Annotated in this window: 109 protein-coding genes, 2 tRNA genes and 1 pseudogene (2 of these 112 only partly in view); 26 read left to right on the top strand and 86 right to left on the bottom strand. The window is 51.7% G+C overall.

The annotated features are described in order from the left end of the window. The 7 genes from PCH05_RS03160 to xylA all read right to left on the bottom strand — a co-directional run. Positions 1-1673, bottom strand: the 5' portion of a protein-coding gene (locus tag PCH05_RS03160) for an ABC transporter substrate-binding protein (RefSeq protein WP_127600586.1). It extends 46 nt beyond the left edge of the window; the window shows 1673 of its 1719 coding nt (coding positions 1-1673); the start codon lies at positions 1671-1673; its stop codon lies off the left edge, out of view. Positions 1674-1784: 111 nt separating this feature from the next. After that, positions 1785-2648, bottom strand: coding sequence for a carbohydrate ABC transporter permease (locus tag PCH05_RS03165; RefSeq protein ID WP_246049344.1), 864 nt, complete (start codon positions 2646-2648; stop codon positions 1785-1787). Between the two features lie 119 nt (positions 2649-2767). Beyond that, on the bottom strand, positions 2768-3751 hold the full coding sequence (locus PCH05_RS03170) for an ABC transporter permease (protein WP_371860506.1): 984 nt from the start codon (positions 3749-3751) through the stop codon (positions 2768-2770). A 150-nt stretch (positions 3752-3901) separates the two neighbouring features. Next, a complete protein-coding gene (locus PCH05_RS03175; protein ID WP_127600590.1) occupies positions 3902-5452 on the bottom strand; it encodes a response regulator transcription factor in 1551 nt (516 codons plus the stop codon). Positions 5453-5458: 6 nt separating this feature from the next. Next, positions 5459-7237 (bottom strand): cache domain-containing sensor histidine kinase, encoded by a 1779-nt coding sequence (locus PCH05_RS03180; RefSeq protein WP_127600592.1) that lies wholly within the window; start codon positions 7235-7237, stop codon positions 5459-5461. Between the two features lie 82 nt (positions 7238-7319). Next, the gene (gene xylB, locus PCH05_RS03185) at positions 7320-8816 is read right to left on the bottom strand and encodes a xylulokinase (protein WP_127600594.1); all 1497 of its coding nucleotides are present in this window, start codon (positions 8814-8816) and stop codon (positions 7320-7322) included. A 185-nt stretch (positions 8817-9001) separates the two neighbouring features. After that, complete coding sequence (gene xylA / locus PCH05_RS03190) at positions 9002-10318, bottom strand: xylose isomerase (protein WP_127600596.1); 1317 nt, start codon at positions 10316-10318, stop codon at positions 9002-9004. A 359-nt stretch (positions 10319-10677) separates the two neighbouring features. On the opposite strand from xylA, the gene PCH05_RS03195 reads away from it, so the two are divergent. Continuing rightward, complete coding sequence (locus PCH05_RS03195) at positions 10678-11838, top strand: ROK family transcriptional regulator (protein WP_127600598.1); 1161 nt, start codon at positions 10678-10680, stop codon at positions 11836-11838. Positions 11839-12059: 221 nt separating this feature from the next. On the opposite strand, the gene PCH05_RS03200 is transcribed toward PCH05_RS03195, so the two are convergent. Beyond that, entirely contained in the window at positions 12060-12914 is an 855-nt protein-coding gene (locus PCH05_RS03200) for a manganese catalase family protein (RefSeq protein WP_127600600.1), read from the bottom strand. 167 nt (positions 12915-13081) lie between these two features. Between PCH05_RS03200 and PCH05_RS03205 the strand changes: the two genes are divergently transcribed. Continuing rightward, positions 13082-13927, top strand: coding sequence for an MBL fold metallo-hydrolase (locus PCH05_RS03205; RefSeq protein ID WP_127600602.1), 846 nt, complete (start codon positions 13082-13084; stop codon positions 13925-13927). A gap of 332 nt (positions 13928-14259) precedes the next feature. Here PCH05_RS03205 and PCH05_RS03210 read toward each other — a convergent pair. The 3 genes from PCH05_RS03210 to PCH05_RS03220 form a co-directional block, all read right to left on the bottom strand. Continuing rightward, positions 14260-14333 (bottom strand) — tRNA-Gly (locus PCH05_RS03210). A gap of 10 nt (positions 14334-14343) precedes the next feature. Continuing rightward, positions 14344-14417, bottom strand: a tRNA-Pro gene (locus PCH05_RS03215). A gap of 98 nt (positions 14418-14515) precedes the next feature. Next, positions 14516-16618, bottom strand: a complete 2103-nt coding sequence (locus PCH05_RS03220; protein WP_127600604.1) for a putative bifunctional diguanylate cyclase/phosphodiesterase — start codon at positions 16616-16618, stop codon at positions 14516-14518. Between the two features lie 208 nt (positions 16619-16826). On the opposite strand from PCH05_RS03220, the gene PCH05_RS03225 reads away from it, so the two are divergent. Further along, positions 16827-17150 (top strand): YbjQ family protein, encoded by a 324-nt coding sequence (locus tag PCH05_RS03225; protein ID WP_127600606.1) that lies wholly within the window; start codon positions 16827-16829, stop codon positions 17148-17150. A gap of 1 nt (position 17151) precedes the next feature. Next, positions 17152-17415 (top strand): HD family phosphohydrolase, encoded by a 264-nt coding sequence (locus tag PCH05_RS03230; RefSeq protein WP_127600608.1) that lies wholly within the window; start codon positions 17152-17154, stop codon positions 17413-17415. 72 nt (positions 17416-17487) lie between these two features. Here the strand turns inward: PCH05_RS03230 and PCH05_RS03235 are convergent, their stop codons facing one another. Next, a complete protein-coding gene (locus PCH05_RS03235) occupies positions 17488-18447 on the bottom strand; it encodes an aldolase catalytic domain-containing protein (RefSeq protein ID WP_174806217.1) in 960 nt (319 codons plus the stop codon). A gap of 308 nt (positions 18448-18755) precedes the next feature. On the opposite strand from PCH05_RS03235, the gene PCH05_RS03240 reads away from it, so the two are divergent. From PCH05_RS03240 to PCH05_RS03250, 3 genes are read left to right on the top strand one after another with little or no spacing between them, the layout of a single operon-like run. After that, entirely contained in the window at positions 18756-18995 is a 240-nt protein-coding gene (locus tag PCH05_RS03240; protein ID WP_127600612.1) for a FeoA family protein, read from the top strand. Then, entirely contained in the window at positions 18992-21001 is a 2010-nt protein-coding gene (gene feoB, locus PCH05_RS03245) for a ferrous iron transport protein B (RefSeq protein ID WP_127600614.1), read from the top strand. The genes PCH05_RS03240 and feoB overlap by 4 nt, the downstream gene beginning before the upstream one ends. A gap of 36 nt (positions 21002-21037) precedes the next feature. After that, positions 21038-21232, top strand: coding sequence for a FeoB-associated Cys-rich membrane protein (locus PCH05_RS03250; RefSeq protein ID WP_127600616.1), 195 nt, complete (start codon positions 21038-21040; stop codon positions 21230-21232). A 235-nt stretch (positions 21233-21467) separates the two neighbouring features. On the opposite strand, the gene PCH05_RS03255 is transcribed toward PCH05_RS03250, so the two are convergent. From PCH05_RS03255 to leuB, 5 genes are all read right to left on the bottom strand, one after another. Continuing rightward, positions 21468-23018: a leucyl aminopeptidase gene (locus tag PCH05_RS03255; protein WP_127600618.1), complete on the bottom strand. Its 1551-nt coding sequence runs from the start codon at positions 23016-23018 to the stop codon at positions 21468-21470. A gap of 107 nt (positions 23019-23125) precedes the next feature. Then, positions 23126-24238, bottom strand: coding sequence for an ATP-binding protein (locus PCH05_RS03260; protein WP_127600620.1), 1113 nt, complete (start codon positions 24236-24238; stop codon positions 23126-23128). Between the two features lie 401 nt (positions 24239-24639). Continuing rightward, positions 24640-25047 carry a hypothetical protein gene (locus PCH05_RS03265; protein WP_127600622.1) on the bottom strand — a complete coding sequence of 136 codons (408 nt, stop codon included), beginning with the start codon at positions 25045-25047 and terminating at the stop codon, positions 24640-24642. A gap of 244 nt (positions 25048-25291) precedes the next feature. Next, the gene (locus PCH05_RS03270; protein WP_127600624.1) at positions 25292-25837 is read right to left on the bottom strand and encodes a peroxiredoxin; all 546 of its coding nucleotides are present in this window, start codon (positions 25835-25837) and stop codon (positions 25292-25294) included. Between the two features lie 363 nt (positions 25838-26200). Further along, the gene (gene leuB, locus PCH05_RS03275; protein WP_127600626.1) at positions 26201-27280 is read right to left on the bottom strand and encodes a 3-isopropylmalate dehydrogenase; all 1080 of its coding nucleotides are present in this window, start codon (positions 27278-27280) and stop codon (positions 26201-26203) included. Between the two features lie 243 nt (positions 27281-27523). Between leuB and PCH05_RS03280 the strand changes: the two genes are divergently transcribed. Further along, positions 27524-28504: an aldo/keto reductase gene (locus tag PCH05_RS03280; protein WP_127600628.1), complete on the top strand. Its 981-nt coding sequence runs from the start codon at positions 27524-27526 to the stop codon at positions 28502-28504. A gap of 199 nt (positions 28505-28703) precedes the next feature. Here the strand turns inward: PCH05_RS03280 and PCH05_RS03285 are convergent, their stop codons facing one another. The 4 genes from PCH05_RS03285 to ilvB form a co-directional block, all read right to left on the bottom strand. Next, positions 28704-30245, bottom strand: coding sequence for a 2-isopropylmalate synthase (locus PCH05_RS03285; protein ID WP_127600860.1), 1542 nt, complete (start codon positions 30243-30245; stop codon positions 28704-28706). A 167-nt stretch (positions 30246-30412) separates the two neighbouring features. After that, complete coding sequence (gene ilvC, locus PCH05_RS03290) at positions 30413-31405, bottom strand: ketol-acid reductoisomerase (RefSeq protein ID WP_127600630.1); 993 nt, start codon at positions 31403-31405, stop codon at positions 30413-30415. A 149-nt stretch (positions 31406-31554) separates the two neighbouring features. After that, positions 31555-32040: an acetolactate synthase small subunit gene (gene ilvN / locus PCH05_RS03295; RefSeq protein WP_127600632.1), complete on the bottom strand. Its 486-nt coding sequence runs from the start codon at positions 32038-32040 to the stop codon at positions 31555-31557. Between the two features lie 2 nt (positions 32041-32042). Beyond that, positions 32043-33788: a biosynthetic-type acetolactate synthase large subunit gene (gene ilvB / locus PCH05_RS03300; RefSeq protein WP_127600634.1), complete on the bottom strand. Its 1746-nt coding sequence runs from the start codon at positions 33786-33788 to the stop codon at positions 32043-32045. Between the two features lie 563 nt (positions 33789-34351). On the opposite strand from ilvB, the gene PCH05_RS03305 reads away from it, so the two are divergent. Continuing rightward, complete coding sequence (locus PCH05_RS03305) at positions 34352-34795, top strand: GNAT family N-acetyltransferase (RefSeq protein WP_127600636.1); 444 nt, start codon at positions 34352-34354, stop codon at positions 34793-34795. A 39-nt stretch (positions 34796-34834) separates the two neighbouring features. On the opposite strand, the gene PCH05_RS03310 is transcribed toward PCH05_RS03305, so the two are convergent. From PCH05_RS03310 to PCH05_RS03350, 9 genes are all read right to left on the bottom strand, one after another. Next, a complete protein-coding gene (locus PCH05_RS03310) occupies positions 34835-35179 on the bottom strand; it encodes a hypothetical protein (RefSeq protein WP_127600638.1) in 345 nt (114 codons plus the stop codon). A gap of 184 nt (positions 35180-35363) precedes the next feature. Further along, positions 35364-36326 (bottom strand): ABC transporter permease, encoded by a 963-nt coding sequence (locus tag PCH05_RS03315; protein WP_127600640.1) that lies wholly within the window; start codon positions 36324-36326, stop codon positions 35364-35366. Further along, positions 36327-37406, bottom strand: coding sequence for an ABC transporter permease (locus tag PCH05_RS03320; RefSeq protein ID WP_127600642.1), 1080 nt, complete (start codon positions 37404-37406; stop codon positions 36327-36329). Further along, positions 37406-38941 (bottom strand): ABC transporter ATP-binding protein, encoded by a 1536-nt coding sequence (locus PCH05_RS03325; protein ID WP_127600644.1) that lies wholly within the window; start codon positions 38939-38941, stop codon positions 37406-37408. The genes PCH05_RS03320 and PCH05_RS03325 overlap by 1 nt, the downstream gene beginning before the upstream one ends. Positions 38942-39057: 116 nt before the next feature. Beyond that, the gene (locus PCH05_RS03330) at positions 39058-40092 is read right to left on the bottom strand and encodes a BMP family ABC transporter substrate-binding protein (protein WP_127600646.1); all 1035 of its coding nucleotides are present in this window, start codon (positions 40090-40092) and stop codon (positions 39058-39060) included. A 427-nt stretch (positions 40093-40519) separates the two neighbouring features. Next, positions 40520-40879, bottom strand: a complete 360-nt coding sequence (gene rplT, locus PCH05_RS03335) for a 50S ribosomal protein L20 (protein WP_127600648.1) — start codon at positions 40877-40879, stop codon at positions 40520-40522. A gap of 31 nt (positions 40880-40910) precedes the next feature. Next, positions 40911-41111, bottom strand: coding sequence for a 50S ribosomal protein L35 (gene rpmI, locus PCH05_RS03340; protein ID WP_076173245.1), 201 nt, complete (start codon positions 41109-41111; stop codon positions 40911-40913). 18 nt (positions 41112-41129) lie between these two features. Then, entirely contained in the window at positions 41130-41627 is a 498-nt protein-coding gene (infC, locus tag PCH05_RS03345) for a translation initiation factor IF-3 (protein ID WP_127600650.1), read from the bottom strand. A gap of 271 nt (positions 41628-41898) precedes the next feature. Then, positions 41899-43137: a glycosyltransferase family 2 protein gene (locus tag PCH05_RS03350; RefSeq protein WP_127600652.1), complete on the bottom strand. Its 1239-nt coding sequence runs from the start codon at positions 43135-43137 to the stop codon at positions 41899-41901. Between the two features lie 723 nt (positions 43138-43860). Between PCH05_RS03350 and PCH05_RS03355 the strand changes: the two genes are divergently transcribed. Together PCH05_RS03355 and PCH05_RS03360 are read left to right on the top strand one after the other, a co-directional pair. Continuing rightward, the gene (locus tag PCH05_RS03355; RefSeq protein WP_127600654.1) at positions 43861-44388 is read left to right on the top strand and encodes a phosphatase PAP2 family protein; all 528 of its coding nucleotides are present in this window, start codon (positions 43861-43863) and stop codon (positions 44386-44388) included. A 52-nt stretch (positions 44389-44440) separates the two neighbouring features. Next, complete coding sequence (locus tag PCH05_RS03360) at positions 44441-45574, top strand: MGDG synthase family glycosyltransferase (protein ID WP_127600657.1); 1134 nt, start codon at positions 44441-44443, stop codon at positions 45572-45574. Positions 45575-45629: 55 nt separating this feature from the next. Here the strand turns inward: PCH05_RS03360 and trmB are convergent, their stop codons facing one another. Continuing rightward, positions 45630-46388, bottom strand: coding sequence for a tRNA (guanosine(46)-N7)-methyltransferase TrmB (gene trmB / locus PCH05_RS03365; protein ID WP_127600659.1), 759 nt, complete (start codon positions 46386-46388; stop codon positions 45630-45632). A gap of 246 nt (positions 46389-46634) precedes the next feature. Beyond that, positions 46635-46823, bottom strand: a complete 189-nt coding sequence (locus PCH05_RS03370) for a hypothetical protein (protein ID WP_127600661.1) — start codon at positions 46821-46823, stop codon at positions 46635-46637. A 270-nt stretch (positions 46824-47093) separates the two neighbouring features. On the opposite strand from PCH05_RS03370, the gene mnmL reads away from it, so the two are divergent. The 4 genes from mnmL (at position 47094) to PCH05_RS03390 (ending at position 50734) form a co-directional block, all read left to right on the top strand. Further along, positions 47094-48047 (top strand): tRNA modification radical SAM protein MnmL/YtqA, encoded by a 954-nt coding sequence (gene mnmL / locus PCH05_RS03375; protein WP_127600663.1) that lies wholly within the window; start codon positions 47094-47096, stop codon positions 48045-48047. A gap of 1 nt (position 48048) precedes the next feature. Then, the gene (gene mnmM, locus PCH05_RS03380; protein WP_127600665.1) at positions 48049-48633 is read left to right on the top strand and encodes a tRNA 5-(aminomethyl)-2-thiouridylate-methyltransferase MnmM; all 585 of its coding nucleotides are present in this window, start codon (positions 48049-48051) and stop codon (positions 48631-48633) included. Positions 48634-48730: 97 nt separating this feature from the next. Beyond that, positions 48731-49702 carry a type I phosphomannose isomerase catalytic subunit gene (locus PCH05_RS03385; RefSeq protein WP_127600667.1) on the top strand — a complete coding sequence of 324 codons (972 nt, stop codon included), beginning with the start codon at positions 48731-48733 and terminating at the stop codon, positions 49700-49702. Positions 49703-49777: 75 nt separating this feature from the next. After that, complete coding sequence (locus PCH05_RS03390; RefSeq protein ID WP_174806218.1) at positions 49778-50734, top strand: alpha/beta hydrolase; 957 nt, start codon at positions 49778-49780, stop codon at positions 50732-50734. Positions 50735-50848: 114 nt separating this feature from the next. Here PCH05_RS03390 and PCH05_RS03395 read toward each other — a convergent pair whose 3' ends face one another. The 4 genes from PCH05_RS03395 to PCH05_RS03410 all read right to left on the bottom strand — a co-directional run bounded on the left by PCH05_RS03395 (position 50849) and on the right by PCH05_RS03410 (position 55547). Beyond that, positions 50849-52633 (bottom strand): B12-binding domain-containing radical SAM protein, encoded by a 1785-nt coding sequence (locus PCH05_RS03395; RefSeq protein ID WP_127600671.1) that lies wholly within the window; start codon positions 52631-52633, stop codon positions 50849-50851. Between the two features lie 18 nt (positions 52634-52651). After that, positions 52652-54511 carry a DNA helicase RecQ gene (gene recQ, locus PCH05_RS03400; protein ID WP_127600673.1) on the bottom strand — a complete coding sequence of 620 codons (1860 nt, stop codon included), beginning with the start codon at positions 54509-54511 and terminating at the stop codon, positions 52652-52654. A gap of 206 nt (positions 54512-54717) precedes the next feature. Beyond that, positions 54718-55254, bottom strand: coding sequence for a hypothetical protein (locus PCH05_RS03405; RefSeq protein WP_127600675.1), 537 nt, complete (start codon positions 55252-55254; stop codon positions 54718-54720). Continuing rightward, complete coding sequence (locus PCH05_RS03410) at positions 55251-55547, bottom strand: DUF6509 family protein (protein WP_127600677.1); 297 nt, start codon at positions 55545-55547, stop codon at positions 55251-55253. Before PCH05_RS03410 ends, PCH05_RS03405 begins: the two co-directional genes overlap by 4 nt. A 238-nt stretch (positions 55548-55785) precedes the next feature. Here PCH05_RS03410 and PCH05_RS03415 point away from each other — a divergent pair, with 238 nt between their 5' ends. Next, entirely contained in the window at positions 55786-56880 is a 1095-nt protein-coding gene (locus PCH05_RS03415) for an FAD:protein FMN transferase (RefSeq protein WP_246049336.1), read from the top strand. A gap of 6 nt (positions 56881-56886) precedes the next feature. On the opposite strand, the gene PCH05_RS03420 is transcribed toward PCH05_RS03415, so the two are convergent. Both PCH05_RS03420 and PCH05_RS03425 read right to left on the bottom strand, forming a co-directional pair. Further along, a complete protein-coding gene (locus PCH05_RS03420) occupies positions 56887-57825 on the bottom strand; it encodes an AEC family transporter (RefSeq protein ID WP_127600679.1) in 939 nt (312 codons plus the stop codon). A 180-nt stretch (positions 57826-58005) separates the two neighbouring features. After that, positions 58006-58629: an NUDIX hydrolase gene (locus tag PCH05_RS03425; protein ID WP_371860507.1), complete on the bottom strand. Its 624-nt coding sequence runs from the start codon at positions 58627-58629 to the stop codon at positions 58006-58008. A gap of 127 nt (positions 58630-58756) precedes the next feature. On the opposite strand from PCH05_RS03425, the gene PCH05_RS27140 reads away from it, so the two are divergent. Together PCH05_RS27140 and PCH05_RS03430 are read left to right on the top strand one after the other, a co-directional pair. Beyond that, positions 58757-58915, top strand: a complete 159-nt coding sequence (locus tag PCH05_RS27140) for a hypothetical protein (RefSeq protein WP_164766521.1) — start codon at positions 58757-58759, stop codon at positions 58913-58915. A gap of 237 nt (positions 58916-59152) precedes the next feature. Continuing rightward, positions 59153-60238: an LCP family protein gene (locus PCH05_RS03430; protein ID WP_127600681.1), complete on the top strand. Its 1086-nt coding sequence runs from the start codon at positions 59153-59155 to the stop codon at positions 60236-60238. Positions 60239-60367: 129 nt separating this feature from the next. On the opposite strand, the gene PCH05_RS03435 is transcribed toward PCH05_RS03430, so the two are convergent. From PCH05_RS03435 to arfA, 11 genes are all read right to left on the bottom strand, one after another. Further along, positions 60368-60754: a rhodanese-like domain-containing protein gene (locus PCH05_RS03435; protein WP_127600683.1), complete on the bottom strand. Its 387-nt coding sequence runs from the start codon at positions 60752-60754 to the stop codon at positions 60368-60370. Positions 60755-60934: 180 nt separating this feature from the next. Next, a complete protein-coding gene (gene odhB, locus PCH05_RS03440; RefSeq protein WP_127600685.1) occupies positions 60935-62185 on the bottom strand; it encodes a 2-oxoglutarate dehydrogenase complex dihydrolipoyllysine-residue succinyltransferase in 1251 nt (416 codons plus the stop codon). A 6-nt stretch (positions 62186-62191) separates the two neighbouring features. After that, entirely contained in the window at positions 62192-65068 is a 2877-nt protein-coding gene (locus PCH05_RS03445; RefSeq protein ID WP_127600687.1) for a 2-oxoglutarate dehydrogenase E1 component, read from the bottom strand. Between the two features lie 265 nt (positions 65069-65333). Continuing rightward, on the bottom strand, positions 65334-66203 hold the full coding sequence (locus tag PCH05_RS03450; RefSeq protein WP_127600689.1) for a DUF72 domain-containing protein: 870 nt from the start codon (positions 66201-66203) through the stop codon (positions 65334-65336). Between the two features lie 187 nt (positions 66204-66390). After that, a complete protein-coding gene (locus PCH05_RS03455) occupies positions 66391-67374 on the bottom strand; it encodes a glycoside hydrolase family 43 protein (protein ID WP_174806219.1) in 984 nt (327 codons plus the stop codon). A gap of 67 nt (positions 67375-67441) precedes the next feature. Next, a complete protein-coding gene (locus tag PCH05_RS03460; protein ID WP_127600691.1) occupies positions 67442-67699 on the bottom strand; it encodes a DUF6171 family protein in 258 nt (85 codons plus the stop codon). A 12-nt stretch (positions 67700-67711) separates the two neighbouring features. After that, positions 67712-69193: an alpha-N-arabinofuranosidase gene (locus tag PCH05_RS03465; protein ID WP_127600693.1), complete on the bottom strand. Its 1482-nt coding sequence runs from the start codon at positions 69191-69193 to the stop codon at positions 67712-67714. Positions 69194-69248: 55 nt separating this feature from the next. Beyond that, complete coding sequence (locus PCH05_RS03470) at positions 69249-70082, bottom strand: carbohydrate ABC transporter permease (protein ID WP_127600695.1); 834 nt, start codon at positions 70080-70082, stop codon at positions 69249-69251. 3 nt (positions 70083-70085) lie between these two features. After that, positions 70086-70979 (bottom strand): carbohydrate ABC transporter permease, encoded by an 894-nt coding sequence (locus PCH05_RS03475; protein WP_127600697.1) that lies wholly within the window; start codon positions 70977-70979, stop codon positions 70086-70088. A gap of 74 nt (positions 70980-71053) precedes the next feature. Further along, entirely contained in the window at positions 71054-72388 is a 1335-nt protein-coding gene (locus PCH05_RS03480) for an ABC transporter substrate-binding protein (protein ID WP_127600699.1), read from the bottom strand. 24 nt (positions 72389-72412) lie between these two features. Next, entirely contained in the window at positions 72413-73939 is a 1527-nt protein-coding gene (gene arfA / locus PCH05_RS03485; protein ID WP_127600701.1) for an arabinosylfuranosidase ArfA, read from the bottom strand. A gap of 379 nt (positions 73940-74318) precedes the next feature. Here arfA and PCH05_RS03490 point away from each other — a divergent pair, with 379 nt between their 5' ends. Further along, positions 74319-75236 carry an ArsR/SmtB family transcription factor gene (locus PCH05_RS03490; RefSeq protein WP_127600703.1) on the top strand — a complete coding sequence of 306 codons (918 nt, stop codon included), beginning with the start codon at positions 74319-74321 and terminating at the stop codon, positions 75234-75236. A gap of 111 nt (positions 75237-75347) precedes the next feature. Here PCH05_RS03490 and PCH05_RS03495 read toward each other — a convergent pair whose 3' ends face one another. The 5 genes from PCH05_RS03495 to araA all read right to left on the bottom strand — a co-directional run bounded on the left by PCH05_RS03495 (position 75348) and on the right by araA (position 81723). Next, the gene (locus PCH05_RS03495) at positions 75348-76475 is read right to left on the bottom strand and encodes a sn-glycerol-1-phosphate dehydrogenase (RefSeq protein WP_127600705.1); all 1128 of its coding nucleotides are present in this window, start codon (positions 76473-76475) and stop codon (positions 75348-75350) included. Between the two features lie 48 nt (positions 76476-76523). After that, a complete protein-coding gene (locus tag PCH05_RS03500) occupies positions 76524-78194 on the bottom strand; it encodes a ribulokinase (protein ID WP_127600707.1) in 1671 nt (556 codons plus the stop codon). Positions 78195-78246: 52 nt separating this feature from the next. Next, positions 78247-78945 carry an L-ribulose-5-phosphate 4-epimerase gene (gene araD / locus PCH05_RS03505; RefSeq protein WP_127600709.1) on the bottom strand — a complete coding sequence of 233 codons (699 nt, stop codon included), beginning with the start codon at positions 78943-78945 and terminating at the stop codon, positions 78247-78249. 81 nt (positions 78946-79026) lie between these two features. Next, a complete protein-coding gene (locus tag PCH05_RS03510; RefSeq protein ID WP_174806220.1) occupies positions 79027-80115 on the bottom strand; it encodes a GntR family transcriptional regulator in 1089 nt (362 codons plus the stop codon). A 120-nt stretch (positions 80116-80235) separates the two neighbouring features. Continuing rightward, positions 80236-81723, bottom strand: a complete 1488-nt coding sequence (gene araA / locus PCH05_RS03515; RefSeq protein ID WP_127600713.1) for an L-arabinose isomerase — start codon at positions 81721-81723, stop codon at positions 80236-80238. A gap of 335 nt (positions 81724-82058) precedes the next feature. Between araA and PCH05_RS03520 the strand changes: the two genes are divergently transcribed. Next, positions 82059-82787, top strand: coding sequence for a YwaF family protein (locus PCH05_RS03520; RefSeq protein WP_246049337.1), 729 nt, complete (start codon positions 82059-82061; stop codon positions 82785-82787). A 151-nt stretch (positions 82788-82938) separates the two neighbouring features. Beyond that, positions 82939-83862, top strand: coding sequence for a cysteine synthase A (cysK, locus tag PCH05_RS03525; protein ID WP_127600718.1), 924 nt, complete (start codon positions 82939-82941; stop codon positions 83860-83862). A gap of 168 nt (positions 83863-84030) precedes the next feature. On the opposite strand, the gene PCH05_RS03530 is transcribed toward cysK, so the two are convergent. From PCH05_RS03530 to PCH05_RS03540, 3 genes are read right to left on the bottom strand one after another with little or no spacing between them, the layout of a single operon-like run. Then, the gene (locus PCH05_RS03530) at positions 84031-85638 is read right to left on the bottom strand and encodes an extracellular solute-binding protein (protein WP_127600720.1); all 1608 of its coding nucleotides are present in this window, start codon (positions 85636-85638) and stop codon (positions 84031-84033) included. A gap of 36 nt (positions 85639-85674) precedes the next feature. Then, the gene (locus PCH05_RS03535) at positions 85675-86595 is read right to left on the bottom strand and encodes a carbohydrate ABC transporter permease (RefSeq protein WP_371860508.1); all 921 of its coding nucleotides are present in this window, start codon (positions 86593-86595) and stop codon (positions 85675-85677) included. A 15-nt stretch (positions 86596-86610) separates the two neighbouring features. Then, the gene (locus PCH05_RS03540) at positions 86611-87513 is read right to left on the bottom strand and encodes an ABC transporter permease (protein WP_127600870.1); all 903 of its coding nucleotides are present in this window, start codon (positions 87511-87513) and stop codon (positions 86611-86613) included. 377 nt (positions 87514-87890) lie between these two features. Here PCH05_RS03540 and PCH05_RS03545 point away from each other — a divergent pair, with 377 nt between their 5' ends. Together PCH05_RS03545 and PCH05_RS03550 are read left to right on the top strand one after the other, a co-directional pair. Further along, positions 87891-89564 carry a sensor histidine kinase gene (locus tag PCH05_RS03545; RefSeq protein WP_246049346.1) on the top strand — a complete coding sequence of 558 codons (1674 nt, stop codon included), beginning with the start codon at positions 87891-87893 and terminating at the stop codon, positions 89562-89564. Between the two features lie 17 nt (positions 89565-89581). Next, on the top strand, positions 89582-91186 hold the full coding sequence (locus tag PCH05_RS03550) for a response regulator transcription factor (RefSeq protein ID WP_127600724.1): 1605 nt from the start codon (positions 89582-89584) through the stop codon (positions 91184-91186). Between the two features lie 62 nt (positions 91187-91248). Here PCH05_RS03550 and PCH05_RS03555 read toward each other — a convergent pair whose 3' ends face one another. The 4 genes from PCH05_RS03555 to PCH05_RS03570 all read right to left on the bottom strand — a co-directional run bounded on the left by PCH05_RS03555 (position 91249) and on the right by PCH05_RS03570 (position 94014). Then, complete coding sequence (locus PCH05_RS03555; RefSeq protein WP_371860509.1) at positions 91249-92085, bottom strand: DUF817 domain-containing protein; 837 nt, start codon at positions 92083-92085, stop codon at positions 91249-91251. Between the two features lie 117 nt (positions 92086-92202). After that, positions 92203-92727 (bottom strand): hypothetical protein, encoded by a 525-nt coding sequence (locus PCH05_RS03560; protein ID WP_127600726.1) that lies wholly within the window; start codon positions 92725-92727, stop codon positions 92203-92205. Positions 92728-92944: 217 nt separating this feature from the next. Then, positions 92945-93646, bottom strand: coding sequence for a YjjG family noncanonical pyrimidine nucleotidase (locus PCH05_RS03565; RefSeq protein ID WP_127600728.1), 702 nt, complete (start codon positions 93644-93646; stop codon positions 92945-92947). 92 nt (positions 93647-93738) lie between these two features. Continuing rightward, positions 93739-94014, bottom strand: coding sequence for a hypothetical protein (locus tag PCH05_RS03570; RefSeq protein WP_127600730.1), 276 nt, complete (start codon positions 94012-94014; stop codon positions 93739-93741). A gap of 258 nt (positions 94015-94272) precedes the next feature. Here PCH05_RS03570 and PCH05_RS03575 point away from each other — a divergent pair, with 258 nt between their 5' ends. Continuing rightward, entirely contained in the window at positions 94273-95076 is an 804-nt protein-coding gene (locus PCH05_RS03575) for an SDR family NAD(P)-dependent oxidoreductase (RefSeq protein ID WP_127600732.1), read from the top strand. A 51-nt stretch (positions 95077-95127) separates the two neighbouring features. On the opposite strand, the gene PCH05_RS03580 is transcribed toward PCH05_RS03575, so the two are convergent. The 12 genes from PCH05_RS03580 to PCH05_RS03630 all read right to left on the bottom strand — a co-directional run bounded on the left by PCH05_RS03580 (position 95128) and on the right by PCH05_RS03630 (position 102618). Further along, positions 95128-95352 (bottom strand): DUF4177 domain-containing protein, encoded by a 225-nt coding sequence (locus PCH05_RS03580; protein WP_246049338.1) that lies wholly within the window; start codon positions 95350-95352, stop codon positions 95128-95130. Continuing rightward, a complete protein-coding gene (locus tag PCH05_RS03585; protein ID WP_307719501.1) occupies positions 95345-96262 on the bottom strand; it encodes a sugar phosphate isomerase/epimerase in 918 nt (305 codons plus the stop codon). Before PCH05_RS03585 ends, PCH05_RS03580 begins: the two co-directional genes overlap by 8 nt. Further along, positions 96259-96423, bottom strand: coding sequence for a hypothetical protein (locus PCH05_RS27145; RefSeq protein ID WP_164766522.1), 165 nt, complete (start codon positions 96421-96423; stop codon positions 96259-96261). Before PCH05_RS27145 ends, PCH05_RS03585 begins: the two co-directional genes overlap by 4 nt. An 87-nt stretch (positions 96424-96510) precedes the next feature. After that, the gene (locus PCH05_RS03590; RefSeq protein WP_127600738.1) at positions 96511-96903 is read right to left on the bottom strand and encodes a VOC family protein; all 393 of its coding nucleotides are present in this window, start codon (positions 96901-96903) and stop codon (positions 96511-96513) included. Between the two features lie 301 nt (positions 96904-97204). Further along, positions 97205-97510, bottom strand: a complete 306-nt coding sequence (locus PCH05_RS03595) for a hypothetical protein (RefSeq protein WP_127600741.1) — start codon at positions 97508-97510, stop codon at positions 97205-97207. A gap of 213 nt (positions 97511-97723) precedes the next feature. Beyond that, on the bottom strand, positions 97724-98479 hold the full coding sequence (locus tag PCH05_RS03600; RefSeq protein ID WP_127600743.1) for an enhanced serine sensitivity protein SseB C-terminal domain-containing protein: 756 nt from the start codon (positions 98477-98479) through the stop codon (positions 97724-97726). A gap of 95 nt (positions 98480-98574) precedes the next feature. Continuing rightward, positions 98575-99465 carry a TIGR01777 family oxidoreductase gene (locus tag PCH05_RS03605; RefSeq protein ID WP_127600746.1) on the bottom strand — a complete coding sequence of 297 codons (891 nt, stop codon included), beginning with the start codon at positions 99463-99465 and terminating at the stop codon, positions 98575-98577. 27 nt (positions 99466-99492) lie between these two features. After that, on the bottom strand, positions 99493-99930 hold the full coding sequence (locus PCH05_RS03610) for a hypothetical protein (RefSeq protein ID WP_174806221.1): 438 nt from the start codon (positions 99928-99930) through the stop codon (positions 99493-99495). A 51-nt stretch (positions 99931-99981) separates the two neighbouring features. Then, on the bottom strand, positions 99982-100629 hold the full coding sequence (locus tag PCH05_RS03615) for an HD domain-containing protein (protein ID WP_127600748.1): 648 nt from the start codon (positions 100627-100629) through the stop codon (positions 99982-99984). 209 nt (positions 100630-100838) lie between these two features. Further along, the gene (locus tag PCH05_RS03620) at positions 100839-101498 is read right to left on the bottom strand and encodes a hypothetical protein (RefSeq protein WP_127600750.1); all 660 of its coding nucleotides are present in this window, start codon (positions 101496-101498) and stop codon (positions 100839-100841) included. Next, on the bottom strand, positions 101499-101969 hold the full coding sequence (locus tag PCH05_RS03625; RefSeq protein WP_127600752.1) for a GNAT family N-acetyltransferase: 471 nt from the start codon (positions 101967-101969) through the stop codon (positions 101499-101501). Between the two features lie 64 nt (positions 101970-102033). Next, positions 102034-102618 (bottom strand): GNAT family N-acetyltransferase, encoded by a 585-nt coding sequence (locus tag PCH05_RS03630; RefSeq protein WP_127600754.1) that lies wholly within the window; start codon positions 102616-102618, stop codon positions 102034-102036. An 868-nt stretch (positions 102619-103486) separates the two neighbouring features. Here PCH05_RS03630 and PCH05_RS03640 point away from each other — a divergent pair. Continuing rightward, positions 103487-104869: an Nramp family divalent metal transporter gene (locus tag PCH05_RS03640; RefSeq protein ID WP_127600756.1), complete on the top strand. Its 1383-nt coding sequence runs from the start codon at positions 103487-103489 to the stop codon at positions 104867-104869. Between the two features lie 189 nt (positions 104870-105058). On the opposite strand, the gene PCH05_RS03645 is transcribed toward PCH05_RS03640, so the two are convergent. Then, positions 105059-105460, bottom strand: a complete 402-nt coding sequence (locus PCH05_RS03645; protein WP_246049339.1) for a P-loop NTPase family protein — start codon at positions 105458-105460, stop codon at positions 105059-105061. A 97-nt stretch (positions 105461-105557) separates the two neighbouring features. Beyond that, positions 105558-105971, bottom strand: a complete 414-nt coding sequence (locus tag PCH05_RS03650; protein ID WP_127600758.1) for a hypothetical protein — start codon at positions 105969-105971, stop codon at positions 105558-105560. A 139-nt stretch (positions 105972-106110) separates the two neighbouring features. On the opposite strand from PCH05_RS03650, the gene PCH05_RS03655 reads away from it, so the two are divergent. Continuing rightward, positions 106111-106413 carry a putative quinol monooxygenase gene (locus PCH05_RS03655; RefSeq protein ID WP_127600760.1) on the top strand — a complete coding sequence of 101 codons (303 nt, stop codon included), beginning with the start codon at positions 106111-106113 and terminating at the stop codon, positions 106411-106413. Here the strand turns inward: PCH05_RS03655 and PCH05_RS03660 are convergent. From PCH05_RS03660 to PCH05_RS03710, 11 genes and pseudogenes are all read right to left on the bottom strand, one after another. Further along, positions 106408-107061, bottom strand: coding sequence for a cyclase family protein (locus tag PCH05_RS03660; protein ID WP_127600762.1), 654 nt, complete (start codon positions 107059-107061; stop codon positions 106408-106410). The genes PCH05_RS03655 and PCH05_RS03660 overlap by 6 nt on opposite strands. Positions 107062-107088: 27 nt before the next feature. After that, on the bottom strand, positions 107089-107649 hold the full coding sequence (locus PCH05_RS03665; protein ID WP_127600764.1) for an ATP-binding protein: 561 nt from the start codon (positions 107647-107649) through the stop codon (positions 107089-107091). A gap of 21 nt (positions 107650-107670) precedes the next feature. Further along, the gene (locus PCH05_RS03670; protein WP_127600766.1) at positions 107671-108402 is read right to left on the bottom strand and encodes a sulfite exporter TauE/SafE family protein; all 732 of its coding nucleotides are present in this window, start codon (positions 108400-108402) and stop codon (positions 107671-107673) included. Between the two features lie 36 nt (positions 108403-108438). After that, a complete protein-coding gene (locus PCH05_RS03675) occupies positions 108439-109185 on the bottom strand; it encodes a GNAT family N-acetyltransferase (protein WP_127600768.1) in 747 nt (248 codons plus the stop codon). A gap of 83 nt (positions 109186-109268) precedes the next feature. Continuing rightward, positions 109269-109872, bottom strand: a pseudogene (locus PCH05_RS03680) (ATP-binding protein). A 49-nt stretch (positions 109873-109921) separates the two neighbouring features. Continuing rightward, positions 109922-110266, bottom strand: a complete 345-nt coding sequence (locus PCH05_RS03685) for a cupin domain-containing protein (protein WP_127600770.1) — start codon at positions 110264-110266, stop codon at positions 109922-109924. 19 nt (positions 110267-110285) lie between these two features. Further along, the gene (locus PCH05_RS03690) at positions 110286-110795 is read right to left on the bottom strand and encodes a GNAT family N-acetyltransferase (RefSeq protein WP_127600772.1); all 510 of its coding nucleotides are present in this window, start codon (positions 110793-110795) and stop codon (positions 110286-110288) included. A gap of 2 nt (positions 110796-110797) precedes the next feature. Next, the gene (locus tag PCH05_RS03695; protein WP_127600774.1) at positions 110798-111634 is read right to left on the bottom strand and encodes an MBL fold metallo-hydrolase; all 837 of its coding nucleotides are present in this window, start codon (positions 111632-111634) and stop codon (positions 110798-110800) included. Between the two features lie 197 nt (positions 111635-111831). After that, complete coding sequence (locus PCH05_RS03700) at positions 111832-112494, bottom strand: GNAT family N-acetyltransferase (RefSeq protein WP_127600776.1); 663 nt, start codon at positions 112492-112494, stop codon at positions 111832-111834. A 228-nt stretch (positions 112495-112722) separates the two neighbouring features. Continuing rightward, on the bottom strand, positions 112723-113703 hold the full coding sequence (locus PCH05_RS03705; protein ID WP_127600877.1) for a glycoside hydrolase family 18 protein: 981 nt from the start codon (positions 113701-113703) through the stop codon (positions 112723-112725). Between the two features lie 57 nt (positions 113704-113760). Beyond that, on the bottom strand, positions 113761-115343 hold the 3' portion of the coding sequence (locus tag PCH05_RS03710; RefSeq protein ID WP_127600778.1) for a transglutaminase domain-containing protein. The gene runs 1054 nt beyond the window's last position; only the last 1583 of its 2637 coding nucleotides appear in the window; its start codon lies off the right edge, out of view; the stop codon is at positions 113761-113763.

Here is a 115343-nt window from a genome sequence, read left to right on the forward strand (position 1 = left end):
AGCGTCTCCGCTTTGGCAACGCCGGCTTTATCCAGCTCCTTCATGTAGGAATCCCAGACTTTGTCGAAGTCGGCCGGTTTAGCCAGAATCGCTTCAGGGATTCTCTTCCATGTGATGTCTTTGAGCTTGTTATCGAGAACGACAATTTCGCTGTCTCCAGGAATGTTGATGTTCCAAGCCGCGCCCCAAGGTCTGACTTTGAATTCGTCTTCTTTCGGGAACAGCTCTCTCCAGGAGGTTACCTTGTAAGCTGCCAGCGTTTTCTTCTCGACGTCATTGAATTCCGTCACGATTTGCTCAGGGAAATTCGTGGTGTAGTAGTTGCCCGTCGAGTCCTTCACGCCGTCGCCATAGTGAACGCCAAGCGTTTGGTACAGGCCGATGCCTGTTTCTTTCGTGAAGTTCGTTGCATCGTTCACTTTGCGGTCGAGGACCTCTTGAGGAATGACGCGCTTACCGTTTTCAACGTTGTAGTCTTTTCCTTCGACGCCCCAGTTCATCAGCACTTGGCCTTCATCGGAAGCCAGGTAATCGAGGAACTTGATCGCACGGACAGGGTCTTTGCAATCTTTGCTGATGCCGATGCCGTATCCGGCCATAAAGCCCGTTGGCCAGAAGGAGGTTTCTTTGTAATCCTTAGTCAGTGTTACCGGATAGTGGCCGTAACCCTGATCGTATTTTTTCGCCGTTTTCAGCGCTTTCTCGGCGTCTCCGTATGCCCAGTCTTGGTCGATCAGGCCGATAACGCGTCCGGTGGCGATTTTCGCTTTGTATTGGTCATACTTTTGCACGAAGCTTTCCGGATCCAAAAGTCCGATATCGTTCATATGATTCAGCCAGCGGAAATATTCCTTTTCAACAGGACGCTTGAAGTGATAAGTCACTTTTTGCGTGTCCACGTCAATGGCATATTCGCCGTCATCCGGAGATCCGGTTGTATAGAAGGCCGGGTTGGTTACGGTGATGTACATATACCAATCGTCGGCATTCAGGGTCAAACCGATGTTTTTGTTGCCGTTCTCATCTGTCGGATGCTTTTCAATGTAGGATTTGATAACGTTCTCATAATCCTGCACGGTTCTGATTTCCGGATATCCCGCTTCAGCCACCGCACGATGCTGCAGCTCGAAACCGCCGCTGACTTTGAAGTTTTCTTGATCGACGCCGGCATAGGTCGGGATGGCATAAATCGCATGGTCATCATCGCTGTAGCGGGCACGTTTGATCGAGTCGCCCAAAACTTTCTTGATATTCGGGGCATACTTGTCGATCAGATCCGTCAAATCCAGCATAGCGCCGGCATCGACGAGCTTGTTGAGATCATTTTTGGCGCTGATGAGGTCAGGATATTGTCCGCTGGATGCGATCAGAGCTACTTTTTGCTGAGGATCACCGACGGCGAATTCGGCATCAAGCGTCACTCCCGTTTTTTCGGTGATGATTTTACCGACTTCATCCTTCATGCCGGTCCAGTTTGGACTCGGGTCTGCGCTAAAAAAAGACATCGTGATCGGTGAATTATCGTCCTTGGCCGTGGTGGCCGCGCTGTTTGTGCCGTTGTTCTCCGCCGTTTCATTCTTGCTGCCGCCGCAGCCGGCAAGCATGCCGACGAATAAAGCGGAAACGAGCAGTAAAACGGAAGCTTTGGTTTTTATTTTTCTCTTGCTTTCCATACTTACACCCCTCCTGATGATTTGTAGTTCCCGTATTTCCTCTCCATCTATTCGTATAACAGGGGCATCCCGGAAACACCCCTGATGATACCATGTCTCAATTGCCAACCGTTAGCTTTTAACCGCACCAAGCGTCATGCCTTTGACAAAATACTTCTGAAGGAAAGGATACACCAGCAAGATTGGCACGGTAACGATAATTGTAATGGCCATTTTGATCGATTCCGGCGACACCTGATTCACGGCCGAAGATACGAGATTCGTCCGGTAATCGCCGCCGCTGCCTGCCGTCGTGCTCTGCAATACCTTCATCAGCTCATATTGAAGCGTGGTCAGCGATTCTCTGGAGCCGTTATACAGATAGGTATCAAACCAGGCATTCCATTGTCCTACAGCAAGGAATAACGAAATCGTCGCCAGCGCCGGTTTGGTGAGCGGCAGGATGACACGCCAGTAGATCGTAAAATCATTGGCTCCGTCCAGCTTGGCCGATTCCTGCAATGCGTACGGAATGCCGTCGATAAAGGAACGGATGACGAAGACGTTAAATGCGCTTACGACGCCGGGCAATATGTAGACCGCGAACGTATTCATAAGGCCCAGATCCTTCATCAGAATGTACGTCGGAATCAATCCTCCGGAAACGTACATGGTCAGCGCCAAAAACGTGGATACGAATTTACGGCCTTGAAAGTCTTCCCGGCTGATTGTGAACGCCAGCATTGAAGCGCTGATGAGTCCGAGAAGCGTGCCGATCACGGTACGCAGCGCCGAAATTTTAAAGCCCGTAATCAAGCCGCTGAACGTGAAAATCTTAATGTAATTATCCCAGGTAAAATGCCGGGGAAATATGGTTATTCCACCGCGCACGCTGTCGATTGAATCATTCAACGAGATCGCGAGCACGTTCAGGAACGGATAGACGGTGATCACTACAACGAAAAGGACGATAATGTACACCAGCGCGTCAAACATCCGGTCGGACCAGGACTTGCCGTGCACAAACGCTGTTTTGCCCACAATCACGTTCCCCCTTTCCATGAATGTTGTTTCGTAGAAGCTGCTGCCGGCTATCCCGGCAATGAAGCCATTCTTTAAAGCAAGCTTTCTTTTGTCGTGCGCTTGAAAATGCCGTTAATGGTAAATAAAAGCGCCACGCTGATGACCGAGTTGAAAATATTAATGGCTGTACCAAAGGAATAGCGCGCCATGCCGAGACCGTATTTCAAAGAATACAGATCCAACACCTGCGAGTAATCCGTCACGAGATTGTTCCCGAGCAGGAACTGCTTCTCAAAGCCGATATTCAGCAGGTTGCCCACCGACATGATCAGCAGGACGATAATGGTCGGCCGGATTCCCGGCAGCGTAATATGCCACATCTGCCGCAGGCGGCTTGCGCCGTCCACGCGGGCCGCTTCATACAGCTCGGGACCGATGCCCGCAATCGCGGCGAGATAAATGATCGCGTTCCATCCGGTTTCCTTCCATACATCGGACAAGGTGACGATCCCCCAGAACAGGTGGCCTTGAGCCATGAACTGGATCGGCTGATGTATAACGCCAAGGCCCATCAGCAAATCATTGACAAGACCGTTATCGGTCGATAGCATTTTGGTTACGATCCCCGCTGCGACGACCCAGGACACGAAGTGAGGCAGATACGAAATCGTTTGTGCAAAACGTTTAAAGAACCCAAGTCGAACCTCATTCAGCAAAATAGCAAACATAATCGGGAAGATAAATCCCGCAATCAGCCCCATGGAGCTCATCGCCAGCGTATTTCGCAAAGACAGCAAAAACTGGTCGTCATGGAAGAGCGTTTTGAAGTGATCGAAGCCCACCCACTCCTGCTCAAAAAAGCTGCGCGCCGGTTTATATTTTTGAAATGCCATCGTCCATCCCCACAGGGGCAGATAACTGAATACGAACACCCAGATGACGAACGGAATGGACATGAAATACAAGTATTTCTGATTTTTAAAAGTTCTCCAAAAACGTTTTCGTGATCTGGTTGGTTTACCGGGCTTCTCTCTTGGATCCGGAGTGCTCTCTGGTATGACTGTTGCCGCTTTCAATGGTAATGCCCTCCTCTCTATGTCCTTATTCTAAGGGTTTGAAAGCGATTGCAGTACCCACAAAATTAGAGATAAAATCATATAAAAATTAGACATTTCACGAGAGAAATCCGGGCATCATCCCCTTAAAAACAGAAAAACCCCTTACCGTTATTTTCCCTTTCGGTAAGAGGTGGGGGATACCCCGACATATTTGCGGAACTTCATATTAAAATAATCTGGATTCATGTAGCCAACCCTCTCGGCCACCTCGTATACCTTCATACCCTGCTCCAGCAATTCCTTCGCCTTATCGATCCGCACCTTGTCCAGATACGTGTTGAAATACTCTCCCGTCGTACTTTTGAACATTTTGCCGAGGTACGCGCTGTTGTAATTAAATAAATCGGACAGGTTTTCGAGCTTCAGATTTTCGTTATACCGCCGATGGATGAGAGCGATCATCTTCTGAATATCATTGCCGCTGTGACCCCGATTGATCTCATCGGAAATCTCCCTCAGATAGGTTATGGTCTGCTCCGTCAAATCATGGATATGACCGCTTTGATACATCGCGCCGACGGGTGCGGCATGCGCCGCCAAAAAAGTGCGCAAATCCGGATGCGAGGACTCCAGCCTGGCGTGAATGCTGCCGACAAGACGGATCAGATGCTCCTTGAGCTTTAGTTCCTCCATGCGGATCGCGGCCAAATGAAGGGAAATATCGGAAACTAGCTCTTCCATTTTGAAGACATTGCCGGTTTCCATGTACAGCAGAAGCCTGTTTTCGGCTTCGGCTATATCCATCTCCTGCTGTTCATAAGTCCGCTCAGCCCCGTAGTCCTTGGCGGGCACGCGAATCAAGCTTCCCTTCGGCATGAAAAAGCTCATCTGCAGCGCATCGATTGCGGCAGACAAGGACTGGCAAGCCTTCTCCGGTCCACATACGCATCCCCCTGAAGCCGCGCTGAATTCCAGGCGCTCCCCGTGAATGATATCCGCCATGCTCTGATACAATCTCTCTTCCATTTCACAATCCCGCAGCGGCTCGGTTAGCAAAATGCCTATATAAGGCGAATACGGAAAAACCATGCCAATTCCTTGGCAGTTAACCTTATCTCCGATAGCCTCCCGGATTCCTGTCAGAAGCTCCTCACTTACGGCATGCATCGGCTGCAGCTTCAGCAGCACCACTTCGCAAGGCGAGTCCGGGATACCAAGAGATCCGGCTAGTTCCTTTAGCTGTGCAGCTCCGGCTTTCCCTGCCTCCGGTTGAAGAAGCTCCTTCAGGATCGCCTCCCTGTTGCGGGACGGCTCTTCCTCCTGCCACTGGCTAAACCGGTGTTCTTTGACAATCGTATCCCGCAGCTGGTCCAGATAGGACATCATTTCATCCTCATCCACCGGCTTCAGCAGATACCCGTCGATATGGTAGGAGATGGCCCGCTTCGCGTATTCAAAATCGGCGTATCCGCTTAGAATCAGCACATGGCTCTCCGATCCCCTTCCGCGGAGCTCTTGAATCAGTTCCAGCCCGTCCATTCCCGGCATTCGAATGTCGGCAATGATCAGTTCAGGCTTGTATACCTGGTATTTTTCCAAAGCCTCATGTCCGTTGGCCGCGGTATCCACGACCTGATACCCCTTTTCGTTCCAGGGTATCAGCGATTTCAGGCCTTCGCGAAGCTTTGGTTCATCATCTACAATCAACACTTTTATCATCGGGCATTACCCCTCCATGGGAATGATGAAGGAGATGGCCGTCCCCTCGCCGGGAAGGCTGTGAATGGACAAGCCATAGGATTCTCCATAGGTGAGCTTCAATCTGACATGGACATTGCGCAGACCGATCCGTTCGCCTTCACGCTCCTCCGGATCCGCAAGCGAATTCATGACCTTGTGTAATCGGTCTTGCGAAATGCCGATCCCGTTGTCGGTAATCGTGAAGAGAGCATCATTGCCTGAACGGACAATCTCCACCCTGACAAGGGCTCCTTCGGCATTATTGTCGAGGCCGTGCACGACCGCGTTTTCCACGAGCGGCTGTATGATAAGCGGGGGGACATGCAGGGATTCGATCTCCGGATCGACGCCGAATTCGTACCTGAGCCGATCTTCATATCGAAACTGCTGAATGTCCAGATAACAGCGCACCATTTCCAGCTCCTGCTTCAGCGGGATTTTATTGTTGCCGACCTCCAGGTTGTTGCGCATCATTTTGCCGAGCAGCCGGACAACTCTCGCAATTTCGGTCTGCCCTTTCATATGGGCTTCCATGCGGATCGACTCCAGGGCATTAAACAGGAAATGCGGGTTAATCTGGCTTGCCAGCATCTTAAAACGAATTTCACTCTGCTTTTGCTCCATCAACCTGTTCTTTTCATTGGATTGCGTTACTTCCTCCATCAGGTCATGGATGCTCCGCACCATCGAGTTGAACTGCCTCGACAGCAGGCCGATTTCATCCTTGCCGTCAATTTGCAGCGTGGTGTCAAAATCCCCCAGCCCCACCCGGTTGATATGTTTGCTAAGTCTTAGCATCCTTCGTGAAAAGAGTGACGAGACACTGTAAATCAGCAGAAAGGCCAGAATAATGCTGATCACAATCACTGTGAGCGCAAGCCGGATAACCTTATTGGGTTCCTTCACGATGCTGCCGATGGAGAACACGGAAATAATGCGTATCCCATTCTCGCTGGAAACCGGCTTAAGCTCGTCAATCAATACCTTGGAAGGAACCCCGTTCAGCGTAGCCTCGAAGGTTCCGCTTCGTTGGTTCATGATATTTTTATCCAGCGACAGATCGGTCAGCTTTTTATCGTTCCAATCGCTGCGGTTCGCCGCAATAATGTAATCCTGATCGTCCACAATCATCGTATCGAACGTTTCCTGGCTCAGGATCGATTTCAGCATGCCGGTGTTGACATTCAGAACCAGCACGCCGTATTTCTTCAGGCTCTCGAGCTCAATCGCCCGTACGAGACTCAAATATTTTTTATGGTCCCGTTCATCTTCAATATACCGCCAGCTGACCAGACCGTCATGCTTGAGGGCATGCTGGTACCAGTCGCTCGCTTTAATATCGTCCGTCGCATTGATCAATTCCCAGTTGTTCAGCAGCGTCGCATTGTCCGTATATAAACGGATATTGGAAATCTCTTTGTAAAGGCGCAAGTATTCGCGCATGTCCGGATAATCCCGGTAAGCTTCAACGACGTCATACACGCTTTCGTACTGGCGGTTAGCCAGCTTCTTCAGCCGGGCATCATTGGAAAGACGATAGGAAATATCCAGCGAGACGCGGATGACCTCCTCCGTTCTTTTCTTGATCCGGTCCACGTTCGTGGATGCCTGCTCCATCGCATTGTGAAACGCCATTTGCTTCATTTCGATCGTCAGATACCCGCCGACCAAAAGAACCGGCAGCAGCGCCGCCAGCAGGAAGGATAACAGCAGCTTGTTCCGTATCTTGATATCGTTCAGCAGCGTTACGATCCGGTGCCACATGTCTATCTTCCCCCATGGCTGTATTAGCCGGAATAGCGCAGTCTTTCCGAAAAGGCTGCTTCAGCTCTATTCACTTTATATCTTATTGGCGGAATGCTGCAAGCCTTTCGTTCAAACCTCGGGTTTGCCCGTATACATTCTGGTATATCTCGAACAGCTCCGTGTACGCATCGGCTTGCTCCCGGTTCGGTGCATACGTCTTGGCGGGACGGATGAACGCTTCGGCGCATTGGGCCAATGATGTGAACCAGCCACAGCCGTAAGCGGCCAGCATCGCTCCCCCCAAGGCAGGCCCCTGCTCGCTTTCCAGCTTAACGATTTCGGCATTGAAAATGTCCGCCTGCATTTGCAGCCATGCTTCATTTTGAGCGCCGCCGCCGATGGCCGTCACTTCGGTAATCTCCTTGCCCGACTGTCGGATGATATCGATGGACTCGCGCAGCGAAAAGGTAATGCCTTCCAGCACTGACCGCGCAAAGTGCTTCAAGGTATGGCCCGAATCCATGCCGATGAAGCTGCCCCGGATATTCGCATCGGGATGGGGGGACCGTTCACCGGAAATATACGGCGTGAACAGCAGCCCGCCGCTTCCTGCCGGAACCGATTCAATGCCTTCAAGCAGGCTGTCGAAGCTCATGTCCTTGGCAAATGTATCCTTGAACCAGGAGAGGCTGTGTCCCGCCGCGAGGGTGACGCCCATGACGTAAAAAGCATCCTTTTCGCCGTGATTGAAGAAATGCATTTTTCCCTGCGGATTGATATCCTTGCGGCTTTCATAGGACAATACCACACCCGAGGTCCCGATGCTGCACATCGTTTTGCCTTCGCCGAGAATTCCGGCGCCGATCGCGCCGCAAGCATTGTCCGCACCGCCTGCAAATACCTTCGTGGAAGGCAGCAATCCGGTGGCTTCAGCCACCTCCGGCAGCAGCGTCCCCGTCAAGTCTGACGAATCCACCAGCTGCGGGCACAAGGATAACGGCAGATCGAATGCGCCGGCGATCTCGGAGCTCCAGGCTTTGCCCGCCACATCCAGGAGAAGCGTGCCCGCCGCGTCGGAGTAGTCCATCGCGAAGCTGCCCGTCAGACGGTATCTGACGTAATCCTTGGGCAGCAGGAAAACGTCCGCTTGCGACAGAATTTCAGGCTCATGCTCCTGGACCCACAATATTTTCGGAAGCGTGAATCCTTCAAGCGCACGGTTTCTGGCGATATCGAGCAATTGGCTTCCCAGCTTGTCTTCGATTTTGCGGCACTGCGGGGTCGTCCGGGTGTCGTTCCACAATATGGCCGGACGCAGGACCTGACCGTTCGCGCCCAGCAGCACCAACCCGTGCATTTGGCCGGAAAAGCTGAGGCCCTCGACTTCCGACGGATCTACGTTCGATTTCACCATCAGCTTGCGCAAGCTGATAATGGTTTGCTCTGCCCAATCCTCCGGATTTTGTTCGCTCCAGCCAGGCTCGGGCCTATGGAGCGGATAGCTCTCCGAGTGCTCGCAAACGACGCGGCCCTCCGCGGATACCAGCACCGATTTTACCGCGCTCGTTCCAATGTCAATTCCGATAACGTATTTCATGGTTTGCCTCCCTTAGGCTCAAAATTCATGATTATACCAACGCTCATACAGGTGCATAGAAACAAAACAGAGGCTGCCGAAGAACGCTGTCTTCAAGCAACCTCCGCTGCATGCTATTCATACTTTATTTATTCAATTCGAATCACGATGAAGCACGAGCATGCCCTTTCGAGACCCGTTTACCTTTACTCAGCCAAAATGTATTGGTTCAAGAGCGCCTTCAGCATCTCCTGGCGACCGGATTCGTTTTTGCGAGGCTGTTCATTGTTCAGCGCATATTCAGCCAGGGACGCAAGCGTCGCTTTGCCAGATACGACATCCGCGCCGATGCCTTCTTTGAAGCTGCTGTAGCGCTTCTCGACAAAATCGTCGAACACGCGGTCTTCAATCAGTTTCGCGGCCACTTTCAATCCTTTGGCGTAGGTGTCCATGCCGGCAATATGAGCGTGGAACAAATCTTCCGGCTCGAAGGACTGACGGCGCACTTTGGCGTCGAAGTTGATGCCGCCTTTGCCGAGACCGTCATTTTGGAGCACTTCATACAGCGTCAGGGTCGCATCGTAAATGTTGAGCGGGAATTCATCCGTATCCCAGCCGAGCAGCATATCCCCTTGATTCGCATCGAGAGAGCCCAGCATGCCGTTGATCCGTGCTACACGCAGCTCGTGGTCGAAGGTATGTCCCGCCAATGTCGCATGGTTGGCTTCGAGATTCAGCTTGAAATGCGAATCCAGGTTGTATTTCTGCAGGAATGCGATCGTCGTTGCGGCATCAAAATCGTATTGATGCTTGGTAGGCTCCTTCGGCTTCGGTTCGATCAGGAACTGTGCATCGAATCCGATCTCCTTCGCGTAGTCCACTGCCATGGTGAACAGGCGGGCCATATTGTCCATTTCTAGCTTCATATCGGTGTTCAGCAGGGTTTCATAGCCTTCGCGGCCACCCCAGAATACATAGTTTTCCGCTCCGAGCCGTTTGCCGACTTCAAGGCCTTTCTTGATTTGCGCTGCGGCATGGGCATACACGTCAGCATTGCAGGTCGAACCGGCTCCATGCATAAACCGGGGGTTCGTGAACATGTTCGCCGTGTTCCAGAGCAGCTTTTTGCCTGAGGCTTTCATCCCCTGCTCAAGCAGATCCACGATCGTATCGATGTTGCTGTAGAACTCCTTCAAGCTGCTGCCTTCCGGTGCGATATCCACGTCATGGAAGCAGAAGTACTGCAGATTCATTTTATCCATGAATTCGAATGCGGCTTCAACGCGGGCTTTGGCCTTGTCCATGCCGCTGAGATGATCCCAGCCGCGGATTGCGGTATCCGTGCCGAACGGGTCGCTTCCGCCCGCCGTCAGCGTGTGCCAGTATGCCATGGCGAAACGCAGATGCTCCTCCATCGTTTTTCCGGCCACCACTTCTTCCGGATTGTAATGCTTGAATGCAAAAGGGTTGGTCGAGCGGCTGCCCTCATAGTTGATTTTACCGACGTTTTCAAAATATGCCATGTAAATGCTCCTCCTTCAAAATACCTTGATCGCAAACGTTTACAACAACATCCTAACACAATGATCCGACTTTGTATATTGCTTAAACAAAGTTTTTTTAAGAATATCGAATATATCAGTTTTCGGCTGGGCTAAACCAACGATAATTGCAAGTAAGGCTGCTGCTGAATGCGGTATGTCTTCTTTGGATGTCAAGCCGATCGACGTTTTTCTATTTTCAATCCCCCCTCTTTATCATCTTTGAGACTACGCGTTTACCCAAGGATGGCCTCCTCCTTCCGTATTGCATTTTATACAAGAAGCTACTAGACTAGGGGGCAGTTGCAAAAATCGAAACATTCCTGAAGGATGTGTTGTTCGTGAAAGTCACAGGCGATCAGGCGCTCGTCAAAAAAATAAACAAGTCTTTAATCCTGCATACGATCCGTAAGCATCCTGAGCTGTCCCGCGCCCGGATATCGGAAATGACCGGTCTCAATAAAGCGACGGTATCGAACCTTGTGGCCGAGCTGCAGGAGGATCAGCTGGTATTGGAGGCCGGTCCGGGGGAATCCAGCGGGGGGCGCAAGCCTCTTATGCTCCATTTCAATGCCATGGCCGGGTGCGTCATCGGAATGGAGCTGCGCGTAAAACAACTGACCGCCATCCTGTGCGATTTGAACGGGAATGTGCTCAGCGAAGCGGATTCCCTTCTCCAGCGCCATGATCTGGACGATGTGCTGGCAGAGATGAAAACCATGATTGGCGAACTGATCGCCAAAGCGCCATCCACCCCTTACGGCGTCGTCGGCATCGGAGTCGGCGTTCCCGGTATGGTCGACGAAAACGGCGTAGTCCTGTTCGCGCCCAATCTGGCTTGGGAGAAGGTGCACTTGCGTGAGCTGCTGGAAGAGAGCTTTTCGATCCCTGTCGTCATAGACAACGAGGCCAACAGCGGCGCTTTCGGCGAGCTCAATTTCGGAAGAGGCGAAGATGTGCGGCATCTGCTCTATGTCAGTGCAGGCTCCGGAATCGGCTCGGGGATCATCATCGCGGGTGAGCTCTATAAAGGTTCCCGGGGTTATGCCGGCGAAACCGGGCATATGTGCATCGAAGCCGAAGGCATTCCTTGCAGCTGCGGCAGCCGGGGCTGCTGGGAGCTGTACGCTTCGGAGAAAGCGTACGATCTCGCGTCCATGGAGCTGCCTGCTCATCGCACCCCGGATCTTATCGGCTTTGCCGCTCGGGGTGATGCCGCCGCTGAGCGGCAATTTTCCGAGATCGGCGCCTATCTCGGGATCGGTCTTACGAACCTGATTAACAGCTTCAACCCTGAGCTGATCGTGATCGGAGGTCCGCTCTCCGAAGCCAGGGAATGGCTTGAGCCATCCATGCAGCAGATGGTTGCCAAGCGGACGCTGCCTTACCACAAGCAGCAGCTCGAAATCGCGTTCTCCACGCTTGGAAGCCGCGCAGCGATGATCGGTGCCGGCTTCTCGGCAGCGATGCATTTTCTCGGGCATACCCGCGTGATGGTATAAGCATGCAAAGGCCGGTGGATCGGGTAATCCGCCGGCCTTGTTTTTTGCGAATTTTGGCCATAAAAAACCTCCGGCAAGATCAACTTACCGGAGGACTGGGCCGATTGGGATTACCTGTTCTACAAACAGCGCAGATTCAAGCTTGCACCTTCATGTGACTTTACATCGTCAATGAAAGTTTATTTGCCTATGTGGTAGAGAGCCTGTCAATATCGCAAGAATTAATGATTCATATCGTACAGACCAGGGCTGTGCTCATTGGCGAGCTCGGGCATGGTTGGTACCGGGAATCCCTCCGGTGGCTGAACGACATGGAGTTCGCCCCCATTTCGGCTTGGTGTCTGGCCTTTAAAAATTTCCCCGATCCGGGTATCATCCAGCCTGAAGTTAAACTGGGCATTGTGAAATCCCATATCCACGTATTTTTGGCATTCCGGATATTTGTTTATATCATAATTAGGCACCGGGAACAGCTTGCCCCAATCCACACCTAACGTTTCCAGCGCTTTTGCGAAGGCGTTTTGATGAGCATTGTCCCGCACAATCAAAAAGGCCAGCGTTTCACGGAACGTTTTATTGGTACTCATTTCGTAGATTCTCGACTTTTGAAGCACCCCCGTTGACTCCAGCACCAGGTTATCCAGCAGATTGCTGATCAGATTGCCATGGTCGTACACGTAATTTCCGTTCCATGGGTTGCCCGCGGCATCCACCGGCAGTGAGCTCTGCGCGCCCATAATGAAATGATGAGGATTCGCATGCTTGATGGCTTCGTCTAACGGAGCGCCGTCCGTACCGGCATTTCCCGCCCCTTCGGCACCCGAACCCGTCAGAAGCTGATTGATGGTGTGCTGAACCAATTCCACGTGGCTGATTTCCTCCAGGAAAACGCCGCGGATCAAATCGCGAAACGGGGTAGCGTTCCCGCGAAAATTGCTGCTTTGGAAGAAGAACTGCATCATGGTGCGCATTTCGCCGAACCGTCCGCCCAACGTCTCCTGAATGACCTTGGCCGCCTCCGGATCGGGCTTGTCCGGTACGATCAGATTGATCAAATCCTCTTTATAAAAATACATGTCGCATAGCCTCCTGAATGGTAGTATCTAGACCAGTTTGCACCGAGGAGCGGCCATTAATGCATTAATGAACGTTGTTCAGCATCCTCTCCATAAGAAACGAAACATATGGGACATAATAATAACCGAGACAACTAACCCATCATTTTTTAGAGGAGAGATCATCCATGGATCAGGAAATGAGTTACGGAAGTGATTACAAATTTATACCTGCGACATCCATCGAAAGCGGCCATGGAATTGAAGTGTTACCGGATCTGTATTGTTATACGGTCCAAATCGTCAATTTCTGTTTAGTGGGGAATCCGGAAACAAATGATTTTGTCCTGGTGGATGCCGGAATGCCTAAATCTGCCGATGAAATTATTTCTGTCACCGAGGAACGGTTTGGCGCAAACAGCCGACCGAAAGCAATCGTCTTAACCCATGGACATTTTGATCATGTCGGGGGATTAATTGAATTGATCGAGCATTGGAAGGTTCCGGTCTATGCGCATGAATTAGAGTTGCCTTTTCTGACAGGTAAAATGAGCTACCCGGAACCCGATCCCACCGTTGAGGGTGGTATGGTAGCGAAAATGTCACGTTTCTTCCCCAATGAGCCGATATTTTTAGGGAATAACATTCACCCACTGCCTTCCGATGGAACGGTTCCCCATATGCCAGATTTTAAGTGGATTCACACACCTGGACATGCTCCCGGTCATATTTCGCTATTTCGGGAAAAGGATCGGGCTTTAATCGCAGGAGATGCTTTTGTTACTGTGAAACAGGAGTATTTATATAAAGTATTCACACAGGAACAGGAAATCAGTGGTCCTCCCCGCTATCTAACAACAGATTGGGCTGCTGCCAAAGAATCGGTTATGAAACTAGAGGCGTTAAAACCTACCGTTGCCATTACCGGGCATGGCGTGCCCATGTCAGGCGAAGGGTTAGCAACGAGCCTAAGAAAACTCGTGAACGAATTTGATCAGATTGCCGTGCCCGATTATGGGAAGTATATAAACTAACAATTGTTGACGCTCGTCCTCGGTCTGGCATTCCTCTGATGATGGCTCGGACGGTCGCACCCACGCGCGTGGGTTCTCTCCCCGCAATCCGCTCCCAACAAAAAAAAACGCCTTGCGGCTTTTACGTGTTATGTATGGAGCGGGTGATGGGAATACTCAACATTTTGATTAAAAGGCGAGCCTCCGGCTCGCTATAGCGGAAATGTTGACGCGCGTCCTCGGTCTGGCATTCCTGGATGATGGCTCGGACGGTCGCACCCACGCGCGTGGGTTCTCTTCCCACAATCCGCTCCCCACAAAAAAAACGCCTTGCGGCGTTTACGTGTTATGTATGGAGCGGGTGATGGGAATCGAACCCACGCTACCAGCTTGGAAGGCTGGAGTTCTACCATTGAACTACACCCGCAATAAAAGAATCGGGACGACACGATTTGAACATGCGACCCCCTGGTCCCAAACCAGGTGCTCTACCAAGCTGAGCTACGTCCCGTTACTCATATCTTCAAGTTAGTGAAGACAAGAAATAATATATCATGAGTAAGCGGGATATGCAACTCTTTTTTTTGCTTGTTTATAGGGAATCCTACTTCACTGCAGCAGGAAGGTTTTTTCGAAAACCTCCGGCAGAATCGGCTTGCTAAAATAATACCCTTGCCCTTCATGGCAGCGCTGCTCCCTCAGAAAAAGCAGCTGTTCCTCGTTTTCCACGCCTTCGGCCGTCACTTTAAGCTGCAGATGATGCGCCATCGACGTAATCGTCGATACGATGGCCGCATCATTATGATCGCTCATGACCTCATGCACAAAAGAGCGGTCAATCTTCAATCTGTCAATCGGCATATTTTTCAGATAGTGAAGCGAGCTGTAGCCTGTGCCGAAATCATCGATACTAATAAACACGCCCAATTCTTTGAGTCTGCGCAGCTGTTCGAAGGCGGTCTCCTTGTCAAACGTCATGCTTTCCGTGATTTCAAGCTCCACATACTTCGGATCAAGCCCGATTTCGCTCAGGATTTGGCCGATTTGGTCTGCCAGCTGCGGCTGCAGGAACTGACGCATCGACAAATTGATGGACACGCAGATCGGCTTGTACCCGGCCTCCTGCCAACGCTTATTTTGCTGACAAGCGGTCCTGAGCACCCACTCCCCGAGCGGAACGATCAAGCCGTTCTCCTCCGCGAGCGGTATGAATTCCTGCGGCGGCACGTTGCCTCGTTTGGGATGCTTCCACCGCAAAAGCGCCTCCATTCCGACGATTTCCGTCGTCTCCAAATGAACCAGCGGCTGATATTCCAGGTAAAATTCGCTGCGTTCCAATGCCTTGCGCAGATCGTTCTCCAGCTTCAATCTTTCCTTGGCTTTCCGCTGCATCGAAGGCACGAAATGCCGAACGTCAATCCCGAACTCCTTGGCATGATGGACCGCGGTATCCGCATGCTGAATCAGCTGCTCCGCCGTGTCTCCGTCTTCAGGATATACGGCCATCCCGGCGCAAAGCGAAATGTGATAATCGTAATCGTCAATCGTCACGGGCTTTTCGAACAGCTCCAGCAGTTCCCTGATCCTGCCCATAGCCGATTCCACGCTGACAAGCGAAGGCATGATGAGGGCAAACTCGTCCCCCCCCATGCTGAATACTTCTTCCTTGGGAAGCAGGTTTCGCTTGAGCCTGTCGCCCACGAGCTGCAGCAGCCGGTCCCCTGCCTGATGGCCCAATGAATCGTTAATCGTTTTGAAGCGGTTGACGTTAAACACTACGATGCCGGTCTGCGTCTGCCCCCGGCCCTGCATCAGCTTGTCCAGACGCTGGGTTAGACGGCGCTTGTTGGGCAGTCCCGTTAAGTCGTCATGAAAAGCCAAGTAATTCATTTTCGCTTCAATACGCTGCTGCTCCCGGAACGGATCTTCAATCGTGAGTCTATACACGCCTTTTAGCATCAGGTAATAAGACAAGCTGCCGCAAAGGATGCCAAGTAAATAATTGATATCGTATGTATGGTTAGCACTGATGATCAGACCCTGCCCGATTGCCACATAGATGAGTGCACGGATGATAATCAGCTGGGATGGGGCTCGTTCTTTTCTCCCACGGTACACAATGGAAGCCATGCCGCCTAAGCATGCCGCCAGGATGCCCAACCCCAAAACCTTCATAAGAAAATTGATCTCGCCATGGTTTGCAAGCAAAGGCAGCGCGTGCTGCCAGACGGCAAAGGCTGTGGCGGACAGGAGCATAAGCAAGCAGGACGTCGTAAGAACGACACTTTTATGCGCGAGCGAAACCATGGAATCCTTCAAGCTGTAGATCCACAGAATCCCGACAGAAAAAAACAGTTTGGATAGGACAAGCAGCCACATCGCGTCATTTTCGGACAGGGCATATCCAAAAAAAGAAACCCCAACCAGGCTTAAGGACTGCAAGAGGTCCACGACCGCGACGCATAAAAACAAAGCAGCCGTGTATAAACGGTAACGGGACAGCTTATGCGAGAATAACAGCCAGCCTTGAGAAAAGATGGCGAAGCTCGCTGCCGCGCAGCAGCTGCTCAAAAGAATAAATACCGTCCTAAATGCATCTTTATCCATAACCTGAAAATCAAAAACCGATTCTGCCAGTTGAACTGCAGCAAACAACATTATTCCCCATAGGGCTGCTTTGATCGTTCGTTTCTCCTCTACTCTTGTACGCATAAAGCCATCTGACCCCCGGGTTATCCTAAATTAATGAAGATGGTTTCATGCTAAATAATTCCACGTTTATCCTTCTTTTCCTGCTAGGATCAGACAATAATTTTCCGGGCTCCGTCACCCTTCGAAAGCGCGAAAATGAATAAATATTTGAATCCTTTTTCCATTTCAGCCGTAAAATAAAGTATCACAACTGAAGGAGTGAGCAAGAATGATCGTTGTAACGACGGAAAACATACATAACCATGAGGTTGTCGAAGTGCTTGGCACCACATTTGGCGTCGTCGTCCGTGCACGGGGAATCGGCGGCGATATTATGGCTTCGTTAAAGGGGCTTGTAGGCGGTGAAGTCAAGCAGTACACCCAAATGATCGAGGATGCCCGCAGACAAGCGATGGACCGCATGGTACAAAACGCGCACGCCATGGGCGGGGATGCCATCGTCATGATGCGCTTTGACAGCGGGGATATCGGCAACAACATGAGCGAAATCGTCGCATACGGAACCGTAGTCAAAACAAAACGCGTCGGGTAACATGAACATTCACATGGGAGCGATGATATCGATTATCGGGATTTACGGTATTCAAATTGTTGTGTTTCTGCTGCTGCTTTGGCTCAGCTGGCGCTATTTTGACCGCAGGTATCGGCGAAAAGACGAGGATGCCATGCAGAAGGACTTACTGTACGGTCAATTTGCTCCGACGCCCGAAATATTTGTTGACCCCCGTGACGGCTTCACGTATCAGGTTTACTATAATAAGGAAACCGGCGAACGGGAATATGTCCGTATCAAGTAATGACGCCGCAATGCTAAAAAAGCTTGACCGCAAACTCATGCGGCCAAGCTTTTTTCGTGTTATTCAGACCTGTTACTTCGTGTCGAAGTTAACTTCAGGCGTCGTAAGCTTGTCATAAAATTCGACATATTTATCTTTATCCTTGGAAGCGCGCTGTGCCATGGCCGAACGCGGGTGTTCTCCGAGCGTGCCTGTAATCATGTAGGGAATGAGGTATCCCCATTCTTCCTTTTCGCGGAGCGGGATCATGTAGCGTTCAATAATATCCAGTACCGGACGCAGACTATAATGGGTATTTTTCAGATGCGTGACCAGCAGTTCGGTTGGACAGTTGCCTGCCGCGCGTCCCATGCCGTACACGGAGGCATCGAGAAGCTCTACGCCATGTTCCGCTGCGATCAGCGTATTGGAGAACGCCAGCTGCATGTTGTTGTGCGTATGTACGCCTAAGCGCTTGTTAGGCAGATGGGTCTTGAACTTCTCTACCAGGTACGCCACGTCTTTGTGATCCAGGCTGCCATAGGAATCGACGATATATACCACATCGACCACGCTGTCCTTGATCATTTCAAAAGCTTCAACCAGCTCATTTTCCATTACGTTCGACAAAGCCATAATATTCAGCGTCGTTTCGTAGCCACAGTCATGGAATACCCCAATCAATTCCAATGCCTTATCCACATCTTTAATGTAGCAGGCAACGCGGATCAGATCGAGCATGCTCTCCGTACGAGGCAAAATATCATCCACGTCCACGCGTCCGATATCCACCAAGGCCGATAGCTTGGTTTTCCCTTTCTGCGGAATGACTTCTCGCAGGAAATCATCGTTCAGAAAACGCCATGGACCTGCCTGATCGGCACCTTTGAGAAGCTTAGGAGAGTTTTTGTAGCCAATTTCCATATAATCAACGCCAGCCTCATTCAGCCCGGCATATAAGCTTTGTACAAATTCAACGCTGAAATCCCAATTGTTCACCAGTCCACCGTCACGAATTGTACAATCCACGATCTTGCAGGGATTTGTCTTCAACAGAAACTTCTCCTTCCGAGTTATAAAATGAACGAAATTTGCCTCTTGCGCGCCCTTGGCTTGTTGTCCAGCAAGAAAGCTTCTTGTTCCTTCCGTTCAATTTATAGAGTTGAAATTTATTATATCATCATACTTGATTCACAGTGCTAAAGTAAAGAAGAATCGGATTTTTTATTCGCCAGCTCCTTGACCGTTCAAAATTTATACATATTGGAAAAAGGATCGATATTGTAGCAGCCCATTTCGCATGCTATATTACATAGTGAACATATTGAGAGTGATTATCACTCTCTTACGGAGGAATTACCATGAACCAGCCAACAACGCTGATCCATCTGCAGCCCGGCACTGCCGGCTCCATATATGCAATTCATAAAATGAATCCGATTCTGCGCCGCCGTCTGTATGATCTTGGCGTACATGAAGGCTCCATCGTCTCCATGAAGCAGCGCGGACCCTTCGGTGGTCCCGTTACCCTGGAATGCAACGGCCAGCTGGTGGGAATACGGTTGAAAGAAGCCAAGGAAATTGAGGTGTCGGTCTGTTGAGCTCCTTCGCTCTCGTCGGCAATCCGAATACCGGCAAAACCTCACTATTCAACACCCTGACCACTTCCTATGAATATGTAGGCAACTGGGCCGGTGTTACCGTGGAGAAAAAAGTTGGAGACCTGAAAAATGGGGGCGGCCAGCTGGTCGACCTGCCGGGGATTTACTCCCTGCACCCCCTTTCCAGAGATGAGAGCGTCGCCGCTCAGTATTTAATGGAGGAATCCCCCTCCGCTCTCATCAACATCGTCGATGCTTCCCAGTTGGAACGGAATTTAGCCTTGAGCATTCAGCTCCTTGAATACGGGCGGCCGATCATGCTCGGACTCAACATGATGGATGTCGCCGAATCGCGCGGCATTCATGTCGATCCCCTAAAGCTCGAGGAGCTGCTCGGCGTTCCCGTGATTCCTCTGGTTGCCCGTACGGGTAAAGGCAGCTCACAAATCCTGAGCATGCTGAAGGAAGCTCCGACTGCAGCCATGCCTGAGTTTAAGCTGGATTACGGAACGGCCGAATCGGCCATCGCAGAGATTGAAGCTCTGTTAGCGCCGATACCCGGTCTGCCTCAACACCGCTGGGTTGCGCTCCAGCTGCTCGCGCAAAACCCGGTGATTCTGCAAGCGCTCGAATCCACGCTTAATATGAATGCCGTGAAAGAAATTGTTATGCGCGGTGAAACGGAATTGCAGCAAGCAGGGCACAAAACCTCGCTTGCGGATTGGATCCGGACGGTCAGAAACGGTTATATTGATAAGCTGTGCACAGCCGCGATGGATCGTTCATCGCAAAAGCCTCATAATTTGACGGAACGCCTCGATGCCATTTTGACGCATCGGATTTTCGGCATTCCGATCTTTCTCTTGTTTCTGTTTATGCTGTTTAAAGTGACGTTCGACTGGATCGGCAACCCGCTCTCGGATGTACTGGATGGCTTCATATCCGGCCCGATCAGCAGCGGAATCAACAACGCGCTGGACATGGCGGGCGCGTCGGCTTTCACGCATGCCTTGATCGTCGACGGCATCGTGGCTGGCGTCGGCGGAGTGCTCGTATTCATTCCGCAAATCTTTATTTTGTTTCTTATTATTTCCTTTATTGAAGATTCAGGATACATGGCGCGCGTCAGCCTGCTGATGGACAGCTTGATGGAAGCGGTCGGCCTGAACGGCAAAGCCTTCATTCCTTTTATTATCGGGTTCGGCTGCAACGTTCCTGCCGTCATGTCCGCTCGCAGCATTGAGCAGCCGAAGGACCGGCTGCTGACCACGCTTCTCATCCCGCTGATGTCCTGCTCGGCAAGACTGCCGGTATATGCACTGTTCGCTGGCGTTTTCTTCCAGAGTCATCAGGCGCTCGTCGTGCTGTCCATGTACGTACTCGGAATCGCAATGGCGCTGCTGCTCTGCAAGGTGTTCTCGGCTTATCTGCTGAAGAACGAAGCCTCGGTATTCATCGTCGAGCTTCCGCCTTACCGTTTGCCTCAGGGACGCAGCCTGATGCGGGGAACCTGGGAAAAAGGCAAAGGCTTCCTGCGCAAAGCCGGAACGCTCATTCTAGGCGGATCCGTGCTGATCTGGCTCCTCTCCTATAGCGGTCCTGGAGGCTTCGGCGTGGACATGGACAACAGCTTTCTAGCCAAGATCGGCGGGCTGATGGCTCCGCTGCTCGCACCGCTCGGCTTTGGCACATGGCAGTCCGGCTCATCCCTGCTGACCGGATTTCTGGCCAAAGAAATCGTCGTTTCGACCATGAATATCATTTATCATGTACCGAATATGGAGGGACTGCAGGGGCAGATCGCGCTTAGCTTTACGCCGCTGCAAGCATTCAGCTTCATGGCGTTTGTCCTGCTGTATACGCCTTGCCTCGCTACCGTAGGCGTTATCCGCAAGGAAAGCTCTTCCTGGCGCTGGACCGCATTTTCCATTGGTTACGCGGTCGTTCTCGCTTATCTTATATCACTCATTATTTATCAGGGCGGACGCTTGCTGGGATGGTCTTAGGAAGCCGTCTGATCAATAGAAACGAGGTGCATCTCCATGATTGATTTCCTCATTATCGGCATTATTTTCGCTTATGCAGCCTGGACGCTGTTCCGTTACGTAAAAAAAAGCAAAAAAGGCGCCTGCGCTTCCTGTGCACTGAATAAATCCTGCAAGTCCGCCTGTTCCCTTCCGGGAACAACCTTGCATCATGCCAAGGCCGCGGACGACAGATCCCAACCTCGTCTTTAAACGCCTTGTAGACGCCTAATAGGGCAATGAGATCGCTTCGTTCCCGATAAATTTGGGACGCGGACAGGATACAAACTTCCTCTATTAAGAAAAACGTTTATCGACGTACCTTCAAAGAAGACAGACCGCGTTTAGCTGAAGTTTTCCTTGCGATTATAAAATGGTTCAGCTTTATAATCTTCAAAAAGGGCAGTCCTCGGGTGATTACATCCCGGGAGCTGCCCTTTTATTATGCTTAATGAAGCATCACCTGCTGCGACAGAATCCATTCGGTAATGGTTCGTACCATCACGCCGGTGGCTCCTTTCGGGTTCACGCCCCGCTCCTTGCTTAGAAAAGCGGTTCCTGCGATGTCCAGATGAATCCACGGCAAGCCCTCCGCAAAGGTGCCGATAAAGAGTCCGGCCGTAATCGCCGCCCCCCTGGAGCCGGTACTGTTGCTTAGATCAGCCACATCGCTTTTCAGCATATCCCAGAATTCCTTATAGGCTGGTAGGGGCCAGACCTTCTCTCCGGTCCGCTTGGAGGCCATAATGAACTCCTCGAGCATGACGTCATCGTTCGTGACCGCCCCCGTCGCCACATCCCCCAGAGCCGAAAGGACAGCCCCTGTCAGCGTCGCAACATCGATGAGCTTGACGGCGCCCTGCTGCCTTGCGTATGTCATCCCGTCCGCAAGCACAACCCGGCCTTCCGCATCGGTGTTCAGCACCTCAATCGTCCGCCCGCTGAGACTCCGGATAATATCGCCCGGCTTAAAGGCATTGCCTCCAGGCATGTTTTCCGCCGTCGGAATGACCATCACGACATTCACGGCCGGGCGAAGCGCTCCGAGAGCGTTCATAACGCCCAGGACAGCGGCGGCGCCGCCCATGTCGCTGATCATCTCCTCCATCCCAAGCCGCTTTTTCAGCGAAATGCCGCCCGTATCAAACGTAATGCCTTTGCCGACAAGACCGATGACGTCTTCCCAATCGGATCGGCCTTGATATTTAATCATGATCAGCCGCGGCGGGTGCACGCTGGCCTGTCCGACCGCGATCAGCCCCCCCATCCCCAGCTGCTCCAGCTCTTTTTCATCCAATACAGCGGACTCGAGTCCATGTCTTTCCGCCACATCAAGCGCTGCTCTGGCCAAGTCCTCCGGCACCAGAAAATTGCCCGGCAGATTGGTCAAGTCTCTTGCCAGGCATGCGGACTCCGCATAAACCCGGCCATGCAGAATTCCTTTCTCCCAATCCGCCAATTCAGCAGCCGAAACCTTGCCTTTCCGCAAAAATATCAGCTGCTCAATTCCCTCGTAGGAGGAGGTGCTGCTTTTCTTGTACTGCTTATGGCGGTAGGAGCCGAGAATCATGCCTTCCGTCAGCGCCTGAGAGGCAGCCGAAGCTTGCTGTTCCACCGTAAAGGTGACCAGCGGAGTGCTCAGCTCCCAAGCCAGCCTCTTCGCTCTCATCTTTCGGGCTGCTCTGGCAGCCTGCGCAGAAGCGATTCGTAGTTCTTCGGACGAGAGAGGGCGTTCTCCGGTGCCTACGAAGATCACGGTGCGATACTCCCCCCGGCCCGGCAAAGGCACGGCATACGTCTGAAATTTGGCTGCCGAGAACAGATGGCTCTCCATCAGCGGAAGCAGCAGTGAATTCCATACCTGGCGCATGCTTCCCTCTTCGGTGCCCTGAGGTGATACCAGAACGATGAAAGCATCGACATCATACTGTGCCGCATCCAAGTCTTCTTTCCAATCGATCGAAACCTGTATATTTTCGGAACCGGATGGTCCTTTCATGGGCGATCTTCCTTTGTCTTGAAGTTTTCGGACGTCTAATCATATATATTATTCCACGTTTGTCCAAAGCAACTCCAAAGACCGTTTCTTTCGCCCAAAAATACGCGCTAGATCATCTCGACGATCGGCAGGGAAATGACAAACTCCGTTCCTTTGCCCACCATGCTGTTCACCGCGATATAGCCTTTATGGTTTTTAATAATACGATAGCTTACAGACAGACCCAGGCCTGTCCCGCTTTCCTTGGTGGTAAAAAAAGGATCGAATAAATGGGATAAGGTATTATGGTCCATCCCTTTGCCGTTATCCGAGATGCAGATATGTACGTTCTTGTTATCGCGCTGTGTCCGGATTTCGATAAGCCCGCCGTTCTCACCGCTCAAATGGTCGATCGCATCCATGGCATTTTTGACCATATTGAGGATGACCTGCTTGATTTGCTTCACGTCGACGGAAATATGCAGCGGGAGGATATCGTCATGCAGCATCACCTGGCAGCCTTTCATCAGCGCCTCACTTTCGGTCAGCAGCACCACTTCCTTGAGCAGGGAGGATACCGGGATAACGGTGGTCTGCGGTGCCGAAGGCTTGGATGAATTCAGAAACTCGTATATGATATCGTTGGCCCTATCAATCTCCATCAGAATAATGCGGGCGTATTCGTCTTTTCCCAGTTTAATCAGATGGGGGCGCAGCAATTGAATGAAACCCCGGATCGCGGTCAGCGGGTTGCGGATTTCATGGGCGATAGAAGCGGATATTTTCCCAAGCATAGCGAGCTTATCATTCCGATAGGCCGTTTGTTCAATCTGCTTAAAGTCCGACACATCCTTGACGCTAAACAAATAATCTCCGTCCATCTGATCGCCGTACGTTACCGTGAGCAGCCATTGCCTGCCGGACTCATCCGTCAACTCGTGATATTTTTTGCAGTGGAAAATGGTTTCGCGATATACCCGTAAAATTTTCTTTCTCTTGAACCGGCTGAGCTGCGGATGGTGCAAAATCTGCAATAAAGTGCATCCCGTAAGCGATTTGCGGGACACTTCGAGGAGCCTGGCCATTTGAACGTTAATAAATGTTAATACACCTTCGCTATCAAACAGCATCACTCCGCTATCCAAGTGCTCCAAAATATTTTCATACTTGTTCTTCACCAACTGCGTGGATTGAAAAGCCTCAAGGGACTGTAAAAGCGTTTCTTGGATATCGCTCAACACGATACTCCCCCTTTTCAAGAAAATGAAAGACTCATTCTCTCCCCCATCTCCTATTCTTTCAAGCGGTACAGAATAAACACGGAATTGCATCATCCTCTTGCCCTGCATAGTTATACTGGAGAAGGTATAGGAAAATAATAGAAACGATAGTTTTATCATAGACAAGCCGGCTGGAAAACTCAATCAGAGATATTGTCGAAAAAACAAAATTACCGTTAAATTTCCTAGGAAAAAGGTACTGCCGCATTCCATCCCAGAAATAACGGGATTTCCCACCATGGGAAGACGGGCCAAATTACGTAAAACAAAAGCATCAAATACATACCTGCGCATGTACTGATGCTTGATGATTAAACAATATAGTAGGATTTAATTCCTATTTAGGTTAAGTGCATCTTGGACTAAGCCTTATGCTGCAGTCTTAATCGCCGCTGGCTCATCACGGCCAATCTTCTCTTCAATTCGCCCTCCCATTTCTCGTCCTTCATCTGTTTGGCTATGGTCAACAAGTCCAGTGCCATATCGATTTGGCTTTGTACGATATCTTTGGGATCCTCCTTTTCGCAGTTGACGACGTTCTCGAAAATGGCCTCGTCGTCCTCTGCAACATAGTCCTGGAAGTCGATCTCCGCGGCTCCGTCACCATGCGCATATTCAGCTAAAATTTCATATTCATTCTCAACTTTGTAATGAACTTCAACCCGGTGGCACACGGGACAGAACAGCAGGGGAACATTGTGGACCTGAGTGCGATAATGTTTTAAGGTTCCCTTGGTTCCAACCATACTCGCTCCGCAGCAATAACTCATGCCAGTTCACCCTCCTCTTGATTCCACCGTATTCTTCATAATGTATTCGCTTTATTCTATGTCAATTCCTTTTTCAATTCAATGCGGCTGGATAATTTTCCTGCTGAGTATTCTTGATATATATCAACGAAATATTCCCTGTTTAAACCTGTTTCATTACTTATCCCCAAGGTGTAAAAAGCCCCCGTTACCGGAGAAGAGAATATTCTCATTCCCGGCAAAGGGGGCTTGTCCATATGAATGCTTAAGCAAGCAGGTTTTTGTCGCCTGGTTTCCAGTTCATCGCGCAAAGTCCGCCGGATTGCAGAGCTTGCAGCACGCGGAGCGTTTCTTCAACACTGCGGCCTACATCATTGTGGTTGACCACTTGATATTTCAGTTCGCCTTCAGGGTTGATGATGAAGAGACCACGCAGAGCTACGCCTTCTTCTTCGATGTATACGCCATAGTCTTTAGCAACGGATCTCGTGATGTCCGAAGCCAGCGGGAAGTTGATTTGTCCCAGACCGTTGGAATCTCTTGGTGTGTTGATCCAAGCTTTGTGGCTGTGGATCGAGTCCGTGCTTACGCCCAGGATTTCAGCGTCAAGAGCTTTAAATTGGCTTGCAGCTTCGCTCAGTGCCGTAATTTCAGTTGGGCACACGAATGTGAAATCCAATGGATAGAAGAAGAATACGAGCCATTTACCGCGGTAGTCGGTCAGGCTTGCTTTACTAAAATCGGAGCCGTTACCCAAAACGGTTTCCATTGTAAAATCAGGAGCTGGTTTACCTACTAAACGTTCTGCCATGTTAAAAAATCCTCCTTTGAGATATCTATAGAACGGACTGATAGCATACATCTATCATCCATTCTATATGAAAGAAAAACATAAGTTTTTCTTATTTCATCCTATATTTGATCCCGGTGGAATCTACAATTAAAATGGTATCATTCGTCCATTTCAAAGTCAAGATTATATCCGTTATTTATTTATAATAATTATAAATAAAACAAAATCGTGAACAAAAGCTTCCTATTAAATATAGGCATAAGCGGAGACTGTTTTTCTTGTCGATTTAAGCCCACGTTTTTTTCTGATAAACATGTAACAAGCGGGCCATCCCTTTATAAGAGGATGTGCCCGCTTGTATTGTCAAACCAGCAACCGGTTTTACTTTTGGATAGCCGCAACGATCAGATCGCCCATTTCACGGGTTCCGACCGCCTTGCTCTTGTCAACCGCAATGTCGCTGGTGCGATGTCCTTCATTAAGAACCTGGGCAACCGCCGCTTCAATCGCATCGGCTGCATCTGCATAACCGAAGGTCAATCGAAGCATCATGGCCAGCGAGAGGATCGTAGCGATCGGGTTCGCTAAGTTTTGTCCCGCGATATCCGGTGCGGAGCCGTGAACCGGCTCGTACAAGCCGAATGCTCCTTCGCCCATCGAAGCCGATGCCAGCATGCCGATCGAGCCGGTCAGCATCGCTGCTTCATCGCTGAGAATGTCACCGAACATGTTCTCGGTCACGATGACGTCGAAGCTTGCCGGACGGCGCAGCAGCTGCATCGCGCAGTTATCGACGAGCACATGCTCCAGCTCCACATCCGGATAGTCTGCCGCTACGCGGATCACGACTTCGCGCCACAAACGGGAAGTTTCCAGGACGTTGGCTTTGTCGACGGAAGCGAGCTTCTTGCGGCGCTTCTGGGCGATTTCGAATGCCTGGCGTACGATCCGTTCAACCTCTGCCACGTTATATACGCAAGTATCAACGGCCTCTTCGCCATGCTCACCCTGGCGTCTGAACTTGTCTCCGAAGTAAATGCCGCCGGTCAATTCGCGAACTACCATCAGGTCCGTTCCTTCAAGCACTTCCGGCTTCAGTGTCGAAGCATCCTTCAGGCAGTCGAATACAACAGCCGGACGCAGGTTGGAGAATAATCCAAGCGCTTTGCGAATGCCCAGGAGGCCTGTTTCCGGACGCAGCTCCTTGGGATTGCTATCCCACTTTGGACCGCCTACGGCGCCAAGCAGTACAGCATCGGCATTTTTACAAACGGACAAGGTCTCTTCCGGCAGCGGCGTCCCCTTCTCGTCAATGGCAATCCCGCCAAAGAGAGCATGCTCTGTTTCAAAAGAGTATCCGAAGAGCTCTTCCGCACGCTTCAATACCTTTTCGGCTTCTGCTACGACTTCCGGTCCGATTCCGTCCCCGCTGATCACGGCAATTTTCTTCACTTCTGGCATGTTATCCGTCACTCCTTCTGGTTACTTCTCTCACTGATCTAATTATCTATCTACTGTTGTATCATATTCTCGCTGCAGTTGACCAAGATATAGAATCTATCACCTTTATAGTATTTTCCTATAAGCTGTACCGGAAGTGATCCATTCACCCCCAAACGTAAATTCTCACATTCCTATTCCCTTTTGAAGCGGGTACAATGGTATCGTAGAGATCCAAAATTAGGCTGAAGGAGATGAACGATTTTGCAATACACCTATCTCGGTAAATCAGGTCTTAAGGTCAGTCGCTTGTGCCTTGGCACGATGAATTTCGGCCCTGCCACGGATGAACAGGAAGCGTTCCGGATCATGGATGCGGCCCTGGATGCAGGCGTCCAGTTTTTTGACACCGCTAACATTTACGGCTGGGGCCAAAACTCCGGTCTGACGGAAACGATTATCGGCCGCTGGTTCGCTCAGGGTGGAGGCCGACGCGAGAAGGTCGTGCTGGCAACCAAGGTGCACGGAAATATGCATGACGAAGCAGACGGTCCCAACGGCACGGAAGGTTTGTCCGCCTACAAGATCCGCCGCCATCTGGAAGGCTCGCTGAAGCGCCTGCAAACCGACCATATCGAGCTGTACCAGATGCACCATGTGGACCGCAGCGTCTCTTGGGACGAGCTGTGGGGCGCTTTTGAACGGGCCGTGGCCCAGGGGAAAATAGGGTATGTCGGCTCCAGCAACTTCGCCGGCTGGCAAATCGCACAGGCGCAGGGCGAGGCGCAAAAGCGTCATTTCCTCGGTCTGGTCGCAGAGCAGCATAAGTACAATCTGAACTGCCGTCTGCCGGAGCTTGAGGTTCTGCCTGCCGCCAAAGCCATGGGACTCGGCGTCATTCCCTGGAGCCCGCTTGATGGAGGCATGCTTGGCCGCAATGCGCTCAAGAAGCTGGAAGGCACGCGCAGCGGCAACAACCCGAAAAAGATCGAGCAGCATCGTGCCCAGCTGGAAGCCTTTGCCGAGCTGTGCAATGAGCTCGGCGAACCGCAGGACAATGTCGCGCTCGCCTGGCTGCTGACCCATCCGGCCGTGACGGCGCCTATTATCGGCCCGCGTACGCTGGAACAATTCGAAAGCTCCCTTCGCGTGATCGATATCAAGCTGGAAGAAGACGTCCTTAAAAGATTGGACGAGATATTCCCCGGCCCCGGTGGAGAAGCCCCCGAAGCCTACGCCTGGTAAATCATTGGACAATACACCAGGCACTAGCCCTTATAAATAAGCAAAATGTCTATCGACGTAATTTCTCAGAAGACAGACCGCCATCAGTGGAAGTTTGTCTTGAAATATCAGAAAGCCATGACTCTGTAGTTTATACTTTCTGATATTATAAGCAAAGGCAGACCGCATCGCGGCCTGCCTTTTTGATTGGCTTTTCGGTTTACAGGGTTGCCCGTTCTCTTTTGCTGAACGTTTTACGCTTTTCGATCAGCTGGTTAAGCGCGTCCACGTAAGCGCGCGCGCTGGCCTCGAGAATATCCGTGCTGAGGCCGCGGCCCTGCGCGGATACATCGTTCTGGGTCAGCACGACATGCACCTCGCCTTGTGCGTCTTTGCCGCGGGAAACGGACTTGATCGAGTAGTCCGACAAGGTAACTTCCTCGCTTGTGGCTTTATCGATAGCGTTGTAGATAGCATCTACCGAGCCGTTGCCTTCGGCTTCCTCTTCGAGGATCTGTTCGTGTTCCTTGATGATCCGCACCTTGGCTGCAGGAACAGAACGGTTTCCGTAGGTGACGTAAATCGTCTCCAGCTGATATACTTCCGGCGTATCCACCAGCTTCTCTTCCACCAAAGCCATGATATCGTCGTCGGAAACTTCCTTTTTCTTGTCCGCAAGCACTTTGAATCTCGCAAAGGCCTGGTTCAGCTGCTGCTCATCCAGCTCATATCCCATATCCAGCAGTTTTTCGCGGAAGGCATGGCGACCGGAATGCTTGCCAAGCACCAGCTTGCTTTCCTTGAGGCCAATCGTCTCGGGAGTCATGATCTCGTATGTCGTCTTTTCCTTCAACATGCCGTCCTGATGGATACCGGATTCATGGGCAAACGCGTTTGCTCCGACGATCGCTTTGTTGCCTGGAACCACCATACCGGTCAGCTTGCTCACCAAGCGGCTCGTACGGGAAATTTCGGAAAGGTTCAGCGAAGTCTTGGCTCCGAAAAATTCATTACGGGTTTCCAGCGCCATTGCGATCTCTTCGATCGCCGTATTCCCTGCGCGTTCGCCGATGCCGTTAATGGTCCCTTCGATTTGGTCCGCCCCGTTTTGAATCGCTGCCAGCGTATTGGCCGTTGCCATCCCCAGGTCATTATGACAATGGGCGCTCAGCTGCACCTTTTCAATATCGGGAACATTGTCCTTCAAGTGTTTGAAAATCGCCCCGTATTCTGCCGGGTTCAAATACCCCACCGTATCCGGTACGTTCACGACCTTCACGCCTTCATTGACGGCCATGGACACCATTTCCACCATGAAGTCCAGCTCAGTGCGGCCTGCATCCTCCAAGGAAAATTCAACCTTGGAAAAATACTTTTTCGCGTAACGCAAAGCAGACTGGGCCGTTTCCAGCACCTGATGCTTTTCCATCCGCAGCTTATGCTTCCGGTGAATCGGCGATGTCGCCAGGAAGATATGGATGCAAGGATCCTGCGCGCCGATCAGCGCTTCCCGCACCGCATCGATATCCTGCTCCCTGGAACGGGACAGGCCGATGACCGTAACGTTCTTCACCGCTTTGGCGACCGCGTTCACGGCTGCCAGGTCTCCTGGCGATGCTGCCGGGAAGCCTGCCTCCATCCGGTCTATGCCCAATTTTTCCAGCTGATAAGCGATTTCAAGCTTTTCGCGAGTATTCAGGTTTACGCCAGGAGACTGCTCTCCGTCACGCAAGGTTGTGTCAAATACATAAATTTTTCGCAAGCCCAAGGCACCTCCTTCATCATCCAAACCCTTATAGATCATGCTTCAGGTCCTCCCCGGCTTCCGCAGGGCTTCCCCATAAAGCAGCTGATTAAACTTCTGATGCGGCTCACGCATATGCACGGCCGCATCAAAATGGATCAATATCGTATAAGTATGATTATTTCTTATTTTTTAATCCAATGCATCATTTCGCGGAGCTGCGCACCCACGACTTCAATCGGATGGTTGGCTTCGTTGCGGCGAGTCGCATTCAGGAATGCGCGGTTCGATTGGTTCTCCAAGATAAAGTCGCGAGCGAATTTACCTTGTTGGATGTCGGAAAGCACTTCCTTCATCGCCTTTTTCGTTTCTTCCGTTACGACACGAGGTCCAGTGACATAGTCGCCATACTCGGCCGTATTGGAGATGGAATCACGCATGTTAGCCATGCCGCCTTCATAGATCATGTCGACGATCAGCTTCATTTCATGCAGGCATTCGAAGTATGCCATTTCAGGAGCGTAGCCTGCTTCTGTCAACGTTTCAAAGCCGGCTTTGATCAGAGCCGTTACGCCGCCGCACAGGACAGCCTGCTCACCGAACAAGTCGGTTTCGGTCTCTTCACGGAAGGAGGTTTCAATAACCCCTGCACGGGTACAGCCGATGCCTTTGGCATAAGCCAGACCGATTTGCTTGGCTTGTCCAGTTGCATCCTGCTCGATCGCGATCAGGCCAGGAACGCCAAAGCCTTCAACGTAAGTACGACGAACCATGTGTCCAGGAGATTTAGGTGCTACGAGCAGCACGTCTGCGTCTTTTGGAGCCACGATTTGTCCGAAATGGATGTTAAAGCCGTGGGAGAACATCAATGCCGCGCCTTTTTTCAGGTTAGGCTCGATGTCGTTTTTGTATACAGAAGCTTGCGTTTCGTCCGGCATCAAAATTTGCACGATGTCTGCTTTGCTTGTCGCTTCAGCAACGGAGAGAACCTCGAAGCCATCGTTTTTCGCTTTATCGAAAGATTTGCCTTCGCGAAGGCCGATAATCACTTTTACACCGCTGTCACGCAGGTTTTGTGCTTGAGCATGCCCTTGGCTGCCGTAACCGATTACGGCTACTGTTTTACCTTTCAATACGCTAAGATCTGCATCCTGTTCATAATAAGTCGTAACTGCCATTGTTAAAATCCTCCTTTAATTTTAAAAGAACCCTTATGAAGAGCGGGTGTTTCAAGAGACCCATGCGAAGGTTATCAAGTTCGTGTATCGATCTCCTCAAACCCCCGCTCTTAGGCGGGTAGTTTAGTTCATTTCATCAAACTGCATGTTTATACATTACCACGGATCATTGCTGTTACGCCGGTACGGGAAAGCTCTCGGATACCGTACGGCTTCAGGAGCTCGATCATTGCGTCGATTTTGGTGGTATCTCCCACCACCTGCACCATCAGATTACGACTGCCGATATCAACGACCGATGCGCGGAAGGTTTCGACCACGCCCATAATTTCAGGGCGCTCTGCCGGCTCGGCGTTGACCTTGATAAGCGCAAGCTCCCTGCCTACCATAGGACTGATGCTGAGGTTAATAACTTTAATAACATCAATCAGCTTATACAGCTGCTTCTCGATCTGCTCGAGTGTCTGCTCGTCGCCAATGGTCACGATAACCATCCGCGAGAGTCCCGGTTCCTCGGATTGTCCGACGGTGATACTCTCAATATTGAATCCGCGGCGGCCGAAGAGGCCGGATACTCTTTGCAAAACACCTGGCTGATCATTCACTAGAACGGCAATGGTATGTCTCGTACTCATATTTATGCATCTCCCAACAACATTTGATCAATGGTCGAGCCTTGAGTTACCATCGGGTATACATTTTCACCCTTGCTTACCACGAACTCGACAACGACAGGTCCCGGTGTTTCCAGCGCTTCGGCCCAAGCTTTGCGGGCTTCTTCCTTGTTGGTCGCCCGAAGCCCTTTTACGCCGTAGGCTTCCGCCAGTTTGACAAAATCAGGGCTGCCCTCCAGGTTGATGTGGCTGTAGCGGTTATCGTAAATCAGCTCCTGCCACTGCCGGACCATGCCGAGAACCTGGTTGTTGATGATGACAATCTTGACCGGAATGTTATTGATGGCGCAGATGGCAAGCTCCTGTGAACACATTTGCATGCCGCCGTCACCATTGATCGAGATGACGAGCCGTTCCGGATGAGCCATTTGGGCACCGATTGCCGAAGGAAGGCCGAAGCCCATCGTTCCAAGTCCCCCGGAGGTGATCCAGGAACGCGGCTGGTTGAATTTGTAATACTGTGCCGCCCACATTTGATGCTGCCCGACGTCGGTCGTTACGATCGCTTCGCCCTTCGTCGTTTCGTTCAGCATCTCGATGACCCATTGCGGCTTCAGTACCGTCTCGGAATCCTGATAGCTGAAAGGCACTTCCGCATTCGATTGCTTGATCCATGCTCTCCATTCGTCTGCGCGATCCGCGCGCTTCACTTCCGGATTCAGCATTTCCAGCACCGTCTTCACGTCGCCGACGATCGGGATGTCTGTCGGAACGTTTTTGCCGATTTCGGCCGGGTCGATGTCGATATGCACAATTTTGGCATGCGGCGCGAATCCGTTCAGGTTGCCGGTGACCCGGTCGTCGAAGCGGGCGCCGATGTTGATCAAGAGATCCGCTTTTTGAATCGCCATGTTGGACGTATACGTTCCGTGCATACCTGGCATTCCGGTCCAAAGCTCATGGCCGCTCGGGAAAGCTCCGAGTCCAAGCAGCGTTGTCGTGATCGGAATTTCGGTCTTCTTCACGAACTCGTAAAGGGCTTCATGTCCGCCGGAGTAAATCACGCCGCCGCCGGCCAGAATCATCGGACGCTCTGATTCCTCTATCGCCTGCACGAGTTTGTCGAGCTGCAGCTTGTTCGGAACCATCCGAGGGTTATAACCCCGGAGATTTACCGCGTTGCTGCTGGGCTCAAACAAAGTCAATGTTGCTGAAACATCCTTCGGAATGTCGATTAACACGGGACCTTTGCGACCGGTCGAAGCAATGTGGAAAGCTTCGTGGATGACTCGCGGCAAATCTTTCACATCTCTGACCAGGTAGCTGTGCTTCGTAATCGGCATCGTGATGCCGGTAATATCCGCTTCCTGGAAAGCGTCAGTTCCGATCAGGGTTGTAGCCACGTTGCCGGTAATGACAACCAGAGGAACGGAATCCATGTAAGCTGTGGCAATTCCTGTGACCAGGTTTGTCGCCCCCGGTCCCGATGTTGCAATACATACGCCGACTTTACCGCTCGCTCTTGCATAGCCGTCCGCCGCATGAATCGCTCCCTGCTCATGACGAGTCAGCACATGCTTGAAATCCTCAAATCCATACATCGCATCATAAATATAAAGCACTGCCCCGCCCGGATATCCGAAAACACACTCGACGCCTTCCAGTAAAAGGCTGCGGAGCAGTATTTCCGAGCCGGTAATGACTTCCGGCTTCATCCATTTCTCACGTAGTTGTTCTGTAGACCGCACTTCAGGAGTTTGCGCGCTCATCAGTCATCCTCCTCCTCATAATTTACATACATGTAACATGCTAAGAAAACAAAAAACCTTCCGTCCTCCACGCAGAAATATTCTGCGTGAGGGACGAAAGGTTGTGCTTCCGTGGTACCACCCATTTTTGCCATGCATCTCGCGATGTCAGGCCTCATCAAGTATAGAAATCAGGATAACGCTGTAAAAGAGTCAGCCGTTTCCCCATACCCACCGTCCGTAACGTGGACTAACGATTCTCCCTAATAGGCTTTAACGCGTTTCAGGAAAACAGCTCCGAGGTGAGCTCGTATAAAAGGGATTTTGGTGGAGGTTGCAGCTGTTCCTCACACTCTCTGAGCAAAAGGGCCCTTTAAACTTCGTCCTCTTCATTGCCGATCACGATATATTCGTTAAAATGTTTAGACACATTATATGATCCCTCGAACTTAAAAGTCAATACCCATATTTTCAAAACGGCAAAAACGTCTACGCCGTTGACTACACACCGACGCCGCCCCTCCCTCATATGATGACATGTATTCACCTTTGGCAAAGCCCATCTTGAAGGGAGGACAGACGTCATGATCAGGTATCGGAGACCCAAACAGGATGATGCATTCATTCTTAAATTAATCGATTCCCAGCTTGTCCCGCTGTCGCATTTGAATGCGACCCAGCTCGAAGCCGTTCGCAAAGATATCCCGAAACGACTGGGGCGAGGCATTACGCTCATTGCCTGTCAAAATGTTGAAGATCATCCAGTCGGATTTGTTCATTTCATTCTGCATGGCGACCTGCTGTATATCGATATGTTGGCCGTCGCACCCGAATCCCAACGCAAAAGGTGGGGCAATACGCTGATGTTTCACGCGGAAAAATTTGCGGCGTCACGCGGGTGCAAGCGGTCCAAAGTCATGGTAGATGCCGGTAACGCCAGCGGCTTATCTTTTTATCAAAAGCTGGGTTATGTGATGGTGCGGTACCACACTCAAAATCAATGCCATGAGCTGGAAAAAACATTGTAAATCATACGGATTCCGAAGAAACTTCTGGTCTATTGAATCTTAGAAAAACCCAAACCCGCCTGGGTATCCCCCTGGATAACCGCCGGGACCATATCCCGGTACGCCGCCGTATGGAACCGGGCCGGGGCCGTAACCAAAGCCGCCGCCAAAACCGCCACCATAGAAACCTGCATAAGGCGCTGTTCCGATGGCCAGAAGATCGAACAAGACGAGAGGAATTATCGCCTTGGTTTGTACGTTTTTCCCTTTGCTGCGCTGAAGAATCAGGCGATTGCCGGATATGCGAACAAGTTTGCCGGTGACGAGATTCCCGTCTTTTTTAACCGCCACGATATGCTGACCGATCAGCTTTTGCGCTTGTTTACGGGTAACAGTCTGTTGCATGAGATCCCTCCTCCAAATGTGTTCAATGATAGTCTATTCCGCACATATCGAACGCGCCTGTTCCATAGCCCGGTGTACCTCCAAGTTATTAACCTAGCGTTGCGCCGCCTCTATCCTTCAACAACGCAAAAAGGCTGCATCCCTATGAAGGAATGCAGCCTTTTTTGACTTGCTTGTATTCGTTTTATCGCTTGCCCGGATCGTACGGTTCCCCGAGTGCGGCAGGTGCCGAAGATTTCCCGACTGCAGCCACGAGCACGATAACCGTGAGCACATAAGGCAGCATGTAGATAAACTCTTGCGGAATATCCTTGGACCAGGCGAACAATTGAAAATAATTTCCAATTGCCTGGGAGAAGCCGAAGAATACGGCTGCGCCAAAGGCGCCAAGCGGATTCCATTTACCGAAAATCATCGCCGCGATCGCGATAAAGCCTTGACCTGAAATCGTATTATACGAGAACGTATTGGTCGTGGTCAGCGTGATCGTCGCACCGCCCAGAGCAGCAAGCGCGCCGCTCAAAATAACGCCGATATAGCGCATGCGAAGCACCTTGACCCCCACCGTATCCGCAGCGCTCGGATGTTCGCCGACCGAGCGGAGGCGAAGTCCAAACGACGTTTTGTACAGCACATAGAAAGATACCAGCACCAGAATTATCGCCAGATACGTGGTCGGGTAGTTGTTAAAGATCCCTTCTCCGATAATCGGTATTTTCGACAGAAACGGAACAGGCCATTTATCCAGACCAAACTTCAGAAGCGTCGTTTCGCCAGCGCCGTCGAACAGCAATTTAACCATGTAAAGCGTGCTGCCAGCCGCCAGGAAGTTAATGACGACACCACTGATAACCTGATCGGCCTTGAAGGTGATGGACGCGACGGCATGAATCAACGATGCTATAATCCCCATGACCAGCGCAGCCAGCAAGCCGACATACGGAGAAGCACCTTCCATGCCGGCATTTTCCGCATAATAGGATGCGACGCCGGCAGCGAATGCGCCGAAAGTCATCAATCCCTCGATACCAATATTGGTGACACCGGAACGTTCAGAGAAGATGCCGCCCATGGCAGCAAAGATGAGCGCCGTAGAAAATACAAGCGTCGTATTAATCAGCTGGCCGATTGTTGTCATCCAATCCATTTACAACACCTTCTCTTTCTTGCGCTTTAGATACAAGGGTTTGAGAACCCAGCGCACAATACCTTGTGCAGCAATGAAGAATATGATCGAACCGATAACGATCCGAATAATTTCAGGCGGAACATCCGCACCGAAGCTCATGCCTGCGGAGCCGTAAGTCAGCACGCCGAACAGCGATGCGGACAACAAAATACCGAATGGATGGTTCATGCCGATCAGCGCCACCGCGATGCCGTCAAAGCCTACGCCCGGCGAGCCCGTAAAGATGGCCTGGTAATGGAACACGCCCAGAACCTGGAAAGCTCCGCCCAATCCGGCAAAGACACCACTGATAAACATCGCTTTGACGATGTTTTTCTTCACGTTCATGCCGGCATATTTCGCAGCATCCGCATTGTGTCCAACCGCTCTGAGCTCATAGCCCTGCTTGCTCTTCCACATGTAGATAAAGAAGAACACGGCTGCTAATATCGCAATGACCGTCCCCCAGTGCATCCGCGCATTATCGAATGCATCGGACAACCAGCCGATCGAAATAGAAGCGGTATCCTTGATTTCCTCGGATTTTTGCTGCCCCTTCTGGAGCAGGAAATTTCTCACGATATAGTTACCGAAATACAGCGCGGTCCAGTTCAGCATGATCGAGATAATAACCTCATTCACGCCGCGTTTGGCTTTCAGGTAACCGGTAATGCCAGCCCAAATGCCGCCGGCAAGGCCGCCGGCAATAATCGCAACCAGCGCATGCACGACGATCGGAAGACCGGACAGTTTGATCCCTACTGCTGTAGCTGCCGTCATCCCCATAATGTATTGACCTTCCGCACCAATGTTAAACAAGCCGGCGCGGAATGCAAAGGCAACCGCCAAACCCGTCATAATCAGCGGCGTAATTTCGCGGATCGCTTCCCCGAAATCATACGGATTGCCAAAAACGGTTGAAAACAAGGAGCTGTAAGCAAGCAGCGGATCATAACCGCCGATCAGCATAATAATGGCACCAACGATGAGGCCGAGAATAATGGCTACGACAGGCACCAGGAGGTTGTTCACAGAAAAGATTTTAAATACTTTGCTCATTATGCCTTCCCTCCCGCAATCTTACTGCCTGCCATCATGAGACCGAGCTCCTGGTCATTGGTTTGCTCCGGAAGCACTTCCCCGACGATTTGCCCCTCATAAATAACGGCAATCCGGTCGGAAACGTTAATAATCTCATCCAGCTCAAAGGAAATAAGCAGTACGGCTTTGCCTTGATCCCGCTGCGCTACCAGCTGCTTTTGGACGAACTCGATGGCACCGACGTCCAAACCGCGAGTCGGCTGGGCCGCGATCAGCAGATCCGGATTTTTATCTATTTCCCGGGCTATAATCGCCTTCTGCTGGTTACCTCCGGACAGGGAACGGGCTTTGGTCTCAATGCTTGGCGTTCTGACGTCAAAATGCTCGATCAGGCGTTTCGCCTGCTTGTCGATTGCGCCTTTCTTCAAGAAGCCGCCGCGATTGTACGGCGCCTGATAATATGTTTCCAAAACCATATTTTCACTCATGGAGAAATCAAGGACGAGTCCATGCTTATGACGATCTTCCGGTATATGAGATACGCCGCTTTCCGTGATCTGGCGCGGACTTTTGTTCGTAATGTCCTTGCCGTTCAGCTCAATGATCCCGGTATCCACATGTCTAAGGCCGGTTAAAGCCTCGATCAGCTCGCTTTGTCCGTTGCCATCCACGCCCGCAATGCCCAGGATCTCGCCTGCACGGACTTTAAGATTCAGATTATTCAGGACCGCAATAGCATCCTTATTTTTAGCCGTCAGTCCTTTAACCTCAAGCACCGTTTCTTTCGGCGTCGCCGGCTTCTTGTCCACTTTGAAGGACACGCTGCGTCCGACCATTTTCTCGGCCAGCTCATTCGGATTGGTTTCTGCCGTTTTCAAGGTATCAATCACCTTGCCCCGGCGGATGATCGTCACCGTATCCGAAATCTGCATGATCTCTTTCAGCTTGTGGGTAATGAGAATGATCGACTTGCCTTCCTCAACGAGGCGCTTCATAATCCCCATCAATTCGCTGATTTCCTGCGGTGTTAGCACAGCCGTCGGCTCGTCAAAGATCAGAATATCCGCACCGCGATAAAGCGTCTTCAAAATTTCGACGCGTTGCTGCATGCCGACGGAAATATCCTGAATCTTGGCATTCGGATTTACTTTGAGACCGTATTGGTCCGAGAGCTTTTTAATCTTGGCAACCGAAGTCTTGTAATCTACCTGAATGCCCATTTTCTTCGGCTCCATGCCCAGGATGATATTTTCTGTTACCGTAAAAGGCTGAACCAGCTTGAAATGCTGATGCACCATCCCGATGCCGAGCTCAATCGCCTTATTCGGGCTGTCAATCATAACAGGCTTGCCATTCACTTCAATACTGCCTTCATCCGGTTGATACAATCCGAAAACAATGTTCATCAAGGTTGATTTACCTGCACCATTCTCCCCGAGCAGTGCATGGATTTCGCCCTTGTGCAGCTTCAAGCTGATGGAGTCGTTGGCAACGATGCCGGGAAAGCGTTTGGTTATCTGCTTTAACTCAACGACAGGGGTTGCTGCATCCATGAGATCACCCTTATTTCAATATTTTTTGCTAAAGAACGTAAGACAAGGCCAGTTATATCAACCAGCCTTGCCGTTTAATAAACACATTAAATTCTCAGATGATCAGCGCTTGAAGATTATTCTTCAGGAACTTTGATTTCGCCGCTGATGATTTTTTGTTTGTAATCTTCCACTTCTTTAAGCACGTCCGCAGGAACGTTTTTGCTCGAAGTATCAGCCAAGCCAACGCCGTCTTCTTTCAGACCCAATGTCTCAGCTCCGCCTTTGAACGTACCGTCGATGACTTCTTTCGTTACCTTGTCAACCGCTGTGGATACGCCTTTAACCATGGAAGTCAGTGTAACGTCATCGCCGAATTCCAGGGATTGGTCTTTGTCTACGCCGATAACCCAAACTTTGCTGCCGCCAGCTTTGTTACGGGAAATCGCTTCGTTAAACACGCCAGTACCAGTAGCGCCAGCAGCGTGGAAGATGATGTCTACGCCGTCATTGTACATGGTAGCTGCAGCCGCTTTACCTTGGTCAGGCTTGTCGAATGCGCCAGTGTAGTTGATTTTGATTTCAGCGTTAGGGTTAGCTTGTTTCACGCCAGCCTTGAAGCCTGCTTCAAAACGTTTGATAACCGGAATTTCAGAACCGCCGACAAAGCCGACTTTACCTGTTTTCGTCATTTTACCAGCAACGACACCAACCAGGAAAGCACCTTCGTTCTCTGCAAACGTTACAGAGCGTACGTTAGGAGCGTCGACAACTGCATCGATGATCGCCAGGTGTGCATCCGGATTTTGGTCTGCAACGGTTTTCATGTCCGCTCCGAGGTCAAAGCCAATGCCCCAAGTCAGGTCATATTTGTCTTTAACGTATTTGTTCAGGTTTGTTACATAGTCTTCTTTGGATTTCGATTGCAGGTATTTAGCTGTGATGCCTTTGTCTTTTTCCAAGCCTTGAAGTGCTTCCCAAGCGGATTGGTTAAAGGATTTATCATTAACCCCGCCCACGTCAGTTACCAGACCTACTTTAACAGCGGACTTTGCAGTTCCCGCAGAATCTCCGCCGGATGCGCCTGTCTCTTCTTTCTTTTTACCGCAGCCAGCAAGCACGACTGAAAACGCGAGCAGCATAATCAGCGATAATTTGAACATCTTTTTCATTGAAATTTGTCCCCCTAGAATGAATTCTTTCCTCTCATTCGTCCAGCCCCGCAAGCAATTGATCTATGGTCAATTAATCGCAAGAAAAGGCTTGTACAAATGTTGGACTTTTCACATTTCAGATTATACCTGCTCGTATCGTCAAAATCCAGCATATTTATATCCGAAACGAAATTTTTTTTGAGCAAAAATAAAAGAAAGCGCTTTATAATGGTAAAATAATACAGTTTACGTAACGTAAATGTCACATATTGTGACAAAATGCGTTAATGCGTTAAAAGATTACCGTACCATTACGATATGGTTGCCCTGCTACTTCTCTTCCATGGCGTATCAATGTCACTTTTGCTCGCATCACGATAGGCCCGTTTTCATTCCAAAAAAAACCGCCGGTTAAGGCGGTTTTACTTATACAATGAACGCTAGATTAAGCGTTGATTTTACCTTTTGCAACAGTAGCGATGGAGTTGAATGCGTTGATGTCATTCACAGCGAGATCAGCCAGCATTTTGCGGTTGATGTCCACGCCAGCCAGTTTCAAACCGTGCATCAGTTTGTTGTAGGACAATCCGTTCATGCGGGCAGCCGCGTTGATACGAACGATCCACAATCTGCGCAGGTTACGTTTGGTTTGACGACGGTCACGGTATGCATATACCAAAGACTTCATCACTTGTTCGTTAGCTGTTTTAAAAATGCGGTGTTTGGAACCGAAATAACCTTTTGCAAGTTTCAATACTTTCTTATGTCTACGACGAACAACGAATCCGCCCTTTACTCTTGCCATAATAATAAACCTCCCAAAAATGTGTTGTTAACTATTTCAAGTTAGCCAAGCCTTGTTTCAAGCGTCTTACATCCCCCGGAGCCATTTCTGGGTTACCAGCGAGCACGCGTTTAGCGCGTTTGGATTTGTGGGAAAGCAAATGGTTTCTGTAAGCTTTGTAACGAGTTACTTTACCGGAACCAGTTACTTTGAAGCGGCCTTTCAGGCTGCTATGTGTTTTCATTTTAGGCATTGTACTTCCTCCTCAGGACTATTGGGCTTTTGGAGCCAGAATCATAATCATGCTGCGGCCTTCCAATTTCGGTTGGCGTTCAACTGCGGAAATCTCGGCGACCTCTGCTTTGACGCGTTCCAAAATCTTTTGGCCAATGTTGGCGTGAGTGATCTCACGTCCGCGGAAACGGACGGAGCATTTCACTTTGTCGCCTTCTTTCAAAAACTTGACGACATTGCGAAGCTTGGTTTGATAATCATGCTCCTCAATGTTAGCTCGGAACCATACTTCTTTGATATCAACGATTTTCTGATTCTTACGGGCCTCTTTTTCTTTTTTCTGCTGCTCATAGCGGAACTTGCCGTAATCCATGATGCGGCATACCGGTGGTTTCGCCTGAGGCGCCACATTCACCAAGTCAAGATTCAGGTCCATCGCCATTTGAAGTGCTTCCCGAATCGGTTTGATACCGATCTGTTCGCCTTCCGCGCCGACCAAACGAACTTCCTTCGCCCGAATTTCGTCATTAATCATATGATCCTTACTGATAACCGTCCACCTCCATGTTCTTATGGGTGATTCTCAAGAAAAAGCAAAATTAAAAGGGATACCGGTGTCATCTACCAGCATCCCTATGATCAATTCTTCATGAAATTTCGCATTCATAAATCATCGGACCATGACCCGCCAACCTTCGTCAGTCAGGTGAGAAGCTGGTGCTTCTGCTTGAAAATCCATTTGTTATTAAAGTACTTGAGTATATTACCACGCAAGTCTCGCCCCTGTCAACCTTGAGCGCCAAAAATTATCCCTGCTTGCTTTGGACTTCCTCCAGGCGTACGACACGAGTATGCTCCGTATGGCTCCATTGCTTGTTGTTCTGCGTAAAGAATGCGTAGAACGTAATCGGATACCAGGAAATCAGGTAAATCGGGAAGAGGATCAAATACAGATACACCTTCTTGTAAGTCACCTTTTCCAGGAACATGGCTGCAAGGAACGTAAACACGTTAGCCGCAATAGCTGTGAAGCTGAGCCACACCGGCAGGTATCCGTACAGGTTCGCAATATGCGGACCCTGGAAAAATGTACTGTCCACCCACATGATCGCAGTCATCAGGAAAGTCAGAAGCACGATATATACGTTCGCTCCATATAAAGCTAGGTCAAGCTTAACCAGGCTGCGTTCCTTGATGCTCTGCCAGAGCAGCGGGAAGAAGTAGCGGCGTGCCACCGTAAAGTGTCCCTGCATCCAGCGCAGGCGCTGTCTTGCCGAAGCTTTGAAGGTCAAAGGCTTCTCGTCGAATACTTTGGCATCGTAATTGAATTTCGGATACACGCCGCGTTTTACGCTGCGCATCGTAAATTCAAGGTCCTCTACCAGGCTGGTCGCTCCCCAGCCGATTTCCTTCAGCAGATTGGTTTCAAAACACATCCCCGTACCGCCGAGGAAGTTGGCCATGTTCATGTTATGGCGCGAAAGCTGCCACAAACGGTTGATGTACCAATACGAAATACCGTAAGCGGCCGTGATCCAGGAATCCTCCGGATTCTTGGTATCGATGTATCCTTGAATAACGCGTGCGCCGGAGCACAGATCATCGTTCATTTCCTTCAGGAAGTTGACATCCGCCAGATTGTCCGCGTCGAACATGACGACGGCATCATACTGGCGAGGCATTGCCCAGAGCTCTTTGAGCATCCATTCGATGGCATAGCCTTTGCCGCGAAGATTGTTGTTCGTGCGGACACAGGCATTCATGCCGTGCTCCCGGACGATCTTCGCCGTATTGTCCGTACAGTTGTCGCAGATGACGAAAACGTCATACAGCTCCTTCGGATAGTCCAGCTGCTTCAGGTTCTCCATCAGCGCGCCTACGACCTGCTCCTCGTTATGAGCGGCCACCAGCACGGCAAAGGATTTTGTTGCCGAGTAATGCCGTTTCTTCTTTTTCCTGTACAGACCCAATATTGAGAACACAAACTGGTATACACCGATCGCGGCAAGAAGAACCTGCAACGCGATAAAAATGGCGTCTATCATGATTCTCAGAACCCCCCTTTTTTACCCCTCATAATCGATTTTTCTCTCTGTAGATTACGGATTCTTTTTTACGGTTCTTTTTTCTATGACCCTTAGACCCTTGGCATTCGAATTTTTCATTTTTCCGTATGTCTTCGAACGACATATCGATTTTCCACGGTTTTCAGCTTTTTGTCAAAAGCTCAATAACTGCCCCTGTTCCTAAAAAGCGGAATAGAAGCGTTATCCTGACCGTCTGACACACATCAAGCTTATATTCATGACCGTTAGTTCTTATTTTCAGCTATTTACCGTTATTTTATTTCTTTAGTCCCCCCTTTTTTTAATCATCAATCCAGTTCTGAATCCCATCATAACCTTATTCCATATTTATAAACGAGATAAGTCCACGAAAAGTTGAGGTCAAGCCAGGTTTTGTTTACGGTTAAAAAACGCGCATAGACGCATCTTATTCAAAAGAAGGCTTGCTTGAATCGATCCGGCAAGATAGAAAACCCTTCTTCGAATTTTATACTTTCTCATCTTTTAAACGCACGGTCGCTGTTTGAATCATTGTAAAGGTTCTGTAAAGTGAAGTCAAAATTACCCCTCTTCTACCCGGAATACAGGACTTTCGCCTTGAAAAAGACTCCGATAGAAAATATGATTAATTGAAAGTGGAAGGTTCCTTAAGCCGCCGCAAGACAAATACAGCCTTGAGAAAGGCATAATCGGGGGAATGGAATGAGACGTTTGCTCATGGGATTCATGCGGATCGACAGGAAGCTGTTTAAGTATATTAACGGACGTCTCCATAATCGTTTTCTTAATTTTTGGCTCTATTATTTAACCCACCTGGGCGGCGCCACCTTCGCGATTGCCGCAAGCGTGCTGATCTGGTACTTCGGCTCCCCTTCGTGGAGCAAGTCCGGCGCGCAGGCTGCCGTATCGCTGGCTGTAAGCCATGTGCCGGTCGCTGCCGCCAAAAAGCTGTATCCTAGGCTTCGCCCCCATCTGGCATTGCCGGGAACGCGTACGTTCCGCAATCCGCTTAAAGATCATTCTTTTCCGTCCGGTCATACGACGGCCGCCTTTTCTGTGGCCATCCCGCTGATCCTGGGGCATCCGGAATGGATCTATCTGTTCCTGCCTCTGAGCCTTTTGGTAGGGTTTTCCCGGATCTATCTGGGCCTTCATTACCCCTCAGATGTTCTCGCGGGTGCGATCATCAGCACATCCGTAGCCGCAGTAACAGTTGCATTGTGGCCCTAAAGTCGATTATGTTGGGTATAAGGAAAAACATGCAGGAACAGGTGAATTGAGAGTGATAAAAAAAAGAGTATTGTTATTATCTGAAGGCTTCGGTGCTGGACATACTCGAGCTGCGTACGCACTCTCAAGCAGTCTACGCAAACTCTCACCGAATGTTCAGACGAAAGTCCTTGAACTTGGAAGTTTTTTGAACCCGAAGGTTGCGCCTTTAATCATTACAGCATATAAAAAGACCGTGCTTTCCCAGCCTAGGCTGGTCGGCATGATGTACCGCCATCAATATAACAAGTCGCTGAACCGGTTTACGACGCTCGCGCTGCACCGCATCTTTTATACGCACACGAAAAATGTCGTCAATCAGCTCAGGCCGGATATTGTCGTATGTACGCATCCGATCCCGAGCGCCGTCATTTCCCGCCTGAAGCGTCTCGGCGAAAAAATTCTGCTGTGCACGGTCATCACCGATTACGACGCCCATGGAACATGGATCAGTCCCGAGGTCGACCGATATCTCGTCTCCACCCAAGAGGTGCGTAACAAGATGATTCATCAAGGGGTGCCCCCAACGCGCATCAAGGTAACAGGCATTCCGGTCCACCCCAGCTTTTGGGAGCATCCTGAAAAAGAGGAAATCCTGTCGAAATTTCAGCTGAAGGATATGCCTACCGTCATGGTCATGGGCGGCGGCTGGGGCATCATGAGCGATGAGGTCATCAACGACTTTTTGACAAGATGGAGAGATGATGTCCAATTTCTTTTCTGTCTCGGAAACAATGAGAAGGCGCTGAAGAAGCTGGAGCTCGACCCCCGCTATAACCATCCCAACATCCGTCTCATCGGCTTTACGCTTGAAGTGGATAAGCTGATGGAGGTATCGGATCTGCTGGTCACCAAACCCGGCGGAATGACCTGCACCGAGGGGCTCTCCAAAGGGATTCCCATGCTCTTTCATCATCCCCTCCCGGGTCAGGAGGAAGAGAACTGCCATTATTTCACGGCACAGGGTTTGGGCGAGCCCATTTCTTCGCTGGAAGTCATCGTGAAATGGATGAACAAGCTCACCCATGAGCTCGACGCCATCCGCGCGCGCAGGGAAGAGCAGCTGAAAGGCATTGCCCGCTACCGTCCGCTGGAAAGCGCGCAGAGCATCATCGATATGCTGGAATCAAAGAAGGTGCCTTCGTAGGAAGGCACCTTCTTTTTCATGTTTATGTTCGCGATGAATTTCTTTACTGGTTGAATTACGCTTCGTCCTCTGCAGCCGACTCCGGCTTCTGCGGCTTCTCCTGCAGGCGGTAGTTGTCGAGCCGGTGCTCCTGGTAACGCCGCAGCGCCTCATCCCCCACAATTGCCTCGCAGCGGTGAATGTTCACGCCCTGTCCGAAAAACTTCGTTTCGTATTCGGTCATGACATGCTCCTCATTCGCGCCCTCCCGGTGAAGGCTCAGCGAAATGTTCGTCATCTGCAGACCGTAGTCCGCAAAGGCATTTAGCGAGAATTCAAACAGCGTCTGTGAGTCGGTCTTCAAATGAATTTCCCCGTTGGCATTCAGCAAAGTGCGGTATTTCTCCAAAAAACGAGGATGTGTCAAACGGCGGCGCGCATGCTTGGCTTTGGGCCAAGGATCACTGAAATTCAGAAAAATCCGCTCGATTTCGCCTTCAGCAAACACTTCTTCCAAAAACTCGACATTGGCCAAAGCAAGGCGCAAATTCGGCGGAACTTCGACATTCCGCTCAGACCAGGCCAACCGCGCCTTCTCGCTCGCCCGGCGAAGAAGCTCGTCATACATATCGATGCCTATAAAATTAATATCCGGGTTCCGGAAGCTCATCTGGCTGATAAACTGTCCCTTGCCCATGCCAAGCTCCACATAAATCGGATGATCATTGCCAAAAAGCGTGTGCCACTTTCCTTTATACGACCGGGGATCGAGAACAACGAAGCCTTCCTGCTCCTCGAGATTCTCCCGGATTCCTTTTCTGCCGCGTAAACGCATGTTATACCTCCGCTTTCATACTGAACTGTCCGGCATCCGCTTCAGGCATGCCCGCTGCGGACGGCTACTGCAATATTGTGCCGAAGATACGGACAAATGTAAAGAGCGCGAGCAGAAGAAATTGCATTCGAAGCGATCTTTTCCCCCGAATAAAAGAAAAAGAATCCCGGCCTCCCTGCAAACAGAGGGGCGCAGAATTCCTTTTCCAAATCTATTTGGAATTGGGGTCCAACGATTTCATTGTTGTTAGTCTAACCTATCTTGATACTGAAAATCAAATGTCTTTTCGAACGCTTTGCGAATTTTTCGGCGGGCTTCTGCCGTAACCTCCGGATTCCCGTTAAATTTAACGCCCGTCAAGGCAAGCGCTTCTTCCGGAGTCAATTCCACAGCGATCTTGCCCTTCCCTGATGCCTCTGCGGTTAAAGAATTCATCATTATCACCTCACGGATAATATGGTAGCCGGAACGTCATGCTTTTATGAATTCTGCTATATTCTTACCCAAGATGAAAGCGTTTGACGCTACTTTAAAGATAACATTTCATGTAAGTTATTTCAATAAAGCATATGCCCGTTTTATGCTCAAAATGACTCGTTCTTTCGCCTTTCATACCCTTTGCCGATTTTTTTTGCTACAATAGAGCAAGCGTAAAAACACTACCGGTTATCAACCTTGCTGATCTATACAAAGGAGCACCTTGGAATGAACCTACCAACGGCTGAATCTCCGCGCTTGTGGGGAGACAAAAGATTTCATACCTGGAATTACGAAATGCGCGGCGAGTTTAACGAAAAAGTATTTAAAGTTATGCTCGACGCAGGCTTTACTTGTCCAAACCGCGACGGCACGATCGCCAGAGGCGGCTGCACCTTCTGCAGTGCCAGAGGGTCGGGCGACTTTGCCGGCAAACGGCGCGATGACCTCGTCACCCAGTTTGGCGATATCCGGGACAAGCAGCATCTGAAATGGCCGAGCGCCAAATACATCGGCTATTTTCAAGCCTATACCAACACCTATGCTCCGGTGGAAGTCCTGCGGGAGTATTACGAGACCATTCTGGAGCAGCCCGGCGTTGTCGGCTTATCGATTGCGACCCGTCCGGATTGCCTGCCGGACGATGTCATCGAATATTTGGCAGAACTGAACGAAAGAACCTATCTGTGGGTCGAAATGGGGCTGCAGACGGTTCACGACTCGACCTCCGAACTGATTAACCGCGCCCATGATACCCAGTGCTTTGTCGATGCGGTCGAGAAGCTCCGCAAACGGGGCATCCGGGTATGCGCGCATATCATCTACGGTCTGCCGCAGGAGACCCATGAAATGATGCTGGACACCGGGCGCGCCGTCGCGCACATGGATGTTCAGGGCATTAAAATTCACCTGCTGCATCTGATGAAAGGAACGCCGATGGTGCGGCAATACGAAGCCGGCCTGCTGCGCTTCCTCGAGCAGGACGAATACATCAAGCTGATAGCCGATACGCTGGAAATGCTGCCGCCGGATATGATTGTACACCGGCTCACCGGCGACGCCCCGCGCAAGCTTCTCATCGGCCCGACATGGAGCCTTAAGAAGTGGGAAGTGCTGAATGGCATTGATGCGGAGCTGAGAACACGGGATTCCTGGCAAGGCAAGTATTGGAGGGAAGCGTAACATGGGCTTTCTTTCGGTACTGAGCTTCGCGCACAAGGAGATCGAAGGCCGTCTCCGGCCGGGGGATGCCGCCATTGACGCAACCGTAGGTACGGGTGCCGACACGGTCTTTCTAGCCAAAGCGGTTGGCGCCAAAGGACGGGTCTACGGCTTCGACATTCAGGAGCAGGCGCTGGCGCTTACCGAGCAGCGCATCTCCCGGGAGCCGGCTGGCAGCCTGGCTCCTGTTACGCTCTTTCTCGCCAGCCATGGCTTGATGAAGGAATGCCTTCCGCCGGAGGAACACGGAAGCGTGGGCGCCGTGATGTTCAATCTCGGCTATTTGCCGTCGCAGGATGCCGACAAACAGATTATTACGGAGACCGGCAGCACCCTTCAGGCACTTGAAGCGGCACTTACGCTGCTTCGTCCGAAAGGAATCATCACAGCCGTGCTTTATCCGGGACATCCCGGCGGAGAAGCGGAAGCTGCGGCTGTGACGGCTTGGGCTTCAAGCCTCCCGCAGGAGATTTGCCAAAGTATCGTATACCGGCAGCTTCAGCGCAGCGATGCGCCCTACGCCATCGCGATTGAGAAAAAACGGTAAACCGCAGTGCCACATCCATCATGTGCACCTCAACATATACAGAATACGCGGTTTGATTCATCCATCAGATTATTGACTATGAAAGGAAGATGCAGCTATGACACAACCTTATCCACTGTTATTCCAACCTGAATTCAAGGAACGCGTTTGGGGCGGCCGCGCCCTCGAGCAGTTTGGTCTCACCCCTCCGGAGGGATATATTGGCGAAGGCTGGATGATCGCCGATCATCCGAACGGCACCACCACCGTCGTTAATGGCGAGCTTGCCGGGCAGGGACTGGATCAAATCCGCGAGCAGCTCGGTAAGGAATGGTTCGGCAGCAAGGGGTTCTCGGAGAAAAATGGCCGCTTCCCGCTGCTGATCAAGCTGCTGGACTGCAATGATAATCTGTCCGTTCAGGTACACCCGACGGACGACTATGAAGGGCTTCCCAAGGGAGAGCTCGGTAAAACCGAAATGTGGTATGTGCTTGACGCCAAGCCGGGAGCCAAAATCATTTACGGCCTGAAGGACGGCGTGACCCGTGAAAGCATGAAAGAAGCACTGGAAAACGGAACCGTGATGGACACGCTGCGCGAGGTATCCGTGGAAGCCGGTGATACCTTCTACATTCCAGCCGGCACGGTCCACGCCCTGTGTGCCGGCGTCGTGGTCGCGGAAATCCAGCAAAACTCGGATACGACTTACCGTATTTACGATTACGACCGTCCAGGCCTCGACGGCAAGCCGCGTGAGCTGCATATCGAGGATTCCTTGAATGTGACCGCCTTTGACGGCTCCGGCGCGACGACGATGAAGACGGATGGGCTTGCCGCCGGCCAGTGGCTGCAGCTCGCCAAGTCCCCTTACTTTATTGTGGAAAAAGGAATCGTAGACGGGGCATGGAATCTCGCCACAACGTCTGAAAGCTTTACTATCCTTGTCATTTGCGAAGGCAGCGGAACGATGAGCTGGAATAGCGGATCCATGGAATACAAAGCGGGGCAGTGCTTCCTTCTGCCTGCCAACCTCGGTTCGTATACGCTGGAGGGCCAGGCTACCGTACTTCGTTCATATTTGCCGGAATAAAGCGATCGTTCTAAGGGGATGAAGCGCATAGAATACATCAGATGGCTGGATTGAACGCTGAAGGAGTGAATGGCATTGCAGGAGCATACCTTTACGATGACCGATCCGCATGGAACGCAAATCCATGTCTATAAATGGCTTCCGGAACCGGATACCCGCATCAGGGCTGTACTGCAGATATCGCACGGCATGTGCGAAACCGCCGAACGTTACGCTCGCTTTGCTCATGCCCTTACACAGGCTGGCTATGCCGTCTATGCTTCGGACCAACGCGGTCATGGACTTACGGCAGGCTCCATTGAAAAGCTCGGCGATGTTGGTGAGAACGGATTCCAGCTGATGGCCCAGGACCTCGTGCAGCTCGGCGGGCTGTTGAGAAATGCCCATCCCGGGGTTCCCTTATTCCTGATGGGACATAGCATGGGCTCCTTCCTGGTGCAAAAGGTCATCAGGACCTCATCGGAGGGCTATGACGGCTTTATTCTATCCGGCACGAACGGCCCGCGCGGCATGCTGAAGGCCGGCAGGCTCCTGGCCTCGATACAGCGCTCGGTTCAGGGCGACAGCCATCGCAGCCTGCTGATGAATGCCATTGTTTTTGGCGGCTTCAACCGCGCCTTCTCCCCCTCCCGTACGCGCTTCGATTGGCTGTCCCGGGATCCGGAGGAAGTGGACCGATATATTGAGGATCCCTTCTGCGGTGTAATCTGCACGACCTCCTTCTTTCGCGATTTTTTCGCCCTGCTGGAGGAAATCCAAGAACCTGGCGGATACAAAGGCATTCCGAAGCAGAAGCCGATCTACCTCTTCAGCGGCCAGCAGGATCCGGTCGGCCAGAACGGGAAAGGCGTCCGCCGGCTCGAGTCCATCTATCGCAACCTGGGCGTTACGGATGTGGAATGCCGATTGTACCCGGAAGGCCGCCATGAAATGCTGAACGAAACCAACCGCGATGAAGTGACCCGCGATGTCCTGGATTGGCTGGACCGCCATATACCGGCTGAGGCTTCAGCTCACTCATCAACCATCTAGATGCGGATGATTTTTTTCACGCTTTATACCAAAAACGCTCCTGGCTGCATGGAGGACCTATCCTCCACTGCCAAGAGCGTTTTTTATGCTTCAATTTAAATGGTAGTCCGTCGTCTACACGGCAGCCGAGTCCTTCGATGCTAAATCCAGGGTATAATATACCGGCTGCTCGCTTTCATCCTGCTGGTACAGCACCATCAGCAGCTGCTGAATCCGTCCGTCTTCCCCGGCCGGTTCGCCCGTGCCGCCTTCCAGGACGTCCTGCAGCGAGAATGGCAGCACCTCCAGCACGGCATGCTTCTGCAGCTCGCGTTCACTCATTTGTAGATCCGCGAAGCCGCCGGATACCTCCTCGGGCCGTTCCAGGACCGTACGCAGCAGCGAGCTCCATTCATCCTTGTCAATGGGTGCATCCCACCAAATCTTGCGCGGCTTGTACTTATGATTCTGGAAGTAGTCCAGCTTCATCAGGCCCAGCACGACATCCATCCGCTTTACACCGCGATACGACAGGAAGGCCGACAGCCGCATGAACAAATCCTCCAGCTGGTGGCCGATTTTTTGCCAGCCCTGCCCCTCCCAATAATCCCCGAACTCCTGGAAGAAATCGAACGGCGATTCAAACTCATGCTTCATCAGGTAATTCAGGGTATGGTCCAGCCGATGCGCGTTCCAGTATTTCTCCAGCACGTCCTCCAGCCGCTTCAAGCGAACGATATCCGCAAATGGAAGCTTGTGGCTGCCGAGAATTTCATACGGCGCTTGATCCATATAGGTGTAATCGTATTTTTCCGCGTTCAGTCTGAGTCCCGTTCCGCGCAGCATTTTCAAAAATCCAAGCTGCAGCTCCTCCGGTCTGAGCGCAAACACGTCATTAAAGGTTTTGCGGAACGTATCATAATCTTCCTCCGGAAGACCGGCGATCAAGTCCAGATGCTGCGCGATGCGCCCGCTGTTCTTGATGATGTTGACGGTACGGGACAGCTTCTCGAAGTTCTGCCGGCGCTTCACCAGCACATTCGTCGGATCATTCGTTGACTGCACGCCGATCTCAAAACGGAAAATCCCTGCAGGCGCGTTGTCGGCCAAAAATTGCAGCACCTCGGGACGCATGATATCCGCCGTGATCTCAAACTGGAAAATGCAGCCGCGATTGTTCTCGATCAGAAACTTGAACATTTCCATCGCATAGGTGTGGTTGATGTTAAAGGTGCGGTCAAGAAATTTGATCACCTTGGCGCCGTTATCGATGAGATACGTAATATCCGCCTTCACCCGTTCGATGTCGTAATAGCGCACCCCGTTTTCAATGCTGGAAAGACAGAATTGGCATTGGAACGGACAGCCGCGGCTCGTCTCGAAATAGACGATGCGTTTGCTTAAGAGCGGAATATCCTCCTTGAAGCGATGCGGCGACGGAAGGGAGTTCAGATCGCTTTTCGGACGGGGTGGATTGATAACAACTTCCTCCCCCTTCCGATAGGCGATCCCGTACACAAAATGATATTTCCGGTCGCCTTCAATCACCTGGAGCAAATGATGCAGCGTTTCCTCGCCATCGCCCATCACGATGAAGTCAACGCTTTGCGCACGTTCCATCCAATAGCCGGTATCATAGGAAACCTCGGGACCACCCAGAATGATCTTGACTTCAGGCATGACCTTTTTGACAATATCAATTACCCGGAGGGTCTCTTCGATGTTCCAGATGTAACAGGAAAAACCGATCACATCCGGCTTGCGCTGAAACAGATCCGAGACGATATTCATGACCGGGTCCTTGATGGTATATTCCGTCAGCTCGATATCGAATTCATGCTCGCTGTATGCCTTCAACAGTCGGATGGCGAGTGAGGTATGGATAAATTTGGCATTCAAGGTTGTTAAAATGACTTTCATGGTTTCACGTTCCTTCTGTTATTCATAATCGCCTTCAAAGCGGTCACCGCCCATATCCTTGAAAAAATCGAGGAACGGTTTGCCGTATTTGCGGAATTTCACTTCGCCGACACCTTTTACATTCAGCATGTCATGTTCCGTCTGCGGGCATACCACGCTCATCTCCCGCAGCGTCGCGTCATTGAAAATAATATAGGAAGGCACATGTTCTTTGCCCGCAAGCTCACGGCGGATCAAGCGCAGCTGCTCGAATACCGTTTCGTTAACAGCCGATTGCGAATAATCATGCTTCCGCGAGCCGCCGGCACGTCCTGCCGGACTCTCTGCGGACTTGGCGGGCATGCGCTGCATGACGCTGCGCTGCCCTTTGAGTACCTCGGCCGCGAGCGGCTGCAGCTTCAGCACGGGATACTGGCCTTCCGATAGCATCAGGTACCCTTCCGAAGCCATGACGTTGATGATTTCCGAAATCTCTTTCTCCGTCCGATCCGACATCGCGCCATACGTCGATAGATCGTCAAAGCCGTACTGCAGCACCTTTTTATTGCGCGAGCCTTTCAGGACCGCCGCAACCATTGACACGCCAAAACGCTCGCGCATGCGATGGATGCAGGAAAATATTTTCTGCGCATCGATCGTCATGTCCACCTGCTCGCGATCATCGGTGCAGGAACTGCAAATGCCGCAAGGCTGATCCTGATGCTCCTCGCCGAAATAGTCCAGCATCGCGCTGCGCAGGCATTTGGTCGTATAACAATAATCGACCATCTGCTGCAGCTTGCGGTAATCATTCGCCTTCCGGTCCGAATCCTGCGGATTCTGTTCGATCAGAAACTTCTGCGTAATGATGTCCTGAGCGCCGAAGAGCAGGATGCACTGGCTGGGCTCGCCGTCGCGGCCCGCACGTCCGGCTTCCTGGATATATGCTTCCATGTTTTTCGGCATGTTGAAGTGAATGACATAGCGTACATTGGATTTATCAATGCCCATGCCGAACGCATTGGTCGCGACCATCACCCGGATATCATCGTACAAAAAGGCTTCCTGGCTTGCCGCCCGCTCCTCATCGCTCATGCCCGCATGATACCGTCCGGACGCAATCCCTGCGCTGCGCAGGCGTTCATACAAGTCGTCCACGTCCTTGCGCGTCGCGGCATAAATGATCCCCGGCTCCTGCGCATGTTCCGCGGCGTATTTAATCACGAACTCGCGTTTATTCTCGCCGCGCAGCACCGACATCGCCAGATTATCGCGGCTCAGCCCGGTGACGAACACTTCCGGCTGCTCCAGCCGGAGCAGGCGAACCATATCCCCCGTAACCTCAGGCGTGGCCGTGGCCGTAAATGCGGCGAGTATCGGCCGCTGCGGCAGACTTTCCACGAATGGTGCCACCGACAGGTAGCTTGTCCGGAAATCATGCCCCCACTGGGACACGCAGTGGGCTTCATCCACCGCCACGCACGAAATGGAGAGCGCGCTCATTTCATCTCTGAACCAATCCACTTCTAGCCGCTCCGGCGCCACATACAGAAGCTTCAGATCCCCGCGCTTCGCGGCCCGGATCCGCTCGTTCACTTCCTTGCCGGTCAGCGTGCTGTTGATATACGCTGCGGAGATGCCCGCCGCCGTCAGCGCATCCACCTGATCCTTCATCAGCGAGATCAGGGGCGAGACGACCAGCGTCAATCCAGGCAGCATCAGGGCCGGTATCTGATAGCAGATGGACTTGCCTCCGCCCGTCGGCATAATCCCTAGCGTGTCGTTGCCTTCCAGCAGACTGAGGACGATTCTTTTCTGCCCTTCCCGGAAATCCGGATAGCCATAATAGGTTTGCAGCAGCTGCTGCGCCCGTTCCAGCGTCATCATTTCTACACTCATCGATTCAAGAACTCCTAACGAAATCTATTTGAAATCACCCCAAGTGGAGCATTGCTCTGAAGTCCGTTTATTTCAAAAATTGCTTCCTTTTAAGTTTAACGGGCTTTGCCGGAATGAGCAACCGCATGTATATGTTTGGGAAAAGGGCTCCGGAAGCGCAAAAAGCCGGCATATAAACTGCCGGCTGCTTTCCGGTATAGAGTTATTCACGCTTCTTCTTCCTGTTCACCCGCCATGTTCCAGCGGCTCCGGTATTTCTCCAGCAGCGGGTGCACATGCTCCGGCTTAGCCGCCAGAACCAGCCTCAGCTTGGTAATCCATTCCGGGAACGAGGAATAGGAAGCAAATAAATTGGCCATCTCCGGAGTCAAGTAAAGAAAATGCGGCGCAGGAAATTTATCCGTCAAATGGCGCAGGGCCGTATCCATCGGCGTGTATTTCTTCCGTTTGGCCTCGAAGCCTTCGATATAGGCTCCTGAGCCCCGCTCCTCTTTCCAGTTCTCCAGTTCACGCTCCCGCTTGTAATAGGCCGAAACCGGATACTTCAGCATCCGTTTGGCCGTTTCTTCATGCAGCGGGTACAGCACGAATGTCGAGAAACTGCGCTCTTCCGCCATTTTTGCCGCGTTGTCCAGCTCCTCATCGGTCGTATCTTCGAAGGCGTCGTAATAAATCAGCGTGCCTCTGTACTTCTCCGGGGACGGTTCAAAGCCGAACGGCACGGTCGTCACGCTCCGTTTCATTCCTCGGCCTCTCCTGCATGCTCGCGGCAGAATGCCTCGATCTGCTGTACCTCATCGTCTTCCAGATCAAAGTCCAGATATTGATCCGTCGTTTTTTCGTACAGGTCGTATTTCACAAGGCTTCCGCCTTCCTCCTGCACACTGTAGATCGCCCGGACATACAGCCCGTTCTCGGAGTACAGCTCGTCATCCTCCGGTACTTCCACATCCAATTTGAACTCATATCGTTTGCCCGTCAATATGCGGAACGGGTCCTTAATATGCTCCACCTGGTATTCCGTAATCGTCAGCATGCTGTCATCCTTTCAACATTTCATGATCATCGTTTCTGTTGGCCAAATTCGCCACTCTCCTTATTCTAACAGACCAGAGACTAAACATTCACGCTTTTGGGCTTTTGGCGCATAAGATTCCCCAGGAAAAATTAAATAACCTCGCATGAGGAATGGCACAGCGTCTTCCCCCACCCTGCGGATATGATGGAACCATAGAAAAAGATCCAGCGGACACACTGCTTTGGAGGGATGGAAGATGAAACGAAAAAGGATTGCGTTATGGCTTGCCATGGCAGCCGTGGCGGTTATCGGCGCGGCTTACTTAGCCTCGAACAGCCCTTTTTTACAAGGGGGAAGTCACAAACCGCCCAAAGCCGAGGCTGCCCCCGTGAAGCCTATATCGGAAACCTATATTATTTTCGATACCGTCGTCAACGTCAAGCTGTACGGAGAACATGCCAATCCCGGGCAGCTTGCGGAAATCAAGGGCTTGCTGGATCGCATGGACCGCAAGCTCAGCAGGACGCTTGAGGGCAGTGAGATCTACCAGGTCAACCAAGCCGCAGGCAGGGCAGCGGTTCCCGTATCGCAGGACACGTTCGACGTGGTGACAAAAGCGCTTGATTACGCCGTCCAAACCGGCGGCCTGTACGACCCTTCGATTGGCCCCCTGGTCAGTCTCTGGAATATCGGCAACGAAGGAGCCCATGTGCCTGCCAAGCCCGAGCTTGCCAAGGCCATGAGTCTTGTCGGTTATCAGGATGTCGTCTTGAACCCCGACAAGCGGACCATTCAGCTGACCCGTCCGGGCATGGCGCTTGATCTCGGAGGAATCGGCAAGGGTTATGCTGCCGACCGCATCGCCGCTTACCTCACTTCCCAGCAGGTAGACAGCGCGATCATCAATCTTGGCGGCAGCAGCATTATTGCACTCGGAAGCAAGCCGGGCGGCCAGAGCTGGAATATCGGTCTGCAGGATCCGGATCAGACCCGCGGCACTTCGCTTGGCAATGTGCAAATTCAGAGCAAAACGATTGACTCGTCCGGCGTCTATGAACGCTTTTTTATAGAAAATGGCGTCAAATACCATCATATACTCGATCCGCGGACAGGCTACCCAAGCCGAAGCGGGCTGAAAAGCGTTACCCTCGTCTCCGACTCGGCGACGGATGCCGACGCGCTGTCCACCGCCGTCTTTATCATGGGGCTTGCGGAAGGCATGAAATTCATTGAGCGGCAGCATGGGGTCGATGCCTTTTTCATCACCGATGACAACCGGATCTATGAAACATCGGGGCTCAAAGATCATATCCATTTCACGAATCCGGAATATACGGTCAGCTCCCCGTGAGCCGTGTTAAGAGAGAACGCCGATCAGGAGAGGAAGCACGAGGAAGGAAGCCAGCGTCGTCCATAAAATGCAGCGGGTAACGATCTTCGGTGCGGCATCGAACTGCTCGGCCAGGATGACGGCATTGACCGCGGCCGGCATGGAGCTGAGGATCAGGATCACGTTAAACAGCGTGCCGTGAATGCCGATGATCAGCAGCAGAAGCGCGGATGCCAGTGGCGAAAGCACGAGCCGGAGCGCCATCCCGGCATAAAAGGCTTTTTGCGATGCGGCAGTATAAACCGCTCTTCCTCTGCTCCCCGCGTTCACGCTAACCATCTGCGCCCCCAATATGAACAGGGCAACCGAGGAATAGGCTCCCGAGACCATCGACACGCCCTCCTCCAAGCTTGGCGGCAGCAGCACACCGCTGGTCCGAAGAAGGATTGCAAGCGCGGCCGCGTATACCGACGGGAGCTTGAAGATCGAGAGCACGGCCTGTTTCATGGAAAAATGAGAGCGTGCCGCAAAATAAACGCCGATCGTGTTCACGATGATGATCTGCAAAATGACGTACACCGACGCCTTATCCAGACCCGCCTGACCGAAAGCAAGCAGCACGAGCGGCAAGCCGTAGTTCACGCAGTTCGTGAACAGAGCGACGAGCGTAAGTCCTGCGCGTTCGGCTGCGGGCAGGAGCAGCGTTTTGCCGAGCAGGGCCGCAAGCCCCCACAAGAGAAGCATATTCAAGACGGTGAACATGACCGTTTGCGTCACATCCCCGTAGGAAACATCTGCATGCATCAGCGTCTCAAAAATGAGGGCCGGACTGAGCAGATACAGCGACAGCGTGGAAAGCGGCTTGGTTTCGATGGATTTGAACCGTTTGATAAGCGCCCCGCCGATGACGGGCAGCGATATGGGCAGAAATACCTGATACAAGGTATGAATAAACGTAGATAACATGGATGAACAACCTCCGGTTCAGTACTTAACCTGATCAGAATGCTGCTACCATACTACCTAACCTCCCCGATTCCGTCCAACAGTTAATTTCTATCAACTTATAGGCGTACCCCCATACAGAAAAGACCGAAACAAAAAACTGCCGCCAGCAGGCAGCAGTCCTTTTCCAAACCCTAGGCTCTAATCCATGACCGGAATTCGCTCCGGGCTTCGCAGCAGCTCAAACATCAGCCGCACCTGCTCCTCCGTGTTTCGGTTCCTGGATAGCTGCGGCAGTTCATGTTCGCCAAAAAACTGTACGCCGCTGGTCTCGACACCCTCCTGCGCCGTTCCGCCGGTAATTTCGCAGTGAACGAACATTTTGTACGCATGGTACGGGGCTGGAGGATTATGCTTATGGTTGTCCAACACGGCCAGCAGGCGCAGCGCCTTTACCTCATACCCGGATTCTTCCCTTACTTCCTTCACCGCGATTTCCGACGGGGACAGCAGCAGATCCGCCCAACCGCCGGGCAGTGACCATTCGCCTTCTTCCTTCTCCCTCACCATGAGCATCCTGCCATCCTTTACCACAACGCCGCGGATATCCACTTTGGGCGTCGCATAGCCGTATTCGCCTGCAAAGAGATTCGCGAGCTTGCCGCTCTCCACGTCCGTATACTGCTCCATAATTTCCAGGCTGAGCGCCCGGAGCTGCTCATAACGCTCCTTGTCATATACATCCTTGGTATAAGCCAAGCCCGTCTGGGCAATCCCTTGAATCTGTTTGGCCCAATTCAGCCATTTGAGCGGTGCATCCATCATAGGCTTATTCCCTCCACAACATTTTTTTAAAAAAAAATTAATGAGAAAGATTATCATTGAGAATGAGTTTATGATACAATACATTTCAGATAAGCAATTTACACCAACGGTTAAGGAGTCGACGAGCATGGTGAACAAATCGGCGCAATGCACAGAAATGCGGGTTGACGATTATTTGGATCTTCTGAATCTCGCAAAGCAGCTGAATGATTTGAAATGGCAAAAGGAAATCATCCGCAAGCTGGAGCGTCTGAACGACAGACAGCAAGCCCTTGCCCTCTACTAGAACCGAAATCGTCCCACTTTATATATAATCCCATACGGCTCATTCGAAAAGACGACAGTAAAGTCGTCTTTTGTCTTGTCCGGGTGCGAAATCTATCGGAACTTGATGAAGGCTATGACCCCTTATGTTGATTTTTTTTAAGAGAATACTATAAAATAGTTTAATAGTGAAAGAAAATTTTGTAAATTCACGTCCATCCGCTGGACCAAAACAACGTAATCCGAACAGGAGATTCAGATGGAGAACCAAGAAGTGCAAAGGCTTACACGCCCGCGCAACAGGAGAAAACAACGGTCAAAGAAGCGCAGGAAAACCTGGCTGCTCATCACGCTCGTCTGCCTGCTGCTCCTTGCAGGTGCCGGATATCTTTTCAGAAAGCAGGTCGTTTTGTTCGCCTTTGACGCGTTCATGAAAAAGAGCGTGGCGAAGACGCTGGATGAATCGTACCAGGAAATTGAAGATACGAATAATAATGCGAATAACGCCAATATGGACGAAGCCGTCAAGCCGGAAAAAGCGGAAGAGCCGTTCTCGATTCTTCTGCTCGGAACGGATGAGCGAAAAAATGAACCCGGCCGCTCCGATACGATCATTTATTCCGTCGTTCGGCCCAAGGACGGGAAAATTCTGCTCATCTCCATACCGCGCGATACATACACCGAAATCGCCGAAGAAAACAAGAAAAGCAAGATCAATGCCGCGTATGCACGTGGAGGCATCAAACGCAGTGTGGATACGGTCGAAAATCTGGTTGGCCATAACGTCGATTACTATGCCACCATCAACTTTCAAGGCTTGAAGGATGTCGTGGACACGCTTGGCGGCGTCCATCTGCCCATCACGAAGGTGATTGAGAACAAGCAGAAGATCCATGAGAAGCTGCGGATCGAGCCGAACAAGCCGATATACGACGGAGAGGACGCGCTAAGCTATGCGCGCTACCGTGAGGATTCGGATTTTAACCGGACCATGAGACACCGCGTTCTGATCGATGCCGTCATGGCCAGAGCGCTCGAGATTAAAAATATTACGAAAATTCCGGACCTGATGAAGGTCGCCGGCAGTAACTTCAAAACAAATATGAATTCCAGTCTCATCATTGATCTGGCCAAATCGTTCTATGAAGGCAGCATGCCTACGTTCAGCAATTATATGCTCAAAGGGACAGGTGCCATGCGGGATTCCATCTGGTATTATGATCCGGATGAGAAGGATGTCGCCTATATCCATGACCTCATTGGCAACTGGCATGATAGCAACACCCCTGTGGACCAGCTGATGCAGCCTGCGATGGACGATAACGCCAATGCGGCAGGGCAATAACAAGAACTTACTATGAATCGGAACCGTATTGATATCTAAAAACAGCATCCTGGAGCTCCAATTAGAGCTCCAGGATGCTGTTTAGGTTCCGGCAATTGATCGTGCCGATCCTGCGGATACGGACTTGATTTAACGGACTCGCTTTCCTGACCATGAAGAAATGCCGCCCATCAGGTTGTTGATCTCCGGAAAACCGTTCTTCAGCAGCATTTTAGCAGCCTGCTTGCTTCTCATGCCGCTTTGACAGTATACGAACACATCCCCGTCCTTGGAAATCTCGGACAAGCGTCCGCCTATCTGGGATAACGGAATATTCACGGCGCCCGGTATATGCCCTGCCTTGAACTCATGAGCCTCCCGTACATCAATCAGCCGCTTGCGCTTGGACTGCTCCATCTTCTTGCGGAAAGGCTCGTCCCGAAGCTGTATAAGCCCTTTGACGGGTGCAAACATGCGGTACAGCATCCACACGACGAAGAGTGCCAGCACCATATAAAATATCGTTGAAGAATTCATGATTCGCTTCCCCTTTTCTGGTTCTGTAAGATCTATACCGATTATAAATACCCCCATGGGTATATAGATAGCATAAGTCACACCTTCAGAAAAGTCAACGGATGCGGATGTTTTACTCATAACCAAAAAAAGGCCGAACCGTAAGATTCACGGTTCGGCCTATCGTATACTATCGTTTCATTAGCCTTCAAGCAGGAGGGATTCCGGATCTTCCAGAAGCTCCTTCACTGTTACGAGGAAGCGGACAGCTTCGCTGCCGTCTACGATCCGGTGGTCGTAAGACAAGGCAATGTACATCATCGGACGGTTCTCCGAACGTTCCGCATCAATCGCAACCGGGCGGAGCTGGATTTTGTGCATGCCGAGAATACCTACTTGCGGCGCATTCAGGATCGGCGTGGACATCAGCGAGCCGAAGGTACCACCGTTCGTAATCGTGAACGTGCCTCCCTGAAGCTCAGACAAGGCGAGAGAGTTGCTGCGCGCTTTGGAAGCCAGCGACGCGATTTCCTTCTCGATGTCGGCAAAGCTCAGACGATCCGCGTCACGTACGACAGGAACGACCAGGCCTTCCTTCGCGGATACGGCAATACCGATATCATAGTATTTCTTCACGATGATGTCTTCACCATCGATTTCGGCATTCAGATGAGGGAACTTCTTCAGTGCGCCGACAACAGCCTTCGTGAAGAAGGACATGAAGCCGAGACCCACCTCGTGTTTCTCTTTGAACGCATCCTTGCGGCGTTTGCGTACGTCCATGATCGCGGTCATATCCACTTCATTGAAGGTTGTCAGCATCGCAGCGGTATGCTGCGCTTCAACCAGACGTTTCGCGATCGTCGCGCGACGGCGGGACATGCGCGTGCGTTCAGCCGGTTTGCCTGGCTGGCTCACTTCGGCCGGTGCAGCAGCCGGTGCAGGTGCCGATGGGCGCGGTGCAGGTGCTTCCGTATGATTCTTCACGTTGTCCTGGAAGATGCGTCCCTTCGGATCACGGTTCACTTGTTCCAGATCGATGCCTTGCTCGCGAGCCAGCTTGCGGGCTGCAGGAGAAGCCGCAAGATAAGACTCTCCTTCTTTCCCAGGCTCAGCTGGTGCAGGTGCACTTGGCGCAGCCGGAGCAGGCGCCGGTGCCGCTTTTTCTTCGGCTTTCGGCTCTGTTTTGGCTGGCGCGCTTGCCGCAGCAGCTTCACCGCCGGCAGAGATTCTGCCGATGACTTCGCCGATTTGGACGGTGTCGCCGTCGTTTTTCAAGATTTTCTCGATCACGCCGGAAGCCTCGGCACTGATTTCAATGTTAACCTTGTCCGTTTCCAGCTCCAGGAGAACATCCCCCTGGTTAACTGCATCCCCTTCGTTAACATGCCACTTATAAATAGTTCCTTCTGTAATGGATTCACCCATTGCCGGTACTGTAATTTCGCTCACTGCCTGCTACCTCCCCAGTGCGATGTTATGCTTAATAGATTTTTGGTTCAATGCCGTAGATACGATTTGCTGTTGTTCAAAGCTGTGGATCTGCTGGAAGCCGCTGGCCGTACTCGAACGTTCCGGACGTCCGTTATAGTTAACAGGCGTTCCTTGAGGTGCCAGTTTGCGGAGATGAGGCTCGATGTAGCGCCAAGCACCCATGTTTTCCGGTTCTTCCTGCACCCACAGCATTTCTTTCAAGTTCGTATAGCGAGCGATGATCTCGCGTATCTCCTGCTCAGGGAACGGATACAGCTGCTCGACACGGAGGATATGCATCCAATCCTTCGAGCCTTCTTCTTTATCCAGCGCTTCCTCAAGCTCGACAGCGATTTTGCCGCTGCAGAGAATCAGGCGTTCCACTTTCTCAGGCTTGTCACCGAGGCCCGGCTGTTCCAGGACGCGTTCGAAACGCCCTTCGCTGAGCAGCTGACCGCCGGAAGCCACGCGCGGGTTGCGGATGAGGCTCTTCGGCGACATCACGATCAGTGGACGTGCGTCTTCGCTTTCGGTCAACGCAGCCTGACGGCGGAGCAAATGGAAATACTGGGCTGCGCTCGTCAGATTGACGACGGTAAAGTTCTCTTCGCCGCCAAGCTGTAGAAAACGTTCCAGACGAGCGCTGGAGTGCTCAGGTCCCTGTCCTTCATACCCGTGAGGAAGGAGCATTACCAGACTGGATTTTTGTCCCCACTTCGAACGTCCAGCCGAAATGAACTGGTCGGTAATGACCTGTGCACAGTTGGCGAAATCGCCGAATTGCGCTTCCCAGATCACGAGTGTTTCCGGGGAGTATACGTTGTAACCATATTCGAATCCGAGCACGGAAGCTTCGGACAATGGGCTGTTATAAATCGCAAAGGAAGCCTTGGCTTGCGGAATCTCATGAATCGGACAGAACGTCGATCCATTCTTCGTGTCATGCAGCACCAGGTTGCGGTGTGCGAACGTTGCGCGTTCGGCATCCTGGCCTGTAATGCGGATCGGCTTGCCGTCGGCAACGATGCTGGCAAATGCCAGGGTTTCCGCCAGACTCCAATCGACCTTCTCGCCTTCGTTCAGCGCCGTTTCGCGGCGCTCCAGAATCCGCTGCAGCTTCGGATACACATTGAAGCCTTCCGGACGCTTGAGCAGATCGGCGTTGATCTCGCGGAGCGCATTCAAAGGCACGCCCGTTTTGATCTCCTTGATCCGGTCTTCGGCAGGCGTCTGCTGATGGGAACTTGCAGGCTCCTGTTCCTGATCCTTGATCTTTTCGTAAGCTTCCTTCATGCGGCCTTGCACTTGCGCCAACAGCTGACCGGACTGTTCTTTGCTGAGCAGGCCTTTCTGGTTCAGCACATCCGCATAAATGCTTGCTACACGCGGGTGGCTCTTCACTTTATCGTAAATGAGCGGCTGCGTTGTATCCGGATCATCCGTCTCATTATGACCGTAGCGGCGGTAGCCGACCAGGTCGATCAGGAAGTCCTTTTTGAATTTATTGCGGTATTCGCATGCCAACCGGATCGCTGCGATACATGCTTCAGGATCATCCGCGTTCACATGGACAATCGGAATTTCATATCCCTTTGCCAGGTCACTGGCATAATGGGTGGAACGGGAATCCCGGCTTTCCGTCGTGAAGCCGATGTTGTTGTTGGCAATGATGTGGATCGTGCCGCCGTTTTGGAAGCCCGGAAGCTTGTTGAAGTTCAGCGTTTCCGCTACGATGCCTTCGCCAGGGAACGCGGAGTCCCCGTGAATCAGAACCGTTGCCGCCTTGTTTACATCCTGCTTCGGATAACCAGGCACCGTGCGGTCTTCTTGCGCTGCACGGGCAAAGCCTTCCACCACCGGATTGACGAACTCAAGGTGACTCGGGTTGTTCGCGAGCGTAACCCGGGTTTGCACGACGCTGCCGTCTTTCAGGACGCGCTTGGCGCCCAGATGGTATTTAACGTCACCGGTCCAGCCGAAGTTGATTCCCATGGAACCTTCCGAAGGGAACAGCTTTTTGTTCGGCGAATGATGGAATTCGGAGAAGATTTTATCATAAGGCTTGCCGAGTACATGGGCCAACACGTTCAAACGTCCGCGGTGGGCCATCCCCATGAGAATATGCTCCGAGCCTTCGTCGGCCATGCTGCGCACGAGTTCATCCAGCATCGGAACCAGCACGTCGTTTCCTTCAATCGAGAAGCGCTTCTGCCCGACGAACGTACGATGCAGGAACTCCTCAAACTGCTCAACCTCGATCAGACGCTCAAGCAGGTTTACTTTTTCCGTTTCGCTCAGCGGAGCCGGGAAAATGCCGCTCTCGACATGACGATTCAGCCATACGCGCTCTTCGGTGTCGTGCACATGGCTAAATTCATAAGCAATTGTTCCTGTATATGTTTGACGCAGCTTCTGGATGGCTTCCCAACCGGTTCTGACATTCTCAGGCGCCCCGTCCCAGATCAGGGATGCAGGAAAAGCCGACAAATCGGACTGGCTGAGTCCGTATTGTTCAGGTTCAAGTACGCGCGTATCCGGCTTCGGTATGATGCCGAGCGGATCGATGTCTGCAGCCAAATGGCCGTAAGCACGAATGTTCCATACCAGCTTGCCGGCGTCAACGCCCTTCTTCAGCATATTGCTGTCCAAAGCCGCGCTGCCGGAAGCCGTGTTCACCGGTGTCAGCTCCGCTTGCGCCATCGGAGGCGCTCCCCACAGCTGGAACACCTTGCGGAACGTTTCATCCACAGACTCCGGATCCTTTACGTACCGTTCGTATTGCTCCTGAACATATCCCAGGTTGGGGCCATAGTAATTTTCCCAGGCTCCCTGCGTTTGTGTGTCTTTCTTATTGGTTATCATCGCTAAAGTGATACCTCCGCCTTGATTTTTTAATAGTCATATAGAATGAGTAACCCTACCGGACCATTCTTCTATGCGTTGGACGGAAATCTGAAAACAAGATTCTTGGAAGCCGTCACTGTAAAATGTAAGCGGCTCAATTTCTATTATAAACAAAACATCTCCATACCTGAAATAACCATTTAATATAGTTATGATCTAAAAAACAGATCAATCAGGACAAAACCACATCTTTCATGAAATCCGATATGGCAATACTGACAAGTCACTCCGAAAAAAGCGATAATTGATCCGGCGGCATCTCCGGAACGTCCAAATTCAACAAATTCATCAGCTGAATAGCATTGTCCGCCGCATCGCCGCCTGAATTATTGTTGAAAATGACCCAGCAGTTGCGCGTCGATTCAAGCAATTTATCGATGTTGCGCTTCCATTCCAGAAGTTCATGTTCATTGTACCGATATAAATACCTTACCTCCCGCCAATTGGGCTGACCGCTGGAATGCCAGCCGGATGCGTTCCGGCCGTGAAGACGGACAAGCGTGCAATCCTCCCGGGTCGGTTTCAGAATGGTCGGAATGGAGCCTTCTCCGGCCTGCGGTTCATCGCAAATGGAATGGATCCACCCTTCCTCCCGCATAAAGTCAAGCGTCTTGTCTACCATGCTTTCGTCAAACCAGCTTCGATGCCGGAATTCGAGCGCCAGCGAAAATCCGTCCATCCATTCCCGCGTCCGGCGCAAAATTTCGACGTTCTTCCGTTCGCAGCCGAACCAGGGAGGATACTGGAACAGCACGGCCTTCAGCTTACCCGCTTCTTTCATCGCCTGAGCAGACTCGCGGAATGCCTTGAACATCGCTTTCGTGTCCGGAAAGGGGATTTTTCCGCGGGCATGTCCCGTCATTCCCTGATAGGCTTTTACGATAAAGCCGAAGTCTTCCGGCGTTTGCTCGCACCATTTCTGCATCCGTTCCGGCGAAGGTATGGCATAAAAGGAGCTGTCGAGCTCCACGATTGGAAAATGGCCCCCGTATACCTTCAGCTTGTCCGCGGCTTTGGTCCCCTTGGGATAAATATCGTCATGGTCTCCCCAGCCCGAAAGGCCGACAAAGACTTTCCTTTGTTCCTCATCCATACGTTTCAATGGCAATCGTCCCCATCATCTCTTAGTATGACCAACTCTTTTCGTCCAATAACTTTCCTTCTCTCTATAATACCCTTTAAACCCCGGAAGCCCAAACCGATCAGAAATGATGGAATAATTTTTGCGCACCAAAAAAAGCCCGCCGTTTTCACGGCGAGCTTCTTCCTAATTAGAATGGTTAATCTTTCACGGCCGCAGCGTCGGATGCATCCCGGACCGGCTTGCCGAAATTCGGCATTCCGTCCTTGCTCCAAGTGAACGTCTGGGCTCTCGTGTGCCGGTTGGGATCATAGAGCGGATCGCCAGTAATATCTTTATAGTTTCGGGCGTGGTACACGATGACATCCTCCCCGTCCTCCGACACGGTAAAGCTGTTATGTCCCGGCCCGTACTGCCCGTTCTCCTCCGAGGTCTGGAATACGGGCTCCGCCGACTTGGTCCAGGAGGCCGGATCAAGCAGGTCGGCGTTCTCATCCGCTTGCAGCAATCCCATGCAGTAATGATGATCCGTGGCGCTTGCCGAGTAGCTGATAAAGATACGGCCGCCACGCTTCAGAACCGCAGCTCCTTCATTCACCTTAAACCCGATCACTTCCCAAGGGTATTCCGGTGTCGAGATCATCGCCTGCTCTCCCGCCAGCGTCCATGGATTACTCATGCGGGAAATGTACAGATTCGAATTGCCTTCGATATCCGGGTCCTTCTGGGCCCACACATAATAGCGGGCACCCCGGTGTTCAAAGGTCGTCGCATCCAGCGCGAAAGATTCCCACTTCGTCCGGACCTGGCCTTTCTCCACCCAATGACCTTCAAGCGGGTTAGCCGAATCGTTTTCAAGCACATACATGCGGTGGTCGAACAGCCCTTCTTTCGTTTCGGTCGTCCGGGCAGCCGCAAAATAGATGTACCATTTTCCTTCTATATAATGAAGCTCCGGAGCCCATATATTCGCGCTGAGCGGCCCGCTCTCATATTTGCGCCATGCCACGACTGCCTGTGCCTCGCCGAGTCCCTGCAGCGTCAAAGATCTCCGGATTTCGATCCGGTCGTACTCCGGCACGGATGCCGTAAAATAATAGTAGTTATCGCTGTGCTTATACACCCACGGATCGGCTCGCTGCCATACGATAGGGTTATGGTATTCCTTCTGATTTATCTCCATGCTTGTTCTCCTTTATGTCTCATCCATTATGCTGAACGCATTCGTCAGTTTATCGGCTCCCGCTTTTCTACCAGCGGGGATGTCCCGGATACGGGCATGCGGAATCCCGCAAACGGGCTTTAACAGCTACCAGGCAACCGCAATAACGACAGGTCGTGCCGTATTGTAAATCCGGACAGTCCCCGCATTGTTCCATTCGCTGCGCATACACTTCATCCGCCGCCGCTTCTCTGCCGCGGGTGGCGATGTCTATCAGCGTTTGAAGTTTGTCCGGCGTGATATGAACAGTTTCCGTGCAGCCTTTGCAACCGGTCTGTCGCTGCATCATCGTGTCCACCTAAACAATGGACAGAACGACAACCGACGCAGGTGGAAGCTTCAGAACCAGCTCGCCCGCTTCCATCCGGGCACCCGTAAACGGCACAGGCGCCACTTCATCGGGATTGCCGAACGTATTGTGGGCGTTCAGCGAGGAATGAGTCAGCAGGGAACCCGTGACCTGCTTGCCTTCCGCTCCATTCAAACAGCAGCGGATGGATGCCGTCTCCGCATGGTGAAGGTTGCAGACGGACAGGTGAATAACACCTACGGCATCGACCGATGCCGACGCGCTTAGCTGCGGAATCTTCTCGGCCCCATGCTTGTAATCCGGGCTTTCGAAGGATACCTCCAGCCGTTCGGCATCCTGATGTACCTTAAACATGTCAAAAACATGGTAGGTCGGGGTCAGCAGCATCCGGTCTCCTTCGGTCAGCACCATGGCCTGCAGCACGTTGACGACTTGGGCGATGTTGGCCATTTTCACCCGTTGGCTGTAATTATGGAAAATGTTGAGGTTAATGCCGGCGATGAGCGCATCACGGAGTGTATTTTGCTGGTAGAGGAAGCCCGGATTGGTGCCCGGCTCGACATCATACCAGCCGCCCCATTCATCAACGATCAGTCCGACCCGGCCTTCGGGATCGTATTTATCCATGATTCTGGAGTGCTTAACGATAAGTTCCTCCATATACTGCGTATTCTTCAGCGTCGAGAACCACTCGTCGATCCCGAATTCGGTTGCGGAGCCTTTATTGCCAGCCCAATTCCCCGTCGGGAGCGTATAGTAATGCAAGCTCAGTCCGTCCATCAGCCCCGCCGCTTCGCGCATCAGCACCTCAGTCCAGTGGTAGTCTGCGGTATTGGGTCCACAGGCGATTTTGTAAACGCGGTTGCCGCCATAATTTCGGACATAGGTCGAATAGTGCCGGTACAGATCCGCGTAATATTCCGGTCTCATATTGCCGCCGCAGCCCCAGTTTTCGTTGCCGACGCCGAAGAAAGGCAGCTTCCACGGCTGTTCGCGTCCGTTCTCCTTCCGCATGGCCGCCATCGGGGATTCCCCGTCAAAGGTCATGTATTCGACCCACTGCTGCATTTCCCGTACCGTGCCGCTGCCCACATTTCCGCTGATATACGGCTCCGTGTCCAGCAGCTCACACAGACGCAAAAATTCATGCGTACCGAAATGATTGTTTTCTTCCACACCTCCCCAATGGGTATTAATCATGCGGGCGCGCCGCGATCGGGGACCGATGCCGTCCATCCAGTGGTACTCGTCCGCGAAGCAGCCCCCCGGCCACCGCAGCACGGGGATGTTTATTTTGCGGAGCGCTTCGAGTACGTCATTTCGGTAGCCTTCCGTATTCGGAATGGGCGAATCCTCTCCCACCCAGATGCCTTCATAGACGCACCGGCCAAGGTGTTCGGCGAACTGACCATATATATACCGGCTGATTGTTCCTTTAGTCTGCTTCGTATCGATCTGCATGTTGATCATTTTCTATTCCTCGCTCTCTAGGTTGGTAATTTCCCAATAGTGCTCCTGCATCTGCCTAGCCCTTCACCGCGCCAGCCGTCATGCCGTCGATAAAATATTTCTGGAACGCAACGAACAGAATGAAAATCGGAATAATCGAAAAGAAAGAGCCCACAATGAGAAGGTCATAGTTATTGCCGTACGGCGTAAGCAGCGTCTTGAGTCCGATGGGCAGCGTGTACTTTTTGTCGTCGCTGAGGACCATAAAGGGCCAAAGAAAGTTGTTCCAGCTGTTCATTCCGTTCAGAATCGCCATGGCCGCAAACGACGGCTTCATCACCGGCAAGATCAGCCGAATATATATGCCGTATTCGGAAGCGCCGTCCACCCGGCCCGCCGAGATGATCTCCTTGGGAATGCCGCTAAGATACTGCCTGAAGAAAAAGATCGTGGCGGCGCTCGCGACCCCTGGCAAAATAATCGCGGAATACGAGTTCATTAAACCAATATTGAATATGAGCGTGTACAGTGGCAGCAGCAGAATTTCAAACGGTACCATCATGATGAGCAGCACGCATATAAAAAGAATGTTCTTCCCCTTAAACTCGTATGCCGAAAAGCCATAAGCAACCGTCGCGCTGACAAGGAGCGTCAGGACCACCTGCACGACCGTCAAGAACAATGAATTAAAAAACCACGTGAAGTAGGCGTGATCTCCGGTGAACAAATAAGCAAAGTTATCGAAGCTCATGACCGACAGATCAAACCGCAGATTCAGGCCGTACCGGATCAGGTCCCCGCCCGGTTTGAAGGATGCGATCGTGACCGCATAAAACGGAATCAGGATCAGCAGGCAAACCACCGCAAAAAATAGGAAAAGGACGATTTTGGCCATCAGCTCTTTTTTCATGGATTAATCCTCCTTCTTAAACATGCCGGAGAATGCCAGCTGGGACAGGTTAATGATCATGGTAATCGCAAGCAGCACAATACCGACAGCCGCCGCATAACCCAGGTTGTTCTTCTCGATGCCCTGCCGGTACAGGTAGCCGACGATGGTGAGGCCGATATTTTTGGGCGAGTTGTTGCCGTTCCAGAGCATCATGCTCTCAATAAACATGGCCAGTCCCGCATAGATGCTGATCGTCAGGACATAGATCGTTGTCGGCTTCAGGAGCGGCATTGTGATCCGCGTGAACTTCTGCCATGCCGATGCCCCGTCGATCGAAGCGGCTTCATAATAATCATCCGGAATATTTTTCAGTCCCGACAGAAAATAAAGCATATTAACCCCGGTCCATCTCCAGGTTGCCAGCGCAACCAAGGCGATGTAGCCGGTCACCTGGCCTTTCAAAAACTTCATCGGCTCGATGCCGAAAATGCCCAGGATGCTGTTGATCATCGATCCTTCCATTTCCCCGAACATCAGGCGGAAAATCGTTCCCGCGACCACCACCGAAGTTAGTGCCGGGAAAAAGAAGGAGGATTTGAAAAATTCCCGCCCCCACATGAATTTATTGTTGATCAGAACGGCGAACAGCATGGGAAAAGGAATCAGAATAAGCAGGGTGAGCACCATGTACACCGCACTGTTGGCGACCGCTTTGAAAAAGGTCTTGTCGCCCATGAGCTTCGTATAGTTATCCAGTCCGATCCACTGCGCATCCTGGCCAAGCGTCACTTTTTGAAAGCTCATGCTGAGCGAACTGCCGAGCGGATATACCCAGAAAACAAGAAAAACGAGAATGAAAGGCAATACAAACACATAAGGAGCGACCTTTTGTGAATAGAGAAACCTTTTGATCATAGTCTCCTACCCCTTTGGAAAGAGAGCTGCTCCTACGCTGAGCAGCTCTCTCGAGTTTTGGCACCGTGAACGGCTTATTTTAATTCCTGCTCGATTTGCGCCTGGGCATCGTCAAGCGCTTTTTTGATGTCCTTGCCATCTTCGAAGATTTCGTTCAAGGTCACCGTGCAGAGCACGTTATTGATCGTCGGACTGGCGGGTGTGGATTTGATGAGCTTAATTTCGTTCTTGATTTCATTCAGCACGTCAAACGGATTATTGATGAAATATTTCACGAATTTGTTTTCCGGATTATGCGTCACGTCTTTCATATCCCACACGTCCATGTTGACCGGGTCGAAGCCGAGCGTGTTCCAAATTTCCTTGTTGGCATCCAGGGACAGTTTGGCAAAAGCCAGGAAGTCCTTAGCCAGCTGCACATCCTTCGCGGTTTTCGTCACGACCGTGCCTGTACCGCCACCGCCTACGGATCTTGGCATGCCTTTCTCCATGACGGGGATAGGGGCTATAGCGATTTTCCCGGAAAGATCGGCCATGTAGTTGGTATAACGGGACATCTGCCATAAAGGCATAAATGCGGTTGCATAATTGCCAGAGTTGAATTCTCCGTATGCTTCCTCGGTATCCGGCTGACCGCCGGCAATCGTGGCGATGACATCGTTATCCTGCAGGTCCTTCAACAGCTTAAGCGCTTTGACCATCGCTTCGGAGTTTACAATCGGGTTGCCGTTATCATCGGTCAGATCCGTACCTTGCTGCGCCAACAGCTGGGAAACTTGCCATGTTGCGCTTGTATCGGCGGTTCCCATATATTTACCTGTTTTCTCGTGAACCTTAATGCCTGCCTGTTTGAAATCTTCCCAAGTCACGATGCTTTTGTAGTCAACGCCTGCTTCTTTTAGAATCTCCGTGTTGTAAAACGCAACTGATGCGCCTACATGGGTCGGAATTCCGTAGTTTTGCCCATCCTTGCTGTACAGGTCGATTCTGGATTTGACAATGGTGTCCCGATAGGGATCGATGACATCATTCAGCGGTACCAGCTGCGGCGTCCCTTTAAGGAAATCCGGGAATTTGCCAAGCTCAATGTCCGCGATATCCGGAGCGCCTACGCCGGTCTGGACAGCGATCGACAGCTTGTTGTGCATATCGTCGTAAGGCATCACGGTTACGTTCAGCTTGATCTGGCGGTCTGGATTTGCCGCGTTCCATTTTTCAAGCATTTTCTCGAAATGCTGTCCGTGCAGCTCTACAAATGTCCAGTAAGATAATTCCGTCGCGTTTTCCCCCGCCCCGGCATCCAGCACCGAGCTTTCCCCCTTGGAGGAAGAGGAAGACTTGCTTCCGCATCCAAAGAGCAGCGTCGTCATCGTGAGCACCAGCATCATAACCAACCATTTTCTCTTCATTCTTGACCCTCCCGCTTCGCTTCGTTATTTGTCGGCATTCGCCTTTTTCAAACGTATAACATTCCAGGAAGCCTTGGATAAGCGGGCATGAAGCATTCCGTCCCGGCATTCCGCCCCTCCCTGGGAATGAGGTTTGACCTTTTCCTCCGCGGCGGTGTTCACCGCTTTCAAGTCCTCGTGCGCAAGCACGATATGCTCAACCAGCTCATAACCGGCGAAGCTGCGAACATCGCATTCGAAATCCAGTGCCTCGGTCAGGTGGCGGTTCAGTGCAAAGATCGTCAGTTCTTCCTCCGCTTCGTTAAAAACGATGGCGCTGTCCAGATAGGGAACATCCGTGTAATCCTGGGCATCATATTTTGGCGAATCGATAATTGGCTGCAGTGAGACACCGCGTCCATATATTGAAGCGTGAAGGTACGGATAGAAGATCGTTTGCTTCCAGGCACGCCCCCCAGCTTCTGTCATGATCGGTGCAATCACATTGACCAACTGGGCCAAGCAGGCCATTTTGACGCGGTCGGCGTGGCGGATCAGCGTGATCAGCATGCCGCCGACGAGGAGCGCATCCTCGAACGTGTAGATATCCTCCAGCTGCGCGGGTCCGACGCTCCATGGCTCAATTTTCGAGTCCGCCTCGTTTGAGTGGTACCAGACATTCCATTCATCAAAGCTGAGGTACATCGTTTTCTTGCTGCGTTTCTTGGCCTTGATGTAATCGCAGGTCGCGGTGACCGTCTTGATAAAGTGATCCATGTCCATCGTCCGTGCCAGATAATTCGCCGAATCGCCGTCCCGGTTGCCGTAATATTGGTGCAGGGATATGTAATCGGCAACGTCGTAGGTGTGATCGAGTGTGATCGCTTCCCATTCGGGAAAGGTCGGCATTCCGGTACTGGAGCTTCCGCAGGATACTAGCTCGATATCCGGATCCACCAGACGCATGGCCTTGGCGGTTTCATAAGCGAGCCTGCCGTATTCGACCGGTGTTTTCTGCCCGATCTGCCATGGACCGTCCATCTCATTGCCGAGGCACCAGGTCTTCACGCGGTGGGGCTGTTCGTACCCGTGACTGCGGCGCAGATCGCTGTAGTAGCTTCCGGAAGTATGATTGCAGTATTCAAGCAGGTTTCTCGCCGCATCCACACCCCGGGTTCCCAGGTTGACCGCCATCATTACCTCGGAGCCGGCATCCTTTGCCCACTGCATGAACTCATTCGTTCCGACTTCGTTCGGCTCTGTGGTCCGCCAAGCCAGCTCCAAGCGCTTCGGACGCTGGTCGACGGGACCTACCCCGTCTTCCCAGTTATAGCCTGACACAAAATTGCCTCCAGGATAGCGGATAATGGGAACCCCAAGCTCCCGGACCAACTGTTTCACGTCTTCCCTGAATCCCAGGCTGTCTGCGGTCGGATGCGAAGGCTCATAAATCCCTCCGTATACTGCCCGCCCCAAATGTTCGATAAAAGATCCATAAATGCGCTTATCAATTTCTGAGATTTTGAAGGACTTGTCTGCGATAACCCTTGCCTTCGGTGCTGCGGATGACATTGTTTGTATCCTCCTCACATTATTTCAGATTATTCAGAAATATTTTATGTTAATCTAAATGAATACGCTTACAGGTATAAAATAACATACGGGGATTTGGATGTAAATATAAATATTTAAATCTTTTTATGTTTTTATGAAATTAATATTCTTAACAAAGATTAATGTCTTGATTTGTCGAGGATTTCGAGTAAGAATACGGAGATAATTGAAAACAATTCTAAAATAAAACGCTTTATTTCATATTTTTCTGAGTATTTTTTATTCCCATTTATCAAATATTGACTCTATACTATCTTTCGAACAGCCATTAGTTTATACTTATCTAAAACAAAAGTTTAAAAGTTACTCATTACCTGTCGGAAGAGGGCTAACGGATATGATCTACATTAAAGATTTAATGAGCGGTATCGATATTTTTAAAGCACTAAGCTCCGAAATCAGAATTCAGATTCTGGAGCTGCTTGCCAAAAATCAGGCGCTCAATCTCAATGACCTTGCTGGCAAGCTGGGCCTCAGTAATGGAGCCATCACAATGCATATTAAAAAGCTGGAAGAAAGCGGTCTGATTGAAATCAACACAAGCGTCGGCAAACATGGTATTCAAAAGATTTGTTACCTCAATAAAGACAAGCTCATGGTGGACCTGCGCAGCAGAGACGTGAAGAATTTATATGAAGTGGAGATCCAGGTGGGCCATTACAGCAACTATCAGGCACTCCCTACCTGCGGCCTGGCGACCAAGGACAGCATCGTAGGCGACTTTGACGATCCCCGTTATTTCGCCGATCCCCAGCGGATCGACGCGGAAATCATTTGGCTGACGGAAGGGTTCCTGGAATACCGGATTCCCAACTATCTTAAGCCGAACCAGGCATTCCGCGAAATTCAGTTTTCGATGGAACTCGGCTCCGAGGCTCCCGGATTTTGCGACAACTATCCGTCGGATATTTATTTCTACGTCAATGGTATCGAGATCGGCTTCTGGACCAGTCCCGGTGATTTCGGGGATGCCCGAGGCACCTTCAACCCTGATTGGTGGCCGCCGCATCTGAACCAATATGGTATGCTGAAGCTGATCCGGATCAATAACGAGGGCAGTTTTATCGACGGATGCCGCATATCGGACGTTACCCTGGATCAGATTCATCTGGATTATAAAAGCGAAATTACCTTCCGGATTGCGGTCACGGAACAATCTGAAAATAAAAGAGGCCTCACCATCTTCGGCAAAAACTTCGGCAATTACAGCCAGGATTTATTGGCCCGGGTACTGTACGACGTGAAAGAAGGCTAACCCGCGCGCTGCAAGTTTAAGGACCTGAAGCATGAATTCCATGCTTCAGGTTTTTTAATGCGCTGTCATGCTCGGTCCCATGTGGCCATTTACCCGCCCCTGCGGCTGCTCTCAAGCCTCATTCAACGCACGCAGCAGCGTATGGCGGTCACGCACCAGATGGGCTTCCCGCAGGCTTCGTTCGAACAGCTCAGCATCGATTCCGAGCTCCTCCCGGCTTGCTGGCCCGCCCGCGCGCTGCAGCAGGGAACGAATCTCAGCCTCGGAAGGCACCTCTTTCAGCCACTCCCGCACCTCGGCCCCATACTGCCGTAAAGCTGAAGGCTCCCCTCCCGGATAGATTCCACGCTCTGCCGCTTCATGATACACGCGTGAAATTTCCGCGCAGGCGACCCCAACCTTGGCTCCGTGCAGCAGTGCCCGGCTGCCCCGGCGCAAATACTCCATTTCCCAATAATGCGAAAGATGGTGCTCCGCGCCGGAAGCCGGATGGGACTGACCGAACAGCAGCATGGCCACGCCTGATTCAATCAGGGCGGTCATGAGTATGCGGATTCCCTCCTCTGTCCGCTGACCGATCTCATCCACATGCTCTACGCAGGAGCGCAGCGCCTTCTCGGTCATGGCCGCCGCTTGATCCTGATAAGGTTCACCCGCGGTCAAGTGTGAAAACTTCCAATCAAAGAGCGACGTATACTTGCCAAGCATATCCCCGAATCCGGCGGCGACCAGCCGCTGCGGAGCCTGCATTAAGATGTCCAGATCGGCAAAAATCGCCGTCGGCGCTGAGGCAGGAAACGTCTTCTTGGCGCCGCGGACAATGAGAGGAGCACCTTTGGAAGTAAAGCCGTCCACAGACGGAGCCGTCGGCACGGAGATAAACGGCTTACCCGTTTTATAGCCGGCAAAACGGACAATATCATGAATGGTTCCTGAGCCGACAGCTATCAAAGCATCCGTAAGTTCAGGATGAACATGAAGCATCAGCTGCAAGATCGACTCGCCGTCTGCGACGACATCGCCCGCGGTTCCGGGTTCAATGAGGCAAAGATCCGTTTCAACGCCGCTTCCCTGCAGCTTGTGCTCCAGCAGTCTGCCGCAAGCCTCATACGTGTGAGCGTCGGCCGCGAGGATGATCTTCCGGTAACCTTTGTCCTGAAGGTAGGAAGCGACTTGGCCGATCGCTCCCTTTTCCAGTATCACACGTTCCAAAGCCCGTTCCTCCAAGCTCTTGGTCATGCTGATCCCTCCTTAAGTTTTATCCTTTTGCAAAGGTGACACCGGCAATCATTCAACCGACTTTTTCATGCTTTTCAGCCGTTTCATCACGTCATTCGCGCCCCGTCCGAAATAATCATGCAGCAGATTGTATTCCTGATACAGGCGCTCGTAGATTTCAACGTTTTCCGGAATGGGCTTAAAGGTCTCTTCCTTCACCCTCGCCATCTTCTCGGCTGCAGCAATGACCGTGTCGTATCCACCTGCTTCTTCGCCTGCCGCTACGGCTGCAAAGATCGCCGCACCCAGTGCCGGCGTCTGCTTCGAGTCGGCCACGAATATCTCGCGGCCTGTTACATCCGCATAAATCTGCATGAGCAGCCTGTTCTTCTGTGGCAATCCCCCGCATGCATACAGCGCATCCACGCTCACGCCGCTCGAATGAAAGGCATCCACGATTTTGCGCGTACCGAAAGCAGTCGCTTCCAATAAGGCCCGGTAAATCTCCTGTGGCTTTGTCAGCAGCGTCATGCCCAGTATCACGCCCGTCAGGTTTGTATCGACAAGCACCGAACGATTCCCGTTCCACCAATCGAGCGCCAGCAGTCCGGTTTCGCCCGGATGATAAAGCGCCGCTTCCTTCTCCAGCCACGCATGAACTCCAAGGCCCTCACTTGCAGCCGCATCCCTGACGTAAGCCGGAAGCGCTTCCTCGACATACCATTCAAAAATATCACCTACCGCCGACTGCCCTGCCTCATAGCCGAACAGTCCCGGGATGATGCCGTCTTCCACGACGCCGCACATTCCCTCAACCTGCTTCTCTTCCGTGCCGAGCAGCATATGGCAGATGGATGTCCCCATGGCCATCACGAGCTTGCCCGGGGAGACCACGCCTACGGCCGGAACCGCCGCATGCGCATCCACGTTACCCACAGCGACAGCAATTCCGGGCTTCAGACCCATCATTGCCGCCATCGGCTCCGTCAGCCCGCCCGCATTCGTTCCAAGCGGAATTACATCCCCGCGCAGCTTGGTCTCGGTCAGAGATTCGAGCCTCGGATCAAGCGCCTTGAAAAACGCCTTGTCCGGGTAGCCTTCTTTCTTGTGCCAAATTGCTTTATACCCTGCGGTACAGCTGTTGCGGACGATCCTTCCGGTCATTTGCGAAATGACCCAATCGGTCGCCTCCAGGAACAGATCCGTCCGATCGTAGATCTCCGGCGCTTCGTTCAGAATCTGCCACACTTTGGCGATCATCCATTCCGATGAGATCTTGCCGCCGTACCGCGGAAGAAAAGCTTCGCCGCGCTCCTCGGCAATCTTGTTGATGAGATCCGCTTCGGGCTGAGCCGCATGATGCTTCCACAGCTTTACCCAGCTGTGGGGATGATCCTGCAGCTCCGGCTTCAGGCACAGCGGCACGCCATGCGCATCCACCGGAAGCATGGTGCAGGCCGTAAAGTCGATGCCGATGCCGATGATGTCCGACGGGTCAATGCCGGATTCGCGGACGACGGCAGGCACCGACTGCCGCAGCACCTCCAGATAATCATCCGGATGCTGCAGCGCCCAGTCATGCTCGAGTTTCTTCCCCGAACCCGGCAGGCGTTCATCGATGACATGATGCGGATACGGGGTGACATGGTCCGCCACTTCCCGTCCGTTAGACAAATCCACCAGGACGGCGCGCCCGGATTGTGTCCCGTAGTCTACGCCGATCGTGTACTTCGTGCTCATATGAATCCCTCCATGAATCGCAAGTTGCGAGTATGATGACAGACATTCCATTTTAAGACTTTTGACCGTAATAGGCGTTCGCACCGTGCTTGCGCAGAAAATGCCGGTCCAACAAGACTTGGTCCATCGGCTGACTGTCCGGATTCAACTGGAGCATCCGAGCGGTAATTTTGGCCACTTCCTCGAGTACGACCGCGTTATGAACCGCTTGATGGGCATCGCTCCCCCATACGAAAGGCGCATGGGCATGAACCAGAACCCCCGGAACCTGCACCGGATCCAGTCCCAGCTCGTGAAACCGTTCCACAATGACATGACCGGTCTCCAGTTCGTACGCGCCTTCAATCTCCACTTTCGTCATCGGGCGGGTAACCGGGATTTCACCGTAAAAATAGTCCGCATGGGTCGTGCCTGAAGCCGGAAGCGACCGCCCGGCTTGCGCCCAGCTGGTTCCCCACGGCGAATGGGTATGTACAACCCCGCCGATATCCGGAAAGGAACGATACAACACCATATGCGTGGGCGTATCGGAGGATGGCCGCAGATCACCCTCGACCACTTTACCTTCCAGATCCACCACCACCATGTCTTCAGCCTTTAAATCCTCATACGGCACGCCGCTCGGTTTAATCACAAACAGTCCCTTTTCCCGGTCAATGCCGCTGACGTTCCCCCATGTAAAGGTGACCAGCCCATGCCTCGGCAAAGCTAAATTAGCCTCCAGCACTTGCTGCTTTAAAACTTCCAGCATGATAGCACATCCTTCCCAAGAATAAATTGTACGTACAAGCCAGACGATCAGAGTCCACAAAGGTGACTCCTTTATGGACTTCTAATTTCTCTTCGCAACCGAATCCCGCTCGATCAGCTGGGGCTCATATACCCTGTCCTCCGCTGTTTCTCCACGCTCAATGATCGCAATCAACCGGCTTGCGGCCTCCTGTCCCATCATCGTCTTCGGATGCGTGAGCGTCGTCAGTTTCGTTCCCGAAGCCGATGCGAGGCTGGAATCGTCAAATCCGATGATGGATACATCCTCCGGCACCCGCAGACCGCTTGCCGAGACAGCCTCCATTAACAGCACAGCCAGCTCATCGTTATAGCATACGAACGCGGTCGGGCGTTCCTCTCCTTCGGCCAGCATGTGCAGCGCCTGCTGATAGGGAAGCGTGTTTTTCTGCTCGGTGGTGTAGGTGACGACTCTTTTCGGAGAAGCGCTGATCCCCGCTGCTTTATGGGCGGCGAGGAAGCCCTTCAGCCGGTTCACCCCCTGAAGATCATCCCGTTTGAAGAATCCGGCGATACGGACGTGGCCCTGTTCCAGCAAGTACTCTGCCGCCTTATAGCCTCCGGCTTCATCATTCACCTTGAGGCAGGTGCACTCCAGTTCCCGGTACTTCTCGTTGATCATCAGGTAAGGAATTCCCTTTTCCTGAAGCTCCAGGAAATAGGCCAAGTTTGGATTCCCTTCGGCGCTTTTCGTCGGTTCGATGATCAGTCCGCTGAGCGGCTGACTCGTCATGAGCTGCAGGCTCTCCATTTCCTTCTCCTTGTTGTTGTCCGTGCTGGACAATAGAAGTCTATAGCCTCGGCTTCGCAGCTCCGCTTCCGCCCCGCGGACGATATGCGGAAAGATATAATCGGAAATGTACGTCGTAATGATGCCGATCGTCTTGACCTGCTCACCCTCACGGCGTTCCGGGTTTCTCGCGAAGGTCCCCTTGCCTTGGATCCGTTCGAGCCAGCCTTCCTTCTCAAGCTCTCCGAAGGTCTGGCGAACCGTCTGGCGGCTCATGCCGAACTGCTCCGCGATCTCGTTCTCCGAAGGCACCTGCTGTCCGCGCTGCAGCTTACCCGATTCGAACCAGGAGAGCAGTTCATGTTTTAACTGCATATATTTAGGTATTCGTCTATTATTCATTATTCACCTCAGCAAAACGCTCTTGTTTAAGAGCTTTCAGGCCCGTACCTATGGCCGATACCTAAAGCTCTTCTTATGTTTCATTGTATCATAGGCTGGGCGAATACAGATAAGTGGATCCTAGCGCAGACGGTATGCCGCGTCGCTCCACAGCAGCTCATTTTTGAAGCGCTGGATCGACGTGTTCTTATCGATAATGACGGCTTCAATGCCGGCCATTTCGGCAAAGTCAGTCAGATTCTCCGCCGTGATCGCATACGAAAGCACAGTATGATGCGCTCCCCCTGCCAGAATCCACGCTTCAGCCGATTCACGCAAGGAAGGCTGCGGCTTCCACAGCACCCGTGCGACCGGCAGCTTCGGCATCGGCTTCTCGATTTTCACGCCGTCGACGACATTCACCAGCAGGCGGAAACGGTGTCCCAAATCGACCAGGGATGCGTTGACCGCTGGACCGTCCTGGCCGTCAAAGACGAGGCGGGCCGGATCCTCCTTATCGCCGATGCTCAGCGGATGCACCTCAACCGAAGGGCGGGTGGCCGCAATGGTTGGGCATACCTCGAGCATATGGGCGCCAAGGATCATATGATTGCCGGGCTCAAAATGATAAGTGTAATCCTCCATGAAGGACGTGCGCTTGTTATCCGCCAGCACCTTCAGCACCCGCGTCAGCGCCGCCGTCTTCCAGTCGCCTTCTCCGCCAAAGCCGTACCCCGCTTCCATCAGGCGCTGAACGGCAAGGCCCGGGAGCTGCTTCAGACCATGGAGGTCTTCGAAGGTCGTCGTGAACGCTCCGAATCCGCCTGCTTCAAGGAAACGTTTCAAAGCAATTTCGATGCGGGCCTGATAAGCAATCGCTTCCCGCACTGGACCGTCGCTGAGCCCTGCCTTCGTGATCGTATACTGCTCCGCGTATTCGTTCAGCAGCGCTTTGACCTCGCTGTCACTGACCTCGTTTAATATCTGAACCAGATCCCCGACGCCATAGCCGTTCACCGACCAGCCGAATTTGATCTGGGCTTCGACCTTGTCTCCGTCCGTCACGGCTACCTCACGCATGTTATCGCCGAAACGCGCCACTTTCAGGCGGCGGCTCTCGGCATACGCGGCTGCCGTGCGCATCCAGCCGGCAATGCCCTCCCGGACTTCAGGATCTTCCCAGTGCCCGACGACGATTTTGCGGGCAATCCCGAGGCGAGCCCCGATATGTCCATACTCCCTGTCGCCATGCGCAGACTGGTTCAGATTCATAAAGTCCATGTCCATCGTATCCCATGGAATATCGCGATTGAACTGGGTATGGAAATGAAGCAGCGGCTTCTGCAGCTGCGAAAGCCCTGCGATCCACATTTTTGCGGGAGAGAACGTGTGCATCCAGGTGATGATCCCCGCGCAGGAAGCATCGCTGTTAGCCTGCACGATCAGGCTGTATATTTCATCCGGCGTTGTCACGATGGGCTTGAACACCACCGGATAGGTGAACATGGGATCCTGATCCAGCTGCTCCGCCATCGTCCGCGAATGCTCAGCTACCTGCTCCAGCGTCTCCGGACCGTATAAATGCTGACTGCCTGTTACAAACCAAAATGAGTGCGGTTTCATATTCATCCTGTTAGATCCTCCCGAATTCATGTAAATGTCTCATCCAACTTGTACGAACATATATAACACCAATGAGATAATAAATAATTTGTACGCACAACTTGTATGGCTACATTTTATGACCGATTTCTTGAAAAGGCAAGCGGAATTTTATCTTTTCCTGCACTCATGCATGGGATATGATGGTAGTATACTTTCGAGGTGAGCTTTCCCAAGGAAAGCTTGTCGGAGACTGCTTTGCTTCTTCAGAATCCTTCCGAATCATTCCCTCTTACCCGTTACAGCTTGTTTTCTTCAGACCCATTTAAAAATATGACACGTAACCTTCAGGAGAAATGCCCATGAATAATTCGTTTGTCCTGTTCTCATCTTCTCACCTGATCGCACTTCTGGTGCTCGTTATCGCTTCATGGCTGCTTTATGCGTTCAGGCACAAGCTGCAAAAAAGCGCCCGCACGAAGATCATCATGCGTTGCGCGCTCATCCTCCTGCTGACCGGATCCGAAGCCGTGCTCGATATCTGGAATGCCGCGGAAGGGACCTGGAGCCTGCAGTATACCCTGCCTCTGGAGCTTTGCAGTCTGACCCTGCTGCTCTCAATCGTGATGCTTCTGACCAGAAGCCGTCTGCTGTACGGCATATTGTTCTTCGCTGGAATAGGCGGCGCGTTGCAGGCTCTGATTACACCCAATCTGGGCTACGCTTTTCCGCACATCCGGTTCTATCAATTTTTTGCCGCGCATATTCTGATCGTTCTTGCCTCTCTGTATATGACCTGGATTGAGAATTACAGACCGACCTGGAAATCGATCGGACTCACCATGGTCTTTTTGAATATCGCGGCGCTTATCGTCGGCATCATCGATTATTTCTTGGGGTCTAACTATATGTTTCTGATGCATAAGCCTTCCACCGCGTCTATCCTGGACTTTCTCGGTCCCTACCCTGTTTATCTGCTGGCTGAAGAAGGCATCGCCCTGTTGATCTTCACCATCATGCAGCTCCTGTTCTTCGTCCTCCCCAGCAAAATATCCAAGGCGGGTAAAACTCGCGGTCATTCAGCAGGATAAAGACATCGGTCTGCGTCCTCTCCCGCTTATCAGGAATCCTAAGCATCGCTCCGTTGCCTTCGATTGTGCTATCGACCGGTAAGAACTATAATAGACGGAAGAATCTATCGGTTTAGTATGATATAACATATAAAGGAGCGTTCATACAGCCATGACACACCCTAAAGTGGTACAAAATATTACCGAGCTGATCGGGCAAACACCTGCAGTCCGTCTTCAGCGCCTTGTTGACGCAGCGGATGCCGAAGTATACGTCAAGCTCGAATTCTATAATCCAAGCAAAAGCGTGAAAGACCGTGCCGCCTTCAATCTGATTGCCCAGGCTGAAAAGGACGGGCTGCTGAAGCCCGGCTCCACGATCATCGAGCCTACGAGCGGCAACACTGGAATCGGCTTAGCCATGAATGCGGCCGCCAAAGGCTACCGCGCGATCATGGTCATGCCGGACAACATGACCAAGGAACGGATTAACATCTTAAAGGCCTACGGGGCCGAAGTGGTGCTGACCCCAGCGGCGGAACGCATGCCGGGTGCGATTCGCAAGGCTGAGGCGCTCAGCAAGGAGATTCCGGACAGCTTCATTCCGCAGCAATTCGAGAATGCGGCCAATCCGGATATCCACCGCCGCACGACGGCGCTTGAAATCATCGAGCAGATGGACGGCCGGCTCGATGCCTTCGTCGCCACTGCAGGCACCGGCGGCACGATTACCGGCACGGGCGAGGTGCTGAAGGAGCGTCTTCCCGGCATCGGCATTTATGTCGCGGAACCCAAGGGATCTCCGGTGCTGTCCGGCGGACAGCCGGGTCCGCATAAGCTGGTCGGTACAAGCCCGGGCTTTGTCCCTTCGATTCTGAATACGAACGTCTATGGCGAAATTTTTCAGGTGAGCGATGAGGATGCGCTCGAGACCACGCGCAGACTCGCGCGCGAAGAAGGCCTCCTCGTCGGACCTTCCTCCGGCGCTGCCGTATGGACCGCCCTGCAGGTTGCCCGCCGTCTCGGCCCGGGCAAGCGGGTGCTGTGCATCGCTCCTGATACAGGCGAACGGTACCTTAGCATGGGGATATTCTAACCCACCGGGTAGTGCCTTGCCCAGCAAGTAAACAACCTGAATGACAACAAGCCGCCCCTGCAATTCCTTTTCGCAGGGGCGGTACGTTATACCGTAATGTTTATTCTTTTAAATGAGCCGTGAATATCATCTTGGCATGCAGCCGTCCCATTAGGAGGCGGCTATTTGCTATTTCACGCTATTGTAGCGTTCATACGCATCCGTACGGATTTTCACCAGCTTATCCAGTCCCATTTCATTCAGCTTCTTCACGTAGGCATCCCACTGCTCGTCGATGCCGCCTTTGGTGATCCACTGTGCACGGTTCGTTCTCACATAAGTATCGATATCGGTCGTCAGCGTCGGCAGCTCCTGGAATTCTTCCGCCGTGTACATGACACTCGGGAACGGCGTCGTGACGTAATCCTTGCCGAGCTTATCGATTTCAAGCTTCAATCCGTCCCCGTTCGAAGGATCCAGAATGATGTTTTTCTCAAAGCTTGGGCTGACGTATTTCGGACCGAAGTCGCGAACGGAGCTGTCCCAATACCAGGCGTCCGCGCTGGTGCCTGCCGGCGGATTCATGAGCGAGTACGTGCCGTCGTCGTTTTTCTTGATGACGGTGCCGATCGCGCCCCAGAAGTTCTGAATGCTGGCTTCATTGGTATAGAATTGGTCTGCCCAGCGAGCCGCCACTTCCGGCGTTTTGCAGGATGTCGTGATCAACAGCTCGTTGCGTCTGTAGCTGAGCCCGTTCGGATCACCTACCTGATAACGCTTGCCATCCGGTCCGGAAATCGTCGGAATCGTCTCATATTGATCCTTCCACTTGCCGAACACGGCATCCGGCGTCCATTGATGGGTGAATCCGACCAGCGGGACATCCGGGTTCTGCTGTTTGGCTGTCAGCATCGTGTTGTCCTGCGTGAACAATTCCTGGTCGATCAGGCCTTCGGAGAACAATTTATGCGCCCATTTGATTCCCTCTTTATATTCATTAGAAGTCGGATAGTAAACCGGCTTGCCGTCCTGGATCATCATACCTGTCGCATTCAGGTCCGTAATCCCGAAAGGATTCAGCAAATCCATGCTGATATCGCCGGAGCCGCTGTAGGGAATTTCATCCTTCTTGCCGTTTCCGTTCGGATCATTCTCCTTGAAAGCCTTGAGCACGTTGTACAGGTCGTCGAGCGTTTCAGGAGCCTTGAGTCCCAATTTGTCCAGCCAAGTCTTATTGATGACCGGCTGATTCTGGGTCACGGGGCGGGAAGGCAGCCTTGCCGGCAGCGAATACATTTTCCCATCCGGGAACGTGCTCAGCTTCTTCAGCTCCGGTGACTCCTTCATGGCGGCTTTCAAATTCGGCATGTACTGGTCGATATAATCGTCCAGCGGACGGAATGAACTGATATTATTGACGATATCCGAGTCGGAGAAGGCGATATCGCCGAACACGACATCCGGCATCGTGCCGCTGGCCAGCATGATCGATTTTTGTTCGGCCCAGTCATTGGAGGACATGACCTGCCAATTGATTTTGACATTCGTTTCTTTTTCCAGATTTTGCAGCCAGGTATTTTTCGTGAATGTATCGCCCATATTGCCCCAGCGCACGGTGAGCACGTTCAGGGTTACCGGGTCCTTAACGATCGGCAAGCCTGTTTTGTTAAACGAACCATCGGTTTCCGCGGCTGATTTCCCTTCCTCTTTACTGCCGCCGCAGGCCGTCATGCCTACCAGAAGCGCAGACACAACGCCGAGCGTCATCAGCAATCTCCCAACTCTTCTTGTTTTCATTTCCTGATTCCCCCTCATTTGGATTCACAGCATGGATCATTCCTTAACCGCCCCGATCATCACCCCCTGGTTGAAGTACTTTTGCAAGAACGGATAGATACACATGATCGGTATCGTCGATACGATGATGACGGAATAACGCATCATGTTGGCAAGCCGCAAAGCAATGTTGGCTGCTTCGCCGCTGCCGAGACTGGACTGCATCTGGTTGGTGATCAGAATGTTGCGCAGAATCAGCTGCAGCGGATACAGATTCGGATTTTTCAAATAAATCAAGGCGTTAAAATAAGAATTCCAAAAGCCGACGGCAATCCATAAACCGAGCACAGCGACGATCGCCTTGGAGAGCGGAAGGACGACGAGAGCATAATATCGCAGGTTGCCGCACCCGTCGATCTGGGCTGCTTCCCATAAATCGCCCGGAATGCTCGTCTGGAAGAAGGTCCTCGCCACGATGATGTCGTACACCACAACCGAAAACGGAAGCACCATCACCAAAAACGTATTGTACATATGAAAATCACGGATGGTCAGGAATATGGGAATCAATCCCCCGCTGAAAAACATCGTAAAGATAAAAAACAGCGATATGAACTGGCGGCCGACCAAATCCTTTCGCGACAGCGCATACGCTGCCGATATGTTAACGACAAGGCCAATCAACGTGCCGACGACCGTATACAAAATCGTGTTCCGGTATCCGATCCATATGTTCTCATGCTTCAAAAGCTCCTTATATCCGTCCAGCGTGAAGCCTTTGGGAAACAGCCATACCTGCCCGTTGCCGACGGCGGAAGGATCGCTGAAGGAGGCAATCACGATAAAATACAGCGGATACACGAGAAGGATAAGCAGCAGCACGGCAACGACATACATCGCCACTTCCAGGACGCGGTCGGATGCCCGGTTATTCATTTTGCCTGCCGCGGTATTCGTCACAGCTTCCATCATTTGCATTCAAGCCTCCTTCCGCTACCATAGACTGTTGTCGCTGAGCTTTTTCGAAATTTGATTCACGAGAATGAGTAGAACGAAGTTAATCAGGGTGTTGAACAGATTGATGGCCGAGGAGAAGCTGTACTGGCTGCTTAACAGGCCGATTTTGTACACATACGTGGAGATGACCTCGCTTGACGAAATATTCAAATTGTTCTGCATCAGATACACCTTCTCGAAGCCTACACCCAGCAGCCCGCCCATCCGGAGAATGAACAGCGTGACCGCCGTCGGCACCAGCATCGGGATATCGATATAGCGAATTTTTTGCCAGCGGCTTGCTCCGTCCACCGTTGCCGCTTCATACAGGCTGGGGTCAACCGCAGACAAGGCCGCGATGAAAATGATGCTGTCCCATCCGGCATGCTGCCACACATCCGACCACACATACACACTGCTGAACAAGCCGGCGGACCCCATCAAATTCGGTGCCTCTGCGCCAAATAAACGGTAGATGTTCCCGATCAGCCCGCTTCCCGGAGAAAACAGGATCAGCATGAGTCCCACCATGACGACCGTGGAAATAAAATGCGGCATGTAGGTCACCGTCTGAAACACCCTTTTGAACCGGTTCACCCGCATTTGATTGACCATCAGCGCAAGCATGATCGGAATCGGGAAGGTAACGATGCTGTACAAACTGAGGATCAGCGTATTTTTGATCGTGATGGAAAACTGATACGAATGAAAGAACTTTTCAAAGTACTTGAATCCCGCCCAGGGGCTTCCCGATATGCCCAGAGCCGGACTGTAATCCTTGAATGCGATCACGACGCCGTACATCGGCTTATACGCGAACAATATGAGCAGGATGGTTGCCGGCATCAGCAGTACGTAAAGCCCCCAATTCCTGCCGATCCTTCCGAACGTCCTCTGCATCGCGCCGCCTGTTTGACCTGTTTTCAAACCGACTCCCCCTTTCCCTTTTTTCTCTGACCCGGTGTCTGAACAAGTTTCATTATATCTGCCTGCGCCGGGCTTAGGCGGACTTCGTCGCAGCATTATCCGGACCCTCTTATCGCCTGGCCTGTCCATCTCTGGTAATGACTGACATTATCCGGACTTTTTGCTGGTACTATCCGGACTTTAGGGAAAAAGCATAGATTCGCACATGTTGTTATGGTGAGGGGTTCTATATAATGTATATTAAAGCGCATTCATTTCATTTTATTGGAAGAGATAAGCGAGGATACCCTATGAGGTTCATACCCAAACGATCAAGCAAACCCTACCCGGTCAAGCATTACGTGAACATTATGCTCTTTATCTTGTTCACCGCGCTGATTCTGGATTTTATCATCAGCTATGCGTCCATCTCGATCGTGAAACAGCAGTCCACCCGCAATTTGAAGGATACGGCAGACCTGTACATCAACCGGATCAATCATGACTTCGCTTATATCAACCACTATATGGGATGGACCTTGGCCAATGACGAGATCATGAAAACGATGGACACGAACAGCATGCATTCCACCGCATTTCTCAAGTCCAACACGCAGCTTCACCAGCGGTATACCGAGCTTCAGAAAAACTACGGGCAAGAGTACAATTTTTTCTTTTATTTAAAGAGCAAGAATTTTTTTCTCAACTGCGCTCCCTTAAGCATCCAATATCCCGATTATCTCGAGCTAAAAAAACAGATCATTTCCTACACGGAAGATAAAAATGTTTATGAAAAGTTCTACTCCGACTGGACCCCCGTTCTCGTGAAGGGCAAGTACTACATTATCAACATCGTTCCCTACAATGACAGTTATCTGATCTGCCTGATCTCTGCAGATGAGCTGATCCGCCCGCTCAGAGGCATCAATCTCGGCGAGAACGGCTCCGCTTCGCTGGTCAACGTGAACCGGGAAAGCATCACCACCCCGATCGGCGTCAGCGAAAAGCAGCTGCAGACTATCCCGGCCAAGCCTGCGATTCTCAGCTTCGTGCAGTCGCAAACGACGGTCAGCCGCCAGTTCTCCAACGCCTCGTTCCGCGTGCAAATGGTCATCCGGTTCGGAACGTTCGAGAAAATCATGATCGCGCAGCTGCTTATCATTTTACTGGCTTTCATCATCGCCCTGACGCTATGCGCGGTTATGCTGTACTTCAACAAACGGGTTCTGCGGCCGATTCAGGTCTTCTCCGATAATCTGACGCAGCTTCAGGAGGACAGCGAGGATCTGGATTTTACAAGCAGCAAAATCATTGAGCTTGAGCAAGCCAACCTGCAGGTTCAACATCTCATCGAGCAAATCCGCACCTTCAAAATCGATATTTATGAACGCGAGCTGGAGAAACAGCGGATTCAGCTCGACTATATGAAGCTGCAGATCAAGCCTCATTTTTTCCTGAACTGCCTCACGAACATTTATAGCATGGCGCAAATGCAGATGTACGCCGAAATTGAGCAGATGGCCTTGTCCACGTCGAGGTATTTCAGGTATATCTTTCAGAACGGGCAGGATTTTGTCCGGCTCAAGGATGAAATCGAGCATGTGCGGATTTACTTGGATATTCAGCAGCACCGCTACCCCCATGCGTTCACGTACCAGATCGAGGAGCAGCTGGACACGCAGCAGGTCGGCATCCCCCCGCTCGTGCTTCAGACCTTTATCGAAAATGCGGTCAAATATGCCGTATCCCGGGTCACTGAGGTAAGCATTCGCCTGACGGTCAGCCGCACGGCCGAAAAAGAAGCCGACATGGCGGTCATCCATATTACCGATACCGGCCCCGGCTTTAGTCCTCAGATTCTCGAACAGCTTGCGAGCGGACAGCCGCTCGACCAAAGCGACGGGACGCATATCGGCATCATGAATACCCTGCAGCGCCTGGAGCTTCTCTACCGCCGCAAAGCGCGAGCCCGTTTCTATAATCTGGCTGAAGGCGGCGCCGGCGTGCTCCTTTACCTGCCGATCCATCCGCCGGAATCTTTGTGAAAGGAGGCTACTTTCGAATGAATGCATTGCTGGTTGATGACGACTATTTCGTCGTCACGGCGCTGGAGAAAAAGATCGACTGGAAGGCGCTCTCTATTGAAAATATTTTTACTGCCTATAATGTTTCCCAGGCGCGGGACATCCTGCAGCAGCACCCGGTACATATTCTCATCTGCGATATCGAAATGCCTCAAGGCAGCGGGCTGGAGCTGCTGGCCTGGATCCGTCAGGAAGAGTACAGCGTGCAGGCCATATTCCTGACCAACTATGCAGATTTCAATTATGCCCAGAAGGCGATCGAGCTGCAGAGCTTCGATTATTTTCTCAAGCCGATCGAATTCGATAAGCTAACCCTCATTATCCGCAAAGCCGTGACCAAAGCCAATGAAGAACAAAATATCGAAAAAGCCATCAAGGAAGGATTTTTGTGGAAGAAAAACCAGGACAAAATCGTCGAGCATTTCTGGCGCAAGCTGATCACCGGGAAAAGCTTCCCTTCCGATCCGGCCGTCATCGCCCGTACCATCGCGGAGCACAATGTGTCGTATCAGATGAGCGATACGTTCCTGCCCATACTCATCAAGGTATTTCCTTATGACGGCAGCCTGGGCAAGGAAGATAAGGACCTGTTCGATTACGCGCTGCTGAATGTGCTTTATGAGCTGTTTCAAAGCCCTTATTACTCCATTGAAACGATGCTCGAATACAAGGATCACAACTGGATTGCGATGTTAAGATGGGACGCTCCGCCAGAGCTGCACCGGATGGAAGAGCTATGCTCCTCATTTATCGAGAAGGCCAACCGTTTTCTCAGATGCGATGCCTGCTGCAACATAGCGCAGGCTTCCTCCCTTTCGTCCGTTCACCCCGTGATCCGCCAGCTGATCCATATGAACGAGGAAATGATCAACAGCCGCAACCGGATTTTTTTCCTGGAACAAGCCAATTATGAGGAAGCCTCCTACATCCCTCCGAACCTGATGCTGCTGGAGGAGCTGCTGGACCAAGCGAATCCGGCCGCATTTCTCGAGGAAACCAGCCGGTATCTGCACAGCCTGGTCAACAATCAGTCCATGAATGCGTCGCTGCTTCGCTTGTTCCGGCTGGATCTCGTGCAGCTCGTCTACTCTTTCCTGAAAAGCAGGGAGATTCAGGTCCACAGACTGTATACCGGCACCATGAATGACCAGTGGTTCATGCAGTCCCTGAATTCCATCGAAGATATGGAGAAATACTTGACCTATCTGGTACACACAGCCATGAAATACCGCGATTTCGCGGAGCAGCCCAAATCCGTGGTTGAAGAGGTTCAGCAGTATATAAGCAAGCATTACGGAGACGATCTCACCCGAACGAGTCTTGCGGAAATCGTCTTTCTAAACCCGGATTATCTCGCGCGGCTGTTCAAAAGAGAAACCGGTATTTCGCTCGGAAACTACATTATCGAAGCGCGCATCGGCATTGCGAAGCAACTGTTAGCCACAACGAATATGTCGGTTCACACCATTGCAGGCAAAGTCGGTTACTCGAATTATTCCTACTTCTCCAAGCTGTTCAAGCAGGAGACCGGCTGTGCGCCGTACGAATACCGGAATTTACAGCAAACAAACCGTCAACATTAAAAATCCCGAAACCGTATACGGCTTCGGGAAGGCATGAACCCTGTACCGCCCGGATACGGGGTTTAGCCGTTTCGTTGATCGGCAGGGACGCTTCGGGTGACCGGGTCCGCAGTCTGCTCGGTTTGCTTCACTTTTTTCAGCTGAGCCACGATAATAATGCTGATTACCACGAGCAGGAACCACGAGCTGATTTTACCGATGTGCACGAGTCTCCAGGCATGATGCTGGTCCGGATACTGCCATGCCCCGAAAAAGGTCGATATGTTCTCCGCCACCCAGATGAAAAAGCCGATTAGCACAAAAGAAAGCACGAGCGGCATGCGAAACGTTTTGCCGGCCACATCAAAGTACACGAACGTCCTGAAAAAGATGATCGCCAGAAGCAGCGTGAGCCACCAGCGCAAATCCCATAAATAATGATGGGTAAAAAAGTTCAGGTAGATCAGAACGCTGATCCCAACCGTCCAATACGCACGCGGCCAGCCTGTGATCCGCAGATTCATATGCCGCCATGACTGGCAAATATAGCTGGCTACGCTCGCGTACATAAAGCCGCTGTAGAGAGGCACACCGCCGATTTTACTCCAGCCGTCCTCCGGATACGACCACGAACCCATATGTACTTTATATAATTCCAGCAGCAGTCCGATGATATGGAACATGCAGATGACCTTAAACTCATCCCAGGTTTCCCATTTGAATGCGAGCATCAGCGCTTGCGCGAGAATGCATATGATCAAAATGAAATCATACCTTGGCAGACCAGGAATATGAATCAGCTTCGAAGCGGCCAATGTCAGGAAAATGACGGCCGGAAAGATACAGGAGCGGGCTTCCAGCAAACCGAAAACGATAAATCTATAAAGAGGGCCGACCTGTTTCGTAACCGTCTGCTTCAAAGGATCACCTACTTTCTTAGGTTCAGGAATTTCTTCCATATCGTAACACTTATGACCGTAAAATAAAATCCGCCATCCCATGTATCCATAGGATGACGGATTGTACGATTGCCGGCTTTAAGGAATATACTGCTGAACGATTTTCACGACTTTACCGTCCTGAACGGTCAGGTGATACGGAAAATTTTTCATGTCCATCAGCTTGTCATTGCTCATAATAGCCAGGTATTTATCCAGCGACACCGGCTCATTCCAGTTGATCTGCATTCCCTCGTACGTGCCGTCATGGTCGTAAAGCTGCATCAGCACCTTGGCGTCCGGCGCAACGTTGTAGCTTTGGAGAGTATGGTCGTCGTTAATAATGTAATAGCCGTCCGGCGCTCCACCGAGCTCCTCCGCGGCTTCCTTATCGCGTTCCATGAACTTCTGGTCGGCTGCAGCCCCTTCGTACCACTCGATCGGGTCTGCTTGAATGACCACATGTCCGTTTTCATTGTGCAGCGATGTTATATAAGCTGTTACTGTGTCCTCGCTCGGAGGAACCGGGGTATATTCCTTATCCGTTCCGACTGCGCTGGCCGATGTCACAAAGCTCAGCAGGGCGACGATCATGAGGGTAGCAAACAGCGTCAATTTTTTCATTGAAAATATCTCCTTTATGGACAATGTATTTCATTTCCATATCATCCATTACCCTGCTGAGTTATTTTCAAACGAGATGATGAAAAAATTATCCCTGAAAACCTCATGGGGGCGCGGTGATCTTATAGCTTTACTATAAATCATCGCCTGCGCCAATTCGTCACAATAAGGTTACAGCCATATCAAATTGTTGTCATGATCGATGCGCTTTCAGCCCTCACGCCCGGTTGCGCTCCAAAATCTCTTTCAGCTCTTCCAGCTCATGAATTTCATAGGTTGGAACGATGCCGGTCGTATTCGGAAGGCGGCCCGGATTATACCAGCAAGTATCGATGCCCACATTGTTTCCGCCTTGGATATCCGAGGTCAAGGAGTCGCCGACCATCAGCATTTTCTCCTTCTCCGCGCTTCCAATTCTGGAAAAAGCATGTTCAAAAATTCCCGGCTGCGGCTTCTGAAAACCCGTATCCTCGGACACGATAACCGCTTCGAAGAAATCCTTCAGCTCGGACCGGCCGATCCGACCGACCTGCACCTGCTTGATGCCGTTCGTGATGATCGCCATGCGGTAACCGTGATCCTTCAAATACAGGCATAGATCCAGCGCCCCTGCCAAAATGAACGCCTGCTCCGAGAGCGATTGAATATATCGGTCGCTGATGACGCCCGCGTCTTCATTCAGCCCCTGCTCCACGCAAAATCTTCGGAAGCGTTCCACCTTCAGCTCGGTAGAATTGATCTTTCCCTGCTCCAGCTCCTGCCACAGCCCGCGGTTAATACGGTTGTAACAGTCCGTGATTGCGACATCCTCGGGGTCAAGCTGCATGCTTGCCAGCACCGCGGACAAGGCGCGGGCTTCGGACATTTTGAAATCAAACAAAGTTTCGTCGGCGTCTAATAAAATCCATTCGTAAGACAAATCGCAGGCCTTCCTTCTATGTAAATATCCAGGCTGTCATGTGCCTGTTTCTTCTATTAGTGTAAGTGAAACAGCATTTTTTATCCACCGCGTCAGAGCGAAGGACGGCTCCCAGGCGGCTCGATATACGACTCCAGTTCCTTCTCAATCTCCTCATCACTCATTGATTCATCCGGATCCGGCAGCAGGCCCGCCCGTTTTTCCAGCTCCTCCATCCTGCTCCGCAGTTCCCGGATCGCTCCATATTGATAGCCGACGAAGCCGACGAGAAGCATGGTGAAAATAAAGGATCCCGTCCCGCCGAACAACCAGCCAAATAACAGATTGCCGCCTATAAATATCAAAATAGCCAAAAAGAAGTAGCTCATTGCCTTTTCCTCCCTCCTTCCTTGCTTGCTTGACTGAGTTTCCTCCACGATTTCTCTGGCAGATAAGCGGAAATAAAGTATATTTATCCATATTTTAGATAAAATAACACCCATCTGCCGGTGCTTGTTTTGTGATCATACGTCTTCAGAACCGCATTTGATTTTCCGGATTTACTAATGATATAATAATTCACGAATTTAGTTATTTTATGTCTAACTTTTAATAAACTGAACTATATAACGGAAGGCGGAATAGAAATGAAACGTGTACAAGGAAAAGTAGCCATCGTCACCGGAGGTGCATCCGGAATCGGTTTGGCGTCCTCACAGCTGATGGCCAAAGAAGGCGCAAAGGTTGTGATCGCCGACTATAACCTGGAGGGCGCTGAAAAAGCCGCTCAAGAACTCGCGAGTCAAGGCTTCGAAGCCCAAGCCATGTTCCTCGACGCTTCCAAGGAAGAATCCATTAAAGAGGTCGTAGAGAAAACCGTTGAGGCTTATGGCACGCTGAACGTCATGTATAACAACGTGGGCGGCACCAATCTGAAGAAGGACCTGGACATTGTCAACATGGACATGTCTGAATGGGACCGCGGTATGAAAATGAACCTGGATAGCGTCGTTTACGGCTGCAGATATGCCATCCCGCATATGATCAAAGCCGGCGGCGGGTCCATCATCAATACGGCATCCATGGCCGCATTTGCCAGCGATTCCGTCCGCACCGTGTACGGTGCTTCCAAAGCGGCAGTCGTTCAGTTGACCAAATACGTGGCCACGCAGTACGGCAAGCAGAACATCCGCGCAAACGCCATCGCTCCGGGGCTGATCCTGACGCCAGCAGCCAAAAACAATCTGCCGGAAGAGATGCTGCATATGTTTCAGAAGTATAACGCCCTGGCATACCATGGCGAGCCTGAAGACATCGGATATACCGTCGTCTTCCTGGCCTCGGACGAATCCAAGTTCATTACCGGGCAAACCATCCAAGTGGAAGGCGGCCATTACCTGGCCAACCCGACCGTTCCGGAAATGCGTGAGCTCATGGCAAAGAAACAGTAATGTTGAATAAAAGATGGGCGCTAAAGCAGCGCCCTTCTTTTTTTTGAATACCTATACCTTGCGTTTAAATACCGCAATTACTTCCCGCGATTGCCCTTGGCCGTAGCTTGTATCAAAGCATGAAACCAGCTCCCAGCCCTCGATGCCGTAGCTGTTCAGCAAATCCTCGAAGTCTTCTTCCTTGACCTTTCCCCCGAGGAATCCGCCCGGGGTATATTTCACCGTTTTGTATGCCCACTGCTCCATAATCTTCAACTCGCCTCCTCTCTTATCCACCGCGGCCGACTGAAAGCATATCCGAAACCCACTGGTAACACCGCTGCAGCTCCTCGTCGCCGACAAGCTCCGAACGATGTTCAAATTGAATCAGAACATCCGGATTCTCCTCCCGAATGACGGTAAGATATTCTGCAATCGGCGCCCAGCCTTCGGCAAGGTGCTGCTCCGGCAGTACCGGATACCGCAGCCTGACGAAGCCGTCGCCATACTGCAGATTCCAGAGATGGATCACCTGCGCAAATTTGGCGTATTTCCGCATGAGCGGCACGGATTGAAACGAGGGATCTTTTCGCTCCTGCAGGTACAGCCTGCCGGTATCCAGGCACAGCCGGATCGCCCCGTATTTCCGAAGCAATCCCTCAAGCGCATCCGACGCATAGACGTACTTGTTCAGCGCGTCGAACTCCAGTACAGGCGTAAAGCCGTACTGCTCGCTTTGCGCAGTCAACCACTGAAAAAGCTCCTCCGTACGCTCCAGGAATACGTCAAAGGAATACTCGCTTTCGTACACATATTCAAGGCGGTCGCTAAAATGCCAGCTGCTCCAATCCACGCGGTTATCCAAAATAATCGGCTTCGGGTAATGGAACAGGATATATGCCGGACGCAGCTCCAGACGCATCAGCTCGTCCAGTTCCGCCTGGATGAGCCCGAAGGCTTCCCTGCGCCGCCCGGCTTCCGTGGACATCACAAGCGCATCACGGATGACGCGCCCGTTGTCCCGAAGCGGAAAATGAACCCCGATTTGAAAGGAATGCTCTGCAGCCGCATCCTTTAGCGCACGCACATCCTCTTCAGTCTTCAGCAGGCAGGCTTCAATGCCGTAAAATCCCGTCCGGAAATCCCGTTCGAATTTCTGCCGGTCAAAACTGCCGTATTGTCCGATCATGAAGCGGTTCATCTTCATTTTTTGTCCCATACCACGATGAATAAGGTTGCCAGAGGCCCGATCAATAACGAGATGAGAAACCAGTTCAGCCCGCTGCGATTTTTTCCCTGCGCCAGCCCGGCATTGATCAGGGCCAAAGTCCCCCAGCCTACCACATAACCCCCAGATCCGTTATTCATATTCGTTACCTCCCCATTCATACAAATGGCCGCTGCCCGATTTGGTTTCGATTGACAGCGGCATGAGCCCTTCTATTCTATTGGATTCTATTCCTTCTTGCCAGATCCAAAACCAATCGAGTAATTGTCCGGATCGGCAATCGTAAATTCCTTCCAGGCTCCCCAGTCCGCTTCCGTCAGAATCGGCTCCTGAAGGAATCTGGCTCCTCTTGCTTTCAATTCCTCGTACAGCTGATTCAAGTCGCTGTGTGTATCGACATATGCATATGTATCCCAGGCTACCGGCTGATCCTTGCCGATGGTATTCGGCTTTACGTCTTCAGGCTTGTTTGCCTGCAGCAGCTTGAAGCCGAGGGCAAACTCATCACGTACGGCCCAGAAATCATTCACCTCGCAGCCCAGCACCTTTTCATAAAATGCCTTCGAGGCCGTGAGATCGGATACAAGGCGAACCTGAACGGAAAACTCGATTTTGCTCATTGATATGACCCTCCGTAGATATGTTTTCGAATCGCTATGTTCTTAAGACTCATTCGATCATAATCTGCGTGACTTTTCATGCAAGTAGATATCCAGTGCCCTGATCGCTCGCGTAGCAAAACGAATGAATAAGATCATACAAGCAATGCTCAATCCTCCCAAACCTAAAAACAAAATCATCGGAATAATCGCGACTACACTACCTGATCCTTCCATCGTTCCCTCCCCCTCCCACCTTAAACGTATAGAAACCCGGCGACAGTCACCAGCTATCACCCACTATTTTACACGAAATCTAATTTTAGGGATAGATAACGCTGTAAAATTGATCCGAAATTCGGATCAATGCCGTTTGCCGATTCGGTTCGCCAAGATCCCGGGCCAGAAATGCCTCAAAGCGCTGATTCATCAGATCCAGCTTCTTGGCGCAATCATACAGCAAATTCATGCGCTCGACATACGCGCCATACACTTCCATAATATCGGCTGTAAATATGCGTTCAAGGTAAGCATCCTTGTCCTCAAAATATCGGCGTGCCTGCTCCTTGGCCTCCCCGTTCACATCCTCGCGGGAGAGGATCGAGTCCAACCGGTCGCGCTGTACCATGACTCGCAGGGGAGCTCCCTCCTCAGGGGTCTCCAGCAGTTGAATAATGTGTTCGGATGAACTGCTAGCATCAATATGGCCGCAGACGCGGATATGCCCGTCATAGCTGCCTTCCTCTTTTCATCAGGTATACTCACCTGCAGAATATCATGTTATAAACAAAAACCCGACCTCCGGCAGGACCGGAACCCGGGTAATGCTGCGGCAAGCGGTTTAGAAGGTATCCTTCAAATAAAACGGCTTGCATTGGTTTTCGAAGTAGCTTTCCAGCCCCGAGCTTCCGTTCAGCTCAATAAATTCAATAGGCGAATATTGCACTTGCACCGATTCGGCGATTTTGCCGCATTCTTCGATGATGTGGTCGCCTTTGCCGATGTAGCTGATCGCGATCAGCGTGCGCGGCGCCCGGTCGGTGCGCGGGTTGAACACCTGGGCGTTATACGCGCAGATGACATTTTTCAAACGCTCGTGGAAAGCGGTGGTTAATCCCTCCAGCAGCTCTGTCGGCGGTTCGGCAGGCGGACCGATCATGGTCTGCGTGTTTTTTTCCACCACATAGGCTTCCTGGGCGTTGAATACGGAGCCGTCAAGGATCGATTCGATCTCGCGGGCACTGAATTCTTTGCCGAACGACGAACCCGGATTCAGCAGCACGTCCGCCCCTTTGGTCAGATTGAAAAAATGCACCGCATTGATCGCCAGATACTGCACCGGCTCTTTGATGAAATCCTGCATGCGGGTCAGGGAAGAAAAAATCGGGAGGTATCTCTTCTCGTTCATTTCTACGCTCAAAAGCTGCACGGACTGCCCTGCGGTCAGCTCGGTTCGCTCTTGTACGGGGCTTGTCCCGCCTTGGATCGCATAAATTTCGGAATCACGGAGTTCCTTATAAAAGTCAGGTCTGGCAGAGGGCTCGCTAACCGCTTTGGCAAGCTTCTCCTCCAGCGTATTCGCAGGCTCAAAAGACATGGTTGATGCTCCCTTCAGGAATGTATCATGGATAAGGACCGATATAGGTAGTGTACCTCTCTTTGGCGATTAACTAAAGCCCTTTCTCCTCATATTTATGGTGTGATGATTTGCCCGAGCGCTTTATCCAGGGTTGGATATTTGAACTCGTATCCCGCCTCCAGCAATCTTTCCGGAATAACCCAGCGGCTCTTAAGAATCAGCTCGGTTTCCGTCCGGATGACGCGGGCGCCCATTTCCAGCATCCATGCCGGCGCCGGGAGCCCGAAGGGCATCTTCATCGCTTTCCGCAGCTGCAGCATCAGATCCTTGTTCGTGACGGGATTCGGCGAAGCAGCGTTGAATACTCCGCTTAAGTCCGGACGCGCCCGCAGGAAAAGAATGATGTCCAGTATATCCTCCAGATGAATCCAGCTGAATTTTTGATAACCGGGGCCTTGAACGCCGCCAAGTCCGAACCGCACAAGGTTGCGGTAAGGAATCATGACCCCTCCGCCGCGGCCCAAAACGATGGCTATTCTTAGAGCAACCTGCCGGGTATGGGGAAGATCGAAGGCGAAAAATGCCTGTTCCCACGCTTTGGCCACATCCACGGAAAAGCCTGAGCCGATCTCCCCTGCCGCTTCGGTCATCGGCCGGTCCTCGGCATGACGATAAATGGTGGCGGTGCTGGAGTTGATCCACAGCGCCGGCGGCTGCTCGCAGTCAAGCACCGCTTGCCCAAGGATCGCGGTCGTCTCCGTGCGTGAGTTCAGGATGTCGGCTTTGTTGGCATCATCATAACGGCAGTTCACCGATCGGCCAGCCAGATTGATCAGCATCTCTGACTGCTCCAGCGCTTTCCGGATTCCGTCCGCGTCGTTCCATGCCACATGACCGGGCCTTCTGGATATCATGACGACCTCGCTGCCAAGCTCTTGGAGCTCTCGTTCCAGATACGTTCCGATGAACCCCGTTCCGCCGGCGATAACGACCTTTCGTTTCATTCTCGATCTCCCCTTCCCCTGCTATGGTTAAACGCTATGCGTATTCCTGCGGCGGTAATAGACGAATACGGCGGCAAAAGCCAGAACAACAGCTCCCGCGGCATACATCCACCAAGCATGGCTTTTCTCTTCGCCACCTGCATACGGTCCTTGATAGACGGCCCTCACATAGGTCTTCTCATCCGCCTGAACCGCGATCTGCCGCTCCGTGCCGATGCCGGTGATTTCATAATAAACCGTCCCTTTCGGATACTGGTTGGAAAAATTGCCGCGATAGGTACCTTCCTGATCGGAGTAACGCGTGACCTTGCCAATGGGCTTCCCGATCAGATCCCGGCTCAACGTGTCCGTTGTCACCGCATAGATACTGCCGTCATAGACCACGAACGGATAGGCCCAGCTGGCTGATGCTGCTCCATTCATCAGACCGAACAAGATCAACATCACTGCTGCGAGCTTTTTCATGCCTTAGCCCCCTTTTCCGAGTGAATACAGGTAAGCTGCATGTCGTCCAGCTTAATCACGCACCGTCCATTCACGGTAAAACTGTTCCAAGTACTGCTCCATAAAAGCATGCCTCTGCTCGGCAAGTTCCCTGGCATAAGGCGTATTCATCAAATCTTTCAGCTTCAGCAGCTTCTTGTAAAAATGGTAGATCGCCGTTTTATGGTTAGACCGGTAATCCTCCTGCGCCTGCGCTTCGTCGCTCAGGCCCGGATCATGAATAATCCGGCCCTTGGCACCCGAATAAGCGAAGGTTCGGGCGATTCCAATGGCGCCCAGCGCATCCAAGCGGTCCGCATCCTGGACAACTTGACCTTCGAGCGTAGTCATCGGCGGATTGTTGCCCCCGTTGTACGACATGGTTGAGATAATCTCCATCACCCTGCCGGCCAGTTCCTGGTCATCGGTATGATCACGCAGCCAGCCGCGCACCTTATCGAGTCCTGCTTCCTTGCTCTCGTTCAGCTTTTCGTCAGCAATGTCGTGCAGAAGTGCTGCCAGCTCGCACACGACCACATCGGCATGCTCCTTCGCTGCGATCACCAGCGCATTGTTGCGCACGCGTTCGATATGCCACCAATCATGCCCGCTCGCCTCGCCGGAGAGCTCCTGTTGGACGAATAGTTCCGCTTGATGTATCAATTCATCATGTTCCGTCATGCTTGTTCCTCTTTCTCCATTTCCATGGTTCGTTTGCAAAATACAAGGCCCGGCTTTAAGAATTACCTCTGTCTTAAGCCAGGCCGCGATGAAAGTCTATCTTGAGGTTGGTTTCTATGATTATACACTAGGACCTGCAGCAGGCAAAAGAACGAAAAAAGCCCATTCATAATCTCCACTCCATCCCCTGCAACCAGGCCCACGAAGGCTCACTTCCGCTTCCCGAATTTGCTTCTCCACTTATATAATAGATACGTCTTGAAAAGAGGCTCGGTACTACGGTGCCAGGTTGTACGGGACAGGAAAACAAAGTCCTCCGGGGAAACCTTGAGCCGAAACAGCGGCTTAACCGGCTTCTCGCTGACCCACTCGTCGAAATACAGCTTGCCCTCGCTGGCTTGCCGAAAAGAATCCCGGGGAAGAACATAAATCATGCCCTCGGTCCATGGATGCCGATCTTCAGACTCTACGCTTAACGAGAAAAAGTAAAACCGCTCCCCTCTTCGGGAAACAATGCATCCATTGCGGATATTCCCTGTAAGCCCGCGGCGGTTCAGCACCGCATAAAAAAGCGGCCAAATGCCGTCCGCAGACGAAAATACAGCATCTGTGTAGGTCCCGTCAAACAACGTCTGCCGGCGCGGCTCAAACTCCTCAATCCCCTGATGATTTGAACCGTGGAATAGGAGCGGCTGCGTCACCGACAAGTACTGAAGAAACCTGAACTTGGGATAGGAGCTGTCATAGGGCGCGATCCCTCCGTCCTGGATAATGCGGTCATACAAACGGGTGAATTCGGTCTCTTCTTCCTCCGTAAAAACCGGCCGTTTCTGGCCGAATAGCAACAAGCGCAGCAGCAGCGACTTCACTCAGGGCACTTCCTTTTCATAAACGATAATGGTTTTCTGATCCTGATTGATAACGGAATTCACCGGCACCATGCCTTGCTTTTTCCAAAACCGGTGGCCCGGCTCATTCTCGGCAATAACCCCCAACCGGAACCGCTCCACTTCGCGTCCCTTCATGATGTCATAAAACAGCTGCAACGCCTGGCGGCCGTATCCATGGGATTGTGCCTCCTTGCGGATTTGCAGCAGGCCGAGCCACGTATAGCCGTCACTCGGATTTTTCATCAAATATTCCACAATGCCTACATAGGCATCCCCTTCCTGAATCAGAAAGCGTTCCGCTCCCAATTCCTTGCCGTCCTTTATCTCCTGGATTAGCTCTTCTTTCGTGAATAGCTCTTTGTCTTTGGACACCTGATTGAAGAATGAATCCGAATTCAAAATGGCCAGTTCTTCATCCAGCAGCTCCGGTGCTGATTCTATTAACCTCATGATGTTGTCGCCTTTCCTATCATTTGTGATTCGATGTTTTTCTGAAAAAACAGCTCGCCCGGGATTACGCGTTCTTATGCTTGAACAGCTTATAATGATGATACTCCGCGTCTTCGATGCGAATCGTTCCCGCTGTTTCAAATCCGGATTTCTGAATCACCTTGTTGGAAGCATGATTATGGGTCAGCGCCAACGCATTCAGTACGATCACATCTGTATGATCAAATAAGTATTGCGACAGTGCCTGAACCGCCTGGGTTGCATAACCTCTGCGGGTATACCTGTTGGATACAGCGTACATGATTTCACGGTTCGGCTCCTCCAGTTCTTCCTTGATTCCGGTATTGCACCAGCCGATGAACTCACCCGATTCCTTCAAAATGATCCCGAGACGCAAAGTCATGTCGCCAATCCGTCCATCCTCTTTCACCGCTTGAAGAAAACGCCCGTTCTCTACCGTTTCGTAATGCGTGATCCAATCGATTCTCTGTTCGAGAGGGACATCCCAATCAGGAAGGAACTGTTTGATCTCTGGCTGCTGGGTTAACGCATACAGGGCCTCCAGGTCCAAGACCTGATATTCCCGCAGCATGATATCCTTGCATTCAATTGTAAAAGCATCCTTTGCGCTTACCTGACGCTTATCCATAAAGGTACCTCTTCCATTGGTAAAATAAGGACTTCCCTCCTATTTATATCATGAACCTTATTCCACCACTAGCAGAAAATCAGATTGGCATATCGGCTGCAACATCCACTTCTTAAAATTTGTTAAAAGTGATACTGTATGTATTAATAATCCATAAAAAGGAGATCGTTACATTGCATAAAAAGAAATACTTTACCCTCTTACCGCCGTTCCTTATTCTAGCGATCATCTTGGCTTTCGCTTTACCAAACGATAAAAGGTTTTATGCATTATTAGCTGTGATTGCATTTTGGATTACATACTATGTTTGGATTTATATTGAGAATCAGAAACAAAAGAAAAAAGAATAGCATTTGAATTCGATTCGTACCATCCGGCTGCTATCCATAAGCAGTCTTTTTCTTTGTCCCGATTCATTCCTTCGCTGTTCCACCTTTGGTTTTGCGGCGCAGCCGCCATCGTTCCGACCGAATCCGCTTAACGAAGTGGCCGTATCATGTAGCTTCATTACCACAAGCCTTTAGCCGGACTACTCGATCCAATACTCCAGTTGCTACTCATGTTGGCCCGCTTACATTGCGGCTGCTCTAATTCCCCCTTCCCCGCAAGAGGCTTTAGCCTCCTCTTTTGTCCGTATCCCCTCCTGTGCTTATGTGGGCTACAGCGGGGTTAATTTAATGGTTGGTGATTGATGTTTTTTTAAATGCTCCTTCTTGCTGCATCTGGATCTCCCGCTCGATTATTGCGTAACGGAAAACTATTTAGTTGTACCAAAATATATTAGCCATTGACAAAAATGTTTACCTAGGGCAAAATGTAGTTACAAGATCTTAGACCGTTAAATTTTAAAACGATGGAAGGGATTCATATGGATAATTTAACTCCACTCCAAAAAACATCATCTTCTTCTACGCATCATATTTTCAGCTCAGCGAACGGACAGAGTCTCGAAGAAATTAACAACACCGTGTCGCTTCCGAAAAACGCAGGCTTTTGGAAGAAGCTTGCCGCATACAGCGGCCCAGGGGTTCTCGTCGCCGTCGGATATATGGACCCCGGGAACTGGATCACCTCGATCCAGGGCGGATCCCAGTTCGGGTACACCCTGCTCAGCGTCATTCTGCTGTCCAGCTTAATCGCCATGCTGCTGCAAAGCATGTGCGCCAAGCTCGGTATCGTGACCGGAATGGACTTGGCTCAGGCAACGCGACAAGCCACCAGCAAGCCGGTTGCCGTGGTGCTGTGGATCTTGACCGAGCTTGCCATTATGGCAACCGATATTGCCGAGGTAATCGGGGGTGCGGTAGCGCTGCAGCTGCTATTTAAGATACCACTTCTGGTCGGTGTATTGATTACCACCTTGGATGTGCTTTTGCTGCTGCTCTTGACGAAAGTCGGATTCCGTAAGATCGAGGCCATTGTCGCCACGCTGATCGCGACGATTTTCATCGTGTTCTTGTATGAGGTGCTTCTGTCGAACCCGAGTATCGGCCCTCTGCTCCAAGGCTTTATCCCAAGTCCGGAAATCGCGACCAACAACGGCATGCTGTTGATCGCGCTGGGCATCGTCGGGGCCACCGTAATGCCCCACAACCTGTATCTTCACTCTTCGTTGGTGCAGACACGCCAGTTCGATCGGACGCCAGAAGGCAAGAAGGAAGCCGTGCGGTTCGCGACCATCGACTCCAACCTCCAGCTCAGTATCGCATTCGTCATCAACTGCCTGCTGCTGGTCCTAGGTGCCGCAATGTTTTTCGGCTCAACCAGTGATCTGGGCCGATTCACGGATCTGTACAATGCCTTATCCGATAACGCGATCGTCGGCGCGATCGCAAGTCCGCTGCTGAGTACACTGTTCGCCGTCGCCCTGCTGGCCTCGGGACAAAATTCCACCATTACGGGAACCTTGTCCGGCCAGATCGTGATGGAAGGCTTCATCCGCATGAAAATGCCGACCTGGATCCGCCGTATCATTACCCGGCTGCTGGCCGTCGTTCCCGTCATCATCTGCGTCATCATTTATGGCGGCAAGGAAAATGCAGTGGAACAGCTGCTCCTGTATACGCAAGTGTTCCTGAGCGTGCAATTGCCATTTGCAATCATTCCGTTAACCATTTTCACCAGCGACAAAAAGAAGATGGGATCATTCGCGAACCCCGCCTGGGTCAAGTACTTGTCCTGGACGATCGCCATTATTTTATCCATTCTGAACGTATTTCTTATTTACGGCACCTTTGCCGGAATAGGTTAACCGCAACGCCTGCACGAGAGCATTTAAATAAAGCCGCAGCCGGTACAAAACCGGGTGCGGCTTTCTGCATACTCCATATCTTTTTTGTCCCTATTTCAATTTTCATCCGAAAATTTCAATGCACATGTTTTGAGCCGTTTCTGATAAAAATAATCATATCCGGATCGCGAAAAATCTGCGTCAACCGCCCTACCCATTATTTTGTATGTATCTTACAATTTCTACGTTTTTCTTCACAATGACCCTCTTGGACGCATAGGGTTGTGTAAGCCCCATAATTTCGTTCATGCTCACCCGGTCAAAGCCCTTGTTCCACTCCAGGAGCATCATACGCAGGTTACGAAAGGATTGTTTATAGTTCGCCCGCTCCAGTCCAAGCCGGGTGCGCACAAATCTGCGAAGAATTCTTACATCGCGAACCAGCCGGTTTGGCGAGATAATAAATATTACATCAGCGCGCTCGAAGCTCTCCTGTCCCCATTTATGATGTACACCCTCGATGATCCAGGATTCGGTACCCACCGCTTCCCGTAATAGCCTGTCCCTTGTCTCGGGCGGAAACTTGCGCTGAACCTCCCCCCGTTCCCACACAAAATTATCCGTTTCATAATGAGGAATTCCGAGCATGCGGGAGCACTCGCGGGCAATGTAGGATTTGCCGCTGCCGCAAGAACCGATAATCCGGATTCTAATCGATATCTCCTCCTTCAGGTGCGCTCGAAATGCGAAAGAACTGTTGAAGCAGCACAATATAAATCATGGAAACCGTCAGCCCCGACACCATCACCAACGAATTGCTGCCATAGCAGAGCCAGGCGATCATCATTCCCAGCACAGCATAGATTAGCAACCCTAATAAAATTCTAATTGTAGAAGAAAAACGTCCCAGGATGCGGTTGAGAATAAGTTCATCCAGCAGCAGGGATACGGCCGATAGGACAGTAATTCCTTTCAGAGCAATCGTAAAGCCAAAAAACGAAAACAAAAGGACGCTCATGAAGTCGGCATGGACCATGAGATATAACAGATACAAAAATACGTACAGGATATATGCCAACAAAGCGCATCCCAGCCTACCCGCAATCTTAGACATGAGCTGCATGCTGCAACCTCCCTTTTTAGCGAGATTCCTCTTTCAAACAAGCGTCTCACAACTCCAATTCTTATCTATCCGGGTTGCCATTGCATGGTGAAACATAGAAAATAGAGGACAAACGCGAGATTGAACGGGAGGAAGAAAAATGAACAAATACGGAGCATATGTGAAGTTCACGGCCAAGCCAGGAGAAAGGGAAGCGCTTGCCGATATCATGCTGGAGGCTGCCGCAGCCCTTCAAGCGATGCCGGAGTGCGAGATTTATATCGTCAATCAGTCCGGAAAAGACCCCGACGCGATTTGGGTAACGGAAGTATGGAGCAGCGCCGAAGCGCATCAAGCGTCGCTGAGCGAGCCTGCAACCAAAGAGGCGATCGCCCGCGCCATGCCGCTCATTGCTGGAGTGGAATCCATTCCAGTACTGCCTTTGGGAGGCAAGGGTTTATAACCCATCCACCATCGCCTCTCCCCCTGAAGTCTTTGAGCGGATCCGTGCCACGACCCGTGCAATGGAGGAATCCGCCTGGATATGAAGCGGCATGGCGATGATTTCAAACGAATCTGTGGCTTTCAGCGAAGCTAGATTGGTTAGGTTCTCGATAAGCAATATATCGTGATTGAACAAATACTGATGTATCTCGAACGGATAGGTATCCGGCGATGGCGTATCCATGCCGACCAGCTTTACCTTTTTCCGTACGAACAGTTCGGCAAGTTCCATGCTCAGCACCGGGTAGCCGGTAAAATAATCATCGGTACCGAACTTCTCGCTGTGGCCCGTGTAGAGCAGCACGATTTGACCAGGCTGTATCCGCTCCTCGTACGCTTTTTGATATCGAATCATCGGCTCATCCCGCACATCCAGCAAGCAGCCGTTCCCGATGAACTTGTCAATCGGATAGTCGCTCAAATACGTCTCACGGCCGGTTAAGTGCATCGGACCGTCGATATGCGTCCCGGCATGCATGTTAATGTGAAGCTGGTGGTTGTTGTATTTATGCTGCTGCAGCGTCTTATGCTGTATCAGTTCTGTCAGAGAGTCTCCGGGGTATGCGGGAAGCGCATGCTGAATCCGATGGGAAAGCTCGATAAACATAGGCATTCTCCTCTTATGTCCACCTGCTTATAAACCAAATTGTTCTTTGATCATACGAGCGACGGTTTTCGGACTGAGATGGGTATTGTTGATTCTGATATAAGGCGCATGCTTGATCTCCCCCTCGCGGGAGTTCAGCCGATGGTTTTCCATGCTGACAAGCAGATCCCTTTCGGAGAATTCCAGATTTCTTTTCGTCGGCTTATGGGTCAGCCGATGCGGATTTTTGTTGCGTTCGAGCCGCTCCGCCATATCTGCCTCCAGCTCAACATAATATACGGTGCCGCCCCGGGATTCGAAAATACGGCTGATTTCTCCGATATAGTCCCAATCACTCTGCAGATCAAACGCCCACACAAAGGTGAAGATCAGCCCTTCCTGATCGCTTTTGGCCATTTCCTCAAAAATCTCCTGGCGGAACAATCGGACCAACCGTTTACCGGCCGGTGAACCATAGCTAAAAAACGGCGTCACGAGCTCGATCGTCATATGATTATGAAACAGCTTTAAATCGGTAATTTTCGCAAGCTCCTGGCCCACCGTCATTTTCCCGACCGCCTGGGGGCCAAAAAGGATAATGAATTTCATCCGTTATTCCACCTCTTTCTTCTACAGGGAGCTGATCACCGTCCATAGGCCGGACAGCATAATCACCCACAACGCAATGCGCCGAAACCACTGGTCATTCAGCCTTCGGATCGCCTTGATGCCAATGAAGACGCCGATGAGCATGCTGGGAACCAGCCACAGGGAGTAAGTAAAGACGGGCTTGATCAGCATGCCGCTGTATGCGTAGGTGCAAATCGTGATCACGTTTAAAATAATACCGTAAGCGGTAATGTTGGCTCTGAACGTATCCTTGCCGACTCGTTGATTGGATAGGAACAGCGCCACGGGCGGTCCGCTCATCGAGATGCTGCCGTTCAGCAGGCCGCTAAGGATGCCGACAGGCACAAAGGCGAGCTTTTCGCGCTTCACGGGAAAAGACTTTCCGAGCAGCTGCAGCAGGGCGACCAGAATAATGAATACGCCCGCAAAAGCCTTCAACAGCCGCTCATCCAGCAGCAGGAGCAGGGAGGTGCCGAGCGGCGCGGCCGCAAGGCTGGATAGGATGAGGATCCAGATCTTCTTCAAATCCACATGACGCCTTGCGTCCACGATGACCATCAGATTGGTGCACAGACTCAGGATGACGACGATAGGCACCGCCTGCTGCAGCGGAATGACTTTAGCAAGAAAAGGCATGGCGATCAGGGCAAACCCGAAGCTCGTCAGCCCCTGAGTAAAACCGGCCGCCACCACCACGATGATACATACGATGAGAAAAAAAGCAGAATCCATGACGTCCTCTTTTCCAGTTTGAACCCTGTTTGCTTGTTACGACTTTCTTTTGATGCGATACCAATAGGAATACAAATAACGGTAGCCCAGCTTCGCGTACAACCGGTTGGCCGGCGGATTATCCTGAAGAACCTGCAGATAGCCGAGACGCGCTCCATTTTCCTTGGCCCACTTCAGGATGTTCAGAATAAGCTGTTCACCGTACCCCCGGTTCCGATGCGCGCCTGACGTGACGATGTCGAACAGACCCACGGCTTCATCTTCGATGATTCCCAGCCCGCAGGCTACGGGAACTCCCTCCTCATACAGCGTGAAATATCCCGTTTGCAGCACCGATTGCGACAGCATCCTTTGCATTGCCGCTTGACTTCGTTCCGACAGCCCCGGGCTTAAGGCGAGAAAATGCTTCGTCCATGTCTGGGATAACGATTCGAAGACCTCCACGTTCGTCAGTTTCGGCTGCGCTACGGCGTTCAGATCATCCAGGAGCATCACATAGGAGTCATCAGCGCGCGTGTAACCGCGCTCTTCCAAAATCCCGTCCAACCTCTCCGGCACGAACGGCGTAATTTTGAAAATCGTGTCCAGACCTGCTTTCCGGTACAGCGCCTCGGCTCTCGCTATTTTCTCCGGTAGAAAGTCCTCGCTTCCTTTGAAGATCGCATTCACGGAATTGGACCGCTTGGTATAGCCGTCCGCAAAACGAAGCAGCCAGCCGTCATCAACCAGCGTCTGCAGCGCCGGCCAGGCATTCGAAGCATACTCCTCGATTTTCTGATGCATTGCTACCAACCCCTCTTTTTCAAAAAACGTTGGTACGACTATACATCCGTATTCATGATTATTCAATAGATTTATGAGCTCTTTTATTGAAGAAAACGGATATGCCGGATCTGCGTCATGACCTTGTCATACATCCTTCGCAGCTTCCCGCGCCCATCCGGCAGCAGCGGTATGCCTACCGCACTTGCGATGGTTTCCGCAACTTCCGCGATCGTCATCGTATCCGTCTGCATTTGTCTGTCAAAAACGGGCAGGGACAGGCCTTCGAGACATCGGTCCACTTGACGCGCGGCCCACGAGCGCTCCCCTTCGCCCCGGCTCCGCAGCCTTTTCAGCAAGGTTTCCTTCGTGGCGCATAGCGCAAAGTGATGAACGGGTATCCCGTCCCGTCTTAACCTGCCGACGATCTCGTCAAAATACAGCGGGCTTACGATGGTCATCGGAATAATCAAGATTCCGTCATATTCTTCATGAATGGACTTGATCATGCCGTAGTTCGTCTCGCGCCAAAGGGGATAATCCTGAAAATCGCTTGTGGCCATTTCCGCGGGAATATTTTTGCGAATGAAATAACCGGCATTTTCCGGATCATAAATAAAAGAATGCGGTATCCGCCGCTGTAGCTCATGCGCTGTCTGCGTCTTCCCCCGCTCCAAACGCGCCGTTCACCCAAATGATCACTGCCACTCACCTCGATCCGCATCGCCGTCTACTTGTCCGAGCTAGCATGCTGTCTTTATTCCATATATAAATTCAACGAAATCCCTTCAATGACGATCGCGGTCAAGCCCTGCTCCGTGCGGGTCTCATGCCATTCACCGGCCTCCCAAAACGCGGCGCTGCCAGCCTCAATCGGCTGCTCTCCGTTGTCTTGCCCTCTAACGAAGCCCGAGCCGCTTACGACCATAAACAGCTGGGGCGCCGTGGCCTGATGGTAGCCCACAACGCCGTTGGGTCCGAGGTGCATGCATCCCGTCTGCAGTTCATCCATGCTGCTTAATACGCGGGTCATCACAAGATTTTGACTGCCAAAAGCGTGAATATCCCTGCCGTATTCGCTGCCAAAATGGTATATTTTCAAGTCCATTCCTCCAACAAATTTAATCCGTCGCGCCTTGCGGCCGCACTTTAGCAACCATCGTCACCGACGTATCCACCATGCCGACCTCTTCAAAGCCAAAACGCCGGTACAGCTTAACCGCAGCCGTATTGTTCGGATCAACGCTCAGCGATACCCGGGTATATCCGCTCCGGTGCAGCTCGTCAAACAGCGCCTGTATCAGTGCCGTTCCGACTCCCTGTCCCCGGTACGCCGAACGAAGGGCCATGCCCATCTCGGGAATGTCCGCTCCGACGAATCCATATCCGTGATTGTCCTCCGGAAAGATCCTCGCGGTGATGGTTCCCATCCGCTCTCCCGCTTCCGTCACCGCAATCCATCCGATGTCTCCCGGCCGGCCCCAGTGCTCGGCATATTTGGCGATGGACGGCTCCTGCAAAATATCTCTGCTGAATGGCTCTTGTCCAACCGGAACATACATGGATTCATACAGCATATCCCACATAAATGGCACGTCTTCATCGGTCAACGGCCGAACCATGTAGTTCATCGTCATACCTCCTTCACTCCATCTTCCAAAAGCTCCTGCCGCATGATTCTCACATTATCCTTGTGGCACTCCATCGTCGTTTCGGATAAAAAGCCATGCTCTTGCTCAAGTTCCTTCAAGACCAGCTCATCCCCTGTGAGTATCGCCTGCTTCATCCGCTCCAAGTGGTCCAGCGCCATGTTCACCCGGCGTTCCATTTCGGTATGGCTGGTGGTGTGCTGCCCATGACCGGGTATCAGGAGCTGAATCGGATGATCCCGTACTATTCCCGCAGCCTTGCGGATGGTATTTTCATAAGCCAGCGCGCTGTGATAGATGAATGGAAGCTCAAAATCGGACAAGTAATCGCCCGCCACCAAAACTCCGGCCGCATCGATGACTGTAAACAAGCCGTCCTCGGTATGGCCCGGGGCCAGGTAGAAGGTAAGCGTGGTCGAACCGATCGTGACCTGCTGTCCGTCATGCTCAATGACGATGTCCAGTTTCGGAAACTCAACCGGATAGCTGCGCGTTACATAATACGTGGCATCAAAATCCCGGATCAGCTTCAGCTTATGCTCTTTTTTCGGATGCTTCGAAAGTCCCGCGCTGCCAATCGTCTTGGCGTCTGGAAAAGCCTTATATCCGATGATATGATCGTAGTCCCCGTGCGTGAACAGCAAATAACAGGCTTTATCTCCCCGCACCGCATCCACATGGGCCTGAATTTCCTCGATCTCGCCGGGAAGCCAGTTCGGATCTACGATGAGGATGAGCTCCTCCAGCTGAATGACCGTGGACGTGGTCCGAAATAGAGCGCTTTGGAATACGGTCACAACGTCGTTTGAATATTGAATCAAAATGTCACCTTCCTACTGACGCGGATCTTCGAGGTCTCTTGCTTCCCTACAATGGACGGGTCCTGAAGCCGTCATATTTTACGATACATAATCCGGAAAATAATTCATTCAAAGTTTACCACAGGCTCCTGGAGTTGAGAACCGGAGGTAGACGCTTGCTCGGTCATACCCGGGGATGGGCCTCCAAGTTGATCCCTTCATTCCGTACTGATATTGAAATCCATGCCGTAAGGGCGAAGTCCCAGCTTCTGCGCGACTTTTTGCGAGCTCACATTATCCCAGGAGGTGCTGTACAGCGGGAGAAGTCCCGCTCTCGACACTTCCTCGCACCAGGCTTTAACCACCCGAGGAGCTATTCCCCGCCCTCGGCAGGCATCGATGGTCTTGAGGCTTGCTTCCGCCGCCTTGGCCGATCTGCGGGCGCTGCAGCATACCGACACGACTTCGCCGTTCAGCATATAGCCGACGGCCGGCACATGCGCAGACAGCTCATCGTGCAGAAATGGAAAGTGCTTCTTCAGCAGATGCCGGTTGGATTCATCGATCAGGAGAACATCCGGCTCGCGTTCGTTGGAGGCTTCGCCGTTCTGGTACGCATACGCCGGCCCGATCCAGATGTCCGTCACCTTTTTATAGCGTTCAATCACACGGCACAGCTGGACGATATCCAGCGAATCCGCGGTCACGCGCAGCAATTCATCGATCAGTGCTAGCGGCAGGTCCTGCCGGAAACGAATGACCGGCCCTTCGGTCGTTGTGCCGATAAACACGGCCGGAGGCTGCATATCCAGCGGTTCATTAATCGCCACGATCCGCTCCTGCTCATCCAGAACGTACAATGTCTCTGCTTGTATTCCCATCAGTTCATCATTAGGTAAATGGATGCTTATCACGCCTTTTCATGAAAATATGTAAGTTATTTCTTCATTATATTGCTAACGCTAAACCATGAAGAGGAATACTTTCTTTTAAAAAAAGAAAGCCGAAAACCCGCAGCTTAGTTTCAAGAAGACTGGCAACATTTCGTTGGCCAGCGTTTCTAAGCTGCAGGCTTTCAGCCTCTGCTGGGGATGAAAAGGATGATGTCATTATGTCCGAAGACCGCGGTACATGGCATCCAGCAGTCGGTGCGTCTGATCCAGGCTGTATTCCCAGAACATGATTCCCGCGAGGCCGTGATCCTTCACGTACTCACATTTATGCCCGATGGATGCCTCGTCATCATAGGAGATCAGGCTGGAGCCATTGAAAAGATACGGCGCGCAGGCCTCGGCATCCCAATACCGGGTGTAGCCGTTTTGATTGATATATTCGGAGGCAAGCGTCGTGAAGTTCGGACCGTATCCGCCGGTGGTCCCGGCCATCTGGTGAAGTCCCTGATTCCGGTCAGGCACCTGGTGCCACACGCGGGAATAGAAGGCCGCTCCGATGACGATTTTCTCCTTCGGCACACCCGCCCGGACGAACAGATTCACGGAAGCGTCCGTACTGATGCGGAACAGATCCCCTGTCGGCGTGTACAGATTCGTATGATGCCCGGTCAGAACCTGGAAGCCTCCGCGCATGTCGTACGTCATCAGCTGGACGAAATCCAGATACTGTTGCGCCTGGTCCATCTCGGTTCCGTCTACATAATATTGATCTGCGCCGGCAGCGATGGTAAGCAGGTAATGGCGGCCGTCCCGTTCCCCTTGGCGATCCAGCGCTTCCCGGATCGTCTTCAGCAGGAGCGTGAAATTCGTTTTGTCATCCGGACTGGATGCAATTTCAGCCTCGCCGTAGCTTGGATACTCCCAGTCCAGATCGATCCCGTCAAACGGATGCTCCTCTAATACCCGGACCGCCGACTCCGCCATGCTTCTTCTTCCTTCTTCGGTTGCGGCCGCCTCCGAGAAACCGCCTGCGCCCCAGCCGCCCACGGACAGCAGGATGCAGAGTTCCGGATGCTCGCGCTTGATGTCGCGCAGCCGCTCCAGATGTTGGAGATGCCCGGTTGAAATCCGATGATCGATCACATGTCCGAAGGCCACGTTCAAGTGCGTCAGCTTCATCAAGTCTTCCCGGGTCATCTCAGGAAGCTTGGCGTCGATGGCATAACCGGCGACAACATAGTTCGTCTTCGTCACTTATTCTTCACTCCGATCCGTAGATTGCTTCCTTACCTCGGATAACACCTGCAAGGCTTCCTTCCCGGTTCCGATCTTGTACCCCGAAGCCGTGTAGCGAATCTGATCCTGCTCATCCAGCACGAACAGATGCGGGAAGCCCGCCTCATGCGCTGGAGTCTGCATAATCAGGTCCGGTAAAGCCGCATAAGTGGAATCGCGGACAAACACGGTTTGCGGCGGCAGATTCGGAATATGGGCTGCATCGAACGAAGCCGTCCACTCCTTATCGCCGATCATAAGAACGATTGGAGCACCAAGCGCCGCGAACGGTTCGGCGAGCTCGCCGATTTCACGGAACAAATGCTTCGTCGGCTCCCGCTCCGGCTCGATCCAGGCGACCACGGCGCCTCTCTCGCCAAGCAGTTCCGCAAGCGCCAAGCTTGTGCCGTCCAGCGCCGTTACCGCGACGGTTCGATTCACGCTGCCAAGAACAGGGATTTCCTGCTCCGCCGGCCTGAACGTCAGCATAACCTCCGTTTGTTCGCCAGCATGCACCTCCGCATAGGCAAAACGCGCTTTTACGGTGCCATCCTTCAGGCGCACTCCGGACGTGATCCGGTATGCACCCGGCTCCACCTCGAAAGGCTCATCGTACACGTCTTTTTTCGCGTAAGGATAGATCAGCGTCTTATAGACGCCGTTCTCCAGCCGCGCGAACGTAAAGTTCTCTTCATACGAAGCGGCTCCCGGCGCCGCTTCCGGATCCGGCAGCAGGCGCAGCAGGCCTTGCGGCTTCGCTCCTTCTTCCTCCCTTGGCGCAGCACCGGCGAATATTGCATCCGTCCATTCGCCTCCTGCCATGTACTGCGGCTTCAGTTCGCTCGGATGCAGTCTGGCGGGGATGCCCAAACTGCGGCAGACGGATACGAAAAGAATATCCAGCGAAACCTGGTCCCCGCGCATCAGCTTAAAGGTGCCGACGGGATTCCCCCGTCCTTTCAGGTTCTGAAGGTCTTCCCACAAACCGTATCCGGCCTCGATCCTGCGGACAAGCGCAGAAGGATTGGCTTTGAACGCTGCGATCTCAGCATCGGTAAACGCCTCCCGGAAGAAGCGCTTATACGGTACGATCATTTCATGCAGCACCCGCGGGCAAAGCACATACGGTGCGAAAACATCCTCGGAAAGTTCTCCGCGCTGCGTCAAAGAACCGATCAGATGATCATCCAAGGCTTCGCGGAACGTGTCCACCAAGTCTTTTTCGTTCAGCGTCTCCAGCAGCCGCAGCGGCCATTCCCCATGCTCGGCCGAGCGCTCCCGCAGGAAGGAGGCGATTTCGCGGCTGTTGCCGCGCGCCTTGCGCAGCATATCCCAAACGCGGTCTGCCGGCAGTCCGGTCTCGGCGGCAAGCTCTGCCGCCTGCGCTTCGGTCAGAAACGTCTCCTCGTATCCCGTTCGGATTCGGGTTCCTTCTTCGATCCGCTCGTTATGCCGCGCGGTCTTCTCATCGGATAAAGGTTCCGCCGCATCTCCCTCGCGTTCCGGTGGAGGCACCATATCCACATCCAGTGTTCCGGCCGGCTGCCGCGATTGATCGATGA

The organism is Paenibacillus chibensis (genome assembly GCF_004001045.1).
In the GTDB taxonomy this organism is placed as follows: domain Bacteria; phylum Bacillota; class Bacilli; order Paenibacillales; family Paenibacillaceae; genus Paenibacillus_AQ; species Paenibacillus_AQ chibensis.

Excerpts from the sequence above, each read along its gene's own strand:
- PCH05_RS03165 (WP_246049344.1), bottom strand. The coding sequence starts at position 2,648 with ATGTTTGACGCGCTGGTGTACATTATCGTCCTTTTCGTTGTAGTGATC.
- PCH05_RS03175 (WP_127600590.1), bottom strand. The coding sequence starts at position 5,452 with ATGATAAAAGTGTTGATTGTAGATGATGAACCAAAGCTTCGCGAAGGC.
- PCH05_RS03180 (WP_127600592.1), bottom strand. The coding sequence starts at position 7,237 with ATGTGGCACCGGATCGTAACGCTGCTGAACGATATCAAGATACGGAAC.
- xylB (WP_127600594.1), bottom strand. The coding sequence starts at position 8,816 with ATGAAATACGTTATCGGAATTGACATTGGAACGAGCGCGGTAAAATCG.
- xylA (WP_127600596.1), bottom strand. The coding sequence starts at position 10,318 with ATGGCATATTTTGAAAACGTCGGTAAAATCAACTATGAGGGCAGCCGC.
- PCH05_RS03200 (WP_127600600.1), bottom strand. The coding sequence starts at position 12,914 with ATGTATTTTTATAAAGAGGATTTGATCAATCTGATCGTACCGGACAAG.
- PCH05_RS03205 (WP_127600602.1), top strand. The coding sequence starts at position 13,082 with ATGGATCAGGAAATGAGTTACGGAAGTGATTACAAATTTATACCTGCG.
- PCH05_RS03220 (WP_127600604.1), bottom strand. The coding sequence starts at position 16,618 with ATGCGTACAAGAGTAGAGGAGAAACGAACGATCAAAGCAGCCCTATGG.
- PCH05_RS03225 (WP_127600606.1), top strand. The coding sequence starts at position 16,827 with ATGATCGTTGTAACGACGGAAAACATACATAACCATGAGGTTGTCGAA.
- PCH05_RS03230 (WP_127600608.1), top strand. The coding sequence starts at position 17,152 with ATGAACATTCACATGGGAGCGATGATATCGATTATCGGGATTTACGGT.
- PCH05_RS03240 (WP_127600612.1), top strand. The coding sequence starts at position 18,756 with ATGAACCAGCCAACAACGCTGATCCATCTGCAGCCCGGCACTGCCGGC.
- PCH05_RS03250 (WP_127600616.1), top strand. The coding sequence starts at position 21,038 with ATGATTGATTTCCTCATTATCGGCATTATTTTCGCTTATGCAGCCTGG.
- PCH05_RS03255 (WP_127600618.1), bottom strand. The coding sequence starts at position 23,018 with ATGAAAGGACCATCCGGTTCCGAAAATATACAGGTTTCGATCGATTGG.
- PCH05_RS03265 (WP_127600622.1), bottom strand. The coding sequence starts at position 25,047 with ATGAGTTATTGCTGCGGAGCGAGTATGGTTGGAACCAAGGGAACCTTA.
- PCH05_RS03270 (WP_127600624.1), bottom strand. The coding sequence starts at position 25,837 with ATGGCAGAACGTTTAGTAGGTAAACCAGCTCCTGATTTTACAATGGAA.
- leuB (WP_127600626.1), bottom strand. The coding sequence starts at position 27,280 with ATGCCAGAAGTGAAGAAAATTGCCGTGATCAGCGGGGACGGAATCGGA.
- ilvC (WP_127600630.1), bottom strand. The coding sequence starts at position 31,405 with ATGGCAGTTACGACTTATTATGAACAGGATGCAGATCTTAGCGTATTG.
- ilvN (WP_127600632.1), bottom strand. The coding sequence starts at position 32,040 with ATGAGTACGAGACATACCATTGCCGTTCTAGTGAATGATCAGCCAGGT.
- ilvB (WP_127600634.1), bottom strand. The coding sequence starts at position 33,788 with ATGAGCGCGCAAACTCCTGAAGTGCGGTCTACAGAACAACTACGTGAG.
- PCH05_RS03305 (WP_127600636.1), top strand. The coding sequence starts at position 34,352 with ATGATCAGGTATCGGAGACCCAAACAGGATGATGCATTCATTCTTAAA.
- PCH05_RS03310 (WP_127600638.1), bottom strand. The coding sequence starts at position 35,179 with ATGCAACAGACTGTTACCCGTAAACAAGCGCAAAAGCTGATCGGTCAG.
- PCH05_RS03315 (WP_127600640.1), bottom strand. The coding sequence starts at position 36,326 with ATGGATTGGATGACAACAATCGGCCAGCTGATTAATACGACGCTTGTA.
- PCH05_RS03320 (WP_127600642.1), bottom strand. The coding sequence starts at position 37,406 with ATGAGCAAAGTATTTAAAATCTTTTCTGTGAACAACCTCCTGGTGCCT.
- PCH05_RS03325 (WP_127600644.1), bottom strand. The coding sequence starts at position 38,941 with ATGGATGCAGCAACCCCTGTCGTTGAGTTAAAGCAGATAACCAAACGC.
- PCH05_RS03330 (WP_127600646.1), bottom strand. The coding sequence starts at position 40,092 with ATGAAAAAGATGTTCAAATTATCGCTGATTATGCTGCTCGCGTTTTCA.
- rplT (WP_127600648.1), bottom strand. The coding sequence starts at position 40,879 with ATGGCAAGAGTAAAGGGCGGATTCGTTGTTCGTCGTAGACATAAGAAA.
- rpmI (WP_076173245.1), bottom strand. The coding sequence starts at position 41,111 with ATGCCTAAAATGAAAACACATAGCAGCCTGAAAGGCCGCTTCAAAGTA.
- infC (WP_127600650.1), bottom strand. The coding sequence starts at position 41,627 with ATGATTAATGACGAAATTCGGGCGAAGGAAGTTCGTTTGGTCGGCGCG.
- PCH05_RS03350 (WP_127600652.1), bottom strand. The coding sequence starts at position 43,137 with ATGATAGACGCCATTTTTATCGCGTTGCAGGTTCTTCTTGCCGCGATC.
- PCH05_RS03355 (WP_127600654.1), top strand. The coding sequence starts at position 43,861 with ATGAGACGTTTGCTCATGGGATTCATGCGGATCGACAGGAAGCTGTTT.
- trmB (WP_127600659.1), bottom strand. The coding sequence starts at position 46,388 with ATGCGTTTACGCGGCAGAAAAGGAATCCGGGAGAATCTCGAGGAGCAG.
- PCH05_RS03370 (WP_127600661.1), bottom strand. The coding sequence starts at position 46,823 with ATGAATTCTTTAACCGCAGAGGCATCAGGGAAGGGCAAGATCGCTGTG.
- mnmL (WP_127600663.1), top strand. The coding sequence starts at position 47,094 with ATGAACCTACCAACGGCTGAATCTCCGCGCTTGTGGGGAGACAAAAGA.
- mnmM (WP_127600665.1), top strand. The coding sequence starts at position 48,049 with ATGGGCTTTCTTTCGGTACTGAGCTTCGCGCACAAGGAGATCGAAGGC.
- PCH05_RS03385 (WP_127600667.1), top strand. The coding sequence starts at position 48,731 with ATGACACAACCTTATCCACTGTTATTCCAACCTGAATTCAAGGAACGC.
- PCH05_RS03395 (WP_127600671.1), bottom strand. The coding sequence starts at position 52,633 with ATGAAAGTCATTTTAACAACCTTGAATGCCAAATTTATCCATACCTCA.
- recQ (WP_127600673.1), bottom strand. The coding sequence starts at position 54,511 with ATGAGTGTAGAAATGATGACGCTGGAACGGGCGCAGCAGCTGCTGCAA.
- PCH05_RS03405 (WP_127600675.1), bottom strand. The coding sequence starts at position 55,254 with ATGAAACGGAGCGTGACGACCGTGCCGTTCGGCTTTGAACCGTCCCCG.
- PCH05_RS03410 (WP_127600677.1), bottom strand. The coding sequence starts at position 55,547 with ATGCTGACGATTACGGAATACCAGGTGGAGCATATTAAGGACCCGTTC.
- PCH05_RS03415 (WP_246049336.1), top strand. The coding sequence starts at position 55,786 with ATGAAACGAAAAAGGATTGCGTTATGGCTTGCCATGGCAGCCGTGGCG.
- PCH05_RS03420 (WP_127600679.1), bottom strand. The coding sequence starts at position 57,825 with ATGTTATCTACGTTTATTCATACCTTGTATCAGGTATTTCTGCCCATA.
- PCH05_RS03425 (WP_371860507.1), bottom strand. The coding sequence starts at position 58,629 with ATGATGGATGCACCGCTCAAATGGCTGAATTGGGCCAAACAGATTCAA.
- PCH05_RS27140 (WP_164766521.1), top strand. The coding sequence starts at position 58,757 with ATGGTGAACAAATCGGCGCAATGCACAGAAATGCGGGTTGACGATTAT.
- PCH05_RS03430 (WP_127600681.1), top strand. The coding sequence starts at position 59,153 with ATGGAGAACCAAGAAGTGCAAAGGCTTACACGCCCGCGCAACAGGAGA.
- PCH05_RS03435 (WP_127600683.1), bottom strand. The coding sequence starts at position 60,754 with ATGAATTCTTCAACGATATTTTATATGGTGCTGGCACTCTTCGTCGTG.
- PCH05_RS03445 (WP_127600687.1), bottom strand. The coding sequence starts at position 65,068 with ATGATAACCAATAAGAAAGACACACAAACGCAGGGAGCCTGGGAAAAT.
- PCH05_RS03450 (WP_127600689.1), bottom strand. The coding sequence starts at position 66,203 with ATGGATGAGGAACAAAGGAAAGTCTTTGTCGGCCTTTCGGGCTGGGGA.
- PCH05_RS03455 (WP_174806219.1), bottom strand. The coding sequence starts at position 67,374 with ATGGAGATAAATCAGAAGGAATACCATAACCCTATCGTATGGCAGCGA.
- PCH05_RS03460 (WP_127600691.1), bottom strand. The coding sequence starts at position 67,699 with ATGCAGCGACAGACCGGTTGCAAAGGCTGCACGGAAACTGTTCATATC.
- PCH05_RS03465 (WP_127600693.1), bottom strand. The coding sequence starts at position 69,193 with ATGATCAACATGCAGATCGATACGAAGCAGACTAAAGGAACAATCAGC.
- PCH05_RS03470 (WP_127600695.1), bottom strand. The coding sequence starts at position 70,082 with ATGAAAAAAGAGCTGATGGCCAAAATCGTCCTTTTCCTATTTTTTGCG.
- PCH05_RS03475 (WP_127600697.1), bottom strand. The coding sequence starts at position 70,979 with ATGATCAAAAGGTTTCTCTATTCACAAAAGGTCGCTCCTTATGTGTTT.
- PCH05_RS03480 (WP_127600699.1), bottom strand. The coding sequence starts at position 72,388 with ATGAAGAGAAAATGGTTGGTTATGATGCTGGTGCTCACGATGACGACG.
- arfA (WP_127600701.1), bottom strand. The coding sequence starts at position 73,939 with ATGTCATCCGCAGCACCGAAGGCAAGGGTTATCGCAGACAAGTCCTTC.
- PCH05_RS03490 (WP_127600703.1), top strand. The coding sequence starts at position 74,319 with ATGATCTACATTAAAGATTTAATGAGCGGTATCGATATTTTTAAAGCA.
- PCH05_RS03495 (WP_127600705.1), bottom strand. The coding sequence starts at position 76,475 with ATGACCAAGAGCTTGGAGGAACGGGCTTTGGAACGTGTGATACTGGAA.
- PCH05_RS03500 (WP_127600707.1), bottom strand. The coding sequence starts at position 78,194 with ATGAGCACGAAGTACACGATCGGCGTAGACTACGGGACACAATCCGGG.
- araD (WP_127600709.1), bottom strand. The coding sequence starts at position 78,945 with ATGCTGGAAGTTTTAAAGCAGCAAGTGCTGGAGGCTAATTTAGCTTTG.
- PCH05_RS03510 (WP_174806220.1), bottom strand. The coding sequence starts at position 80,115 with ATGAATAATAGACGAATACCTAAATATATGCAGTTAAAACATGAACTG.
- araA (WP_127600713.1), bottom strand. The coding sequence starts at position 81,723 with ATGAATATGAAACCGCACTCATTTTGGTTTGTAACAGGCAGTCAGCAT.
- PCH05_RS03520 (WP_246049337.1), top strand. The coding sequence starts at position 82,059 with ATGAATAATTCGTTTGTCCTGTTCTCATCTTCTCACCTGATCGCACTT.
- cysK (WP_127600718.1), top strand. The coding sequence starts at position 82,939 with ATGACACACCCTAAAGTGGTACAAAATATTACCGAGCTGATCGGGCAA.
- PCH05_RS03530 (WP_127600720.1), bottom strand. The coding sequence starts at position 85,638 with ATGAAAACAAGAAGAGTTGGGAGATTGCTGATGACGCTCGGCGTTGTG.
- PCH05_RS03535 (WP_371860508.1), bottom strand. The coding sequence starts at position 86,595 with ATGCAAATGATGGAAGCTGTGACGAATACCGCGGCAGGCAAAATGAAT.
- PCH05_RS03540 (WP_127600870.1), bottom strand. The coding sequence starts at position 87,513 with ATGCAGAGGACGTTCGGAAGGATCGGCAGGAATTGGGGGCTTTACGTA.
- PCH05_RS03545 (WP_246049346.1), top strand. The coding sequence starts at position 87,891 with ATGCTCTTTATCTTGTTCACCGCGCTGATTCTGGATTTTATCATCAGC.
- PCH05_RS03550 (WP_127600724.1), top strand. The coding sequence starts at position 89,582 with ATGAATGCATTGCTGGTTGATGACGACTATTTCGTCGTCACGGCGCTG.
- PCH05_RS03560 (WP_127600726.1), bottom strand. The coding sequence starts at position 92,727 with ATGAAAAAATTGACGCTGTTTGCTACCCTCATGATCGTCGCCCTGCTG.
- PCH05_RS03570 (WP_127600730.1), bottom strand. The coding sequence starts at position 94,014 with ATGAGCTACTTCTTTTTGGCTATTTTGATATTTATAGGCGGCAATCTG.
- PCH05_RS03575 (WP_127600732.1), top strand. The coding sequence starts at position 94,273 with ATGAAACGTGTACAAGGAAAAGTAGCCATCGTCACCGGAGGTGCATCC.
- PCH05_RS03585 (WP_307719501.1), bottom strand. The coding sequence starts at position 96,262 with ATGAAGATGAACCGCTTCATGATCGGACAATACGGCAGTTTTGACCGG.
- PCH05_RS27145 (WP_164766522.1), bottom strand. The coding sequence starts at position 96,423 with ATGAATAACGGATCTGGGGGTTATGTGGTAGGCTGGGGGACTTTGGCC.
- PCH05_RS03590 (WP_127600738.1), bottom strand. The coding sequence starts at position 96,903 with ATGAGCAAAATCGAGTTTTCCGTTCAGGTTCGCCTTGTATCCGATCTC.
- PCH05_RS03595 (WP_127600741.1), bottom strand. The coding sequence starts at position 97,510 with ATGGTACAGCGCGACCGGTTGGACTCGATCCTCTCCCGCGAGGATGTG.
- PCH05_RS03600 (WP_127600743.1), bottom strand. The coding sequence starts at position 98,479 with ATGTCTTTTGAGCCTGCGAATACGCTGGAGGAGAAGCTTGCCAAAGCG.
- PCH05_RS03605 (WP_127600746.1), bottom strand. The coding sequence starts at position 99,465 with ATGAAACGAAAGGTCGTTATCGCCGGCGGAACGGGGTTCATCGGAACG.
- PCH05_RS03610 (WP_174806221.1), bottom strand. The coding sequence starts at position 99,930 with ATGAAAAAGCTCGCAGCAGTGATGTTGATCTTGTTCGGTCTGATGAAT.
- PCH05_RS03615 (WP_127600748.1), bottom strand. The coding sequence starts at position 100,629 with ATGACGGAACATGATGAATTGATACATCAAGCGGAACTATTCGTCCAA.
- PCH05_RS03625 (WP_127600752.1), bottom strand. The coding sequence starts at position 101,969 with ATGAGGTTAATAGAATCAGCACCGGAGCTGCTGGATGAAGAACTGGCC.
- PCH05_RS03630 (WP_127600754.1), bottom strand. The coding sequence starts at position 102,618 with ATGGATAAGCGTCAGGTAAGCGCAAAGGATGCTTTTACAATTGAATGC.
- PCH05_RS03640 (WP_127600756.1), top strand. The coding sequence starts at position 103,487 with ATGGATAATTTAACTCCACTCCAAAAAACATCATCTTCTTCTACGCAT.
- PCH05_RS03650 (WP_127600758.1), bottom strand. The coding sequence starts at position 105,971 with ATGCAGCTCATGTCTAAGATTGCGGGTAGGCTGGGATGCGCTTTGTTG.
- PCH05_RS03655 (WP_127600760.1), top strand. The coding sequence starts at position 106,111 with ATGAACAAATACGGAGCATATGTGAAGTTCACGGCCAAGCCAGGAGAA.
- PCH05_RS03660 (WP_127600762.1), bottom strand. The coding sequence starts at position 107,061 with ATGTTTATCGAGCTTTCCCATCGGATTCAGCATGCGCTTCCCGCATAC.
- PCH05_RS03665 (WP_127600764.1), bottom strand. The coding sequence starts at position 107,649 with ATGAAATTCATTATCCTTTTTGGCCCCCAGGCGGTCGGGAAAATGACG.
- PCH05_RS03670 (WP_127600766.1), bottom strand. The coding sequence starts at position 108,402 with ATGGATTCTGCTTTTTTTCTCATCGTATGTATCATCGTGGTGGTGGCG.
- PCH05_RS03675 (WP_127600768.1), bottom strand. The coding sequence starts at position 109,185 with ATGCATCAGAAAATCGAGGAGTATGCTTCGAATGCCTGGCCGGCGCTG.
- PCH05_RS03690 (WP_127600772.1), bottom strand. The coding sequence starts at position 110,795 with ATGAACTACATGGTTCGGCCGTTGACCGATGAAGACGTGCCATTTATG.
- PCH05_RS03700 (WP_127600776.1), bottom strand. The coding sequence starts at position 112,494 with ATGGGAATACAAGCAGAGACATTGTACGTTCTGGATGAGCAGGAGCGG.
- PCH05_RS03705 (WP_127600877.1), bottom strand. The coding sequence starts at position 113,703 with ATGACCCGGGAAGACTTGATGAAGCTGACGCACTTGAACGTGGCCTTC.